At 39.0% G+C, this 115,343-nt stretch carries 102 protein-coding genes; 47 read left to right on the top strand and 55 right to left on the bottom strand.

Annotated features, from left to right (window positions below; translation table 11 throughout):
- The first annotated feature begins 129 nt into the window (after nucleotides 1–129).
- A complete protein-coding gene (locus ALFOR1_RS16885; protein ID WP_104643759.1) occupies nucleotides 130–492 on the top strand; it encodes a hypothetical protein in 363 nt (120 codons plus the stop codon).
- A 17-nt stretch (nucleotides 493–509) separates the two neighbouring features.
- A complete protein-coding gene (locus ALFOR1_RS16880) occupies nucleotides 510–2,582 on the top strand; it encodes a DNA phosphorothioation-associated putative methyltransferase (protein ID WP_104643758.1) in 2,073 nt (690 codons plus the stop codon).
- 1 nt (nucleotide 2,583) lies between these two features.
- Here the strand turns inward: ALFOR1_RS16880 and ALFOR1_RS16875 are convergent, their stop codons facing one another.
- The 5 genes from ALFOR1_RS16875 to ALFOR1_RS16855 are packed head-to-tail and all read right to left on the bottom strand — an operon-like array spanning nucleotide 2,584 to nucleotide 10,414.
- Nucleotides 2,584–2,901 (bottom strand): hypothetical protein, encoded by a 318-nt coding sequence (locus ALFOR1_RS16875; protein ID WP_104643757.1) that lies wholly within the window; start codon nucleotides 2,899–2,901, stop codon nucleotides 2,584–2,586.
- A 30-nt stretch (nucleotides 2,902–2,931) separates the two neighbouring features.
- Complete coding sequence (locus ALFOR1_RS16870; protein ID WP_227006966.1) at nucleotides 2,932–3,720, bottom strand: restriction endonuclease; 789 nt, start codon at nucleotides 3,718–3,720, stop codon at nucleotides 2,932–2,934.
- A 16-nt stretch (nucleotides 3,721–3,736) separates the two neighbouring features.
- The gene (locus ALFOR1_RS16865; protein WP_104643756.1) at nucleotides 3,737–4,426 is read right to left on the bottom strand and encodes a hypothetical protein; all 690 of its coding nucleotides are present in this window, start codon (nucleotides 4,424–4,426) and stop codon (nucleotides 3,737–3,739) included.
- Between the two features lies 1 nt (nucleotide 4,427).
- Complete coding sequence (locus tag ALFOR1_RS16860; protein WP_131692537.1) at nucleotides 4,428–7,007, bottom strand: amidohydrolase family protein; 2,580 nt, start codon at nucleotides 7,005–7,007, stop codon at nucleotides 4,428–4,430.
- A gap of 5 nt (nucleotides 7,008–7,012) precedes the next feature.
- Nucleotides 7,013–10,414 (bottom strand): hypothetical protein, encoded by a 3,402-nt coding sequence (locus tag ALFOR1_RS16855; RefSeq protein WP_158657447.1) that lies wholly within the window; start codon nucleotides 10,412–10,414, stop codon nucleotides 7,013–7,015.
- A gap of 198 nt (nucleotides 10,415–10,612) precedes the next feature.
- Here ALFOR1_RS16855 and dndB point away from each other — a divergent pair, with 198 nt between their 5' ends.
- From dndB to ALFOR1_RS16820, 7 genes are all read left to right on the top strand, one after another.
- Nucleotides 10,613–11,698 (top strand): DNA sulfur modification protein DndB, encoded by a 1,086-nt coding sequence (gene dndB / locus ALFOR1_RS16850; protein ID WP_104644165.1) that lies wholly within the window; start codon nucleotides 10,613–10,615, stop codon nucleotides 11,696–11,698.
- A complete protein-coding gene (gene dndC / locus ALFOR1_RS16845; RefSeq protein WP_104643753.1) occupies nucleotides 11,691–13,274 on the top strand; it encodes a DNA phosphorothioation system sulfurtransferase DndC in 1,584 nt (527 codons plus the stop codon). The genes dndB and dndC overlap by 8 nt, the downstream gene beginning before the upstream one ends.
- A gap of 2 nt (nucleotides 13,275–13,276) precedes the next feature.
- Nucleotides 13,277–15,232, top strand: coding sequence for a DNA sulfur modification protein DndD (gene dndD, locus ALFOR1_RS16840; RefSeq protein ID WP_104643752.1), 1,956 nt, complete (start codon nucleotides 13,277–13,279; stop codon nucleotides 15,230–15,232).
- Nucleotides 15,229–15,576 (top strand): DNA sulfur modification protein DndE, encoded by a 348-nt coding sequence (dndE, locus tag ALFOR1_RS16835; RefSeq protein WP_104643751.1) that lies wholly within the window; start codon nucleotides 15,229–15,231, stop codon nucleotides 15,574–15,576. The genes dndD and dndE overlap by 4 nt, the downstream gene beginning before the upstream one ends.
- A gap of 279 nt (nucleotides 15,577–15,855) precedes the next feature.
- Nucleotides 15,856–16,593 (top strand): substrate-binding periplasmic protein, encoded by a 738-nt coding sequence (locus ALFOR1_RS16830; RefSeq protein WP_104643750.1) that lies wholly within the window; start codon nucleotides 15,856–15,858, stop codon nucleotides 16,591–16,593.
- A 20-nt stretch (nucleotides 16,594–16,613) separates the two neighbouring features.
- Nucleotides 16,614–17,348 (top strand): substrate-binding periplasmic protein, encoded by a 735-nt coding sequence (locus ALFOR1_RS16825; RefSeq protein WP_104643749.1) that lies wholly within the window; start codon nucleotides 16,614–16,616, stop codon nucleotides 17,346–17,348.
- Nucleotides 17,349–17,596: 248 nt separating this feature from the next.
- On the top strand, nucleotides 17,597–19,195 hold the full coding sequence (locus ALFOR1_RS16820) for an ABC-F family ATPase (protein ID WP_104643748.1): 1,599 nt from the start codon (nucleotides 17,597–17,599) through the stop codon (nucleotides 19,193–19,195).
- Nucleotides 19,196–19,256: 61 nt separating this feature from the next.
- On the opposite strand, the gene arfB is transcribed toward ALFOR1_RS16820, so the two are convergent.
- Entirely contained in the window at nucleotides 19,257–19,670 is a 414-nt protein-coding gene (gene arfB, locus ALFOR1_RS16815; protein ID WP_104643747.1) for an alternative ribosome rescue aminoacyl-tRNA hydrolase ArfB, read from the bottom strand.
- A gap of 193 nt (nucleotides 19,671–19,863) precedes the next feature.
- Between arfB and ALFOR1_RS16810 the strand changes: the two genes are divergently transcribed.
- Nucleotides 19,864–20,436, top strand: coding sequence for a short-chain dehydrogenase (locus ALFOR1_RS16810; protein WP_104643746.1), 573 nt, complete (start codon nucleotides 19,864–19,866; stop codon nucleotides 20,434–20,436).
- A gap of 615 nt (nucleotides 20,437–21,051) precedes the next feature.
- Here ALFOR1_RS16810 and katG read toward each other — a convergent pair.
- Complete coding sequence (gene katG / locus ALFOR1_RS16805; RefSeq protein ID WP_104643745.1) at nucleotides 21,052–23,232, bottom strand: catalase/peroxidase HPI; 2,181 nt, start codon at nucleotides 23,230–23,232, stop codon at nucleotides 21,052–21,054.
- Nucleotides 23,233–23,933: 701 nt separating this feature from the next.
- On the opposite strand from katG, the gene ALFOR1_RS16800 reads away from it, so the two are divergent.
- Nucleotides 23,934–24,824: a tetratricopeptide repeat protein gene (locus ALFOR1_RS16800; protein WP_058550452.1), complete on the top strand. Its 891-nt coding sequence runs from the start codon at nucleotides 23,934–23,936 to the stop codon at nucleotides 24,822–24,824.
- Nucleotides 24,825–24,987: 163 nt separating this feature from the next.
- On the opposite strand, the gene ALFOR1_RS16795 is transcribed toward ALFOR1_RS16800, so the two are convergent.
- From ALFOR1_RS16795 to ALFOR1_RS16775, 5 genes are all read right to left on the bottom strand, one after another.
- Nucleotides 24,988–25,308, bottom strand: a complete 321-nt coding sequence (locus ALFOR1_RS16795) for a hypothetical protein (RefSeq protein WP_058550451.1) — start codon at nucleotides 25,306–25,308, stop codon at nucleotides 24,988–24,990.
- A gap of 9 nt (nucleotides 25,309–25,317) precedes the next feature.
- Nucleotides 25,318–26,067, bottom strand: a complete 750-nt coding sequence (locus ALFOR1_RS16790) for a nuclear transport factor 2 family protein (RefSeq protein WP_104643744.1) — start codon at nucleotides 26,065–26,067, stop codon at nucleotides 25,318–25,320.
- A gap of 251 nt (nucleotides 26,068–26,318) precedes the next feature.
- Nucleotides 26,319–27,062, bottom strand: a complete 744-nt coding sequence (locus tag ALFOR1_RS16785) for a ferredoxin--NADP reductase (RefSeq protein ID WP_104643743.1) — start codon at nucleotides 27,060–27,062, stop codon at nucleotides 26,319–26,321.
- A gap of 506 nt (nucleotides 27,063–27,568) precedes the next feature.
- A complete protein-coding gene (deoD, locus tag ALFOR1_RS16780; RefSeq protein WP_055018945.1) occupies nucleotides 27,569–28,270 on the bottom strand; it encodes a purine-nucleoside phosphorylase in 702 nt (233 codons plus the stop codon).
- Nucleotides 28,270–29,502, bottom strand: coding sequence for a phosphopentomutase (locus tag ALFOR1_RS16775; RefSeq protein ID WP_104643742.1), 1,233 nt, complete (start codon nucleotides 29,500–29,502; stop codon nucleotides 28,270–28,272). The genes deoD and ALFOR1_RS16775 overlap by 1 nt, the downstream gene beginning before the upstream one ends.
- A 192-nt stretch (nucleotides 29,503–29,694) precedes the next feature.
- Here ALFOR1_RS16775 and udk point away from each other — a divergent pair, with 192 nt between their 5' ends.
- The 3 genes from udk to ALFOR1_RS16760 all read left to right on the top strand — a co-directional run bounded on the left by udk (nucleotide 29,695) and on the right by ALFOR1_RS16760 (nucleotide 32,701).
- Nucleotides 29,695–30,327, top strand: coding sequence for a uridine kinase (gene udk, locus ALFOR1_RS16770; RefSeq protein WP_058550446.1), 633 nt, complete (start codon nucleotides 29,695–29,697; stop codon nucleotides 30,325–30,327).
- A gap of 17 nt (nucleotides 30,328–30,344) precedes the next feature.
- A complete protein-coding gene (locus ALFOR1_RS16765) occupies nucleotides 30,345–31,571 on the top strand; it encodes a NupC/NupG family nucleoside CNT transporter (protein WP_104644163.1) in 1,227 nt (408 codons plus the stop codon).
- A gap of 419 nt (nucleotides 31,572–31,990) precedes the next feature.
- Nucleotides 31,991–32,701 carry a substrate-binding periplasmic protein gene (locus ALFOR1_RS16760; RefSeq protein ID WP_058550445.1) on the top strand — a complete coding sequence of 237 codons (711 nt, stop codon included), beginning with the start codon at nucleotides 31,991–31,993 and terminating at the stop codon, nucleotides 32,699–32,701.
- A 2-nt stretch (nucleotides 32,702–32,703) separates the two neighbouring features.
- On the opposite strand, the gene ALFOR1_RS16755 is transcribed toward ALFOR1_RS16760, so the two are convergent.
- The 3 genes from ALFOR1_RS16755 to ALFOR1_RS16745 all read right to left on the bottom strand — a co-directional run bounded on the left by ALFOR1_RS16755 (nucleotide 32,704) and on the right by ALFOR1_RS16745 (nucleotide 35,560).
- Nucleotides 32,704–33,378, bottom strand: a complete 675-nt coding sequence (locus tag ALFOR1_RS16755; RefSeq protein WP_104643741.1) for a substrate-binding periplasmic protein — start codon at nucleotides 33,376–33,378, stop codon at nucleotides 32,704–32,706.
- A 191-nt stretch (nucleotides 33,379–33,569) separates the two neighbouring features.
- A complete protein-coding gene (locus ALFOR1_RS16750; protein WP_002959120.1) occupies nucleotides 33,570–33,779 on the bottom strand; it encodes a cold-shock protein in 210 nt (69 codons plus the stop codon).
- 293 nt (nucleotides 33,780–34,072) lie between these two features.
- Nucleotides 34,073–35,560 (bottom strand): sensor domain-containing diguanylate cyclase, encoded by a 1,488-nt coding sequence (locus ALFOR1_RS16745; RefSeq protein WP_425274160.1) that lies wholly within the window; start codon nucleotides 35,558–35,560, stop codon nucleotides 34,073–34,075.
- 331 nt (nucleotides 35,561–35,891) lie between these two features.
- On the opposite strand from ALFOR1_RS16745, the gene ALFOR1_RS16740 reads away from it, so the two are divergent.
- The 3 genes from ALFOR1_RS16740 (at nucleotide 35,892) to ALFOR1_RS16730 (ending at nucleotide 40,622) form a co-directional block, all read left to right on the top strand.
- Nucleotides 35,892–37,703, top strand: coding sequence for a glycoside hydrolase family 3 protein (locus ALFOR1_RS16740; RefSeq protein ID WP_104643740.1), 1,812 nt, complete (start codon nucleotides 35,892–35,894; stop codon nucleotides 37,701–37,703).
- Nucleotide 37,704: 1 nt separating this feature from the next.
- Nucleotides 37,705–38,439 carry a 5-oxoprolinase subunit PxpA gene (locus tag ALFOR1_RS16735; protein WP_104643739.1) on the top strand — a complete coding sequence of 245 codons (735 nt, stop codon included), beginning with the start codon at nucleotides 37,705–37,707 and terminating at the stop codon, nucleotides 38,437–38,439.
- A 152-nt stretch (nucleotides 38,440–38,591) separates the two neighbouring features.
- Entirely contained in the window at nucleotides 38,592–40,622 is a 2,031-nt protein-coding gene (locus ALFOR1_RS16730; protein ID WP_104643738.1) for a S9 family peptidase, read from the top strand.
- Between the two features lie 556 nt (nucleotides 40,623–41,178).
- On the opposite strand, the gene ALFOR1_RS16725 is transcribed toward ALFOR1_RS16730, so the two are convergent.
- Nucleotides 41,179–42,780, bottom strand: coding sequence for an isocitrate lyase (locus ALFOR1_RS16725; RefSeq protein ID WP_058550440.1), 1,602 nt, complete (start codon nucleotides 42,778–42,780; stop codon nucleotides 41,179–41,181).
- 243 nt (nucleotides 42,781–43,023) lie between these two features.
- Here ALFOR1_RS16725 and ALFOR1_RS16720 point away from each other — a divergent pair, with 243 nt between their 5' ends.
- Nucleotides 43,024–45,204 (top strand): malate synthase G, encoded by a 2,181-nt coding sequence (locus ALFOR1_RS16720; RefSeq protein WP_104643737.1) that lies wholly within the window; start codon nucleotides 43,024–43,026, stop codon nucleotides 45,202–45,204.
- A gap of 197 nt (nucleotides 45,205–45,401) precedes the next feature.
- Here the strand turns inward: ALFOR1_RS16720 and ALFOR1_RS16715 are convergent, their stop codons facing one another.
- The 4 genes from ALFOR1_RS16715 to ALFOR1_RS16700 all read right to left on the bottom strand — a co-directional run bounded on the left by ALFOR1_RS16715 (nucleotide 45,402) and on the right by ALFOR1_RS16700 (nucleotide 50,116).
- Complete coding sequence (locus ALFOR1_RS16715) at nucleotides 45,402–46,127, bottom strand: YebC/PmpR family DNA-binding transcriptional regulator (RefSeq protein ID WP_058550438.1); 726 nt, start codon at nucleotides 46,125–46,127, stop codon at nucleotides 45,402–45,404.
- Nucleotides 46,128–46,248: 121 nt separating this feature from the next.
- Nucleotides 46,249–46,866, bottom strand: coding sequence for an HAD family hydrolase (locus ALFOR1_RS16710; RefSeq protein ID WP_058550437.1), 618 nt, complete (start codon nucleotides 46,864–46,866; stop codon nucleotides 46,249–46,251).
- A gap of 308 nt (nucleotides 46,867–47,174) precedes the next feature.
- The gene (locus ALFOR1_RS16705) at nucleotides 47,175–47,669 is read right to left on the bottom strand and encodes a DUF6702 family protein (RefSeq protein WP_058550436.1); all 495 of its coding nucleotides are present in this window, start codon (nucleotides 47,667–47,669) and stop codon (nucleotides 47,175–47,177) included.
- Nucleotides 47,669–50,116: a M1 family metallopeptidase gene (locus tag ALFOR1_RS16700; RefSeq protein WP_104643736.1), complete on the bottom strand. Its 2,448-nt coding sequence runs from the start codon at nucleotides 50,114–50,116 to the stop codon at nucleotides 47,669–47,671. The genes ALFOR1_RS16705 and ALFOR1_RS16700 overlap by 1 nt, the downstream gene beginning before the upstream one ends.
- Nucleotides 50,117–50,409: 293 nt before the next feature.
- Here ALFOR1_RS16700 and ALFOR1_RS16695 point away from each other — a divergent pair, with 293 nt between their 5' ends.
- The 6 genes from ALFOR1_RS16695 (at nucleotide 50,410) to ALFOR1_RS16670 (ending at nucleotide 57,266) form a co-directional block, all read left to right on the top strand.
- Nucleotides 50,410–50,646, top strand: coding sequence for a hypothetical protein (locus ALFOR1_RS16695; protein WP_058550434.1), 237 nt, complete (start codon nucleotides 50,410–50,412; stop codon nucleotides 50,644–50,646).
- A gap of 134 nt (nucleotides 50,647–50,780) precedes the next feature.
- Nucleotides 50,781–51,017 carry a hypothetical protein gene (locus tag ALFOR1_RS16690; protein WP_058550433.1) on the top strand — a complete coding sequence of 79 codons (237 nt, stop codon included), beginning with the start codon at nucleotides 50,781–50,783 and terminating at the stop codon, nucleotides 51,015–51,017.
- A 79-nt stretch (nucleotides 51,018–51,096) separates the two neighbouring features.
- Nucleotides 51,097–52,344 carry an exonuclease SbcCD subunit D gene (locus tag ALFOR1_RS16685; protein ID WP_104643735.1) on the top strand — a complete coding sequence of 416 codons (1,248 nt, stop codon included), beginning with the start codon at nucleotides 51,097–51,099 and terminating at the stop codon, nucleotides 52,342–52,344.
- Nucleotides 52,341–55,991: an AAA family ATPase gene (locus ALFOR1_RS16680; protein ID WP_104643734.1), complete on the top strand. Its 3,651-nt coding sequence runs from the start codon at nucleotides 52,341–52,343 to the stop codon at nucleotides 55,989–55,991. The genes ALFOR1_RS16685 and ALFOR1_RS16680 overlap by 4 nt, the downstream gene beginning before the upstream one ends.
- Before the next feature lie 20 nt (nucleotides 55,992–56,011).
- Nucleotides 56,012–56,668 (top strand): class I SAM-dependent methyltransferase, encoded by a 657-nt coding sequence (locus tag ALFOR1_RS16675; protein ID WP_104643733.1) that lies wholly within the window; start codon nucleotides 56,012–56,014, stop codon nucleotides 56,666–56,668.
- 166 nt (nucleotides 56,669–56,834) lie between these two features.
- Nucleotides 56,835–57,266: a hypothetical protein gene (locus ALFOR1_RS16670; protein ID WP_058550429.1), complete on the top strand. Its 432-nt coding sequence runs from the start codon at nucleotides 56,835–56,837 to the stop codon at nucleotides 57,264–57,266.
- Between the two features lie 108 nt (nucleotides 57,267–57,374).
- Here ALFOR1_RS16670 and ALFOR1_RS16665 read toward each other — a convergent pair whose 3' ends face one another.
- Genes ALFOR1_RS16665 through ALFOR1_RS16655 form a run of 3 tightly spaced genes read right to left on the bottom strand, consistent with a single transcriptional unit; the run spans nucleotide 57,375 to nucleotide 58,783 of the window.
- A complete protein-coding gene (locus ALFOR1_RS16665; protein WP_104643732.1) occupies nucleotides 57,375–57,767 on the bottom strand; it encodes an ACT domain-containing protein in 393 nt (130 codons plus the stop codon).
- A gap of 17 nt (nucleotides 57,768–57,784) precedes the next feature.
- Complete coding sequence (locus tag ALFOR1_RS16660; protein WP_104643731.1) at nucleotides 57,785–58,327, bottom strand: DUF6942 family protein; 543 nt, start codon at nucleotides 58,325–58,327, stop codon at nucleotides 57,785–57,787.
- Complete coding sequence (locus tag ALFOR1_RS16655; RefSeq protein ID WP_058405404.1) at nucleotides 58,328–58,783, bottom strand: YaiI/YqxD family protein; 456 nt, start codon at nucleotides 58,781–58,783, stop codon at nucleotides 58,328–58,330.
- A gap of 120 nt (nucleotides 58,784–58,903) precedes the next feature.
- Between ALFOR1_RS16655 and ALFOR1_RS16650 the strand changes: the two genes are divergently transcribed.
- Nucleotides 58,904–59,425 (top strand): lipocalin family protein, encoded by a 522-nt coding sequence (locus tag ALFOR1_RS16650; RefSeq protein ID WP_104643730.1) that lies wholly within the window; start codon nucleotides 58,904–58,906, stop codon nucleotides 59,423–59,425.
- Nucleotides 59,426–59,627: 202 nt separating this feature from the next.
- On the opposite strand, the gene ALFOR1_RS16645 is transcribed toward ALFOR1_RS16650, so the two are convergent.
- From ALFOR1_RS16645 to ALFOR1_RS16635, 3 genes are read right to left on the bottom strand one after another with little or no spacing between them, the layout of a single operon-like run.
- Nucleotides 59,628–59,969, bottom strand: a complete 342-nt coding sequence (locus ALFOR1_RS16645) for a DUF3325 domain-containing protein (protein WP_058550425.1) — start codon at nucleotides 59,967–59,969, stop codon at nucleotides 59,628–59,630.
- Nucleotides 59,966–61,561 (bottom strand): PepSY-associated TM helix domain-containing protein, encoded by a 1,596-nt coding sequence (locus tag ALFOR1_RS16640; RefSeq protein ID WP_104643729.1) that lies wholly within the window; start codon nucleotides 61,559–61,561, stop codon nucleotides 59,966–59,968. The genes ALFOR1_RS16645 and ALFOR1_RS16640 overlap by 4 nt, the downstream gene beginning before the upstream one ends.
- Entirely contained in the window at nucleotides 61,558–61,896 is a 339-nt protein-coding gene (locus tag ALFOR1_RS16635; protein ID WP_058550423.1) for a hypothetical protein, read from the bottom strand. Before ALFOR1_RS16635 ends, ALFOR1_RS16640 begins: the two co-directional genes overlap by 4 nt.
- Nucleotides 61,897–62,119: 223 nt before the next feature.
- Here ALFOR1_RS16635 and ALFOR1_RS16630 point away from each other — a divergent pair, with 223 nt between their 5' ends.
- From ALFOR1_RS16630 to ALFOR1_RS16620, 3 genes are all read left to right on the top strand, one after another.
- Nucleotides 62,120–62,476, top strand: a complete 357-nt coding sequence (locus ALFOR1_RS16630; RefSeq protein ID WP_104643728.1) for a VOC family protein — start codon at nucleotides 62,120–62,122, stop codon at nucleotides 62,474–62,476.
- A gap of 150 nt (nucleotides 62,477–62,626) precedes the next feature.
- A complete protein-coding gene (locus ALFOR1_RS16625) occupies nucleotides 62,627–63,208 on the top strand; it encodes a uracil-DNA glycosylase family protein (RefSeq protein ID WP_058550421.1) in 582 nt (193 codons plus the stop codon).
- Between the two features lie 275 nt (nucleotides 63,209–63,483).
- Nucleotides 63,484–64,350, top strand: coding sequence for a bile acid:sodium symporter family protein (locus tag ALFOR1_RS16620; RefSeq protein WP_104643727.1), 867 nt, complete (start codon nucleotides 63,484–63,486; stop codon nucleotides 64,348–64,350).
- 49 nt (nucleotides 64,351–64,399) lie between these two features.
- Here ALFOR1_RS16620 and ALFOR1_RS16615 read toward each other — a convergent pair whose 3' ends face one another.
- The 6 genes from ALFOR1_RS16615 to ALFOR1_RS16590 form a co-directional block, all read right to left on the bottom strand.
- The gene (locus ALFOR1_RS16615) at nucleotides 64,400–65,449 is read right to left on the bottom strand and encodes a DUF2955 domain-containing protein (protein ID WP_104644161.1); all 1,050 of its coding nucleotides are present in this window, start codon (nucleotides 65,447–65,449) and stop codon (nucleotides 64,400–64,402) included.
- A gap of 10 nt (nucleotides 65,450–65,459) precedes the next feature.
- Complete coding sequence (locus ALFOR1_RS16610) at nucleotides 65,460–66,524, bottom strand: HlyD family secretion protein (RefSeq protein WP_104643726.1); 1,065 nt, start codon at nucleotides 66,522–66,524, stop codon at nucleotides 65,460–65,462.
- An 8-nt stretch (nucleotides 66,525–66,532) separates the two neighbouring features.
- Nucleotides 66,533–67,000 carry a MarR family transcriptional regulator gene (locus ALFOR1_RS16605; RefSeq protein ID WP_104643725.1) on the bottom strand — a complete coding sequence of 156 codons (468 nt, stop codon included), beginning with the start codon at nucleotides 66,998–67,000 and terminating at the stop codon, nucleotides 66,533–66,535.
- A gap of 189 nt (nucleotides 67,001–67,189) precedes the next feature.
- Complete coding sequence (locus tag ALFOR1_RS16600) at nucleotides 67,190–68,401, bottom strand: hypothetical protein (RefSeq protein ID WP_104643724.1); 1,212 nt, start codon at nucleotides 68,399–68,401, stop codon at nucleotides 67,190–67,192.
- Nucleotides 68,402–68,599: 198 nt separating this feature from the next.
- Nucleotides 68,600–69,484 (bottom strand): spermidine synthase, encoded by an 885-nt coding sequence (locus tag ALFOR1_RS16595; protein ID WP_104643723.1) that lies wholly within the window; start codon nucleotides 69,482–69,484, stop codon nucleotides 68,600–68,602.
- Entirely contained in the window at nucleotides 69,477–70,100 is a 624-nt protein-coding gene (locus ALFOR1_RS16590) for a fused MFS/spermidine synthase (RefSeq protein ID WP_104643722.1), read from the bottom strand. Before ALFOR1_RS16590 ends, ALFOR1_RS16595 begins: the two co-directional genes overlap by 8 nt.
- Before the next feature lie 157 nt (nucleotides 70,101–70,257).
- Between ALFOR1_RS16590 and ALFOR1_RS16585 the strand changes: the two genes are divergently transcribed.
- Nucleotides 70,258–72,339: a TonB-dependent siderophore receptor gene (locus ALFOR1_RS16585; protein ID WP_104643721.1), complete on the top strand. Its 2,082-nt coding sequence runs from the start codon at nucleotides 70,258–70,260 to the stop codon at nucleotides 72,337–72,339.
- A 77-nt stretch (nucleotides 72,340–72,416) separates the two neighbouring features.
- On the opposite strand, the gene ALFOR1_RS16580 is transcribed toward ALFOR1_RS16585, so the two are convergent.
- A complete protein-coding gene (locus ALFOR1_RS16580) occupies nucleotides 72,417–73,292 on the bottom strand; it encodes a LysR family transcriptional regulator (protein WP_104643720.1) in 876 nt (291 codons plus the stop codon).
- Nucleotides 73,293–73,399: 107 nt separating this feature from the next.
- Between ALFOR1_RS16580 and ALFOR1_RS16575 the strand changes: the two genes are divergently transcribed.
- A complete protein-coding gene (locus tag ALFOR1_RS16575; RefSeq protein ID WP_104643719.1) occupies nucleotides 73,400–74,080 on the top strand; it encodes a hypothetical protein in 681 nt (226 codons plus the stop codon).
- Nucleotides 74,081–74,262: 182 nt separating this feature from the next.
- On the opposite strand, the gene ALFOR1_RS16570 is transcribed toward ALFOR1_RS16575, so the two are convergent.
- Nucleotides 74,263–76,344 (bottom strand): TonB-dependent hemoglobin/transferrin/lactoferrin family receptor, encoded by a 2,082-nt coding sequence (locus tag ALFOR1_RS16570; protein ID WP_104643718.1) that lies wholly within the window; start codon nucleotides 76,342–76,344, stop codon nucleotides 74,263–74,265.
- 139 nt (nucleotides 76,345–76,483) lie between these two features.
- Here ALFOR1_RS16570 and ALFOR1_RS16565 point away from each other — a divergent pair, with 139 nt between their 5' ends.
- Genes ALFOR1_RS16565 through ALFOR1_RS16550 form a run of 4 tightly spaced genes read left to right on the top strand, consistent with a single transcriptional unit; the run spans nucleotide 76,484 to nucleotide 79,843 of the window.
- The gene (locus ALFOR1_RS16565) at nucleotides 76,484–77,293 is read left to right on the top strand and encodes a heme/hemin ABC transporter substrate-binding protein (RefSeq protein WP_104643717.1); all 810 of its coding nucleotides are present in this window, start codon (nucleotides 76,484–76,486) and stop codon (nucleotides 77,291–77,293) included.
- Nucleotides 77,290–78,342, top strand: coding sequence for a FecCD family ABC transporter permease (locus ALFOR1_RS16560; RefSeq protein WP_104643716.1), 1,053 nt, complete (start codon nucleotides 77,290–77,292; stop codon nucleotides 78,340–78,342). Before ALFOR1_RS16565 ends, ALFOR1_RS16560 begins: the two co-directional genes overlap by 4 nt.
- Nucleotides 78,339–79,127, top strand: a complete 789-nt coding sequence (locus ALFOR1_RS16555) for a heme ABC transporter ATP-binding protein (RefSeq protein ID WP_104643715.1) — start codon at nucleotides 78,339–78,341, stop codon at nucleotides 79,125–79,127. The genes ALFOR1_RS16560 and ALFOR1_RS16555 overlap by 4 nt, the downstream gene beginning before the upstream one ends.
- Nucleotides 79,124–79,843: a HugZ family pyridoxamine 5'-phosphate oxidase gene (locus ALFOR1_RS16550; protein ID WP_058550408.1), complete on the top strand. Its 720-nt coding sequence runs from the start codon at nucleotides 79,124–79,126 to the stop codon at nucleotides 79,841–79,843. The genes ALFOR1_RS16555 and ALFOR1_RS16550 overlap by 4 nt, the downstream gene beginning before the upstream one ends.
- A gap of 66 nt (nucleotides 79,844–79,909) precedes the next feature.
- Here the strand turns inward: ALFOR1_RS16550 and ALFOR1_RS16545 are convergent, their stop codons facing one another.
- The gene (locus ALFOR1_RS16545; RefSeq protein WP_104643714.1) at nucleotides 79,910–80,842 is read right to left on the bottom strand and encodes a ChaN family lipoprotein; all 933 of its coding nucleotides are present in this window, start codon (nucleotides 80,840–80,842) and stop codon (nucleotides 79,910–79,912) included.
- A gap of 176 nt (nucleotides 80,843–81,018) precedes the next feature.
- On the opposite strand from ALFOR1_RS16545, the gene ALFOR1_RS16540 reads away from it, so the two are divergent.
- The 5 genes from ALFOR1_RS16540 to ALFOR1_RS16520 are packed head-to-tail and all read left to right on the top strand — an operon-like array spanning nucleotide 81,019 to nucleotide 82,873.
- Entirely contained in the window at nucleotides 81,019–81,438 is a 420-nt protein-coding gene (locus tag ALFOR1_RS16540) for a hypothetical protein (protein WP_104643713.1), read from the top strand.
- 3 nt (nucleotides 81,439–81,441) lie between these two features.
- A complete protein-coding gene (locus ALFOR1_RS16535; RefSeq protein WP_104643712.1) occupies nucleotides 81,442–81,849 on the top strand; it encodes a hypothetical protein in 408 nt (135 codons plus the stop codon).
- Between the two features lie 13 nt (nucleotides 81,850–81,862).
- A complete protein-coding gene (locus ALFOR1_RS16530; protein WP_055013532.1) occupies nucleotides 81,863–82,045 on the top strand; it encodes a hypothetical protein in 183 nt (60 codons plus the stop codon).
- A gap of 11 nt (nucleotides 82,046–82,056) precedes the next feature.
- On the top strand, nucleotides 82,057–82,557 hold the full coding sequence (gene sodN, locus ALFOR1_RS16525) for a superoxide dismutase, Ni (RefSeq protein WP_104643711.1): 501 nt from the start codon (nucleotides 82,057–82,059) through the stop codon (nucleotides 82,555–82,557).
- Between the two features lie 10 nt (nucleotides 82,558–82,567).
- Nucleotides 82,568–82,873, top strand: a complete 306-nt coding sequence (locus ALFOR1_RS16520; RefSeq protein ID WP_227006965.1) for a S24/S26 family peptidase — start codon at nucleotides 82,568–82,570, stop codon at nucleotides 82,871–82,873.
- A gap of 136 nt (nucleotides 82,874–83,009) precedes the next feature.
- Here the strand turns inward: ALFOR1_RS16520 and ALFOR1_RS16515 are convergent, their stop codons facing one another.
- Both ALFOR1_RS16515 and ALFOR1_RS16510 read right to left on the bottom strand, forming a co-directional pair.
- Nucleotides 83,010–83,453, bottom strand: coding sequence for a GNAT family N-acetyltransferase (locus ALFOR1_RS16515; RefSeq protein WP_104643709.1), 444 nt, complete (start codon nucleotides 83,451–83,453; stop codon nucleotides 83,010–83,012).
- Nucleotides 83,454–83,650: 197 nt separating this feature from the next.
- Entirely contained in the window at nucleotides 83,651–84,151 is a 501-nt protein-coding gene (locus ALFOR1_RS16510; RefSeq protein ID WP_008130525.1) for a lactoylglutathione lyase family protein, read from the bottom strand.
- 108 nt (nucleotides 84,152–84,259) lie between these two features.
- Between ALFOR1_RS16510 and ALFOR1_RS16505 the strand changes: the two genes are divergently transcribed.
- A complete protein-coding gene (locus ALFOR1_RS16505; protein ID WP_104643708.1) occupies nucleotides 84,260–85,126 on the top strand; it encodes a LysR family transcriptional regulator in 867 nt (288 codons plus the stop codon).
- Nucleotides 85,127–85,163: 37 nt separating this feature from the next.
- Here ALFOR1_RS16505 and ALFOR1_RS16500 read toward each other — a convergent pair whose 3' ends face one another.
- From ALFOR1_RS16500 to ALFOR1_RS16470, 7 genes are all read right to left on the bottom strand, one after another.
- The gene (locus ALFOR1_RS16500; protein ID WP_104643707.1) at nucleotides 85,164–86,243 is read right to left on the bottom strand and encodes a heparan-alpha-glucosaminide N-acetyltransferase domain-containing protein; all 1,080 of its coding nucleotides are present in this window, start codon (nucleotides 86,241–86,243) and stop codon (nucleotides 85,164–85,166) included.
- Nucleotides 86,227–86,865 carry a hypothetical protein gene (locus tag ALFOR1_RS16495; protein WP_104643706.1) on the bottom strand — a complete coding sequence of 213 codons (639 nt, stop codon included), beginning with the start codon at nucleotides 86,863–86,865 and terminating at the stop codon, nucleotides 86,227–86,229. The genes ALFOR1_RS16500 and ALFOR1_RS16495 overlap by 17 nt, the downstream gene beginning before the upstream one ends.
- The gene (locus tag ALFOR1_RS16490) at nucleotides 86,858–89,206 is read right to left on the bottom strand and encodes a GNAT family N-acetyltransferase (protein ID WP_104643705.1); all 2,349 of its coding nucleotides are present in this window, start codon (nucleotides 89,204–89,206) and stop codon (nucleotides 86,858–86,860) included. Before ALFOR1_RS16490 ends, ALFOR1_RS16495 begins: the two co-directional genes overlap by 8 nt.
- A gap of 25 nt (nucleotides 89,207–89,231) precedes the next feature.
- Nucleotides 89,232–90,410 (bottom strand): MFS transporter, encoded by a 1,179-nt coding sequence (locus ALFOR1_RS16485; protein WP_104643704.1) that lies wholly within the window; start codon nucleotides 90,408–90,410, stop codon nucleotides 89,232–89,234.
- Nucleotides 90,407–91,726: a lysine N(6)-hydroxylase/L-ornithine N(5)-oxygenase family protein gene (locus ALFOR1_RS16480; protein ID WP_104643703.1), complete on the bottom strand. Its 1,320-nt coding sequence runs from the start codon at nucleotides 91,724–91,726 to the stop codon at nucleotides 90,407–90,409. Before ALFOR1_RS16480 ends, ALFOR1_RS16485 begins: the two co-directional genes overlap by 4 nt.
- Nucleotides 91,726–93,264, bottom strand: a complete 1,539-nt coding sequence (locus ALFOR1_RS16475; RefSeq protein ID WP_104643702.1) for a pyridoxal phosphate-dependent decarboxylase family protein — start codon at nucleotides 93,262–93,264, stop codon at nucleotides 91,726–91,728. Before ALFOR1_RS16475 ends, ALFOR1_RS16480 begins: the two co-directional genes overlap by 1 nt.
- A 327-nt stretch (nucleotides 93,265–93,591) precedes the next feature.
- Complete coding sequence (locus ALFOR1_RS16470; protein WP_058550388.1) at nucleotides 93,592–94,269, bottom strand: haloacid dehalogenase type II; 678 nt, start codon at nucleotides 94,267–94,269, stop codon at nucleotides 93,592–93,594.
- A gap of 479 nt (nucleotides 94,270–94,748) precedes the next feature.
- Here ALFOR1_RS16470 and ALFOR1_RS16465 point away from each other — a divergent pair, with 479 nt between their 5' ends.
- The 3 genes from ALFOR1_RS16465 to ALFOR1_RS16455 all read left to right on the top strand — a co-directional run bounded on the left by ALFOR1_RS16465 (nucleotide 94,749) and on the right by ALFOR1_RS16455 (nucleotide 96,612).
- On the top strand, nucleotides 94,749–95,174 hold the full coding sequence (locus ALFOR1_RS16465) for a hypothetical protein (RefSeq protein ID WP_058550387.1): 426 nt from the start codon (nucleotides 94,749–94,751) through the stop codon (nucleotides 95,172–95,174).
- A gap of 195 nt (nucleotides 95,175–95,369) precedes the next feature.
- Nucleotides 95,370–95,879 (top strand): hypothetical protein, encoded by a 510-nt coding sequence (locus ALFOR1_RS16460; RefSeq protein ID WP_058550386.1) that lies wholly within the window; start codon nucleotides 95,370–95,372, stop codon nucleotides 95,877–95,879.
- Nucleotides 95,880–95,985: 106 nt separating this feature from the next.
- Nucleotides 95,986–96,612, top strand: a complete 627-nt coding sequence (locus tag ALFOR1_RS16455) for a DJ-1/PfpI family protein (protein WP_104643701.1) — start codon at nucleotides 95,986–95,988, stop codon at nucleotides 96,610–96,612.
- Nucleotides 96,613–96,730: 118 nt separating this feature from the next.
- On the opposite strand, the gene ALFOR1_RS16450 is transcribed toward ALFOR1_RS16455, so the two are convergent.
- Complete coding sequence (locus ALFOR1_RS16450) at nucleotides 96,731–97,522, bottom strand: DODA-type extradiol aromatic ring-opening family dioxygenase (RefSeq protein WP_104643700.1); 792 nt, start codon at nucleotides 97,520–97,522, stop codon at nucleotides 96,731–96,733.
- A 104-nt stretch (nucleotides 97,523–97,626) separates the two neighbouring features.
- Between ALFOR1_RS16450 and ALFOR1_RS16445 the strand changes: the two genes are divergently transcribed.
- Both ALFOR1_RS16445 and ALFOR1_RS16440 read left to right on the top strand, forming a co-directional pair.
- Entirely contained in the window at nucleotides 97,627–98,532 is a 906-nt protein-coding gene (locus tag ALFOR1_RS16445; RefSeq protein WP_104643699.1) for a LysR family transcriptional regulator, read from the top strand.
- Between the two features lies 1 nt (nucleotide 98,533).
- Complete coding sequence (locus ALFOR1_RS16440; RefSeq protein WP_104643698.1) at nucleotides 98,534–99,481, top strand: LysR family transcriptional regulator; 948 nt, start codon at nucleotides 98,534–98,536, stop codon at nucleotides 99,479–99,481.
- 64 nt (nucleotides 99,482–99,545) lie between these two features.
- Here the strand turns inward: ALFOR1_RS16440 and ALFOR1_RS16435 are convergent, their stop codons facing one another.
- Nucleotides 99,546–100,553, bottom strand: a complete 1,008-nt coding sequence (locus ALFOR1_RS16435) for a zinc-binding alcohol dehydrogenase family protein (RefSeq protein ID WP_104643697.1) — start codon at nucleotides 100,551–100,553, stop codon at nucleotides 99,546–99,548.
- A gap of 205 nt (nucleotides 100,554–100,758) precedes the next feature.
- Nucleotides 100,759–101,643 (bottom strand): LysR family transcriptional regulator, encoded by an 885-nt coding sequence (locus ALFOR1_RS16430; protein ID WP_058550380.1) that lies wholly within the window; start codon nucleotides 101,641–101,643, stop codon nucleotides 100,759–100,761.
- 111 nt (nucleotides 101,644–101,754) lie between these two features.
- Between ALFOR1_RS16430 and cuyB the strand changes: the two genes are divergently transcribed.
- Nucleotides 101,755–102,480 carry a cysteate racemase gene (gene cuyB, locus ALFOR1_RS16425; protein WP_104643696.1) on the top strand — a complete coding sequence of 242 codons (726 nt, stop codon included), beginning with the start codon at nucleotides 101,755–101,757 and terminating at the stop codon, nucleotides 102,478–102,480.
- Nucleotides 102,481–102,547: 67 nt separating this feature from the next.
- Here the strand turns inward: cuyB and ALFOR1_RS16420 are convergent, their stop codons facing one another.
- Nucleotides 102,548–103,708 (bottom strand): aldo/keto reductase, encoded by a 1,161-nt coding sequence (locus tag ALFOR1_RS16420; RefSeq protein WP_104643695.1) that lies wholly within the window; start codon nucleotides 103,706–103,708, stop codon nucleotides 102,548–102,550.
- Between the two features lie 350 nt (nucleotides 103,709–104,058).
- Nucleotides 104,059–105,309 carry an NADH:flavin oxidoreductase/NADH oxidase family protein gene (locus ALFOR1_RS16415; RefSeq protein WP_104643694.1) on the bottom strand — a complete coding sequence of 417 codons (1,251 nt, stop codon included), beginning with the start codon at nucleotides 105,307–105,309 and terminating at the stop codon, nucleotides 104,059–104,061.
- A gap of 86 nt (nucleotides 105,310–105,395) precedes the next feature.
- On the opposite strand from ALFOR1_RS16415, the gene ALFOR1_RS16410 reads away from it, so the two are divergent.
- Entirely contained in the window at nucleotides 105,396–105,800 is a 405-nt protein-coding gene (locus ALFOR1_RS16410) for a MerR family transcriptional regulator (protein WP_104643693.1), read from the top strand.
- 34 nt (nucleotides 105,801–105,834) lie between these two features.
- On the opposite strand, the gene ALFOR1_RS16405 is transcribed toward ALFOR1_RS16410, so the two are convergent.
- The 6 genes from ALFOR1_RS16405 to ALFOR1_RS16380 all read right to left on the bottom strand — a co-directional run bounded on the left by ALFOR1_RS16405 (nucleotide 105,835) and on the right by ALFOR1_RS16380 (nucleotide 115,184).
- Nucleotides 105,835–106,197 carry a DUF7674 family protein gene (locus ALFOR1_RS16405; RefSeq protein ID WP_104643692.1) on the bottom strand — a complete coding sequence of 121 codons (363 nt, stop codon included), beginning with the start codon at nucleotides 106,195–106,197 and terminating at the stop codon, nucleotides 105,835–105,837.
- Nucleotides 106,194–106,748 carry a GNAT family N-acetyltransferase gene (locus ALFOR1_RS16400; RefSeq protein ID WP_104643691.1) on the bottom strand — a complete coding sequence of 185 codons (555 nt, stop codon included), beginning with the start codon at nucleotides 106,746–106,748 and terminating at the stop codon, nucleotides 106,194–106,196. Before ALFOR1_RS16400 ends, ALFOR1_RS16405 begins: the two co-directional genes overlap by 4 nt.
- A 43-nt stretch (nucleotides 106,749–106,791) precedes the next feature.
- Nucleotides 106,792–108,258 (bottom strand): DNA recombination protein RmuC, encoded by a 1,467-nt coding sequence (rmuC, locus tag ALFOR1_RS16395; RefSeq protein ID WP_104643690.1) that lies wholly within the window; start codon nucleotides 108,256–108,258, stop codon nucleotides 106,792–106,794.
- Between the two features lie 1,135 nt (nucleotides 108,259–109,393).
- Entirely contained in the window at nucleotides 109,394–112,540 is a 3,147-nt protein-coding gene (locus ALFOR1_RS16390; RefSeq protein ID WP_104643689.1) for a DEAD/DEAH box helicase, read from the bottom strand.
- 427 nt (nucleotides 112,541–112,967) lie between these two features.
- A complete protein-coding gene (locus ALFOR1_RS16385) occupies nucleotides 112,968–113,930 on the bottom strand; it encodes a hypothetical protein (RefSeq protein WP_058550361.1) in 963 nt (320 codons plus the stop codon).
- Between the two features lie 15 nt (nucleotides 113,931–113,945).
- Nucleotides 113,946–115,184 carry an AAA family ATPase gene (locus ALFOR1_RS16380; RefSeq protein ID WP_104643688.1) on the bottom strand — a complete coding sequence of 413 codons (1,239 nt, stop codon included), beginning with the start codon at nucleotides 115,182–115,184 and terminating at the stop codon, nucleotides 113,946–113,948.
- Between the last annotated feature and the right edge of the window lie 159 nt (nucleotides 115,185–115,343).

Here is a 115,343-nt window from a genome sequence, read left to right as displayed (position 1 = left end):
GGCAACCAGTCAGAAGCCCCTTAACAGCAGCCTTTAAATGTATCGTAGGCGCTGAGCTTGTTCGAGCGAAAAGCGAAGCTTTTAAATTGTGTTTACCTACATCGCATTGGCGATGGCAATCATTAGGAAGTGCCCTTAGCAGCAGCTTTAAAATGTATCGTAGGCGCGAAGCTTGCTCGCGCGAAAAGCGAAGCTTTTAAAATAATTTACAAATATCGCGTTGGCGATGGCAACCAAAGAGAAGTAACCGCCGACTTCTCTTTGGAATCTTTCGGCGCCCCGAGCATTTTGCAATTTCCTCAAAGCCTAAATCGATATGAACGTAACCGCCGTGTATTCACCGTCCATGGCGAAGTCACGGCTTCACTTGCTTCCATGCAATCAATTACTCATCAATTGAGTCCTTTCAGGCAAAATGACGGGGGGATTGCCTTAACAGCGGCCTTTAAATTTGTTGTTGATATTACCGTTATGTATATTGAACTATCTTAACTGCTTGAGTAATTTTAATGGCTGCTAACTTACCTTCAACGCTAAACTTCACTCAATACCGTGATCTAGTGAAAAAGCTCAAACATGGTAAATCACTACCAACAGCTATTTATTTACACAAAAGCTCATTAGAGGAAGCGTTACCGCTTGAGTTACTAAGTTTTATTCAAAGCACCGTAAGCAAACTAAACACAAATGAGCCTTGGAACCTAATTAAACTCTATAAACGCGATCTAAAATTTACGTTACTTAACTACCCTCACTTTGATGAATACGCATACCCCGAACTCCACACCAGCTATACAATTGATGGTGACGAACAAACAATAAAAACAACAAACTACAGTAACTCAAATAACCCGCCTATTTTGCACCGTAAAGAAACCTTTGTACTTCCAAGTTACCCGCTCTACCAAACATTTAAAGATATTACCGACGAAGGTGAACGAATAGGCCTGTACCAAAACACAAAGAGTATTGGCTTTAAACAGCAATGGGAAAACTTAATAAAGCGCAAAGCCTTTAAACTTGATGAACAAGGCAGATTACACAAAGTAGCCGAGTTACCAGAGCCTATAGTTGAAAATGAACCACAAACAATAAAGCGCCATTTAACAGCTATAAATCGTGATAGGCTCTCTGCGCCTTTTCAAAAACTAGCAAAGTATGGTTACTTAAATGGTGATCATTCAATACTCGATTACGGCTGCGGCCTAGCCGATGACGCAACAGAACTAGAAGCACACGGGTTAAATATAAACGCATGGGACCCAGTACACAGGCCAAACGGCAATAAACAAAAAAGTGATATTGTTAATTTGGGCTTTGTACTCAATGTCATTGAAGATCAACAAGAGCGAAAAGACACATTAAAAGCAGCCTATCAGTACACACAAAAACTCCTTTTAGTATCAGTAATGCTTGCTAACGAAACTAAGCAAGAACACTTCAAACAATATAAAGACGGCGTAATCACTAAATGGAACACCTTTCAAAAATACTATAGCCAAGCCCAAATAAGAGCTTACATAGAGCAAGCCCTAAACGTTAAAACAATGGCGTTTGGGCAAGGTATTATCGCTATTTTTAAATGCCCACAATTAGAAGAGGCACATCATTTAGAGCTACAATTTCAAAATTATAATTGGCAACATATAACCCAAAAGCCGCAGCCAAAAGCTTTACCCAAAGCCCAGCAAAAAACCTTGTTTGAAAAACACAAAACTCTGCTTGATGATTTTTGGCAACATTGCCTGCACTTAGGCCGTTTACCTGCAAACGATGAGTTTGAACAAAGCGCAACATTGCGTAAATACTTTGCCAGCCACAACAAAGCATTTAGCTTGCTGCAAAATTACTATGAGCAAAATGAGTTTGAGCAAGCGAAACAAAAACGAAAACATGATTTACTGGTTTATTTTGCACTTAGCCTATTTGGTAAACGTCAAGCTAAAAGCCATATGCCTGCAAGGCTGACGCGAGATTTAAAAGTACATTTTAGCGATTACAACCAAGCATTAGAGCAAGCAAAGCAACTACTGTTCTCGATTGCAGACCCCGCTAATATTGGCAATTCCTGTTACCAAGCCTTTGATCAAATTCAGCTCGGTGAGTTACACGACAACCACTCATATATTTTACCCACTCGTTACTTAAACCAGCTCCCCGCAATACTGCGTGTATACATAGGCTGTGCGGTGCAATTGTATGGCGATATTGACGACGTAGATTTAGTAAAAATACATATGCGATCGGGCAAAGTAACATTTTTAAAATACGATGACTTTAATAAAAAGCTGCCGCTACTCACTGAGCGAATAAAAGTAAAAATGCTAGAGCAAGATATCGACTATTTTTATTACGGCGATATTTACCCCTATCAGCCCTTATATAACAAAATAGATTATTTACAAAAAAGCAGTAGTGAATACAAAAGCCAACAACGCTTTGATAAAAAATTAGCCGATATGCTCAAAGGAGTAACCAAAGCAGAGTGGCCCAACTGGCCTATTTTACTTAAGGTGTTTGACTATTGGGGTGTGGAATTAAATGGGGATAGGTTTTTTGGTACTAAAAAACCTAATTCCTAGACTATATTGTAGTTAACTTAAAGTCTTGACTGCCAAGGTACTCTACCCCTACCTCAGAAGGAAAACCACTTTTCCAATGGTTTAATTTATTTTCAATTAACCATAGTCCTATTTGTGGATTTCGCAGCTCATTACATTTATTCCAAAAGCCTGGTGTAATATCAACTTTAAAGGAGTGATTATTAGTTTTGATTAATACGTGACCCCATTGCTCACTAAAAATATTTTCTTTAATTTCTTTTGGGATTCTTATGCCAAAACCAGCACCAGTAATGTTATTAGGCTTTCCCGAACTCCAAACCGTTGTCTTAAAAAACATATTTATTCCTTGAGTTTTCGTGTATCAAATTCAAACTAAATCAATCTCAAAATCATAAATTGGAATATTACTTCTTGTTACTCCAATTTCGCGGTCAATCATTATCTCAGCAAGTGTTTGTCCATCGATCAAAACAATTGGTACACAACCTCTTTTGAAGGCTATATCTTGAGCTTCTTTTGTAAATTCACTAGTGGTTATAAAAATACCTTGCTGGTACTCGCCCTGAATGTCCCCCCTAAACTGTGAAATATCAGGACGCGACACTTTATTAGTGCGCTTATAACGTTTACATTGCGCTGCAACATGCAATTGTGAAATTCCCACTTCTAAGTAACCGTGAACATCTATTCCGCCGTCACGGCCGCGTTGAGTAACTATCATATCCTCGAATCCATACCTATCTAAGAACCGCTGGCAAAATAGTTCAAATTCTTCAGGTTCTAAGCTATATAGATGATCAATAATATGGTTAATTGTTGTCTGTTTTAGTTTTTTGGCGAGCTCTTTAACTAAACTCAAATTATCTAAAGCACTTTCTGCTATTTGGTCGGGTACAGGCATTTTCTGTTTATAGCTAACTAACGAATACAAACCTTTTTCATCTTTTATAAAAAATTTATTTTTTGCTTCGCAAGACCACGATGTTTGCTCACAATGCCTTTCTATTTGAACTCGCAAAACAGCAAGTGGATCTTTTGCACCGAACTTATAAAATGAACGCTCCATAATCTTACTATAAATTTGTTTTAGGCTACTTGCTGCTCCTAATAAATAAAGAGCCTCCTTTGCCGCCTCAACAATCGTCATTTTTGACATATTCATCCTTAAATATCTACAAGCTTGCTTGTTTACCGATCAAGCCATTAACTTTATCACCAAAAAAATGTAAGTCGCTAATAATCTCTTTATGACGTGATTCAACTTCACTATTTATTACGTGGTGCAAACGATAAAGTGCTTGTTTTTCAGTGAGTAATCCTGTTTGTTTTTGGCAGCTAATTAAAGATACTTTATATTGTGCTGTCCTGTAACGCGACCACGCACGTGTGTAACCCTCTAATCTATTTATTAAGTAGAATATAAATGTCATCCCTAAGCCAATACCTAGTAAAGGAATAACACAGGCTTCCCAATTTAACTCCAGTTCTTTTAATAAAGCTGGCACAAAATAAATTGTGATAAAACACCAGTTAGATTTTGACTTGATAACGCCTCTATCTGTAACAAAGTCAGGGAGTAAACTAATAGTTAAAATTAAGCATGGTAACGATACTAAAAGCCATAATTCAATACCGTCATAACTGCCTTCAAATTTATTTATACAAAATAACGAGCCTGCGAACATGGCTAAAAATAACCCTTGTTTCATTGCAAAACGACAAACGTTACTTTTTTTAGCAAACCAGTTAACGTAACTATTTAAATAGTCAGAGTATTTGCTACATTGGCGTTCAAAGGTTTGGTATTTAGTAAAATCAGCCCATTGAGGTGAGCTTAGTTTTTTTGGTTTTTCTTTTTTCATTTTAATAACTTAACTTCTTAAAACGCCAAATTTTACCGTTACGAACTATTTGCTCTAGTTTTGCAATTGCATCCATAGATGAAAGACCAATATCATTTTCAAGAGTGAGTAAAATATGAGCATACTCGTTTCTTAAGTTTGTGGCGAAAATACCAGGATCATCAGAACCCAATACTACTGGTACTTCCATACCTTTTTCATCGGTTACTCCTAACCAATCAAAAATATGATGTTCTCGGTAATGTTCATAAAAGCTAATTCTCACATTACTCGTTGGTAAACTCTCAATAGCCATATGCCGACGATTAATTTTACCAATTACATATTTTTGCAATATGCGAAAAGTTTCATAATTAAAAGCACGCTCACACGGACATGTCATATCTACTTCTATAAGCTCTTGGTAGCGAATTGCGCAATCAGCGTTATTTACACCATGATATTTTTCAAATATTTCAAAAGCTTTTTTATTAGTTTTTTTAGTCTTTAAAATATCATCTATTTCTTTTTTTATTTCTGACCGTAAATAGCTTCCATGCTGCCGTTTTAATTCGAAGGCTAAGATTGGATCAATATATCTCAGCTCCCATGCATCATATAACTCAACTGGTGAGTATTGCTCTTCATAAATAAGTGCTGAAAGTGTTCTGATTTCGCGTTCAATTAAATGTAGAAGGGTACCATTGACCTCATGATCACAAAAATGTTTATAAGCAAAAACAAGGTCATCTAAGCGCTCACCTTGCTTCATTACTATGTTGTTACCAATACGTTCACGCCATAGCTCTGGATGTATACCAATAGCTGTGCCATGCCCAATTCTGTTACCTGTTTTTAAATCTAAAAAATCGATAGCTTCAGCTACAGTTCTAATTCCTGATAGCAAATGCACATAGTCTTCGCCTGCATGATAAGTAAAATTGTGATAACCAGCTTTTCTTAACCGCTTAAAAATAGGTGCAAATACTTCTGGTCCTGCATCTAATTCATTGGCAGCTGCATCAAATCCAAATAAATAATCACTTAAATCGATATACTGTTCTTGTAATGCAGCTAAGCTTCTTCGTGTTTTTTCTAATTGATTGCGCAATTCATAATGCCTGCACTGCCAAGAAAGCCTTATTTCACCATTAACTAATTTATTTATATGCTTGTCAGGGCGCTTAATAAAGTGTGCGATTAAACTCAGCTTCAAACTAGTAGCATTAGCTTTATGACACAGAAGATCTTTTAAACTGTATGGGTTTACTTTCTTATTTTTATCGATAATGGCATTGTTGGCTCGCTGCTCTGTGGTTTGATAGTGCTTGTAATCTGCTAATATAGTTCTTAAACGATCCACATTACTAGGCAAGTCTCTGCTAGGAGCAAAACGACCTTCTAAATAATCTAAGTCACCTAAATCAGAGTAATTTAATTGATGGTATCTGGTTTGATACTCTTTCTCCGTAGTACTGCGCATTTCATTAACAGTAAACTTTTGAAATTGATCAAAACCGAACTGATGAGTTTGTTGCACAACCAATCTATTAAATTGGCACTTTATAAGTAAATAATAATAAAGTGCATGTCCAAACGCTTCATTTTTGGTCTTTTTTAAATACCCAAACATGGCAATCAAATAGAAAGACTCTAAAGCAAGTGGGGTTTTTATATCATCTTCAATATGACTAAGTTGAGCTAAAAGAGAGCCCTCAATATCAAAGTCAAAATTATAAATCTCAGATACGTTGAATGAGTTACTTAATTCAGTTAGTTTATTAACCTGCTCTATATTGATTAATTGTATTTTAAAAGCTTGTTTTGTTTCGTCTTCATCTCTTTTAAAAAAGGTTTTTTGAACTATATTGGCATCTTGACCAAAAACTTCATTCAGTAATAAAACCCTCAATGCTTTTGCTACATTTAACTTACCCAGTTGTTTTTCTTGAGTTAAACCAACTTCTTCTGCTGAATACAATTCCTTAACTAATTTATTATTACTTGCACCTTTTAACTCTTTTGCGAATGCTCTGGGCTTTTGTAGAGCAGTACGCCAAATAATTTCGATTTCGCTTGAACCATTTAAGTGAATATGTAAATCATCAAGCTTTAACCGCTCCACAAGTTCATCTAACCTAGGATCTTTTATGCTTGGCAATGCACTGTACCTAATTTGAGGTCTTAGAAATCGCTCAAAATATAATTTTGTTTCTGCTCTATTGTTATGATTCGGGAAAGTATAAAAATCTCTTAAAGCACTACAAATACCAAATAATGGCGGAACCTCGGTTATTAACTCCTGCCATTCACCGAACAACTTAGAGTCTACTAAAAATTGACCATTAAATGTTGGCTCAATATATCGCTCGCCGAGCGTACTGAGAATTTTATTTAAAAAGCTTAATACGGAGCCTGTATCTGAATCTAAAAATTTACTTAATTTATTTTTAATTACATGATCAGGCAATTCAGCTTTACGCCTCCTTATCCCTTGAAACAAAAACTGTTTTAAACTGCGCTCATTCAAACGATGGCTAGATTGATAGCTGCCAAGAGCCTCCGTGTTTCTGAAGCTCTCTCTAATTAAGATTGAGGGCATGATCTCTAACTCATTTTACTTTTATCTAAAGTTTTATCTAAAGTTTTATCTTTAGATGCTATTTTTGAGAAATCTAGCTCATCTTGCTGCAAACTATCATCGGTAGTACTTTCACCCTCGGTAGTACTTTCAACATCGGTAGTACTTTCAACATCGGTAGTACTTTCAACATCGGTAGTACTTTCAACATCGGTAGTACTTCCAACATCGGTAGCACTTTCATCCTCGCCCATGACTTTCTCTTCAGCTGTAACTGAGTCAACTATCTCAATTTGCTCTGTAACATCATACAAATCTAGTTTTATATTAAGCTTCTGCCAATCTGTAGTAATTGGGATCGTATTTAAAATTGGCCATAAGTTATTAAATGATAAATTTTCTTCATCAATTGTGCCCGTTACTCTTAATGATTCAAGGTATTCATCTTTTGCCACAATAAATAAACGATAATTTACAGATATTGTCTCCTCATAGCTGGAAGGCTTCAAGCCATTAATATACTTATCATTTTTACAGTTTTCTTCTATATCACTAAGAATATCAAACTTACTATCAGTCAAAGATATAAAGCAACTAGCGTGAGCTTGGTGCCAATCCCACTTCCCTGATGAACTTCTTTCTATTGGTTCTTTTCTTAAAAACAAACCTATAATTGGACAAGCTAATAACAAACCAAAAATTGATTTCTTTGGATTTATCAGCATATTCTGGTGTGAATTATAAATTGATTTTTCCGTGCTATCTGATTCAATTTTTTTCAAAAAAGTACTTTCTTTTAAATACTTCTTAATATTTGAATGGAGTTCTTTTTCCGTCTTTTCTAAAGCTTTGCTGCTTAGCTTAGGGACGTTGTTTCGGTTTGCATCTTCAATTAAACAATAATGAAGAAATAAAACAATTTGAGAGTGAAGCTGGCAACCAATTGAAGGTTCATGTTTCTCATTGATATTCTCAATAAAATGATTAAAGAGGTTGTTAAGTGATGCACTTGATAAAAAATTATCTGGCCAATAATTTTTAACAGCTAAGAGCCATTTTAGTAAGTTATTATAAAATTCTCCTGAATATTCTTTAGCCACATCAGATAATTCACTAACTTCATCACTATCAACATCATCTTCTCTTCCTGGTGATGAACTTGCTGGATACCACTTAGGCATAAGGTGTACATTTTGAGGAATAACATTTACTAAATTTTTCTTAAGCTCAACTATATTAAGATTTCTTTTCTCATATAATTCAAAGATACAAGACAATACAGATACGCCAGAAAGAAAGTTTGTTTCCGAGCTTTTCTTATAATCTTTAACTGAAATTTTCGCGAAATTGATAAAGTAACCTAAATCATAAATTGTTTCTATTGACTGTAGCGTGTTATATATAAACCCAACCGTTCTGTCGTTCTTAAACTTATTTTTATTCTCCAGAGCAACATATAATCTACTTATTTCTTTTAACCACTCTGCAAGAATGCCAAAACTTTGAAAGTCTGTATCTGATCTACCCAATTGATATATAGTTTTGTGAAATGAAACTTTTAGCTCTTTACGTAATTGCCTTTTCTGCTCTGCACTCTTAGCCTTTTTTATTTTTTCTTTATAACTAAATGAACCTGACAATTCATAGAAGCGCTCTAAATTTACTTCAAAAAGCAAGCTTATTTCATTATTTTTTGGTACTGAAAATAACCCAACAGTCTCTGGCTCACTTTTTTCTGTCGCTAAAAGTGAAATTAATGCCTTTTGCGTACTATCAACAAGTCCATTATGTAAGTCATTAATACTCAAATAATTCAGTATATCCTTAACACTAATTTTATCTTCTTGTTTCTTATTAGTATTTATTTTTATAACTAGCGATTTTGGAAAGGCAGTAAATATCATCCATTTAAATGCTTGAGATAAATCAAACTTTGTATGTTTACTTATTAGAACCAAAAAAGTTAGCACTCTTGCATTGTAGGATTCATTATCTGACGATGTATTTAGCTTATCAAACTGATCCCAGCAACCTTCTTCTTCAGCCCAAAGCCAAAATAAACTAGCAAGAGTTACCATTGAGTATTCAGCAACGTTCAGATGAGATAACTGAATTTTAAAATTAGAAAATGATGAATTAAAAATCCCTACAACTCTATTAGCAAACTCATCTAGACCTGATTGAGATATTTTTAAGCCCCTTAGATCATTCTCCTCAATATAGTTTTTAACACCTAAATCAATCATAATAGCTTTCAAAAGCTGGAGAAATGTACGAGTTTGCATACTGAGTAAACCAGTGTAGGCATTTCTTTGTTCATGCTCTTGAGTTAGCCCTAAACAATATGAGAGAAATGTATCAAGAACTTCATCTAAAGCATCTTCATTATTATTTCCAGAAAAATCTCTAACTTTGATATTCGTAGAATAACTATCTAGCGAAGTTCTCATAGCTTTTTGATGTAAAGTGAGCATACTTACCCGATTTTCAGGCTTGAGTACTTTCATCATATATTGTTCTTGTAATTCTGTTACCGTGTCTAATAACGCATCTTGACTGAAATTTGTTAAGTTCGCTGAACCATGGAACTGGCTAGAAGGCCTCTCATAACTCATCACTTCTTTACCTAAAGACTTATATTGAGCTGACCTTATCAATCTAGAATATAATTCAATATCACCTGAAATTAATATGACCCATCTCGGACTAGTCAAATATTTACGTACTGTTTCAAGGACAGGCCAACCTTTTTCAAATTTTGTATCGATGTCATCAAATGTAACTACAAAAGCATCTTTTCCTAAGGCTTTTAAAGCTGCATCTAAAAACTTATTCAAGTTCCGCTCTAAGTTACGCCCCTCAGCTGCTTTTTGAAGCCCTTTTTCTAAAATATAAGTTTGATCTTCCCATTCATCACCATAATTTGAAGAACCTATTCCATCAATTTGACATAACCCACCAGCTAAGTCTTTCAATGCTTCTTCATAGATTTTATATTTATCATCATGAATAGAGGCTTTTGTTTTTGAAATAGCATCACGAATTTGTGAAATTAAAATAATTAATACATGCTCTTTAGAAGATATTAAAGTAGGATCTATTACTCTTAATACAGATAAACCCTCTGGTATTTCAGCCACTTGTGATTCATTTGCGACTTTTCCAGGTGAATGAAGACAAGTCAATACATGCCGTAAAAATGTTGATTTCCCGCTCCCACGAGGGCCGCTTACAGTAATCGCATTATGAAACCGCTCATAAAAGAGGTCATCATAATTAGGCTCTTTTTTATTAATGTTGCGAAGCTGAAGTTTTATTTTATCAAAAATAGTTTTCCGAGCTTCCACCTGAAATACTTCGTTATACTTCAAATTAACAACATCCGTTGCCATTTCTAAATTTAGAATAATATTTTTTTGAGAGCTCATATGAGAATCCATCTTCTATATTTTTCCTCATTAAATCATAACTATAAATAATTCAAAGCCGAAAAAGGAACAAAAACTAAAATAAAAAGTTAATGCAAACTGAATGGATAAAAAATTTGTTATTTTTAACAAATAAATGATTATAAATTACCATTTAAAATGTTAAGCTTTGCTAAAAATAACAAACTAAATTTAATTATGTTTGAAAACAAATATTGCTATTCATTTCCAGCAGTAAGAGGGCAGCAAGCAGGTCGCCCTTTTTACATTGCTACTTGCCCACTTAGAATTATTCCTAAAATATTTTTATTTGATGAAGAGGAAGTGCCTGCAGAATTGCGGGCACAACGTACCTTAAATCGGACACGCCTCCCTGAAATGGTTCGTTATTTAGTTGATAACCCAAAAGAATATGTGTTTTCATCGCTAACCGCATCTGTTGGTACTGAAGTGCGGTTTATACCTCATGAAGGAGCTCACGACTTAGGTGTATTACAAGTTCCTATGGACGCTGAAATACTGATTAATGATGGGCAACATCGCCGCGCTGCCATTGAAGAAGCATTAAAAGAAATGCCTGAGCTAGGTCAAGATAATATATCTGTGTTATTTTTTGTTGATGAAGGTCTAAAACGTAGCCAACAAATGTTTGCCGATTTAAATAAGTATGCTGTAAAGCCTAGCCCTTCAATTAGTGCGTTATATGATTTTAGGGATTCGTCTGCAGGTGTTGCACGTTACCTAGCAACAGAGATAAAGCCTTTTGTGGGTTTTACTGAAATGGAACAATCGACTGTTTCGCCCAAAAGTGCCAAGTTATTCACTTTAAGTAGTATTAAACAAGCAAGCCAAATACTCCTCAGTAAAAATGCAAAGTCACATTTTGAAGATGGTGATTTACAAATTGCCGTTAGTTTTTGGCAAGCGTGTTTTGGCGTTATAACTGAATGGCAACAAGTACATAATAAAGAGCTCTCTCCTGCTAATTTTAGGCAAGAGTATATTCATGCTCATGGCATTGGTTTGCATGCGTTAGGGCGTATGGGTAAGTCGTTAATTGCTCAGCATCCTAAAGATTGGCAGCACGTTCTGCAAAAGTTAAGCAAAATAGATTGGCGAAAGAGCAACCCTATATGGGACAATAGAGCATTGCACCACGGAAAATTGTCCAAAGCTTCTAGTAATATTAAACTCACTGCTAATATTTTAAGGCAGGCTCTTGATTTACAACTTGAAGGCGATGATAAAAAACTAGAAGAAGAGTTTAGTAGTAATCATGTTTGAATTTCAAAATTATGACGATATCCATGACTACATGGATTTTATCGAAGACCAAACCTTTGCCGATCGCCCTTTAAAGGAGCAACTTGCAGAGATTCAGTATTTATACATGCGTGAAAACCAACCTTGGGTTGTAGCTTTTAGTGGCGGTAAGGATTCAACCGCTATATTAACGCTTGTGTATTTAGCTCTACTTGGTTTAAGCCCTGAACAACGTACTAATAAAGTTTACGTTGTATTTTGCGATACCTTAGCTGAAGTGCCTATTTACTTACAAAAAGCACTGCATGCTTTAAATACATTGCAGCGGGCAGCTAGCATCACTGACTTGCCAATAGAAACTCGTATTATTACACCTAAAGCGAGTGATACATTTTGGTCTCGTTTACTTGGGCGTGGTTACCCTGCACCTAATTTAAAGCTAAACCGTTGGTGTACTGAAAAAATAAAACTAAACCCTTTTAAAGACTTTGCTAAAACTGAGTTTAGCGCTGAACAAGCCCCTATAGTCGTTATCGGTTCTCGCTCTCAAGAAAGTAAAAACCGTGAAGATATATTAGAAAAGTACCATTCAGGCAAAGAGTATTTTGATGAAACAGACCCTCACTATCGCCGATACGCGCCAATAAAAGATTGGCAAGTACAAGAGGTTTGGCATCTGTTAGGACAACAAATTGCGCCAGGGCAATATGAAGAACTAGGCCCTTGGGAAACACCTTGGGGTACTTCAAATATCGCTTTAGTGGAGCTTTATGATAGTACAAACTCAACTAGTGGTGAGTGCCCATTGGTTGAAACAGCCTCTTCACCTGGGTGTGGTAAATCTCGTTTTGGTTGCTGGAGCTGCACTGTTGTTACTAAGGATAAAGCAATTGATGGACTTATAGCGAACGGTGAAGCTTGGTTACAACCTTTAGCCTCTTTTAGAAACTTTTTGCACTCAACGACTGAGCCCAGTGTAAAAGGATTGTACCGCCAAAACAGAAGACGCGACGGTAAAGTGAGCGTTAAACACGGTATGCAAGAAGAAAAAGACATCGAGTTTATTCATGGGCCTTACTTTTTACACCTACGTAAAGAGTGGTTAGAGCACCTACTAACCATGGAAAAAGAAATTAATGAGCAAGGCCGTGAAGTTTCATTAATTACAGAAGCCGAACTCCATGAAATACGTCACCAATGGCGAAATGATCCGCTAACACCCGACTGGGCCGACGACTTACCTAAAATTTATAAACGTGTATATCCCAATGGGCCTGTTGAGTTTTTAGAAGATGATGGAAATACGTTTACTAATGTTGAATCTGAAATGATTGATCATATGGCTCACGTTCATCAGGTGGATGCCGAGCTAGTGAAAAAGCTAATTGATTTAGAGCTGAGTGTATCTGGTTTAGGCAAGCGCCAAGGTATTTTTAATCGTTTAGATAAAGTATTACGCCAAGACTGGGGCAATGTGGATGCTGCAAAGCAAAAGCGTGAATCAGAGAAAGTTTTACAGTATTCGTTACTACAAGATATAAATGAAATTCAAGCTGAGTTAGACGGAATTGACTCGCTAATAAACAGTGATTTATAAAAATGATTATTAATAAGCTACGTTTAAATAACTTTAGAGTGTTTGCGGGTAGACATGAAATTGATTTAAAACCTCAAAAACATAAACCCATTATTCTGTTCGGCGGCTTAAACGGCGCAGGTAAGACAAGTATTTTGACTGCAATAAGATTCGCCCTACTAGGGAGACAAGCTTTTTCAGGCAATCTTTCAAATCCTGCATTTATTGGAGAATTACAAAAACTTATTAATAACAGTGACGGTAAAACTGATAATAAAAGAGCATATTTAGAGCTTGAGTTTGATTATGTAAGGCAAGGTGTTTGCTATAGTTATTGCGTAAAACGTCAGTGGCAATACGGTAAAATTGACGAACTTGTTATTGTAGAAGATGGTGTAGAAAAGTTTGAGCTTAACTATGAGCAAGCTCAAGCATTCTTAATAGAGTTGATCCCTGCGGGAATAGCTGATTTAGTCTTTTTCGATGGTGAGAAAATAGCTGAGCTTGCTGAAGATAACTCAGGCATAATTTTACAGCATGCAGTAAAACGTTTACTTGGCTTAGATATAGTTACTCGTTTAAAAGAAGATTTAAGAATTTATCTGCGCAAAGCTGGTATAGCAGCAAGTGAAGAAAAATTAAAAGAGCAATATCATGAATTAGAAGCTGAGAAAGATGAATTACTATCACAAGCTCTTCTAAAGCGTAATGAAGCTGACTTAATATTTAACAGCATTACAGAGCTTAACAGTAAAATAACTTTAGCAGAGCAAGAGTTATTATCTGGAGGAGGAGCTTGGGCAGCAAGCCGTGAAGATACTCAGCAATCAATAGATCTTAATATTCAAAATAAAGCAGTACTTGAAAGTCGCTTACAGCATGAACTTGAAGGCGATTATGCTTTGAGCTTAGCACAAAAAACCCTAACTACTTTGCTTACCGAAATAACAAAGACACAAGACTCGGCCAAAAAAGTAGCTTTTAAAAATCAGCTTAATGGCTTTTTAGATCAATATAGCTCAAAAGATTTTTTTGCTTTAAGAGCTCAATTATTAGAGGCCGCCGATGACTACAGTCAACCTGGGGCTAACTTAATAAGTTTTGATTTAAGTGAACAACAAAGCGCATTACTCCATGCACAAGTAAATCAGCAAGCACTTATTTCTTCACAAAATGCTAAAGAGTTAAAACTAGAGTTAGTAAAGCTACAAAGCACAATTGAAAATGCTTCAATAAATGTATCAAGAGCTCCTGAGCAGGAACAATTGCAGGTTTCTTTTGACAAATTAAGGCTTTTAGAGAAAGAGAAAAGTACTTTTGTTAAAGAGTATAAGGCGATTTTATTTGACGCAAAAACTCTGTTTAAAAGTGCTCAAGATTTAACAAGCAAATTAGTTAAGCTTCAAAAAGAAATGAAAACAGCGTTTGGCGAAGAAGATTCTGCTATAAGAGCAAGTAGAACTATTACTTTACTTGATGAGTTTTCGAATGAACTGGTTAAATTAAAACTGACAGAGATTGAAACTAAGTTTATAGAATCTTATAAAAAACTTAATAGAAAAGAAGATGTTAAACTAAATATTAGTATTGACCCTCATAGCTATAATGTCGTTTTGGTAGATGACTTCGGCAATAACATCGATAAAAATGGACTTTCTGCAGGTGAAAAGCAAATTTTTGCTATTGCTATGTTGGATGCACTTGCTAGTGTTTCTGGTAAAAAATTACCTGTAGTTATAGATACACCTTTAGGCAGGCTCGATTCAAATCATAGAGATAAGCTTGTTCAACATTATTTTCCGAATGCTTCTGAACAGGTCATTATTTTATCCACTGATACTGAAGTAAATGAGCAATATATTGGGCAAATGAAAGATTCTATTTCTTGTAAATATGACATTAGTTTTGATCAAGTTACAAAAACATCTTCTGTTTCAGCGGGATATTTTTGGGAAAAAGAAGAGGTGAGCGCAATATGATTTTACCTAACAGAGGCATGAAGCTAACCAAAGAGACAGATGAATTTTTAAGGCGTATGAAGGGCAGAACAAAAGTAACACCTAATATACTAGCTAGAATGGCGTTTTTTATATCCGTTGAAAGTGGAAACCGCTATAACAATGAGCCAATAGATCTAGATGGTACTCTTTCTTTAGATAAAGTTACTTGGTTGGGCGACACTACATTAGCTACTGAAATGACTTTACAAATGCTATACCCAGAACACACTAGTCAAGAAAATACAAAAGCATGGGCATATCATGTCATGCAAGGCTCTAAAAGCTTTAGGAATGCTAAAAGTATTGAGGATTTAGTTTTTTAAACTAGATCCTCCTTCTGTCTTTATGATTGCGTAAAACCTGCACTGAATAACTACTTAGCATGCATATAAACTGCAAACTATATGCAAGGTGAAGTAGCCGCAACTGTGAAGTCAGCTTTTACTATATTGAATTTTGCACTAATCATTTCTCTCAATCGTAAAACCCCCTCCTTTTTAGATACATTTTTTTACAACTTTAATGACTCCTTCACCATTATATTATTTTGCTAGGTTATACTGTTTTAATAACGTACAAAAAAAGCTTACCTCAGAGACTTAATGAATAAATTAATAACCTTACTATTGTGTGTGTTGTTTAGTACCTCTTGGGGTGTGTTTGCCTGCGAAAGAACGCTTAGCGTTGGCGCACATGATGCTTTTTGGCCGCCGTATGTAATGGGCATTAGTGGCCAGTTGCAGGGTAAAGAGGTGGATGCGTTAACTATTATTTTTAAAGACTCGCCTTTTTGTTTTGAAATAAAAATGCTGCCTAATTCTAAACGGGCTTTTACTGAGCTGCGCCATGGCCGGATAGACATAGGCTGGGCGGCAAGTTACACCAGTGAGCGCGCTAAATATGCTTATTATACAAAAGCCTACCGCACCGAGGTAATGCGCTTATACGAAAACAAAAACAATACACATAAAGTTAAAAATTTGGCTGATATTTTTAACCAAGGTTTAACCATTGGCGCTAATTTTGGTAGTTACTATGGCACTGAGTTTGAGCAATATAAAACAACACACAAAAGCCAAATAGAGTACACCAGCGCAACTAGTAAACGTTTTGAAATGCTTAATAAGCAACGCATTGATTTTGCCATTGAAGACGAGCTAGTAGGCACTTATTTTAGTAAGCGCGCTAAAAACATTGTGGCTATGCCAAATTTTAAAGCAATAAACAAAGACGACATTCACTTAATGCTAAGCAAAAAAACGGTGTCGGTTGACGAGGTTAAAGTAATTAACCAGCTTATTTTACAAAATAAAGCCGCACTTAAAGCGCTATTTGAGTAACACGTTTGTAAGGACCTTATATGAAAACTTTACTAATGGCGTTTATTTTTTTATTTACTCAATGTAATGCACTCGCGTGTACTAAAACATTAATAATGGGCACCAACGAAACTAATTGGGCGCCTTATTTAATTAAGCAAGGTGATGAGTTTGTAGGCACAGAGGTTGATACAGTTAATGCTATTTTTAAGGATTCGCCTTTTTGTATTGAATGGGTTTATTTTCCGAGCTTTTCGCGGGTGCAGCAAGAGCTTAAAACTGGCCATATAGATATTACTTATGCAGCAAGCTTTACTAAAAAACGCGCTGAATATGCTCACTTTACTACTGCGTACCGCGAAGAAATTATGCTGCTTTATAAGCATGAAGGCGCAAAGGATGTAACCAGCTTAGAATCTCTTTTTGATAGTGATTATAGCCTTGCAGTAAATAGAGGAAGCTTTTTTGGCGCTGAATTTGAAAAAGTAAAAAAACAATACGCTAACCAAGTAGTGCTAACGGCTGATGCTAATAAACGCTTTGGTTTACTTAATAAAAAACGGGTTGATTATGTAATTGACGACTCTATTGTTGCGCAATATTTTGCTAAGCACTACAACACGGTTATGCCCGTAAAAAGTACGCCCCCTATTAATATAAATGGAGTACATTTTATGATGAGTAAACAATCGACCACACTTGCCGAGGTTGCTGTAATTAATTCGTTTATTAAAAAAAACAAAGCCGCTATTGAGCAAATTTATAGTATTTATTAATTTTATAAAACGCTGCACTAAATACCTACATTGAGTACATTTGTAATTATTAAACCGCTACTTACGTTAAGCTGCGTTTTATACCTTCCTCTTTTAAATTTAAGTTATAAAAATTAGCCGCCTTTTACCTTTCATTCGAGCGGGCTGATCTGTATAATTCGCCAGCTAATTTACCCTATTGCTTGGTCTTGTTTGTGGCGTTTTTGCTACAGTTGGCCCCTGTCAGTACTCATTCTAGGACTAACTTTTTGATCTCCACCGCAAATATTACGATGCAGTTTGGCGCAGAGCCGTTGTTTGAAAACATTTCAGCTAAATTTGGTAACGGTAACCGTTACGGTTTAATTGGCGCTAACGGCTGCGGCAAGTCGACCTTCATGAAAATTTTAAGCGGTGCGCTTGTTCCAAGTGCGGGTAATGTGTCGATTACTCCGGGGCTAAAAGTAGGTAACCTAAGCCAAGACCAGTTTGCGTTTGAACAATACAGCGTTGTAGACGCGGTAATTATGGGCGACGTTGAGCTTTGGAAAGTAAAACAAGAACGTGACCGTATTTACTCATTGCCAGAAATGAGCGAAGAAGACGGCATGAAAGTAGCCGACCTTGAAAGCGTATTTGCCGAAATGGACGGTTACACAGCCGAAAGCCGCGCAGAAGAAATTTTGCTCGAAGCCGGCATAGAAAAAGAATTTCATTACGGTTTAATGGCAAACGTGGCGCCAGGTTGGAAACTGCGTGTGCTTTTAGCACAGGCGCTGTTTGCAAACCCAGACATACTGCTACTCGATGAGCCTACCAATAACTTGGATATTCATACTATTACGTGGTTAGCTAATGAGCTAAACAAACGTAAATGTACCATGATTATTATTTCTCATGACCGTCACTTTTTAAACTCGGTATGTACACACATGGCCGACATTGATTACGGCGAGCTGCGTATTTACCCAGGTAACTACGAGAAGTTTTTAGAAGCGGCAGGCCTGCAACGTGAGCAGCTTTTAGCTGAAAACGCTAAGAAGAGCGCCGAAATTGACGAGCTTCAAGACTTTGTTAACCGTTTTGGTGCTAACGCGTCAAAAGCTAAACAAGCAAGTTCGCGCGCTAAAAAAATGGATAAAATTAAGCTTGATGAAGTTAAAGCATCGAGCCGTATGAGCCCATCGTTAAGTTTTGACGAAGGCAAAAAAATGTACCGTCAAGCGCTTGAAGTTAATAAGCTTGGCCACGGTTTTGATGGCGAAACATTATTTAGCGGCGGCGACTTTTTACTAGAAGCAGGCGCTAAGCTTGCGGTAATTGGCGAAAACGGTGTGGGTAAAACAACCTTTTTACGCTGTTTAGTAGACGAGCTTAAAAGTAATGAAGGCGAAATTAAATGGTCTGAAAATGCAACCTTTGGTTACTGCCCGCAAGACAGCACAAAAGATTTTGATAACGATTTAACGTTGTTTGATTGGATGTCGCAATGGCGTACAGCTAAGCATAACGATTTAATGGTTCGTGGCATGTTAGGGCGTTTGTTGTTTACTGCCGACGATTCAAACAAAAAAGCGCGTAACTGTTCAGGTGGTGAAAAAAACCGTTTGTTATTTGGTAAGTTAATGATGCAAGACGTAAACGTTCTTGTAATGGACGAGCCAACTAACCACATGGATATGGAAGCCATTGAAGCATTAAACAATGCCCTTAAAGACTTTGAAGGTACGCTTATTTTTGTAAGCCACGACCGTGAGTTTGTATCGTCACTTGCTACGCGTATTATTGATATTAAAGATAAGCAAGTAATTGACTTTCAAGGTACGTTTGACGAGTACCTATCAAGCATTGAAATGAAAAAAGCGTAAGCTTTTACCTTTAATAGCTTACAAAAAACGGCGCCAAATTTAGCGCCGTTTTTTTGTGCGGTTAAAACTTAATATTACCGCGCAGGGCTTTGGTTTGCCCGTGTTTGGTTTTTTTATCCATGCGTTTGCGCTGCGAGTTGCGGCTTGGCTTAGTTGCGCGGCGAGCTTTATTTACTTTTGTAGCACTAAGAATTAGATCTTTTAAGCGGCTTAGTGCGTCTTCGCGGTTTAGTTCTTGTGTGCGGTGGCTTTGCGCTTTAATTATTAAAACGCCTTCTTTAGTAATGCGCGAGTCGTTTAGCTTTAGTAATCGCTCTTTGTAAAAGTCAGGTAACTTTGAGCGATTTATATCAAAGCGTAAATGAATAGCACTGGCTACTTTGTTAACGTTTTGGCCACCGGCACCTTGCGAACGAATAGCGGTTAGCTCAAGTTCCCATTCATCTATAGTGACAGTATTTGAAATAGTTAACATTACGTTCAGCTCTTATCGACAAAAATGCATTATAACATTTGTAACTATATTTGTGCTGAATCAGCTTAATTTATAGGACTTTGAAGTATTTATACTACTTTATAGCCTAAATACACCTAATACTTTAGTTATGTATTGGCAAGCGCTTACATTTAGTTTTAAATAGCGTTAATTAAACAATAGGAAATGCCCAATGAAAAAAATACTTTTATCACTTAGCTTATTAGCAATGAGTTTTTCAAGCCTTGCAGAAGACATTAGCGAAGGCCAATTACAAAGCTATATGAAAGCACTGCCTGCAGTGTCTAACTGGGCAAGCAGCCAAGAGTCGTTAAAAAACCTAGATTTAGCAAGCATGCTTGGTGGCTCTGCCGATCAAAGTGTTGATGAGCAAAGCTCAATGGCTAACACTGCGCTTAACATGATCAAAGAACAAGACCTATACAAAAGCTTTGCAAGCGTGACAAATCGTTATGGTTTTTCTCCTGAAGAATTAGTATCTGTGGGTTCTGAAGTATCTATGGCTTACATCGAAAACTTAAAGTCAGGCCTTTCTGCTGAAAACCAAGAAACAGCAACTAAAGTAATGGGCGGCCTACAGAGCCTTAAAAGTGCAAAAAGTAGTGATGCTAGCTCGTTAATGGGCTCGTTTGGTAAAGCATCAAGCGCTGCTGAAGAGTCTACTGATTCGCTAGTTAGCGAAAGTAACTTAGAGCTTGTGAGCGAATACATGCCACAACTTCAAAAGCTTTTTGCACTACTATAATTAAGTAAATTTTTACTAAAAAGGTGGCATTTGCCACCTTTTTTAATGCCTGATTTTTGATAGTTTGAATAGACGTAGCTAAAAATTTAAGCGTAGGTTGGCTTTGTTAAGTGCAAGTAATTAGAAGCTTTGCTTCTCGCGTGAGCAAGCTCAACGCCTACGGTGGATAATTTAACGCTTTATGTAAAAAGGTAGCTTTGGTTACCCTTTTAATGTTTGGTTTTTGAATATTTGAATGAATGCAATTGGGGGTTGTTGAGCGTAAGCGATTAGAAGCTTTGCTTCTCGCGTGAGCAAGCTCAACGCCTACGGTGGATGATTTAACGCTTATATAAAGAAGTGGCTTTGGTTACCTTTTTTATAGCTGTTGAAAAAGTTTGAATGAATGCAGATAGGCTTTACTAAGTGCAAGTGATTAGAAGCTTTGCTTCTCACGTGAGCAAGCTGACTCCTACGGTGGATGATTTAACGTTTTATGTAAAAAGGTGGGTTTTGTTGAGCGTAAATGATAGAAACTTTGCCTCTCACGTGATCACGTTTAACGCCTGCGGTGGATGATTTAACGCTTATATAAAAAGGTGGCATTTGCCACCTTTTTTAGTTTTACCACGTAGATTATTTAAGATCGAATCTATCTGCGTTCATTACTTTTACCCAAGCATTTACAAAGTCATGTACAAAACGTTCTTTATTATCGTCTTGTGCATAAAACTCACTTAGGGCACGTAAAATAGAGTTTGAACCAAACACTAAATCTACGCGTGTGGCTGTCCATTTAATGGTGCCTGTTTTGCGTTCAACAATATTATAAATACCTGGCTCTAATGGCTTCCAGTTATTGGCCATGTCGGTTAGGTTTACAAAAAAGTCGGTAGATAGCGTGCCTACATTATCGGTAAATACACCATGTTTAGTGCCTGCGTAGTTTGTGCCTAGTACACGCATGCCGCCCATAAGTGCAGTCATCTCTGGTGCTGTTAAGCCCATTAATTGGCTGCGCTCTAACAATAGCTCTTCTGGGGATACGCTAAAGTCATTTTTAAGGTAGTTTCTAAATCCATCATGAACAGGCTCAAGCGGATCGAACGATTCTGCATCAGTCATTTCGTCTGTTGCGTCTCCTCGTCCTGGTGCAAATGGTACTATTACATTAACACCAGCTTGTTTTGCAGCTTGTTCTACAGCCGCTGTGCCGCCTAAAACGATTAAATCAGCCATGCTTACTGGCTTAGATAAACCTACTTGTACTTTTTCAAGGGCACTAAGTACACTTGCTAAACGCGCAGGTTCGTTACCTTGCCAATCTTTTTGTGGTGCTAAACGAATACGTGCGCCATTTGCGCCACCGCGACGATCAGAACCACGATACGTACGTGCACTATCCCACGCTGTATTTATTAAATCACTCGCGCTTACACCGCAATCAAGTAGCTGTGCTTTTAAGCTTGTGATTTCATCGTCTGATAATGTGTAATCAACTGCTGGAATAGGATCTTGCCAAATTAAGTCTTCGCTTGGTACGTCTTTACCTAAGTAACATGCTTTAGGTCCTAAATCACGGTGAGTAAGCTTAAACCATGCACGTGCAAACACATCAGAGAAGTATTCAAAGTCGTTGTTAAAACGCTCAATAATTTTACGGTACGCTGGGTCCACTTTCATAGCCATATCGGCATCGGTCATCATTGGGTTTAAACGAATTGATGGATCTTCTACGTCTACCGGTTTGTCTTCTTCTTTAATATTTACAGGCTCCCACTGATGAGCGCCCGCTGGGCTTTTTGTTAATTCCCATTCGTAATTTAATAGTAAGTAACAGTAACCGTTATCCCATGTTGTTGGGTGTGTGGTCCATGCACCTTCAAGGCCTGAAGTTACAGTATGACGACCAAAGCCGCCTTCTTTGGTGCTATTCCAACCTAAACCTTGCTCGTGTACGTCTGCTGCTTCTGGCTCTGGGCCTAAGTGCTCTGCTTTACCATTACCGTGAGTTTTACCTACTGTATGGCCGCCCACTGTTAGCGCTGCGGTTTCTTCGTCATCCATCGCCATTCGAGCAAATGTTTCACGTACGTGATCTGCCGTTTTTTGTGGATCGGGTATACCATTAACACCTTCAGGGTTAACGTAAATTAGGCCCATTTGTACTGCGGCTAATGGGTTTTCCATGGTGTCTGGTTTTTCTACATTGTCGTAGCGTTCATCACTTGGTGCTAACCATTCTTTTTCTGCACCCCAGTAAATATCTTTTTCTGGGTGCCAAATGTCTTCACGGCCGCCTGCAAAACCATAAATTTTAAGACCCATTGATTCGTATGCCATATTACCAGCAAGAATAAATAAATCGGCCCATGAAAGTTTGTTACCGTATTTTTTCTTAAGTGGCCATAAAAGTCTGCGTGCTTTATCTAAGCTTGCGTTATCTGGCCATGAATTTAAAGGCGAGAAACGTTGGTTACCGGTACTTGCGCCACCACGACCATCAGATAAACGGTACGTACCCGCTGAGTGCCATGCCATACGAATCATTAAACCACCGTAATGGCCCCAATCGGCAGGCCACCAATCTTGGCTGTCGGTCATAAAGGTTTTTAAGTCGGCTTTTACTTCGTCTAAATCTAGAGATTTAAATTCTTCTGCGTAGTTAAAATTAGTGCCGTATGGATTTGATTTAGTATCGTGTTGATGAAGAATGTCTAAGTTGAGTGTGTTTGGCCACCAATCGGTGTTTACTTTTGAAACAACTGAATTACTACCGTGCATAACAGGGCATTTACCCGCTGTTGGCTTGCTCATTGTGGATCCTTATTTATTTAAATTATTTATTTAAAATCGATATTTAACGGTTATTGCACTTCTTATAATCTGTATTAGTAATATAGGCATCCCCCCCGTTATTAGCTACCTATAAACATTTAATTAAATCGATTGATACTATTGATAATTCAGATGTTCGTACGAATTTATCTCGGTTTGCGTAAAACCATTTAGGAATAAACTTAAAATAGTGCACTATTTTACAAAGTGCTAAATTTTCTAAAGGCAGTTTATTTGTGAATAGAGTAACAATCAGCGATTAAAACGTAGTTTGCGGCGCATGTAAAACTTGTAAATTAATTTTAAACACTCACTGATCTAATTTACAAAAGCAGGCGTAATGGTAATTGAAGGGTTTGAAAGTGGCCTTGGTTTATCAAAGCGCACATTGGAATACCCCCCTTCACCATGAAATTGTAGTTATAACGACAAAGGTGTATTACTAAGCCCAATGCACCTTTCTTTATTTTTAACTAATTGAATTAAGTTAAGTAATTGTTCAGATAAATTCAGTTAGTATGAAGTTGTTCTCCTGTGAACCCTTACGACATATTGTTGTTTTAAGCAGTTTTTGCCAGCTCTCCTTGAGCTGGCTTTTTTTTTGCCCGTTTTAATTGGGTAACATTGTGCGCGCGTGTTAAAGTATTTGTAAGATTTAATTAATTTAACTAGGCGTACCAATGCGTTATTACCTCTATTTTGTTTGTGTGTGTTTTACACTCTTTACTTCCTCGGCTTATACTGCAGAGCAAAGGCCTCAGGCACCTACAGCACAAGAAGAACAACAAGCCCTTGATCAACTTAAAGAGTCTATGTACAAACCACTAATGGAGCGTTACATTCTTGACGAATTAAAAGCTGTCCGACAAGATCAGCAAAAGCTTCGAGAAGATGTAACTAAACAAGTAACGCATGCCCAATTAGATACCGCCGACCGCGCTTTAACGTACACCACCGACACCATTAATAATGTATTTTTTATAATTACTGCTACCGCTTCTATTTTAGTATTAGTAGGCTGGAACTCTTTGCGCGATGTTAAAAATAAAGTAGAAGATATAGTAAATACGCGTGTAAGTGTTATTACAGACGAGTACGAAGATCGCTTAAAAATTCTTGAAGAAAAACTACGCGTTCGCTCAGAAGAAATACTCAGTAACCAAGAGCGTATATCGGTAACTAACGAAGTTCATTCATTATGGATGCGTGCCAATTTAGAAAGCGACTTTGCGAACAAAATTGAAATTTTTGACGAAATACTTAATCGCAAACCTGAAGATGTTGAAGCCATTGCTTATAAAGCCGATGCCCTGCTTGAAATAAACGAAACAGCGCAGGCTATTGAGCTTTGTAACCAAGCCATTGATATTGATAGTGACTATGGTTATGCATATTGGCAACGAGCCTGTGCTTATGCACTTACGCACAAACATGCCGATGCGTTAGCCGATATTAAAATGGCTTTAGAGTATTCACCTAATTTACGTAACGAGTTATTGCATGAGAGTGCATTTGCAAGTTTGCACGATAACGATAGCTTTAATACTATTGTAGCGGGTGAGCAAGTGTAATTGTTATTAGCTAGGACGTGCTGATATTTAAAAAGGGCTTAGGCCCTTTTTTTGTTTTTAAAGCTTTAAATAGAATGGTATTTCTGGGTAAGGGTTTTACGAGATTATAGCTGCAAGTTAAAGCTCAATAAAACAAACTGTAATAGCTTTAAGCGATTTAAGATTATCGCTTAAAGTATAAATCGATGGCTTTAGTAAGAAGTTCGTCGAGCTGCTCTTCAAATTCTTCTATATCTATATCAAAGTGCTTTAAATAGGCACGTGCCTGCACAAGTGATAAATTGCGGCTATTTACGCTGTATTGACGCTCATCAATTTTTTTATCGTAGCGTGGTAAAAATACAAACTGAGCATAAAATGGCGACTTAATATGTTTGTTGGCATAACGACAAAAATCTTCAATATGCTCAGCACCCTGAGGCCCTAAACAACCCGGCTCAATGCGATACATTAAGCGAATTTTTTTGTCGTCATTTATTTGCATACTTACCCTTTATCTAAAAAACAGTACACGTACTATTTTTCCATCTTTTATTTGGTAGCTCGAAATAAGCTCTGAGCGTTTATCAATCACGTTTTCGTCGGTTGAGCAGGTTTCTGATAGCTCGTGATCTATTACAATATCGCCATGCACAATGCGTTTAATTGGCGATGAATGAATACACTTTAACTTTTTAAACATTAGCCCGTAGCGTGCTATTAGTTTTTCTTTTCCTTTAAATAGTAGCTCATTTGGGAAAATATAAAACTCTACATCTTCGTCATATACACGCAAAAATTCTTCAATATTTCGTGCGTTATACGCTTTTACTAATTGTTCAACTACGGCTAAAGATTCGCGAGACTGCTTAGCTTTAGTTTGCTGTTTAACAGTAAGCGCTTCTTTCGCTTGAGTTACTGCTTTTTCAGCTTCTGCTACGGCTACTGCTTTTTCTACTTTGTTTTTAGGTTGTTCAGCTGGTTTACTTTGCTCGTTGCCTAATACTTTTGAATCATCTGGTTTGGTGTTATCAATAACTGGCTTTTTGATCTCAGGTGCTTTGTACTCAAGTGTATTTACTTTATCGTCAGTTGTTGCTTGTGTAGTGGCTTTTTCCTCTTCGGTGCTTTGCTTTTGTGCACTCACCGGTACTTGCTCGCTCGACTGTGCTTCTTTTTGCTCAGGCTCGGTTTGATCTGCTGCATAAGTAATAAGCGCAACGGTAGTAATTAAAGAGGCCAAAATAATAGATAACGGTTTCATAACTTTCCTAAAATGAACACTAAACACGTGTAATACCAATTGCATTAAATAAGTGATCTATTATAGCGTCAAGAAAATAGCACAATAACAAGGCGAAAATTGTGACATATAGCTGTTCTATATGAATAATTTTTAACGCAGTTAGTGAGTTATTTAATGCGATAGAATGCTCATATTTTTGATAAAATTGGTATAAGGTTGCAACATAGCAAATTTTAACGTTATCGGGTAGTTAATACCACTAATGTAGCTTACCAATACTGCTCTACGGTGATGTTGCCGGGTTTTTTGCGGCGGTTACGGGTAAACTTTTTATCAAGTAGTAAATTTGTTGTATCTTTTACCATTTGCGGATTTCCACAAATCATAAACTGTGCGTTATTTGGAGTAGGCTCTAAGTTAGCGTGCTCAAACAAACTGTTGTTTTCAATTGCACTAGTAATACGGCCACTCAAGCCTTGTAAAGGCTCTTCTCGGCTTACTACCGGAATATAATTAAGCTGCTCAGGGTGCACTCTTAAAAGTTCGTTAATAAGAGCCTGATAGCTTAAATCGTTATTAAACCTTACGCCATGGACTATATTAATGCTTTTGTATTTTTGCCATACATCGGGTTGCTGCAATATTGATAAAAATGGCCCTATTGCAGTGCCCGTACCAAGCATCCAAAGCTGATCGCTTTGCGGGATTTCGTCAAGTGTAAAAAAGCCTGTAGCACGCTGCTCTATAAGTACAGTTTCGCCGGGTTGTAATTTAGCTAAGTAAGGTGAAAGTAATCCATCTATAACGTTAATTAAATAAAATTCTAAATCAGGGTTTTCGGGAGCATTTACATATGAGTAAGCACGAGCAATTCGCTTATCGCCATCCATTATTGAAAGCTTAGTAAACTGCCCTGCCTTAAATGGCTCTACGTCTGCATTAAGCGTTAAGCTAAAAAGTGTTTCACTCCACCATGTAACGTTTTTTACTGTTGCTTCTACCCAATTAGACATACGTCCCCCGCAGAATATTTAAATAACCGACTTCAATATAAACATTAGCATTAAGTCACAAAGACTTACAGCACAATATAGAACGATGATGAGGCATTATTTGATAGCGAGTAAATTAAAATAGTGCTTACAAGTTGTGCACATAAAAAGCTTTATTGTAATACCAATCAGCATAATTAAGTGATCTATTTTGAGGATAGATAAACGTGTTGATAGCAAGGCAAAAAAATCGCTATTTAGTTGTTCTAAATGAGAATTTTTTAACGCAGATAGCGACACATTTAGCCCCTGAAAATAATTAAGTATTATTGCGGATTGGTATAAGTCACTTATATAATTTTTTAAGGCATAAAAAAAGCCGCATAAAATGCGGCTTTGGAGGTTTAGTCTCACTTCACTTTGGGCGTGTCTCCAAAACTTAGTGAATACGTTACCAAGGAACTGTTATATTTAACCTAAACTCTGGATAATAAATCTCTTAACCAAAGTTCAGGTTATTTGGTTAATTAGATAGACTCTAATGCAATTTTAACCATTTCGTTAAACGTGCTTTGACGTTCATCGGCTGGTGTTGCTTCGCCAGTGATTACGTGGTCACTTACGGTAAATAGCGCCATTGCGTTTGCGCCGTATTCAGCTGCAACGCCGTATAAACCCGCTGTTTCCATATCTACTGCAAGTACACCTAACTTATCTAAATCTTTATAAAAGGTGTCGTCTGCTTGATAGAAAGTGTCGGTAGTAAATACGTTACCTACTTTTGCTTTAATACCTAACTCTTTCGCAGCGTTTACGCCGTTTAAAAGTAGATCAAAGTTTGCAATAGCAGAAAAATCGTAACCACGTACACGTGCACGGTTTACGTTTGAATCTGTACTTGCACCTTGTGCAAAGATTACGTCGCGGATTTTAATGTCGGTACCAATACCGCCACATGTACCAATACGTATAATGTTTTTAACGCCAAAGCTTACAATTAGTTCGCGTGCATAAATAGACATTGATGGAATGCCCATGCCAGAACCCATAATGCTTACTGGTTTACCTTTATAAGTGCCAGTAAAACCGTACATGTTACGAACACCTGTAACTTGTACTGCATCATCTAAAAAGTTTTCAGCAATATATTGCGCACGTAGCGGATCGCCAGGCATTAATACTGTTTCGGCGAAGTCACCAACGTTTGCACTGATATGCGGAGTACTCATTAATTGTTTTCCTTTTTATTTGGTGTAGTTAGCTTATCTAAAAAGCTGTCACCGTATTCAAGCTCAGAAAGGTTAAACCACTGTGCTAGGGTTTGGCCTATATCTGCAAAGCTGTTGCGTTCACCTAATGGTGTGTTATTCATACCTGGCTTGTAAGCTATTACAGGTACGTATTCACGAGTGTGCTCTGAACCTGGAAAGGTTGGGTCACATCCGTGATCGGCAGTGATCATTAATACATCATCTGCATTTAACTGTTTAAGTATAGTTGGTAAATAGTCATCAAATTCTTTTAATGCTTTTGCGTAACCTACTGGATTACGGCGATGACCAAATTTTTCGTCAAAATCTACAAGGTTAGTAAATATTAGGCTGCGATCTGGCGCGCTTGAAATAACTTCACTGGTTTTTTCAAGTAAGTTCATAAGCCCTGGAGCTTTATGCTTTTGGGTTATGCCCTGATGCGCGTAAATATCTGAAATTTTACCAATACTAATTACTTCGCCACCGTCTTTTGCTAATACATCTAACAAGGTAGGTGCTGGCGGAAGTACTGAATAGTCACGACGATTACCTGTACGGGCAAAGTCTTGACTATTTGAACCCAAAAATGGCCGCGCAATCACTCGTCCTATATTCATTTCATCAAGTAGCGCCCGTGCGATTTCGCAAACTTGATAAAGCTTCTCTAGGCCGAATGACTCTTCATGCGCGGCTATTTGAAACACGCTATCAGCTGAGGTGTAACAGATTGGTTTACCTGTTTTTACGTGCTCTTCACCTAGCTGCTCTAATATGGTGGTTCCTGATGCATGGCAATTGCCTAAAATGCCAGGAATACCTGTACGAGCAATAAACTCGTCTATAAATTCTTGTGGGAAGCTCGGCTGTGTTTTAGGAAAGTAACCCCAATCAAATAACACAGGTACACCCGCCATTTCCCAATGACCCGATGGTGTATCTTTACCGCTCGAAAGTTCTTTAGCATAACCCCAAGCACCTTGTGGTGTTTGACGGTCTGACACTAAACACGTTTCCCCACCGGCAGCTTCACATGCATCTACTAAACCTAATTTAGATAAATTAGGTAGCGATAGTGCACTGCCCGTTTCGTCATAATATGCTTTAAGTAAGTGAGCGAATGTATTGGCGCCAAGATCACCAAATTTGTCTGCATCTGGTGCTGCACCGATTCCTAGGCTATCCGCCATTAAGATAATTGCTCTTGCCATTTTGACCTCACTTTGCTTCTAGGTGGTTACTTTATCTGCTGATCGAATTTTTCGTACAGGACAAAAGTCCTGTTTCATAAAACCTAAACATTATAAATTTGCGTTCTTAAGCGAAGCAAAAGAGATTAATCGTGTCTTTTTTGCTATTGTGATCTACCAACAATATATCCTTCTGTGTGGGTGAGAACTTTAGTGACACGAACTACTATTATAGCCATTGCTGGCGCATCAGCGTCGGGCAAATCTCTATTTAGCCAAACTATATACAACGAACTGGTTAACGAGCTTGAACCTGGTGCTATCGCCATTATCGAAGAAGATGCTTATTACAAGGATCAGTCGCATTTGCCTATGGCTCATCGTACTCAAACCAACTACGATCATCCTGATGCATTTGAACATGAACTAATGCTTGAGCATTTAACACAACTTCGTAGTGGAAACTCTGTAGAAGTACCAACTTATGATTATGCACAACATACCCGTAGCGATAAAACGCGACGTGTACCTGCTGCAAAAATCTTAATAGTAGAAGGTATTTTATTACTGAGCGATAAAGCGCTTAATAAAGAATTTGATATTAAGGTGTTTATAGATACACCTTTAGATATTTGCTTAATGCGCCGTATGCAACGAGATATGGAGCAAAGAGGCAGAACATTACAATCTGTTGTTGAGCAATATCAAGCAACTGTTAGACCGATGTTTTATCAATTTATTGAGCCTTCTAAGCATAATGCTGATTTAGTTGTGACTCGAGGCGGTATGAACCGTGTTGCGATTGATATTATTAAAAGTAAAATCAAATATTTACTACAAGAATAATAACGGGAAACATGGGTATGACAACATTTATGAGCTTAGTTGGCATGGTTGTGCTGCTAAGTATTGCTTTTGCGGCTTCAACAAACCGTAAAGCAATTAGTTTAAGAACCGTTGGTATAGCGTTTGCCATGCAAGTTGTTATCGGCGGTTTTGTTCTGTTTTTTGAAGCAGGAAAAAATGTATTAACTAGCATGTCGGCAGCCGTTTCATCGGTAATTGGCTATGCAAACGACGGTATTGGGTTTTTATTTGGCCCGCTAGCGTCACAAGATACACTGGGTTTTATATTCGCAATTCAAGTATTGCCGGTTATTGTGTTTTTCTCAGCGCTTGTTGCTGTTTTATATCACCTTGGCATTATGGATTGGATAATTAGAATTTTAGGCGGTGGTTTACAAAAATTATTGAAAACCTCGCGGACAGAATCGCTTTCAGCAACGGCCAATATTTTTGTAGGCCAAACTGAAGCACCGCTAATAGTTAAGCCATTTATAGCAACAATGACTAAGTCTGAATTGTTTGCAGTAATGGTGGGTGGCTTAGCCACTGTAGCAGGCTCAGTAATGGCCGGTTATGTAATTATTGGTGTAGACCTTAAGTATCTTATTGCGGCAAGCTTTATGGCCGCACCAGGTGGTTTTTTAATGGCAAAAATGATTGTGCCAGAAACAGAAACTCCTAAAGATAACTTAGCAGATTTAGATTTAAATGATGACGATAAACCCGTTAATGTAATTGATGCAGCTGCATCAGGCGCCGCTAACGGCATGCATTTAGCACTTAACGTTGGTGCAATGCTACTTGCCTTCGTAGCGTTAATTGCTCTATTAAACGGTTTATTAGGTGGTGTTGGCGGGTGGTTTGATTACCCAACATTGACGCTACAAGAAATATTAGGTTATTTATTTGCTCCTGTTGCATGGCTACTCGGTGTACCGTGGGATGAAGCAATTATAGCCGGCAGCTTTATTGGTCAAAAGATAGTAGTAAACGAGTTTGTTGCTTACTTAGACTTTATAAATTATCGCGATACGTTAAGCGCGCACACACAGGCAATTGTTACTTTTGCATTGTGTGGATTTGCTAACTTATCATCGATAGCCATTTTACTAGGTGGGTTAGGCGGTATGGCGCCTAGCAGGCGGAAGGATATCGCACGCTTAGGGCTCAGAGCAGTGTTAGCAGGATCTATGGCTAACCTTATGAGCGCAGCAATTGCTGGGTTTTTCCTCTCGCTAGCTTAGAAACTTATTGAGATGAACTCAGGTGTTGCAAAACAAGAAGATAGTCCTTTAAGGGGTTAAAGCACTATCTGACTTGAACGATACTTCACCAAGGGCCGCAAGGCCCTTTTATCGTTTTAGGACTTTAAAAAATTGATCTGATCGTTGATAAAGCTAAATCTCGCCTTCTATGCTTAACAGCCCCCCTTTACAAACAACCCTTTCTCTTATCAGATTTACTCTTTAGTACTTATTTAGTGACCCTTCATTAAATGAGACACCAATATCAATACCATATTATTTGACTAGGGCACTTTAAATTACTATTTAATCTCATTTATTTTTTATTTAAGCCAGCTAATGGTTATTTAATTTTGGTGTTTTTAACATTTTAAGCCACACTTATTATTCGATTAATAAACGACTAATGACTCGCAACTGTGAAATATACTCTTTATTTTTTATGTTTAGCATCCTCTTTTTTTGCTAATGCTAAAGACACTTACTTAGTAGTAACAGAGCTTGCTCCACCAAACCAAGTATTAATGGATGGAGAGGTGATGGGCCACTCTACAGACCTGATTAGGGATATATTTAAAAATGCTCAACTAACCCCTGATATTCATATGTATCCTTGGGCAAGGGCTTACAAAGTGGCTCGGGAGTTAAAGAATACTTTTATTTACAGCCTTGCCCGAACACCTGAACGAGAGGATAAATTTTATTGGATTGCCCCTATTGGGCACTTTAAGCTTGGTTTTATAGCCCTTTCAGAGCGAGATGACATTCATATTAAAAATACACAGCAAGCTAAAAGTTATAAAATTGCTATGCAAAGGAACGACTTTTCTACACAAACGCTTATGGAGCTAGGTTTTAATGTTGTACTTACAAGTGACATTCAAAAATCATACAACCTATTGCTGGCAAAAAAAGTAGATTTAATTGTCGATGATCCTTTATTTATGAGGCAAATGAGTGATTACTTAAAGCTTGATCCGGAGTATTTAAAATTTGTATACAAAGTTGATGAACTCACTGTGGATGCGTATTTAGCCGCTAATAAAAAGACAGATATAAACTTAGTTAACGCCCTTCAAAAGTCTTTTTTACAAATAAAACAGCGTAAAGGATTAGCTGAAAATCACTAAATTTAGAGCTTATAGCGGCTTTTATAGGCCGCAAAATTATCTTTTATTTTAAGCTTTACATATTCTTTGTTAAATCGTTCTACAATGTATTTGGGTACAGATTTATTAAAAGCAATGTAGTTACCTGCTATTTCAGGTATTGGTAGTTCCTGCAATTTAACTATATCGTCTTCACTATACCCAAATGGAGATAGCTGGTAGCCAATGGTGTACTCAGATCCTAAAATCAAATCTATCTTACTATTTAAAAATAAGTGCATGTACTGCATTTCATCGCCTATAGCTAAAAGGTTTTTACCTGATTCAAACCCTACTTTTTTTACTATAGATTCGTAAATATCCCCTCTTACAATAGCAAGTGAAAACTGCTTTGCATCATTTAGGTTATTCATTTTAAGATTGGTATTCTTTTTAAGCTTATAAAAAAATGTTTGACTAGATGCCAAAGGCCCAACCCAGTTAAATATAGGAGCTCTCTCAGCCGTTTTAGCAATAGAGATAATGCCAGAATGCTCTTTTTTTTGAACTAAGCTATAGGCTCTTTTCCACGGCAGCATTTGAAAATCACACTTTATGTCTGAAGCAATACATACATCTTTTACAATATCGAGATTTATGCCAACAAGCTGACCCGCTTTATTTTCAAAGTTGTATGGCGAAAAATGCTCAGTGTAAATTGTGAGCTCAAAAGCTTCAGCTTGTGCATAATAGCTGAAAAAAATAAAAAAGAGTGAAAGGAAGGACTTAATAATAACAATACCTACTTGATAAACTTACATTAATAATAGGTGCAGGTTGGGTTGAGTCAAATTTCAGACACAAAAAAAGCGCCTTAAGCGCTTTTTTTCATTTTACTTAAAAAGTAAAATTATACAGCTGTGATGTTATCAGCTTGAGGACCTTTTTGACCTTGTGAAAGAGTGAACTCTACACGTTGGCCTTCAGCTAAAGTTTTGAAACCTTCGCTTTTGATTGCTGAGAAATGTGCGAAAACGTCTGGGCCATTTTCTTGCTCGATGAAACCAAAACCTTTAGACTCGTTGAACCACTTAACTGTACCTGATACGATGTTAGACATTGTAATATCCTGATATAAAATAAAAAATATGCTCATGTGAGCGGGTGTAGCAAAAAATGAGATGGTACTTAAAAACTTCAGGACGGTACTACAAGTATTACTTATACAACAACGAAATGGAGATTTATAAATTACATGCTTTCTTTCTAGCTGCGGCCCACTATATAGAGTTCGAATATTTTGTCAAGCATTTAAAGCTAATTAAATAACTACGAGTAGCTAATAATATTAATCTCAATTACTAATATATAAAAACAAGTAAGTATCTGTAATTACATTAAAAGTGGTAACAGCTACAGTAAATCAGCCACCACACTTTGATTACGACCGTGTTCTTTTGCATGATAAAGGGCTTTATCGGCACACTTATATACTTGGTCAATATCGTTACTATGATCTGGCCAAGTTGCTATACCTATCGAAATAGTAATGTAGCCAATAGTATCTATTTTTGATGATTCAACAGTGGTACGTAAGCGCTCTGCAATTTTAAAAGCACTTTGGCTGTCTTCGTTAGGCAGTACAAGCACAAATTCTTCGCCGCCAATACGTGCGACAATATCGTCTTTCCTTGATAATTTTTTAATGATGTTTGTTAAATAAACAAGTGCTTCATCACCTTTATCATGGCCAAAGGTATCGTTAACTCGTTTAAAAAAATCGATATCAATTTCTAAAATAGCAAAGGTTGTTTGTTTAAATATAAGCTGATTTAGCAAGCCATTTAGGCTTCTTCGATTATGTGTTTCTGTAAGAGGATCTGTTTGCGCATCGTGGCGAAGCTGTCCTATTTGCATTTGCAGTATATTAACCCCTTTTAACATTGCTAGTTTCAATCTATGGCTTTCAAAATACCAAGATTTAACTGCTTTTAATTTTTCTAAACTTTGCGGATCGTCAAGGGTATCTGCATTGTCGGCTAAACGTTTTAGTGGCCTTGCAATGAAATGCGCAAATAAACCGATAAATATAAACGTAATCAATGCCATAGGAATTGTTCGTTTAACCACTTCAATCGTTAATATATCCAGTGAAGAAAGTGTTGTTTTTAAAGGTCTCTGCGCTACGATTCCCCAGCCAGACAACGCAACAGGTGCATAGCCTGCTATCATTGGCTTGCCAACACTATTAACAACCAGTGATTTACCTTGCCCACCGCTAACCACGTCATCAATTACGCTATTACTATTTACTACGTTACCAATTCTTGTAGGCTCTGGATGATAAAGTATTCGCTTACTTGAACTTACAACATATAGGTATGAGCCACCTTTATAGTAGTGTTGCTCTAAAAGCTCATTTAAAATATTCTTTTCTTTTAAATATAAAGAGCCACCAACGTAACCTATGTAATTAGCTTCTTTATCAAATAATGGGTGCGATATAAATACAATTAAATTGCCCGCAGCCGACATATAGGGCTCACTAATTAGAGGCCGCTTTTCTTTTAAAGCCTCTATAGCTCCTGGGGAGTTAATTGCTTTTCCTATAATTTTTTCAAGTAACGGTGAAGTTGCAGCAATAACACCATGTACATTAATAACAACAGAATTAAAGCTGTCTGTTTGGTGATTTAATCTAATTACTTCTTTGCTTAATAGCTTTGAATCACTCGCTGACTGCTCAATAACTTTTGCCGAGTAAGCAAGTTGCTGTAGAGCTGCTTTTAAAAAGTTATCTGTTGCAGATGCCAATTTTTGAGCATAGGCTAAATTACTATTTAATGTATATGTAGTTAACTGCTCTTTTTGAACCTGATAAGTAGAGTAAAAACTTCCCACTAGTGTGCTCATTGCAGCAGAAAATGCGAGCAATAATATAAGAAACCTTAAATTTAAAGCAGGTAATAATTTTTTAATCAAAACGCTTCCACAACTCGTTATTAATAATACATTAAAGTGTAAAAAAGCCGTCAATTATAACTCTTAGCTGAATATTTAGCCATTAATTATACTATCTATACTTTACTAAAAATCGTTAACAATACGCGCTTTGCAGTTGCGCGTAAAAATAGATAAGCTGCGTGTACTTATCTAATTTTATTTAGCTTTGGAGAATATTTTGCTAAATAAGTATGTTGTATCGTCTCTTGTTTTTTTATCTGGGTGCTTAATGCCATTACAATCTTCTTTTGCTAAATCAGCACTTTCTCTTGAACAGCAACTTGGCCAAAAGTTAATACTCGACTTTCGCTACTACTGTGAGCAAGGATCAAGCAAGCAATGCCGTACCCCAATGACCAGTTTGCCAAGCGAGCTTGCTAACGTAATAACAAAACACAATATTGGTGGTGTTATTTTATTTTCTGAAAATACACAATCAATTGAGCAAACAATTACGCTTAATACACAGCTACAAACTGCTGCAAGCAAATCAAGCAGTAAGTTGCCGCTATTTATATCAATAGATCAAGAAGGCGGACGTGTAGCGCGTTTACCCCGTGATGTAGCCACCTCCTTTACAGGTAATATGTCGATTGGCGCAACCTATAAAAAGCACGGTATTGAATACGCAACAAAAACGGCAACAGTGATAGCAAAAGAGCTTTTATCATTAGGGGTTAATGTTAACTACGCGCCTACTGTTGATGTAAATATGAATCCAGACAACCCTGTGATAAATGTTCGCTCCTTTGGTGAAAATCCTACACTGGTTGGCAAACTAGGTGCAGCTCAAGTTGCTGGTTTTGAAAGTAATGGTGTTATTACCTCTTTAAAGCACTTTCCTGGGCATGGTGATACAAGTGTCGATAGCCATACAGGGCTACCTCAAGTAAACCATTCAAAAGAGGTTATTAACGAGCAAGATCTAGCGCCGTTTAAACATATTATTGCTAAGCAAAATCCTGGCATGATAATGACAGCACATATTCAATACCCGCAACTCGATAGCAGCACCTTTGTAAGCGTTGATGGTAAAACCATGATTAAACCCGCCACTATGTCACGAACTATCATTACAGATATTTTGCGAGACGAGCTTAACTATCAAGGAGTCGTAGTTACAGATGCGCTTGACATGGCGGGTATTAGCCACTTTTTTACGCCAACTCAAGCGGTTATAAATACCTTTGCGGCAGGTGTTGATATAGCACTTATGCCTATAGAAATAAGAACACCCGATGATCTAAACAAATTAGATGAGCTAATTAAAGAGCTTGTCGCGGCTGTAAAGTCAAAACAGCTCGATGAACACGAAATAGCACAATCTGCGAAGCGTATTACCTCTCTTAAAAATAAATTTAGATTAAGCACTAATTTTGATCCTATTCCCGCGCTTATTAATGCAAAGCAGATTATTGGCAGCACAGCTCACCGCGCAATAGAAGCAGATCTTGCCGTAGAGGCAATTACGCAAGTAAAAAATACTGATAACACCTTGCCACTAAAACTAAAAAACGCACAGCGTTTGCATATTATTATGCCCGACACGCGCAAATGTATGGCAATGCAGCAAGCAATTGAAACTATCAGCGAGCAAGTATTTACCTATACTTGTTCTAGCTTACAAGGATTTGATCCCGAACAAGCTGGCAGGCAAATAAAATCTGCTGATGTAGTTATTGCCGCAAATGCTACACCTAATCAAAGTGCAGTAGAAATTGGCGGAATGGACGATTTAAAAGATGACCCTAATTTTGCTCTTAGTACTGCACAGCAACCTCAAGCGCTTGAATCATTATTAAAAATGGCTAAGCAAAGTAATAAAAGCACCGTGTTTATCAGTTTAAGAGCGCCTTACGATATTGCTACGTATGGTGAATATGCTCAGGCAGTACTTGCATCATACGCGTACAATATTGATATAGATGAGGACGAGAGGGTTTCTGGCCCCGCTTTTACAGCGTTAGCAAAAGTATTGCTTGGTAAAGAGCAAGCAAATGGCGTTTTACCTGTCACAATTAAACCGCAAAAGGCGCACTAACATGAAACTAAATTGCGATTTAGGCGAAAGTTTTGGCTCATGGAACATGGGCTTAGATGACGATGTAATGCCGCATATTAATATGGCTAACATTGCCTGCGGTTTTCATGCAGGTGACGCTGATGTAATAGCTAAAACTCTTAAACTTGCTAAGCAGCATAAGGTACAAATTGGTGCTCACCCTAGCTACCCTGATTTACAGGGTTTTGGGAGGCGCTCAATGAACCTTAGTGAAGTAGAACTTACTAATTGCCTGCATTATCAAATAGCGGCTCTTGAAGGGATGGCAAAAGTGCAAGGTTTAACGCTTAGCTACGTTAAACCACATGGCGCACTTTATAACGACATGATGGCTGATGAGCAAATGTTACAAACGGTTATAAATGCTATTGCCAACTACCCTAGCAAATTAAAATTAATGATTTTAGCTACTAAAAATGCCGATAAGCACACTAAAATAGCTAAAAGTTTAGGCGTTGAGTTAATACTAGAGGCCTTTGCAGATAGGCAATACACCGATGACGGACATTTAGTATCACGAACGCTTGAAGGCAGCGTTCACAATAAAACAGCATTACTAGAGCAAGTAACTCAGCTTTTATCTGATGGTAGCGTAACAACTCGCTCGGATAAAAAACTAACGCTCAACGCACATAGCTTATGTGTACATGGCGACAATGCAGACGGTATAGCGCTTATTAAAGATATTAAAGCACTGTGCGAATCAGCTGACTAAGTCTTTACATTACCTTTAATTGAAGCTGTAAACCCCCTTTACAGCTTAACTCATAGAGTTTTATAAGAGCTTCACCGCATCTCCCTTTTAATCCCTGAAAAGCTATCATATAAATACATTTAGAATGATAAAAATCACAACAGGGATCACAAATGAAAAAGTTTTTAGCGCTTAGTTTTGGCAGTAGCCTCGTTTTAGGATGCAGTAATTTAGCCTACGCTGAAACAAATACACTGCAATTACAAGACGTATTCAATTTAGAATACGCCAATCAAATAGATATGACCGAAGACGGTAAAACGGTTTATTTTGTTCGTAACCGTATGGATATAAAAACCGACCGTAAAATAGGTAATATTTGGTCTGTTGATTATAAAACTAAGCAATTGCAGCCATTAACTTCTGGCGTGCATATGGATTACTCGCCAGTGCTTTCTCCAGATGGTCAGCGCCTTGCTTTTATATCTACCCGCGATGGCAGTAGCCAAATTTATATGAAGTGGCTAAAAACCGGTGCAATAGCAAAAATTAGTAACTTAACAAGCTCCCCTCGTGCTATTTCGTGGAGCCCAGATTCAAGCCAGCTTGTTTTTAGCATGTTTGTTCCAAGCAACTCTTCGGCGCCAGTAAGCTTACCGGGAAAGCCAAAAGGTGCAACGTGGGCAGAGCCAGCAAAATTTATTGACGATGTTTACTACCGAGCAGATGGTGGCGGTTATACGCAAAAAGGATTTAGCCAGCTTTTTGCCATAGATGCCAACGGTGGGAATGCACAGCAACTCACAAATGATGAATTTGATAACGCTGGCGATGTTAGTTTTAGTAAAGATGGGAAATCACTTTATTTTTCAGCAAACAGACACGAGCAAAACTTACTTAAACCAACCAATAGCGAAGTGTATAAACTTAATTTAAATACCTTAGCTATTGAGCCAATAACTGATAGAAATGGCCCTGATCAGCAACCTAAAATCTCTCCCGACGGTCGTTATTTAGCGTACACAGGTTACGATGACAAACGCACTAATTACGAAAATACCCAGCTTTATATTCGTGATTTAAAAACGGGTGATACAAAAAGTTTAACCCCTAATTTTGATAGAAGCGTTGGGAAAATTAAATGGAGTGCTAACTCAAAAGGTGTGTACTTTAGCTATGCCGATAAAGGCCAAACCGCCCTTGCCTATCAACCTCGAAGCGGTAAACGTAAAGTAATCACTGAGCAAATTGGCAGCGTTGCTTTTGGTCGCCCTTATTCGGGTGGCGACTTTGATGTGAGTGAAGATGGTGATGTCGCTTTTACGTTGGGAGATACTCAACGCCCAGCAGATATAGCTAGCGTTAAACGAGGTAAAGCTGAGCGTTTAACAAACCTAAATGCCGATGCACTCGATACCAAGCAATTAGCTAAAGTTGAAGAAATATGGGTTAAATCAAGCTACGATGAGCTGCCTATTCAGGGCTGGATTGCGTACCCGCCTGAGTTTGATAGCAGTAAAAAATACCCACTAATACTAGAAATACACGGCGGGCCGGTTGCTAATTATGGTCCTCATTTTAGTGCTGAAGTACAGTTATTCGCCGCCAAAGGTAATGTAGTTTTATATATGAACCCTCGTGGGAGTGATTCATACGGTAAAGAATTTGCTCAAACCATACACCATAATTACCCAAGCAACGACTTTGATGATTTAATGACCGGCGTTGATGCAGTAATAGAAAAAGGCTTTATAGATGAGTCTAAGTTATTTGTAACAGGTGGCTCCGGCGGTGGTGTACTAACAGCATGGATTGTAGGCCACACTGACCGCTTTGCAGCAGCGGTGGTTGCTAAACCCGTTATTAATTGGATCAGCTTTGTACTAACTGCTGACTTTTATCCATTTTTTGCCGATTACTGGTTTCCGGGTAAACCGTGGGATCACATTGAGCACTACATGAAGCGCTCACCAATAAGCTATGTAGGTAATGTAACTACACCAACCATGCTGCTTACTGGAGAATCTGACTACCGTACACCAATATCAGAAACTGAGCAGTTTTATCAAGCGTTAAAACTACAGGGTGTTGATACAGCCATGGTGCGTATTCCTAATGCGTCTCACGGTATTACTACCCGCCCATCTAACTTAATGACCAAAGTAGCTTACATTCAATGGTGGTTTGATAAGCATACTAAATAACCTAATTTCAAAATAATAAATCTATAGTTCAAATAAAAGCCACTTTAAATAAGTGGCTTTTAAATTTACTGCTGTAGCATTCAAACTGTAAACCCCCTTTACAGTTTTATGGCAGACAAATATCGGACTTAGCTAAAACTTCAGTTAGTAAAATTTCGGTTTATACTATTTTAACTAGTTTGAGTTAGTAAAAAAGCGGTTTGAGCCACTGTTTATAACCTCTCAGTTAGTAAAATTTTGTTTTATAGCAACGAGAAGTTAGTAAAAAATCGGTTTATAAAACACATTTAGTCTTTCCATAAATCTAAAATTAGTAACTTATCGGCTTTTTAATGCCCAACAAAGGTCCTTTACGGTAAAAATTAGCGTTAAAAATGTGTTTTACACCGTGTTAGTTAAACTCTGATCTGTAAATTTACTCAGATAGTTAAATCGTGATCCAAAATAATTTGGTTAGTTAAAGTATGATCTGTAGCTGTACGTCAGTGACGTAACTTTATTTAAAATAATAAAAAAGGGCCTACCGGCCCTTGAGTAACACTATCTAGTTAGGAATTTAAAATTGGTTCATGGTGTTATCTTCACCACCTGCTTTAAGTGCATTATCACCCGAAAAGTACTCTTTGTGAGTATCGCCAATGTTAGAACCAGCAAGATCCTGATGCTTAACTGACGCCTGCTCACGGCGAATTTCTTGGCGCTGTACATCACGTACATAAGCCAGCATACCCATGTCACCAAAGTAACCTTCAGATAAAATATCAGTGCTTAGTGCAGCAGTATGATACGTAGGTAATGTGATTAAGTGATGGAAAATACCGGCTTCACGTGCGCCATCGCGCTGGAAGTTTTGTACTAGCAAGTCAGCTGCTTGAGCAAGCTCAGTGTCATCCATTTCTGGTGCCATTAAACCTTTGTTGTCACCTAAGCTTGGGTAAGCACTTAAGTCACGACCAGCTTCTTGCCATTCTTGGTACACTTGCTCGCGGAACTTAAGCGTCCAGTTAAATGAAGGAGAGTTATTGTATACAAGCTTAGCATCAGGTACTTGCTCTTTAACGCGATTTACCAGTTCTGCAATTTGTTTAACATGTGGTTTTTCTGTTTCAATCCACAGTAAATCAGCGCCCGACTGTAAGCTAGTAATACAATCAAGTACTACGCGGTCTTTTTCAGTGCCTTCGCGGAACTGGTATAAACCATTTTCAAGACGAGTTGGTTTACAAAGCTCACCGTTAATTTTCATTGCGGTATCACCTTCATTTAAGTCATCTACCCCATTAATAGGTGTAGTTTCTAAAAAGGCGTTGTATTGGCTAGCTAAATCACCAGGCGTTTGAGATACCGGCACTTTTTGTGTAAGGCTTGCACCTAACGAGTCGGTACGTGCCACAATAATACCGTTATCAATCCCTAGCTCTAAAAATGCGTAACGAACAGCATTAATTTTTGCTAAAAAGTCTTCATGCGGTACGGTCACTTTACCCGCTTGGTGGCCACATTGTTTAGCGTCAGACACTTGGTTTTCAATCTGAATGGCACACGCGCCGGCTTCAATCATTTTTTTAGCAAGTAAGTAGGTTGCTTCTTCGTTACCAAAGCCAGCGTCAATATCGGCAATAATTGGCACTACATGGGTTTCAAAGTTATCGATTTTATCAAGCACAGCTTGTACATCACCACCATTTGCTTTTGCTTCATCTAAATCGTTAAACAAATGGTCTAGTTCACGTGCATCAGCTTGTTTTAAAAACGTATAAATCTCTTCAATTAATGCAGGTACCGATGTTTTCTCGTGCATGCTTTGATCGGGTAATGGGCCAAATGCAGAGCGAAGCGCTGCAACCATCCAACCACTTAAGTAAACGTAACTGCGTTTAGTTGTTTTTTGATGACGCTTAATAGCCATCATCATCTGCTGCGCAGTAAAACCATGCCAGCACCCTAAAGACTGTGTGTATTGGCTTGTGTCTTTATCGTATGCAGCCATATCTTCACGCATTACGTCGGCTGTGTATTGTGCAATTTCAATCCCAGTACGAAAGCGGTTTTGTAAACGCATGCGGCTTGCATACTCTGGGTTAATTGCTTTCCACGCATTACCTTGTGATTGGCAAAGGGTCGCTAGAGTGTCTGTTTCGTGTGTGTACGTTGTCATAATAAAAATCCTTCGAACGGGTCTATAAATTATTTTAATGTTGTGAGAGTGGCTAGGAGTGTGTGCTCCGTTTGCTTAATTCAACATTAGGCTCATTTTTTAGATTTAGTAAATTTATAGTTGTTATTACGGCTATATATTTTATGAATGAGCAAAAAGCACTCAACACTGTATTTATGCGGTATTGTTTGTTTAACACACACTTATAAAAACAACACACGGCACCGTTTAAGGAAGGTAATTATGACTCACACTCTCACACACTCAGGGCTAAGCGTAGATACACAGCTAGCTGACTTTGTTAAAACAAAGCTACTTCCAGGTACTCATTTATCAGAGCAGCAATTTTGGAAAAGCTTTGCAAATATAGTGCAAACACTGACGCCAACAAACCGTGCACTACTTGAAAAAAGAGAGCAATTGCAGCAGCAAATAGACGACTACCACTTAAAAAATAAATCGTGGGACAGCGCTGCATATCACTCTTTTTTACAAGAAATAGGTTACTTGGTAAAAGAGCCTGAAAATTTTAGTATTGAGACTCAAAATGTTGAGCCTGAAGTCGCACTTACAGCTGGCCCACAATTAGTTGTGCCTGTTAGTAATGCACGCTTTGCGCTTAACGCAGCAAATGCTCGTTGGGGTTCATTATACGACGCTCTATACGGCACAGACGTGCTAAGTGAAGAAGACGGCGCCGAAAAAGGCAGCACATATAACCCAGTGCGCGGCTTTAAAGTAATGGCTTATGCACGCCAGTTTTTAGATAAAGCATTACCGCTAAGTAATGGTTCGCACATTGAAAGCACTAATTACTCAGTAGTTAATGGCAGCCTAGTTATAACGCTTCGCGACAGCTCGCAAACAACGCTTGCTAACCCTTCACAACTTGTTGGCTTTAAGGGTGAAGCACAAAACCCAAGCGTTATTTTATTAAAAAATAATGGCCTACATTTAGAACTACAAATAGACCATCACCACCCTATTGGCCAAGCCGATAAAGCTGGCTTAAAAGATGTCGTACTCGAGGCCGCTCTCACTACCATAATGGATTGCGAAGACTCTGTAGCCGCAGTTGATGCCGAGGATAAAGTACAAGTTTATAAAAATTGGTTAGGCCTTATGCAAGGTAATTTAACTGAGTCATTTAAAAAAGGAAATAAAACGGTAGAGCGCACCTTACAAAGCGATAAAACATACACAGCTCTTGATGGTGGCACAGTGACCTTAAAAGGCCGTAGTATGATGTTTGTACGTAATGTAGGCCATTTAATGACTAATCCGGCTATTTCTGATATTTACGGTCAGCCTGTATTTGAAGGCATTATGGATGCAATGTTTACAGCCACAGCAGCCCTGCACGACTTAAACAAAAAAACAGGCATTAAAAACTCAAGCGCGCAAAGTATAAATATTGTAAAGCCAAAAATGCATGGCCCCGACGAAGTCGCCTTTACCAACACATTGTTTAGCCACGTAGAAGAGGCACTCGGTTTACCTAAAAATACACTTAAAATGGGCATTATGGATGAAGAGCGCCGCACCTCTGCAAATTTAAAAGCCTGTATACATAGAGCTAAAGAGCGTGTTGTATTTATTAACACCGGCTTTTTAGATAGAACCGGAGACGAAATTCATACCTCAATGCATGCAGGAGTTGTATTACCAAAAGCTGAGATTAAAAAGCAGCCATGGATCCAAGCATACGAAGACCGTAACGTAGATATTGGCCTTGCTTGTGGCTTAAGTCACAAAGCACAAATAGGTAAAGGCATGTGGCCAATGCCAGATAAAATGGCACTAATGATGGAGCAAAAACTTGCGCACCCGCAATCTGGTGCCAATACCGCATGGGTACCCTCCCCTACGGCGGCGACCTTACATGCAATGCATTATCATGATGTAAATGTATTTAACAAGCAACAAAACATAGCGACACGTGCACAAGCAAGCCTTAGCGACTTACTTACGCCACCATTAATGGACAATGTTACAACGCTCTCAAAAGAAGATATTCAAAGTGAGCTTGAAAACAATGCACAAGGCATTTTAGGTTATGTTGTACGTTGGATAGACCAAGGGATTGGCTGCTCAAAAGTGCCCGATATAAACCATGTAGGTTTAATGGAAGACAGAGCTACACTGCGTATTTCAAGCCAACATATGGCTAATTGGCTTCACCATGGGGTATGTACGCAGGCTCAAATAGAGTCAACAATGGCTAAAATGGCTAAAGTAGTTGATGGCCAAAACGAGCACGACAGCGCTTATAAACCGATGGCAAGTAACGAGCTATCACTTAAAAATAGCATTGCTTATCAAGCAGCTCTCGCTTTAGTTTTAGAAGGTGCAAAACAACCAAGTGGTTACACCGAGCCATTACTGCATAGCTACCGTATCAAATATAAATCACAGCAAAGCTAATACACTTTAACGTTACTAAACCGGCCTTGGAGCTGGTTTTTATAACCTGAAATTAAAATATTTGTACTTTTATGACATTTGTAAAAGATATATCCAAATAAGCATAATATGCATGAATATCTAACATTTATTCAAACGTAAAAAAGCGCGTTTTGCTTACACAAAACGCGCTTTTTTAATATTTTTAGGAGTTTACTCTAATTTTTTACAATAGCATTGTGATAAATATTTTGTACATCGTCACAATCTTCAAGCATATTTATAAACTTATCAAAGTTAGCAATCACTTCTTCGTCTTCAATTTCAATATTAACTTGAGGAATAAACGTTATTTCGTCTACTTCAAAGTTAATGCCTTCAAATGCGTCTTCAAGGGCAGTTTTAGCTTTAAAGTATTCTGTTGGCGGAGCAAAAACCGATACTTTACCATTCTCGCACTCAACATCGCTCACATCTACATCGGCCATCATTAGTGCTTCTAGTACAACTTCATCGTCATCACCAGCAAAACCAAGTACTGCATAATGATCAAACATATGTGCAACACACCCAGGAGTACCAATTTTTGAGTCTGTTTTAGTAAACGGTAAGCGCACATCTTTTATTGTACGGTTTGGGTTATCTGTTAAGCAATCAACAATAACCATGCAATTTCCAGGGCCATACCCTTCGTAGCGAGCAACAGAGTAATCTTCCCCTGCCCCACCGGCTGCTTTTTCAATTGCTTTTTCAATAACGTGTGCTGGAACTTGGTCTTTTTTAGCTTTTTCGATTAAGCGACGTAGTGTTTGATTAACTTCAGGATCGGGTTCGCCATTTTTTGCTGCAACGTAAATCTCTTTACCGTACTTTGAGTTTATTTTTGTTTTTGCGTTGGCTGTTTTGATCATAGAACTTTGACGAACTACAAATGCTCTGCCCATTTTGTGCCTCTAATGAATACGTTACCTTTTGCCATATTTTATCAATTTCAGTCGTATTGGGCTAGTTATCAAATTTAAATAATGCAGCTCTATTTGTTGAATAAATAAAACTGCACACTATTTAACATAATTCTATTTTTTTAGAGTAGCTGTCTACCAAAGTCACTAATTCTATAAAATCATGTAAAACATAATCTGCTTGGTCGGCGTATGCTGGAGTGGTATCAGGAGCGTATAAACAAGCGCGCATATTCGCATTATGTGCAGCTTGTATATCGTATAGAAAATCCCCTACGTACAATAAATTGCTAGGGCTTATATTCCATAGTGTAGAAATTGCATTTAACGCACTCGGATCGGGCTTTGCTGGCGCATCACTTCGGGTTAATACTGTTTCAATAGGGAGTGGGTTATTTTGTAGCTTAATCGCAGCTGCTTTATCAAAATTGCGAGTAACAATAGCCATAGGAATTTTTTTTGCTTTTAAAGCATTAACGGCATCAGCCACGCCCGGTAAAATACTGGCATGTTGAGCATCTATTAACTCGTGTTGATGAACAATATTCATTGCCTCCTCACGCATATAAGGGGATGGCAACTGAGCAATGTAATCAAGTAAATCTTGTTCACAAGGGCAACCAATCTGAGCTTTTATTAACGAAAAATCTAATTCTGACGAAACTAGGGTTCCATCTAAATCAAAAATAACACCATAAATAGCCTCTACCTGAGTAGTCATATCATTCCCTGAATTTAGTTAGTACTAAATGAAATTTAAACATAAAAATCTCTACTGCTTATGCCTTTATATAAAAGGATAAATGAAACCATATTTAAATTATTTATTTTCACCGCTATCAATCTATTGATAACACAGTAAATATAATTGGTAATTGTAGCATGTGCAAGAAAAGGTAAATATACAAACTGAACTACCAATCTTTACGCAAATTTACACATAGCAGATCAAAAATGAACACAGTTTAAACGTATAAAGAAAACGCGCACATTAACTGCAGTGCGCGTCGGTTGGGAAAGTATTAAATATTAGTTTTGCTCAAAGCGGGCTTCAAGCCAAGTATCGTCTTGGCTAAAGTTAAGGGTTTTAATTTTTCCTTTACCTTCAACGTTTACCATATTTACCTGAGATGGCCATAAATCACGCAGTGCGCCATTACTCATTTTTATACCCTTAATCCCTTTAGGAATGGCTGCCTCTTGGTATACCCAAAAAAACTTACCATCTACTTGTGCTCCAACAGAGTTAAGCTTCAAAGTTTCACCGCTGAGCGTTTTTAAAGCCACGTGCGATTCAACATATTTAGCAAAACGCTGCTGATCAACTTTATTGCTAATAATATCAACCTTGCCTTCAAATAATTTACCTACAGCATGCTCGGTGTCATGTAAGTAAAAGCGATGCATAAGCTCAATATTACTCGTACGTTTATTAAAAAGCACAGTAGTAACTGATGACTTTAATTGATGCGCCATACTTGGCGCAGCAACTAAAAGGCAAACAATAACAAGCAAAAAGCGCATTACTGTTGCTCCTCACCGTCATCCTTTTCGTCTTTTTTCTCGTCCGTTTTAAGCTCAGTTTTAATATCTTGCATGATATCGCGGCTAACCTTAGCTTTACTCTTTTCCTTTTTGAATACTTCTATACGCGAAGGAATAATACGACGAGGGTAGTTATTGTTCTCAACATCCACATCTGCAGTTTCCCAGCGTGGATCAACAGTTACCGAAACAAGTGGTTTGTTCTTATCAGTAACAATTAGCTTTTGAACGTTTTTGTAATTACGACGCCAAATTTCAGCAGGAATATAACGCTCTTCAGTAGTGCCATCTTCATAAGTTAGCTCTAACAAAATAGGCATTACCAAACCACCTAGGTTTGAAAATTCCATAACATAATAGTTTTTATCTTCTTCAAGCGCGCGGTCTAGCGTTTTACGCTCCCAAGGCTCTAAACCTTTTAAGAACTTGTTATACGAGTTACGCTCTTTATTGGTAACAGTAAAGCGGTCGTTTTCGTCGTAAAAATCTGTGACGTCAGTATTTTTCTCAACCCACGTTTTTTTACCTTCAGCGCGATTGCGCTCAACAAATAAAGACGTTGGCTTATCGGCTTCAATATCGCGTAGGCGGCTGTAGTCAATATCTGGGTTTTTAGTGTCTAAACGCAGTTGATAAACTTTATCCAGCGAAATATCTACATGGTCTGTGGTGTAAAACCAACCACGCCAAAACCAATCTAAATCAACACCAGAGGCTTCTTCCATGGTACGGAAAAAATCTGCTGGAGTAGGACGCTTGTATTTCCAGCGCTGAGCGTACTCTTTAAATGCAAAATCAAATAAATCGCGACCTAAAATAACTTCACGTAAAATATTAAGTGCAGCAGCAGGTTTAGTATAAGCATTTGGACCTAAACGTAATACGCTGTCAGACTGAGTCATTACAGGTACTTGGTTTTCAGACTTCATGTAGCTCACTATATCGCGTGGCTCAACGCCCCAAGGAATCGTAGGATCCCATTCACGACCAGCAACGCCATCTAAAAAGCTATTTAAACCTTCATCCATCCACGTCCATTGGCGTTCATCTGAGTTAACAATCATAGGGAAGTAAATATGGCCAACTTCATGAATAACTACGCCAAGTAAAAAACGCTTTTCAGCTTGCGAATAAGTACGCGTACCATCGTCCTGTAGCTTCGTACGCGGACCGTTAAAGGTAATCATTGGGTATTCCATACCACCCACTGGTCCATTTACCGATTGAGCCACTGGGTATGGGTAATCAAACGAGTACTTAGAGTACACTTCCATCGTATGCACTACAGCTTCGGTTGAGTATTTTTTCCATAAATCGCCACCTTCTTTAGGGAAGAACGACATAGCCATTACGAGCGGTTGAACGTCGCCGCCTTGCTGATACCCTTTTGCATCCCACATAAACTTACGAGAAGACGCCCAAGCAAAGTCACGTACATTTTCTGCTTTAAAGTGCCAGGTTTTAGTTTTGTCGGTGCCTTCTTTTTCGTTTTCTAACGCTTCTTCTTCAGTAACGATAAACACAGGGCGTTTTGACGTTTCTGCTTTTTCTAAGCGATTACGTTGAGTGCGTGTAAGTACTTTACTTGCGTTATCAAGCTTACCTGTTGCCGATACAATGTGATCTGCAGGAACCGTAATTTCTACGTCGTAGTCACCAAATTCAAGCGTAAACTCACCAGAACCTAAAAACGGTTTGTTAGTCCATGCTTCGTAATCTGTGTAAGCAGCTAAACGTGGAAACCACTGAGCAAGTAAAAATATATCGTTGCCATCTTCTTCAAAGTGCTCGTAACCAGAGCGTGCGCCAACGGCATCTTCTTCTACAATGTTAAAAGCAAAGTTCATACTAAACTCAGCTTCTTTGCCTGGCTTTAATGGCTCGTTTAAATCAATGCGCATTAATGTATCAACAACCGTTACACGTAACTCTTTGCCATTGTCATCTTTAACGCCACTAATTGTATAACCCAGTTCGTTATCGCTCATAAACTGCTGACGGCGAAGCTCACCTAAACTTAACTTAGCTGGCTTTTGCGCAGGTAAGCTATTAAGTGTGCTTTTAAAAGTTTTAGTTGTTTCAGCAATAGAGTCGCTTTTAAATATATTTTGATCTAGCTGTAACCACAAATATTTTAATGTATGTGGCGAGTTATTTTTATATTCAATACTTTGGCTACCAGTAATACGGCGTTTTTTTTCGTCTAGCTTTACATCAATGTCGTAATTAACACGTTGCTGCCAATAATTTTCACCCGGCTCACCGGCTGCACTGCGGTAAACATTAGGTGTTGGAAGAGCTTCGTCTAATTGACGAAACTTATCAACGTAAGAGCCTTTTGTTTGCTCAACTGAAGACGCCATAGCTGCACTAGATATTGCCAACGGCAATACAAAAGCACTTAGCGTAAGACTTATTTTTTTCATTGTTAGTCCTAAAATAATTTTGTGAGCGTACTTTGACAAATATACCTTCAAGCTTCAATAAATTAGCGACCAAGTACCGTATTTTTAGGGTGATATACGCCTATTTTTAAGTATAAAAAAATACAGTTATTTTGTAACAAAATGCAACAAGCTAAAAAGTGTAAAGGGGGTTTACAAAACTCAGAAGAGTCCACGTATCAAAACAGGTACACACCTTTGAATTTACTTGCTTCAGGCCTAATTCATAGTAATAGCTTAAAGTTAAATTAAGTAACGTGTTAAAGGGGCAACGTATGAAATTTTACATCGTAAAAAAAGATCATCAGCTCGAAGCAATCCCTGCTGAAAAATCATTACTTGAACGCTACGAAGCTAACCAATATTCGTATGTTAATGTGGTGTCGGCATGCGACAAGCAAGATGCGCTCAAACGCTTACCTACTGAACAAAAACACAGTAAAATGTGGCTAATAATTGGCGCAAATATTGCGGTGTTTTCATTAATTTTAACTATTTATACGATAAATTAAAAATAGTGTAATTTTAGGTTGATCTTTGTTGCTGTTTGTATTTAAAATCGCCCACCTTTTTATTTGAGGCAAATAAATTCGTCACATTTATCCTCAAATTTGTATCGATTACTAGTAAGAAATGCGGTGGGCTTATGGATTTTTACATCCTAAAAAAACAACAAGAACTAATTGCAATCCCAGCAAGTGAGAACAACTGCAAGCAGTATCTCGATTCAGGTTATTTTTATATTGATAAAGTAGCGGCCTGTAACGAAACAAACGCACTTAAAGCATTACAAGCAAAGCAAACTAAAACGTTAAAATTACCATTATTAATGGCACTTTTAGCTTTACCGGTTATTTTTGCAGCGTGGTATAACTTAACCTAGCGCTAAAGCACGCCCAAGGCTTGCATCTTTAACTGCCTTGGGTATATTGGCGCTCTTACGGTTTTATTAAGAGCGCGACATGAAAGTCCTCCACACCTCAGATTGGCACCTTGGCCAACAATTTTACGAACACGACCGCCGTGTAGAGCATCAAGCATTTTTTACCTGGTTACTTGCCACACTTGTTGAGCAGCAAATAGATTTATTATTAGTTGCAGGCGACATTTATCATACGGCAACACCAAGCGCTAGCGCCGAAAACCAACTTTATCAGTTTATAAAAGACGTAAAAAAGCAGTGCCCACAATTACATGTGGTTCTTATCGCGGGCAACCATGACTCTGCAAATCGTATTTTGGCGGCTCAGCCTTTGCTTGCTCAATTTGATACACACGTAGTAGGGCGTTTTGATGTATCAGCGCCTAGCGATATTATTATAGAAATAAACACTAATAATAAACGCGCTGTAATCGCCGCTATGCCTTTTTTACGCTCAAGCGATATAAGTTCACTAAGCCAAACAAAAAACGGCCCTAGCTACGCACAAGGCGTTGCAAAAGCTTATGAGCTTGCCCTTGAGCATGCTTATAAAATTAATGAGCAAAATTCACCGTTAATAGTTATGGGCCATTTACATGCTAAAGGCGGCGACATATCAAGCGATTCAGAGCGTAACTTAGTGATAGGCGGGGAAGAATCAATTTCAGCCAATGTATTTGGCAGTAAAGCCAACTATGTCGCTCTAGGCCATTTACACAAAGCGCAACAAGTTGCTAAAAATGACGCTATTCGCTACAGCGGCACGCCTATTCCTATGTCGTTTTCAGAGCGTAATTACACTCACCAAGTTAATATTATCGAATTTAAAAGCGATGAAAAACAGAGTATTAGCACAACTGTAAACCCCCTTTACATTCCGCGCTCAGCCGATGTTATTATTTTACCAAAAGGGGAGTCTGTGCCATTAGATGAACTGTGCGAACAAATTAAAACCCTCGATACAGCGCAAAGTACATTAGCGCCATATTTACGCGTAAAGCTTAAATCAAGTGATACCGACACCACTTTCAGAGAACAAATAGAACAAGCACTTGAGGGCAAAAATGTAAGATTTTGCGGTATCGAACGAGTACGTGAAAAATCAGCAACAGACGACAACGAGTCTGTGTTTGAAGATTTAAGTGAAGTTGAAATGCTAAATCCACAAAATTTATTAGAGCAAGCATTCGCAAATGATAAAGATATGGCCGGGCAAAGTGTACCCGATGAACTAAAAGCACTTTTAAGCGATGTTATAAATGAGCTGACGGAGCAAGAGCAACTATGAAAATAACCGCAGTACGCATACATAACTTAGCATCTATTGTTGACGCCGAAATCGACTTTACTCAAGCTCCACTAAAAGATGCGGGCTTATTTGCTATAACCGGTGACACAGGCGCGGGTAAAAGTACCTTTTTAGATGCCATTTGTTTAGCACTTTACACAAAAACAGCACGGCTAAAAGGCGATAAAGGTAACCTGATTGATTTTAATGGCGACAGCATAAAATTAAACGATGCACGTAACTTATTGCGCCGAGGAAAGTGGGAAGGCTTCGCAGAAGTTGACTTTGTTGGGCAAGACAAACAACTTTACCGCGCGCGATATTCAATCCAGCGCACCCATAAAAAAGTAACGGGTAAATTAAAAGTAGCTGAGCACACGTTAGTTACCTTGCCAGATGAAACCCTCATAGCCGACAAAAGCCAAACCATAAAAGAAATAGAAACCAAAATAGGTTTAAGCTTTGAGCAATTCTCCCGCGCGGTATTATTAGCGCAGCACGAATTTGCTGCCTTTTTAAAAGCCACCGGCGATGAGCGCGCGCAATTATTAGAATGCTTAACGGGCACCGACAAATTTAGTCTTATTGGTAAACGTATATTTGAGCGCAACAAAGAATTAAAAGATAAATTTGATTTACTTCAAGCAAGCCTCGCAAGCTATACCTTATTAAGTGAAGACGAATTAGCAGTAAAACACACCACGCTTAATGAGCTAAAACAGCAAATAGAAGATACTAAAAAAGCGCTAATAAGCACAGAGCAAAGTCTAAACTGGTATAAGCAAGCCAGTGCACTTGAGCAAGCACTTGAAGAAGCCACAAAAAATCAGCAGCATGCTAATAGCGAGCTTGAAGCAATTGCACAGCAAAGCGAGCAAGCAAAACAAGCACAAAGTGCGCTAGAAATAAAAGATAACCGTAAGCGACATGAGTATTTAACGGCGCAAAATAACGCCCTTAATACACAAATAACTGACTTAAAAAATATTGACCATGCCGCGCTTATAGAAGAGCAGGCCGCAACACTTAAAACAAAGCAAAGCGAGTTAAAAACAGCGCAAGAGCAAAAGCAATCTGCTGAGCCAATTATTGCAAAAGCCCGCGAGCTAGACAGCCAGCTTGCTATACACGCACAAAGCATTACTAGCCTTACTCAGCAACACGACAAAGAGCAACAGCAATTAAGTGATTTACACGCGCAACATAAGCAAAGCCAAACCGCGCTTGACGAAGCAACTAAGCTAAACACGCAGCATCAGCAATGGCTTGCTGATCACACGCAGCTTAAGCCATTAGCAAATGATTGGAATTACTACCTACATAGCTTTAATCAGTATCTAAGCGCTAATGAGCAGCTTAAAGCAACAGCTGCTCAAAACCAGGCGTTACTTACTGAGCAAAGCAAACAGGCAGAGCTTTTAACAACGCAAAATAAAAAAGTAGAGCAGCAAGAGCAGCAACTAAGCCATGATCAAAAAAACCTAAACGAGCTGAACGAGCAACAGCGCCAATTTAATATTGAGCAATGCGACAGCGAACTTAAAAATATTGATTATTTAAAAGAGCAGCGAATACGCTACGCACAATTTACCCAAGAGCTTAAGCAAAGCACACAAGCGCAAAATAACATTGCAGCTAAACTTAGCCAAAGTGAACAACAGCAGCACTCGCTTTTACAAAACCTAGCAACGTGCGAGCAAGCACTAAAACATAACGAATACGCGCTAAACCAAGCTCGCCTGCGTGCCAGCGAAAACGTAGAGCATTTGCGCACACAGCTTAACCCTAACGAGCCCTGCATAGTGTGCGGTGCAACTGAGCACCCCTATGCTACTAACCAAAACTCGCAATTAAACAACTTAATAGCCGATTTTGAAGCCAGCTATACTAATGTAAAAAAGCAGCACGATAGTGCCCAAACGCAGTTACACACGCATCAAACACAGCATGCCGTACTCGTTAACGAACACGCTCAGCACGGACAAACCATTCAAACGCTCAATGCTAAACGAAGCGAAATGAAAACCACCATGGAGGCTGCGCGTACTCATCTAAATGCACTTACAGCAGAGCAGCTAGATGAAACCTATAAACAGCTTAATGAGCAAAAAGCGCAGTATTTTGAATCGCAAAAACAACAAAATTCCCTGCAAGAAAAAGTAAACCAACAACAAAACTCACTAAAAGCAAAGCAACAAACACAGCAACAATTGCATAATTTAAATAGTGATTTAACCAATAAACTAAGCCAAATAAATACAAAACACGCTGAGCTAACGTCGCAAATTAGTGAGCTCACTACAACGCTTAATGCACAATTTGAACACAGCAACTTTTGGCAGCAACTACAAACAGGCTCACTTAACTTAAGCGATTTAAGCCAGCAGGTTGAGCAGTATCAGCAAACACATGCGCAACTTGAGCAAAGCCAAAAACAAATAGACACTGCTAATCAGCAATTGCAGCAACTTACGCCGCTAATTACTAAAAGCGAGAGTGCACTTAAAACACTAAAAGATGATTTAGTCAGCGCTCAGCAGCTACAAAATACAATACAAAGTGAGCGCCTTGCGTTATTTAATAACGAACAAATAAGCGCAAACGACTATCAAGCAAAAATTAATGCACAGCTTGAGCTGTGCCAAACACAGTTAAACACGAGCCAGCAAGCTTATGATAGTGCTGTAAAAAAACGAGACGAGCATGCAATTGAGCTTAAAAACGCAGAGCTTCGATTAGCCGAGCAAAGCACAGAGCTTACAACCCTTGATGCGCGTTATAAGCAGTGGTTTAGTGACTTTAAAGCCCAGTATAATGAGGCAACGCATGAGCAGATCACAATTTTACTAACGTTAAGCAGCGAGCAAATTAAAGCCCATTTAACCCAGTTTGAGCAGCTTTCAGCTGCACTTTTAGATGCAAATGCTGCGCTTAAACAGCAACAAAGTGCGCATACAGATCATCAAAATACTAACAAGCCATCACAAAGCCACACAGAACTTAGCGAACAATTAGCGGCATTAAATACAAAGCAAACTGAGCAGCAAAATAGTTTACTTGCCACTAATACCGCCATAGAGCAGCACAATCAAAATGCTAAAGCACTTGAAGGTAAACAAACTGAGCTCGCTACCCTTAAAAAGCAAGTAGAGCAGTGGCACCTACTTAATAAGGTATTGGGCGATGCAACAGGTAAAACCATGCGTAACTTAGCGCAAACACAAACGTTAAAAATATTACTGCATTATGCTAACAGCCATTTAAAAACCCTTAACAAACGCTACGAGCTCACAGCCATTGCGCAATCGCTCGATATTGCCATTATTGACCGCGACATGGCCGACGAACAACGCTCGGTTAATACGCTCTCTGGTGGTGAGTCATTTTTAGTATCACTGGCGCTGGCATTAGGGCTTGCATCGCTTTCGTCAAATAAAGTTCAAATCAACTCTTTGTTTATTGACGAAGGGTTTGGTACGTTAGATAGCGAAACACTCAGCGTTGCTATGGACGCGCTCGATTCATTACAAGCACAAGGCCGCAAAGTAGGGGTTATATCGCACGTGAGTGAAATGAGCGAACGTGTAGCCACGCAAGTACATGTAAGTAAACAAAGTGGTGGATACTCCACTGTTGAAGTTTTATAAGCTGATTAAAGGAGTTAAAAATGCCAACATTTAAAGACGAGCAAGCAACTCAATACAATAGCCGTATAACACGCTTAGTGCCTGGTTATGAGCTATTACACCAAGTTACCAATGCACAACTTAAAGCAACTCTTAAGGATAATGCGCATATTTTAGTCGTAGGCGCTGGTACAGGAAAAGAAGTACTCGCCCTAGCAGCATTAAATCCTACCTGGCAATTTACTGCGCAAGATATCTCTAGTGATATGCTCGCCATTGCTAAACAAGAGTTTGAAGAGCAAGGCATATCAGAGCGCGTTAACGTTATTGAAGGCGAGCTTGATAAACTTTCAACAAAGGCCGATGCCGCACTATGCCTACTCGTAATGCACTTTTTAGAAGACGACGGCAGTAAAAAGCAGCTACTTAAAAACATTAAAGCTAATTTAAATAAAGGCGCAAACTTATTTATCAGCGATTTAATGAAACCCGAAACCGACTTTGAGCGCGAAGCACAAATTACAGTGTGTGCCGATTTAGGCTTAAGTGATGCAGGGCAAGCCTACACAGCTCAAAACTTAGAAAGTGAATTTTACCCACTTGATAGAATGCGCTTTAGCGAGTTACTTAACGAGTGTAAATACGGCATTCCTAAGCTTTATTTTAAAGTGCTTGGTTTTAGCGGGTACGTTGTTTAAAAACATAAAGTTTACGTAATGTAACCCCATAACACCGAGTATGCATACTCGGTGTTTTATTTTATACACATCCTTACATTTCCTGACAGCTACAAACAAACTCCTCACATATTTTTTATGCTTTCATACTTACAATCTCCCTATTAAATATTTTAAGGGATTCAACATGGAAAAGTATCTTATCGCGGTATTACTACTCTCAGGCTGTGCATCACAAGGGGTAGATCGAAACAATCAAAACCAAATAGTTAAGCGTTACTACGCATCAGTAGAATCAATGCAACCCGTAACACTTTCATCTGAAGTAGGCACAGGAATAGCAGCTGGCGCCGGATTCGGCTTTGTCGATAACTTAGATGGCAACAGCGAAGAAATGCTCGGCGGAGCAATAATTGGTGGGTTAGTGGGAGGGTTATTTACCGCATTATTTGAAGGCGGTAATGATGCCTATCAATATAATTTATACGCTGCCAACGAGGGTGAATTTACTGTAATTCAAAAGCAAAAACTTGATAAAAATACGCAATGTGTAGCCGTAACTGCAGGCGATAAAGTAAAACTAGAGTCTGTAGCGCGTCACTTTTGCAGCGATAAATAAAACAACAACCAAAGCCGATACTGCAATATCGGCTTTGTGTTTTACATAAAAAAGATCGCAAACCACTGATTACATGTTACTCAGATCAGATTTATATCAACTAAGTCTCTAACCAATCTCTCCAAGTGCTTTCATCGCGGCCTGCGCTTTATCGGTTTGTATAAAAATATGGTCGTGATAGAACGCAGCTACTACGTTAGCGCTAATATTATGCTCGGTTAATTTAGCCGATACCGCAGCGGTTAACCCTACAGCCTCAAGGCTTGAATGCACATTAAGGGTAATTAAATTATATTTACTCTCGCAAGTAATACCGGCTTTCTCGGCTGTGTCTGCGTTTAAAATAAGGGTTAGGCCTTCATCTTCAACATAACTGGCAAGTGGGTTTAAATGAACATAGTCGGCAAGGCTGCCTGCTAAACAACAAAATATGTATTCATCTTGCTTAAGCTCGGGGTTCATTGTTTTAAGCAAGGTGTTTAATTCTAAAATTCCTGCCATGTTGACTCCTTACATTTTCAATTAGATGTTTTAAGCTTGGCAACTAGCTCGCTTAATCTCGCAATTTTTATATTACTTAGCTGCCTGTAATCGAAATACGGGCACACAATAATGTTATTCGTTGTATCAATTGCAAACTCATCGTCTAGCCAATTAAATTGCGCATTTAGCTTACCTTGTTGAAGTAAGTTTTTTGCATGTGTACGCCCAGCAATTATATGTAACTGGTTTTTATTAGTGCCGTTAATAATTGGCGCACTAAATAAAAGGGCTGTTTTACTGTTATTTTGCAGTAAAAATTTATCGCGATACGCTTGCCAACTATCGGCTTGTTTAGCAAAGCTGTAATGCTCGCTGGGTAGTGCAAATAACACTTTAGCGTATACGTTAAACACCTTGCGCCAACCATTTCCACAATGCTGATTTATGGTATTTATTTGCTCGTTTATTACAGGCTCAACACTTTCTAGGGTTTCAAAGTAGGGCATCGACGGCGCTTTTGCGACATACACGGCTACATTAAAATTTTGTACACCTAGGCCAATAGCTTGCTCTGTCACTTACTTGGCCTTGTTTTGCGCTAAAATTCGGTCAAGGTTATTAGCAAAGTTTTGGCGGTCGGTTTGGCTAAGTGGTGGAGGCCCGCCACTCATTTCAACGCCGCTTGAGCGCATAGTATCCATAAAGTCGCGCACGTTTAATAACGAGCGAATGTTTTCTGGCGTGTAAAGCTCTCCACGCGGGTTAAGTGCTTGGCCGCCGTTGTCTATAACTTCGCTGGCAAGGGGTATATCGCCCGTGATAACTAAATCACCTTTTTCTACGCGCTTTACTATTTCGTCATCGGCCACATCAAACCCGCTCGAAACCTGTACGCGGCTAATAAACTTTGAAGGCGGAATGCGCATTGCATGATTAGCCACTAAAATGGTTGGTGTTTGCGTGCGCTCTGCTGCTCTAAAAAGAATTTCTTTTATTACCACGGGGCACGCGTCGGCATCTACCCATATTTTCATGCTTTAATCTTTTAATTGCTCTAGTATTTAACTGATCCTATAGCAATTTATTTTAATCGGCTAGCAAACTTTATTTGCTTAGAGCCGTACAAACAGCATCACATTTAAAAAGGAGCTTTCATGAAGGCCATTACGACTATTTTACTTATTACAGGGTTATTTTTACTCACTGCTTGCACAAGTGCACCTGAAGGTATTACCCCCGTTAAAAACTTTGACCTTGAGCAATACAAAGGTAAGTGGTACGAAATTGCCCGCCTAAATCACTCATTTGAAGAAGGCATGGAGCAAGTAACAGCTACTTACACAGTAAACGACGACGGCACAGTAAAGGTGCTTAACAAAGGGTATATCACTAAAGAGCAAAAATGGGATGAAGCAGAAGGCTTAGCAAAGTTTGTAGAAGGCAGTGACATAGGCCATTTTAAAGTGTCGTTTTTTGGCCCATTTTATGGTGCTTACGTAATTTTTGAGCTTGACCAGCCTGACTACCAGTATGCATTTATAACTAGCTACAACCGAGACTTTTTATGGTTTTTATCGCGCACGCCAACAGTGAGCGATGAACTTAAACAACATTTTACAACTAAAGCTAAAAAACTTGGTTTTGCTACAGATCAAATAATTTGGGTTGAGCAGTAAGCAATGTAAAGCCCCTTTACAGCTGTAATAAAACGATCATCTCATTGTAAGGTAAGTTAAATATGTTCGGGCTATATTAGCTGCACTTGCAACGAGACATGCAAGTGTTGGACATACTGAATATCCCCTTATTGTTGGCAAGCTTTATAGCTTGCCATTTTTTTCGCCTAAAATTTGTATCTTCAGATCACGATTTTACTAACTAGTGATAATTTAACGCTAAAAATAGCCCGCTCACTGCAATTAATACCACATTTAAAACACTAAACACTTTTACGAATCCGGTGAGTAAATTATAAAAAATCGTTATAATTAAAACACTTAAACTCATAAATCCGCAAAACAGCAGTGCACCATAGCCACTTTGTGTTTCTACACAAAGCACTAAACTTAGTAAAATACTGATCCAAGCAATAGCTAAAAACTGTTTGCGTTGTAATTCGGTTGGGCGTTTTTTAAAAACATCTTTAAAATGGTTAAATTTAGCCAGCGCAAAACCATTAAACGCAAACAAACACAGGCTAAAACTAAGTAAATCAATCATGCTTTTTGCCCTTTACTAGTGTTTGAACGGCTACTTGAGGGTGAGCATTTAGCTTTTGTAGCAGTACGTAATTTTTCGGTTTGTACTAAAAACAATATACTAAAGAGCAAAAATAGCGCATCAAATATAAATAATGCCCACTGTTTATGCATTAAATAACTAACAATATTACCATTAGTTGTGAGCGCATTAACTACAGGTACGCTTAAACATGCAAGCGCATTAATAGCGGCCATTACCCGCCATTGCAGCTTATCGCGTTTAATTAGAGCAATAACACCCGCCACTAACCAAGCTAAAAAGAACGCTGTTACTTCTTTATCGTCGCGCCCTGAAAGGGTAGGGCTAAGTAACCTATTAGCAATAAAAAACGCGCAGGTTGCAAGCGGTAAGCCCATAATAGTGGCAAGGTTTAAACCTTCTACTAACTGTAAGCCAAGCGATGCCTTACCTTTACTGCGCTCGCGTATGCGTTTAGCCCACATTATGCAGCCAGTAGCTATCATCACACAGCCTGCAATACCGCCTAATACATACAACCAGCGTAATAGTGGTGTGGCAAAGCGCCCTGTATGCATAGAGTTAAGTGACTCGTAAAGCGCCTTGCTGTTAGTGAGTTCATCTGCCGATTGGTCAACAAGCTCGCCTGTGGCACCACTAAATAAAAGCCTTGGTGTTTGATCGCGCAGCGCCTTACCAGGGTCTACCAAAACAGTAACCGTTGAGGCCGCCATATTAGGCTCGCTTACTCTAACACTGCGAATATCTGCATCTGGCCACTTAGTATAAACCTGATCCAAAATGGTATTAATAGGCAACATTGCCGCGCTGCCTTGCGCTTTATTAGTCACGTTATTGCTAGGTGTTACATCGTTAAAAAAGCCACGCATGCCATTGTCGTAGGTAGTTAGCGCAGGGTAGGGGAACAACATAAATATAAGCGTAATAATACCTGTGTAGGTAATCATTAAATGAAATGGCAAAGCAAGCACCGAGCTTAAGTTGTGCGCATCTAACCAGCTACGCCCCCCTTTATTACGCCTAAAACTAAACATATCTTTAAAAATACGTTTATGAATTACCACGCCCGATATAATCGCAAGCAACATAAAAAAGCTGGCAAAACACACCACCCAACGCCCAGTTATGGCATCTAAATAATAAAGCTGGTAATGCAGCCGATAAAAAAAGTTACCGCCTTTGGTATCTACGAAAGGTGGTAGTTCTTGCATTGTGATAGGATTTAGTTGGGTATTTACAAATTGACTGCGACGCTGCCCTGGCTCTTTTGGTTTCGCATAGCCATACACCAAATAGGGAATGCGCTGCTCTGGTAGCGTTACTCGCCAACTATTAGAGCCAGCGCCATGATGGCTTAAATAATCAAAGCCTTTAACAATTTGCATACGCTGCGCGGCCACTCTGTCGGTTTGAGCTTGCACATTATGAATTGCGGGCTGGTTCCACAGGTTTATTTCGTCTCTAAAAAAGCTAACCGTGCCTGCAAAAAAAATGACGTAAATAATCCAGCAAGTAAGTAAACCTACCCAGGTGTGTAGCCAGGTCATCGACCTAAAAAAACTGTCTTTCATAGCCAATCCTTTAATACTGCTAGTATTCCAACAAACAGTCCTGTACTTAGTAAAATACTGATCCAAACAGTTTTGAGCGACTTAATCGCAAATGCATAAATAAACACAATCGCATAAATTAAAATACTAATAGACACGCAAAACAAAACCGCATCTTGTTTAGCAATTGGCAACACAGCACTTAATAATGCAATACTCGCTGAGGTAAAAGCGTAACCGCCCACAATGGCAATAAAAAAACGTAAAAATACTAATAGCCTGTAACTACTGGCAATTTTTAATAATGCAGCAAGGTTAAACTTAGTAAAAGATGCACGATGCAACGGTGCCTGCATAGTTAACAAATCCTATATTTAAACATGGAGGATAAAATGAAGGCGCTATTATATAGGGTTCAAATACAAAAGATAGCTATTCTCATTTGTACAATTAAGTTAATCTAAATTAAATTTTTAAAGCTTAGTAAAATACTGATCTGGGCAGTTTTAACATTGTTGATAAGCCAATAGCTTAGGTTTAAAGTGGTAATTACAGGCCAACATAAAGAGCAAAATTATAATGAGCAACCACGAAAAGCTAAATTATGTCGAGTTTCCAGCGTGCGATTTAACAGCCACAAAAAGCTTTTTTACTAACGTGTTTAATTGGCAATTTACCGACTACGGCCCAGAGTACACGGCGTTTAGCGGCCAAGGGATTGATGGCGGTTTTTTTAATGCGCCGCTTAAATCACTTACTCAAAATGGGGCTGCTCTACTGATTTTTTACAGTAACGATATTCATGCAACTTATAAAAAAGTAACGCAGTTTGGCGGTGAAATAGTAAAACCTATTTTTGAATTTCCGGGTGGTTGCCGCTTTCATTTTACAGAGCCCAGTGGTAACGAATTTGCAGTTTGGTCTGAAAAACACTAAGTATTACAAGGGCTACAGCGCTTTTTTAAACAGAGATCACGATTTTACCAACTAAAGGCCGTTTTAATTAAAATAAACCGATTTTTTACCAACTCACTGGGTAGAAATGGCCATTTAGGATAAATATTAAGCATTTAAGGCCAAATAAACATGAATACCAGCCAATTAATAGAGCAAGTTAGTAAATGCGTGATCTGCGAACCACATTTACCTTTGGGCGCTCGCCCAGTAATACAATTTAACCCTAACGCCCGTATTTTAATTGCAGGCCAAGCGCCCGGTATTAAAGTGCACCAAAGCGGTAAACCCTTTAACGATGCCAGCGGAAACCGCCTACGCGAATGGCTTGGGCTAAGTGTTAATGAGTTTTATGATCCGCAAAAAATAGCTATTTTACCTATGGGCTTTTGCTACCCTGGTAAAGGTAAGTCGGGCGATTTACCACCTCGAAAAGAATGCGCGCCCGCATGGAGAGAGCAATTACTGGGTGCTCTGCCAAATTTAGAACTAACAATAGTGCTTGGTAAATACGCACAGGCGTATCATTTACCTCACACAAAAAATAGGCCTTTAACCGAGTTAGTAAAATCGTGGCGTGAGTATTGGCCACAATATTTAGTATTACCGCACCCAAGCCCACGCAATAATATTTGGCTTAAAAAGAACCCATGGTTTGAGCAAACAGTATTACCAGAATTAAGTGAGCGTGTGGCTAACATCTTAAATAAATAGCAACGTTGTTAAAACGTAAAGGGGCTTTACAGCCATTGCCAATTACATAAATCTTACCACTGTTATGTGGTGCACAACTTTTAACAAAACTAATAACGTAAGCTAAAACAACAAAGCCGTGCAAACATATGTGTTTACTGATAAAAGTTAAGCATAAAAGCCATAATTTAGTAAATGAAGATAAGTTAAACGCGTAGCAACAACTACGCAGCTAATCCTATACTCATTTAACGACTAAGTATTATTGGCATCAAAAACAACAAAGGCCGGCTAATTTGAACGCATCATTTTTAACAGAAATCATACTCCCACTTGCCCTTGCACTTATAATGTTTGGAATGGGGCTTGGGCTTACACTTGGCGACTTTTCGCGACTTTTTAAAAAGCCCGTAGCAATTGCTTTGGGTTTGGTAGGGCAAATTATTGCTATGCCGCTACTGGCTTTAGGTTTATGCTATTTACTTAACTTACCTACACCAATTGCAATAGGGTTAATGATTTTAGCCGCGTGCCCAGGCGGTACTATGTCAAACGTAGTGAGCCAGCTCGCAAAGGCTAATTTAGCGCTTTCGGTAAGCTTAACCGCCGCCTCAACTGCTATTAGCATTATTACCACCCCCTTTATTATTGGCTTTGCCATGCACCAATTTGCACCACAGGACGATGCCAGCTTTTCTATATTAACTACATCACTTGGGCTATTTGTAATCACCTTAGTACCGGTAGCAATAGGTATAAGCCTGCGTCATTTTAAAAGCGAATTTGCGATTAAAAGCGAGCCGTTTTTTAGGCGTTTTTCGTTATTTTTTATGCTCGCCATGATAGCCGCGCTAGTAATAAAAGAACGCGCCTTACTCATAAGCTCGTTTAACGATGTATTTTGGGCGTGTATAGCGCTTAATATTGGTTCAATGATCATTGGGTTGCTCATAGCAAAGCTTTCAAAACTATCTTTAACTGATTCGTTAACACTTGGGATTGAGGTAGGCATTCAAAACGCATCGCTGGCTATTTTAATTGCTATAAGCTTTTTAAATAAGCCCGAATATGCAGTAACAGGCGGCGTATATGGCCTTGCCATGTTTATAGGCCCACTGTTATTAATTGTAGGGTTAAAGTTTAAAAGTAAGCCCACATCTTAAATTAAAAGGCTGCAACTGCAGCCTTTTTTAATGTTTATAAATTAATGTGCTAATCAAAAGTATGATGACGAGTAACACTAAAGCGATTAAGTATATGGTGCATTACATACACCGCACACAAACTTAAAATAATAGCCACAGATACCGAGCTAAATCTATATAGCGCGCTGTAAACTAGGTCTTGCCCAGGGCCTAAATAGTTACCAAACAAAATACCAAAGGTTGTTAGTACGCCAAAGCCAATGCCCGGTATACCGCCACCTAAAATATGAAAACGCGCAAATATAAACGACAGTATCCATAAAGTAATAATTGGGAAAAGTAAAAAGTCTGAGTGGCTATATAAAAGCAATTGCGATAAAAGTGCAGCATTACAGCCAATAAGTGTGCCTATAGCACGTTGCCATGCAGCCATTCCTGCGGCTTTCCAGCATAATGAAAATAAAATAAGTACCGATGCTGCTTGCGCCGAAATAGAGTCGTTTAAATCAAATACCTGAAAAACCACAAAAGAAAGTGTAGCCACACTTGCACAAAGCAGTACTTCATGACGAATACTTTCTTTTGCTTTAGTAGGCATTGCTCGCCCTGGCCGGGCAGTTACATCAGGGAATATGCCATGCATTATTGCAGCAATAATCGCGGTTAAAAAAATAGCTAAACCATTACTTAAAATAAGCGGATAAATACTACTTCCTTGATCTACATAACTTGAAAAGTGCAACTGAATAGATAAACTCACCACACCTAAAGCACCAAATAAAAAGGCGGCGCCTGAGCTTATTTGATAAAACAAAATGCAAAAAACAGCAAAAACTAACAAGGTCATTACTACAGGCAAATGAGAAAATAGCCCTTGCATAATCAGCACTACAAAGGCGCTAAACGCAGCCGAGGCAATAAATTGCGTTATAACAGCGCGACTAAATGTAGGCACCATACCTAATAACAACATAGGGTAAACGGTAAAAAATATACCGTTTGGCCAGTTCATTAATTTACTAATTGTAAAACCAATTGTGCACCCGCCTGCAATACGCAGTGCTTGGCGCAGGCCATTGGAATCTAATTGTGGGCCTTGGCTAACAACTTTGCTCATAAGGCCTCCTTTAATAAATGTAATGTAACCAGCTAATAAATCTAATTTGTATTGAGCCAAACCATTGTCCAATACTCGACTGCGGCAATAATTGCACCGTTGCACGAGAACCACTTGGCATATTGGCTATTAAATCTTGATGGTTTGTAAGCTTTAAATGAATACGTTGACGCTGTGCATCGCGAACCCAGCGGTTACTGGTTTCGGTGGTACTTAATAAACCATTAGCACTTAGCTGTCCGCTACTTACACCCGCTTCAAAAGTATCAAGTACGGCCTCGTAAACTTCACCAGGGCGGCTATCAAACACAACTCGAGCTTGAGAGCCCGGTTTCATATTAGAAAGTGACTTTTCTCTAAAGTCGGCAACCAGATCAGCTTTTTTAGTCACAATAGCCAATAAAGGTTGCCCAGCAACAGCGTAAGCACCATCGAGCAGCTGCAAATTAGCAACGATGCCATCGCTTAAAGCGCGCACCTGTGTGTACGATAAATTAAGTTCAGCCTGCGCTAATTGGTTAGCGCCATGGCGCATTGCTAAATTTTGCGAGCCACTTTCACCACGCGCCAAAATAGCCTCGGCTAATTGCGCTTCAAGGGCTGCAACGCTTGACTTGCTAGCTTGAAAATTGGCACGAATGCTTTCAAGCGCTTGTTCCGATATAGACTTTTGCTTATAGAGCTTTTCGCCTCGGTTTTTAAGTAACTTTTGTTCGTGTTGCTTTGCCTTGGCTGCGCTTATTTGTGCTTCAAGCGCTTTTACATTTGTATCTAAACGCTTGTTTTGCAGCTTTGCGTCGTCCAGTGCTAATTGCGCTTGCTCTTTGGCTAAAATATATGGGTCTTGGTCGATACTAAATAAAACATCGCCAGCTTTAACAGCTTGGTTATTACTTACTTTTACATTAGTAACTCGACCACTAATTTGTGGAGATATTTGCACAACAGGATGATAAACACGCGCTTGCGGCGTAACAGGTAAAACCATATCTGCCACTAAATAATAAACAAATACTAAAATAAACCCTATGAGAGAAAACCTTACATAGCGTGCAAATTTTTGATCGGGTGTCATTTTTAACCTTACTTATTAACTTCAATACATTTAAGTGCGTTTTGTTCCATTTTGAGTAAACACAATGCCATGGCATCTAGCTCCTCAGTAGATAAATCGCTGTATAACTGATTTTTTATGTCGCTGACTGTCTCCAATAAAGAATGCAAAATAGTGCCGCCTTGCTCAGTAAAATAAATCTTTTTACTGCGCTTATCGTACTCATCTATTTTGCGGGTGATTAAAAGCTGATCCTCTAATTGTTTTAAAGTGCGAGTGAGTGAAGGCATTTCTATACCTAAGCTGTTAGCAAGCTCAAGTTGAGTTAACCCTTCGCCGCGCATATCTATGTGCATTAGGGCTGTCCAACGTGATTGCGTAAGCCCTAAAGGCTCAACAGCTATCGTAACGGCTTCGCGGCATAACCTATGGACGCGGCCCATATTACCGATAATGGTTAAATCGAGCGTTTCGTGAAAAGGTTTTTGAGTAGTCATAACCACCCCAAATTAGTTAGCATGCTAAGTATTTTAACATTCGTTCGCGTGCTAAGTAAATGTATGGTGATGTATCAAAATGTAGATATTTTAAAATTTAAAATCGGGAATGAAATAGTGGTTTTTAAATAGTATTAATCTTTAAGGTTATTTAAAAGCCACTGTATTTTTTTAGAGAAGTAATAAATGTTAAATCATGTTTTGAGTGATGGGTCCAAGATCTTTGAAGGCATAAGAAGCAAAACCTGCTTTTGCATGGTTTGAAGCAATTCTCACTTTTGTACCACTGTTAGTTGTAAAAAAATCAGTGTATATCGCAGGATATTTAGTATCTAGCTCGCTAAAAGATACACCCGAGAATAACTTATTTAGATTTTTGAAATTTTTTGGTAAAGCAAAAATAGCTTCGTTTTCATGTATATCAGCGCTTGTATTAGAATAAATAGAGAAAAACTCATCAATTGTTAGATTAAGCTGTAAGTAAAACAGAAAAAATGGCTGCGCTCTGTTTAAGTCGGTAAAATATCCTATACAACTTATATTTTTAGTGTCGAAGTGTTCATCAGATAAATTAAGTTCGTCTTTAAGCGAACGTGCGCTCGTAGCAAAAGGTGAAGGTTTATTTTGGTCGTCAATATCGCTACATAGCGGATTGTTTACGGAACGGTACATACCTTCAGCAGCAGACAAATGCACTGATATTTCATCATTACTTTGCTTACCTGCAATAAACTGGTTCATGGATCTAACAGAGCAAATCACATAACCATCTTTAGTGACGACTAACGTACCAGTACCAACTTTAAACTGTACCTGCGGAAAGTTCCTCATTGTTGATATAGACAATACTTTTTTATCTAACGAAAGCATATCTCTTAAAGTGTGGTTTTCTTGAGTCGCATCGCTGTAATAGGGTTTTTCTAGGCATAAATTTGGAAACACAAAACTAAAGTAATCTGTTGGTTCTAGTATAAGTTTGTAAATATTATTACGTTTACCATTTGTACCCTCAGGTCTACTTACATCAATACGCCTAAGACCAAAAGATCCATTATTATCCAACGTTAGGCCGTTTAATTCTGAATGTGCTTTTTTATCGGCTATTTCTTTTTGTTTTAGTATTTCTAATTCATCAGGAAGCTTTGTATTGTAATCAAGTAACTCCGAATCAAAGCTACTACTTTTTAAGGGCGTTTTAACGAAAAGGTTTTCAGGACGTATATCTTCTACGTTAAGTAAATCAAATAATTCTTTTATATCTAATTTATGTTTGTGCTTACTAATAGAGCTAACAGGTTCTACAAACCAGCTTTTAAAGTTAGTGAGTAAATCTTTTGGTGCAACAGCAAAAAAAGCGAGTATTCCTAATACAGAGGCAATGATGCCTATAACTTCCAACATGTTAATACCCATAATTTATAAACAGCATTTTGCTGTAAGTCACTTATAAAGTTCATTACGAACAACTAAGTTTAATTTTTACAATAATATTATAAAGTTACCAATGATTGTACTAATAACCGAAAGTAAATTTAAGCAAGTAATAAGTTATATTTAAAACGCGGTAAAGCGCGTTTTAAATAGTTCACACTACTAGTTTTAAAAGTTAAGAAGGTTAGCGGGGGAGTATTGGTCGGTAAGTACTTTTGTATCTGCAGGCCAGTCTCGGTTGTTTTTGGTGCTTTGCATGTAGGTACTAATTGCTTTTATATCTACATCGTATTTTTTTAAACGTGGTGCAAGGGCGTTAATACGCTCGTTAAGTTGCGCCTGCGTTGGTATAGTTTTAATGCCCGCTAAAATAATACGATTACTTCGATTAGCACGGCTTACGTTAATAAAATCGCCAAACACGGCGTGGTACGTTGCCGACTCATGCTCGTATAATTTACTGCTCGAAAACGTATTAGCAGCAATAACACCGCCATCAGCCAATACGCTTTGTACTTCTTCAAAAAACTCTTTAGTAAGTAAATGCTCAGGAATGTAATCGCCATTAAATGCATCAAGAATAATCCAGTCGTACTTTTGCTTTTTAATAGCGGCGCGTTTTATAAATATACGCCCATCTTGCACGCTTGATGTAACGTTATCGGTTTCTATAAAGTTAAAGTAATCGCGGGCTACTTTTAACACTGCTGGGTCTATTTCAACATTATGAATTTTAGCAGCAGGGTAAAGCTCATGAATTACATTAGAAAGCGTTCCGCCACCCAAGCCTATAACCAGCACATTTTTTGGGTCATCGGTCACTAAAAGGCTGGCAAACGTAAGCTTGGTATAATTAAAAACGAGTTTGTCGGGGTCGTTTTTATACATACAACTTTGGCTTGTTTGACTACTTTTAGTATTAAATTTTAGGCAACGTAGGTCACGAGTTTCATCAACAATAATATTGCGATATAAAGAACGCTCCTCGTGCACTACATTACTGTGCGCCGCAACCGAAAACAGTACCGCTAAAAATAATAAACAGTTACGCATGGGCAAGCTCCTTATTACCAGCAAGGCTATTAACAGTAATTGCCAGCACACCTAACAGGCCCAAGGTTAACGCAAAGGCACTTATAATGGTGTTTACATCAAACGCCAATACAAAGTAAAACGAGGTAATAATAGTCCCTAAGGCGCTGCCCAACGTGCTTACAAAATATAAAATACCCGCAACTTGGCCACTTTTATGGCTGTCGGTGACTAATAAACGCACCGAGTAAGGCGAGATCATGCCTAAAATAACGGTAGGAATAAAAAACAAAGCCGTAGAGGCAAGCAAAGAGCCATAACGGCTATCTTCAATGTGGGTAAAAATAAATTCCATTATTGGCTGAGAAAACAGCGCAATAGGCACCACCATAATACTCGCAACTAAAAATATTAGTCCATATTTAGTAAGCGATGCATTTTTAGTACTGAGCTTGCCACCGAGTAAATAACCAAAAGAAAGGCTAAGCATAAATACAGTAATTATACTGCCCCAAATATGTACGCTACTACCAAAAAAAGGTGCTAAAATTCGCCCTCCTAAAAGCTCAATTCCCATAATGCAAAAGCCACTGCAAAAGGCTAAAAAGTAAATTAACGCGTTTGTTTTTATACTCATGTAATTATCGTTATGTAACCTAAAGAGATCACCATACTAACGTGATGTATACAAAGCTGCTAGCCTGAGTTTAATTTTTAAAAAGTAGTTTTGTTACAAAGTAACACATGGTAGACTTTCCGTTATAATATAACATTTGTTTATTTCCCTAATCATCATGAAGTACTCTTTAATTTATTTAGCCTGTTTAGGCATTAGTGCGCAAACATTTGCGCAAGAGCAAACCGACGAAATTGAAAAAATATCGGTTACTTATAAACAAGCTTACCGTGGCGACATTCCTCAAAAGCAAATGCCGCAGTCTATTGTAAGTGTTAGCAGCGCTACACTTGATCAAAAAGGCATTACCGAATTACAAGACGCGCTTGATTTTTCGGCGAGTATTTCGCGCAAAAATAACAGTGGCGCATTATGGGATAGCTTTTCTATTCGTGGCCTTTCGGGTAACGAAAACATGCCATCGGGCTATTTAATTAACGGCTTTAGCGGTGGGCGTGGTTTTAGCGGCCCGCGCGATGTTTCAAACATTGAATACATCGAAGTATTAAAAGGCCCAGGTTCAGCACTTTATGGGCGCTCGGAGCCCGGCGGTACAGTAAATATTGTGACTAAAAAGCCACAGTTTGAGCCGCAAGGTGAGTTAAAACTAAGCTTAGGCAGCGACAGCTTTAACCGTGTTGAAGGCGATTACACTAGCGGCATTAACGACACCACCGCGTTTAGAATAAATGGCGCGTGGCAAGATAGCGACAGCTATCGCGATGAGGTATACACCAATAAAAAGGTAATTACGCCGTCTATTTATCATCAATTAAACGCATCAACCAGTGTAACGTATGAGTTTGAATACGTAGATTTAGCCCAGTTATTTGACCGCGGAGTTGTCGTACTCGATAACGATTTTGACACAGTACCAAGCTCACGTTATTTAGGTAACCCAAACGATGGCGACACGCAGGTTTACTCTCGTGGTCATCAAATTACGTTAAATCATGATATTAACGATGAATGGTCACTTGTTGTAGGTGCAAACTACCGCAGCTCTACATTAACAGGGTTTTCGTCGGATGCTGAGCTTTCGCCATCGCGCCAATCGTTATTTGACGATGGCCGCACACTTACCCGCCAGCAGCGCTATCGCGACTACGAAGTAGAAGATTTAAGTGTAAAGTTTGAAGTTAGCGGAAGTTTAGATACAGCAGGCATTACGCATCATTTATTAATAGGTGCCGATGCATACAAGTACGATTTACGCACTGCGCTTTCTCGCTATCGAGGCGGTAACGGCACTTATACCGTTGATATTTTTGAGCCAAATTACGATGTTGAACGCCCAGCAGTAAGCCTGCTTTACGAAAACGACGAAGAGCAAAACGCTTACGGTATTTATGTTCAAGATCAAATGGATATTACCGACAAATTTAAGCTATTAGTGGGCCTAAGGTTTGACAGCGTTGACCAAGATATTTTAGAAACCAACAGCGGCGTGTTTTCGACCAGCTCTGAAAGCCAAGTAAGCCCTCGTGTTGGCGTAGTGTACGAGCTAAATGACGCACTCACCTTTTACAGCAGTTACTCAGAAGGCTTTTTACCACTGAGCGGCACTGATGCAAGCGGCGACCCGTTTGGCTTTGAATACAGTGACTCGTTTGAAGTTGGCGCTAAGTTTGAATACTTCGGCATAAACGGTACTGTGGCATTTTTTGATGCGTCTAAAAGTAATATGTTAGTGGCAGACCCTGTAAACGTTGGTTTTTCAGCGCCTATTGGTAAAGCCGATAGTAAAGGGGTTGAGCTTGATTTAAATACCTATATTACTGATGCAACGGCGTTTAACTTATCGTACGCCTATATAGATGCCACCACAGCAAACGACATTATAAATGCAGATTGGGGCGTGCCAATTGAAAAAGGCAGCCCGCTGGTTAATGTACCAAAAAATAACTTAAACCTTACGCTTAGCCAACAAACAGCGTTAATGGGTAAAGAGCTTGAGTTTGGTGCAAGCTACCAATACACCAGCAGCCGTTTAGGTGATGCCGCCGATTTAAGTTTTAGGCTACCAAGCTACCAATTAGTAGGCGTGTTTGGCAACGTAAACTTAACCGAGCAAACCGAGCTTAATATAAGTGTTAATAACATTTTTGATGAAGATTACGCCGAAAGCAGCTACAACGCTTTATGGGTTTACCCAGGTGCGCCAACTCAATTTAAAATGTCGTTAGCGTATAATTTTTAATAGCTAGCAAATTAAAGTTTTCATCCTAAAGCGTCTTAATGTAGTGGTTAAGGCGCTTTATATTTTTAAGCGCTTTTTTATAAAGAATGCATAAGTTTATTAAGCCAACCATCGGCCTTTGAAGGTTTGTATATCATTACAATGCTTTCACTGTAGTGACTGTTAACCCCCTTTACAGTTAATTTTGTAAGCCCTAAATCATCAATCACAAAGTTAGGTAAATACGCCAACGCCAAGCCACTTTGAACTACCTCTATTAATGCACTGTAATCGCTACATCTAAATACAATATTGCGCGGTGCAATATTATCTTGCCAGCCGTCGGAGCCTATACCTTGCTCAAGGCCGCACAGGGGTGAAAACAAAGGGCATGCAAAAGCAAGCTCTAGTAATTGATTTTTATTAAGCGTTAAAGAGCCAGTTTGTACTAGCTGATGCGCAGCGGCCGCAGCCACACTAAACCCAGTATTAAATACATCAACCGCCACTAAATTAGCGTGTGAGCTATTATTTAGTGCCTCGCGAGTTACTAGCGCAATATGCGCCGCGCCTGATGCAACTTGGCTTATGGCTTCACCTTCAAACACATTATTAATACGTACCGAACAGGGCAGGTTGCTAAGAGGGGTAAGTAACTTTTTTAAGCCACTTTTAAGTAAAATTGCAGGGCCTGCAATAACTGCATTAAATTTATGCTTATCGCTTTTAAAGCGGCTAGTAAGCTGCTGGTAATTATGAACTAAATCACTACTGTGCTTAACAAACTCTTTGCCTTTATCATTAAGTACTAAGGTTTTGCCCACACGATTAAACAGCTCCGTGGCTAAGTTTGCCTCAACTTTTTTTAGCGTTTTAGACAGCGCCCCTGGGGTAATATTAAAATGCTTAGCGGTTGTGTGCAGGTTTTGCGAACCCGCCATATGAATTACTTTTTCAATGTCATCTAAATGCATAGCGCCAAACCGTATTGATTAAAAGGAAACAACTAACAACTTATTATCTATTATTTATACATATAAATCAGCTTATAGTGACGCTATATTTATTTTTGAGCATTAACATGAAACACATACTGCTAATTTTTATTTTATTTTCAAGCGCAGCACTAGCAAGCGACCCTCAGCACAAGGCACACAACACACATAAAGCCCACAGCTATGTGGGGTTTCATGGCATGGCACTTATATTAGCTGGCGATAAAGTACTAGCCAGCCACATGCCTTTATATGCCCCCCCACACAACTACCAAATAGTGTATGAAGTAACTACCAATGACATCCATCTTAAAATAATCAAAAATGCACTAAACGAGTCACTAAAAAAACAAACTCGGATCACCATTTTACCAACCAAATTTGATTTAAATTTATTAATAAATAAGCTGACACCCACATTAAATACCACTGTGTTTAATGGCCATTTTGAGCGCGGAGGTACGGCTTTGTTTTCGACAAAGCTGACCTTTAAAAGTCCGTTATATGTAAAAAAGCTCGCTATAACACAACCTCAAAAAGAAGAGTTTGATTTAATAAAGCTATCTGCAGGGCAAGGGTTGGTGATTCATAAAATACAAAGTAAACCAAGTTATGACTCACTCAGTTTAGTAGCACTAACTAACGGAAAATATAATGGCAAATTAAAATGTGATGCACCAGCAACCACAGCGCTTGCAAGTAAGCTAAAGGCCTGTTTTAAAAGCGCCCCAAGCTATTTAGAAACTCGCGATTTTGCAGCAAATTAAAAAATTCTAGCAGCGCTTTAGCTTAAAAAGCACTGGTTTTATAAAGTGTTACTTCGCATTAAGTGTGTACAAATTTGCTTAAACATACTTGCCATTAAGTAATTTAAATTTAACTTGAGTAAATATGTGACAAGTAAACGCTGCATTCCCATGCAGCGTTTGCTGTATTTATTAAGCGTTAATTAAAACTGGTAGCTAACTCTTACTGAAAAGTTACGCCCTGGTTGACTGTATTGGCTAACATCAGCACTTGCAGATTGCCCTGCAATTAGCTCAAAGGGTACATATTCTTTATCAAGCAAGTTAAGTACTCCTACATTTAATTGCCACGCTTGCCATTCGTAGTTTGCGTATAAATCAACAACGCCGTAGCCATGCCCTTGAGTGGTTTTATCACCATTTGTATCAAGCACTACGTCCGATTGCGATTTAGCTAAACGCCATGCAGCAGTCCAGTTAATGTCACCAAGCTCTGTGGTCAACAATACTGAGCCGTTTAACGGGCTAATACTGGTAAGTGGCTGTTCGGTTTCTTTATTTTCACCATCAACGTAGGCCACGTTTGCCTCTAGTAGTATATTTTCAGCGACATACATGGCAATTCCTGCTTCAACACCGCTTATTTGTGTTTCGCTAATATTTTGATACTGATACAGCGTTTTGTTTACGCCAGGAATATATGTTGGCTCAACACCCACAACGGCCGTTTCAATAAAGTCATCGTATGCTGCATAAAACGCGCTTAAGTTCACGCTAAAATCACTGCTTGCGTATCTAAGCCCAAGCTCAAATGAATCGCTGCTCTCTGGGTCTAAATCAGCGTTTGGTAATATTTGATAAAACGGCTCAACGCCGTGGCTTTGATAGGCTTGGTCGTGTGGTGGTATTTTAAAGCCTCGCACGTATTGCCCATACCACGATAGGTTATCATCTACTTGGTATATAACACCTAGCTTAGGCGAAAAAGCTGATTCGGTAATATCATCAAGCTGCGAGTCGGCGTATAGCTCATCATTTTTAGCCTCTAAGGTGTAGTAATCATATCTCACACCTGCAATAACCGACCACGCGCTGTTTTTAAACGACATACTGTCTTGCACATAAGCGCCAATTAAAGATGTATCAGCCCCCGGAAACGCTTTTTGTTTTTGGTCTGTAAAATCAACGGTGCCATCGGCTAAAACACGTGTTTTAAAACGAGGGCGGGTGATGTCGTATAAGTCTACATCTACCCCATATACCACTTCGTGATCGGTGGTTTCTCCTTTAAGCCCTTTATTAAATACTGCTTTTAAACCTAAAATATTTTGCTCAAAGCGATAGTCGTTATAATCGGTGTAGGTGCTTGCGCCACTAATTTGATCGCTTTGTTGCTCGTAACTGCTGTAAGACACTTGCCCGTGCCATTTATCAAACGCCGCTGTTGCTACCTCTGAATGGTAATCTAGCGCTAGCGACCAATTAGTGTCGTCTTCTTCGGTTTCTTGAACGGCAGAAGTAATAACTTGCTCAGTTGTTTGGTTAAAGTAATCGAGGGTGTATTTAAGTGTGCGCTTTTCATCAAGCTGCTGCTCAAATTTAACTAATAAAGCATCCGACTTAGCATCATAACCGGGTAATTTTTCGTCATAGTTTTGTACTTCTTCGCTGTCGCGGTGGCTATACACGGCGCTTACTGCAAAGTCGCCTAAGTCTTTTGCAGCGGTAATATCAGCGGCAATTTGGTTGCTTTGACCTTGGTACCCAAGCGCCATTTTTACAAAGCTGTCGTTATTTTTTAAATAATCACTAGGGTCTTTAGTGGTTATAACCACAATGCCACCGAGTGCATCAGAGCCATATAAAGATGATGCAGCACCTTTGGCTACTTCTACCTGTTTTACACTTGCTACATCAAAATAATTACGTCCAACTAAATAACCCCCTCCGCCTGCGTAGCCATCGTTAGTGCGTCGGCCATCTTTTATAAATACAACACGGTTACCACCAACACCACGTACGGTGAGTGTTTGCGCGCCTGCACCACTGCCAGTGGTTGCAATGCTTGAATCGTATTTAAACATAGTTTGTAAATCTACAGCTAGCTGGCGTTCTATATCTTGCTCGGTAATAACATTAACTGAGCCTGTTACATCTTTAAGCTTTTGTTCAAAGCGCGAGCCACTCACAACAATATGATCGTCAATTATGTTTTCGGCAAATGCAGTGCCCGATCCGAGTAATAAGGTTGCTATAGCAGTAAATTTAAATGCAGAGGGATTCATTTTAACTCCAAATGATAATAGTTATTATTTATTGCCGAGATGTTACAACTAAGCCAAAATAAGATCAATTAATTATGATAATCATTTTCATTTAGATTTAACTAGTTATAATAGCCAAAAAATAAAACCGGAGTATGGAATGAAATACCTATTTATATTGTTTGCTTTAGTCGCTCAACCTGCACTTGCACAGGAGCGCGTTATTAGTGCTGGCGGCACCCTTACAGAAATAATTTATGCGCTGGGCAAACAAAGTACGCTTGTAGCTGTTGATCAATCTAGTATGTACCCGCAGCAAGCTACGCAATTACCACAAGTGGGTTATTACCGTGATTTAGCGGCAGAAGGCGTACTTTCTATGCGCCCAACCATCTTATTAGCGCTTGAAGGCGCAGGGCGAAGCCAAGCACTTAAACAAATTGAGGCAACAGGGGTTAAACTAATTCATTATAAAAAGCCCACCTCAGTTAATGAGCTACTTGAGCTAATTAAACGCCTTGGTACCGACTTAAACGCCAAACAAAAAGCGCAATCACTTATTAAGCACATTACAGACTCATTACCTGAAAAAGCCAAAGCGCAAACACACAGCGCACTATTTTTACTCTCAGCTAATGAGCGCGGGCTTGTTGCCGCAGGGCAAGAAACCGTGCCTAATTTATTATTTAGCTATGCGGGCATTACTAATATAGCCGCTACACATTCAGGCTTTAAAGCAATTAATACCGAAGTACTTGCTGTAAATCAGCCTGACTTTTTAGTTGCGCCAAAGCATGTTGTACAAAGCATTGGCGGCAAGCAGGCTTTTTGTAAGCAACCGAACCTACGCTTATTAAAAGCTGCGCAAAGCTGTAACTTACTTGTTATGGATAGCCTGCTTTCGCTTGGTATGTCGCCACGTATTGCCACAGCAATTAATGAGCTTAACGAGTATAAAACCCGCTTATGAACACCCTAACATTGAGCCGCTTTGTGCCCATAACACTTAGCCAAACTCATAAATGGATGCTATTAGCCTCTGTTTGTATTTTTGCTTTGGCACTACTAAGCATAGGGTACGGTCCAGCCGGGTGGGATTGGCGTTTAGCCATTGCTTGGCTTGCACCCGAGCGCTTTAATCAGTTTGATGCACTGCAAATTAATGTGGTGATGCAAATACGTTTGCCACGCTTTGTGCTTGCAGTGCTTGTAGGGTTGGTGCTTGCCCAAACAGGGGCGGCAACCCAAGCGCTGTGCCGTAACCCGCTGGCCGACCCATCTATTATTGGCATTAGTGCGGGTGCGGCTATGGTTGCTGTGGCGTTTATAGCACTTAGCGCGCAGTTTAATTTTAACGCGCAGTTGTATTTACCTTATGCGTCGTTTTTAGGGGCGCTTGGTGTTACCTCGCTGGTATATTTAATTGCCAAGCAGCAAGGGCAAATTAATATCACCACACTTATATTAGTCGGGGTTGCTATTAACGCGTTAGCATTTGCGGTTATTGGGCTACTGAGCTTTTTTGCTGACGACAGTGCATTGCGATTAATAAATTACTGGACCATGGGCTCATTAGGCGGGGCAAGCTGGAGTACGATAATTCAAGCAGCACCTTTACTTTTTATTAGCCTTGTTGGCCTGTGGCGGTTAAAAGAGCCCATGAACTTACTCCTTATTGGCGAATCCCAAGCTCAGTACCTAGGAGTAGACACTAATAAGCTTAAATTATATGTAATTATACTTGTTGCATTAGGGGTAGGTGCGGTTGTAGCGCTTACTGGTTTGATAGGGTTTGTTGGCTTGGTAGTCCCGCATATTGCCCGCTTAATGGTGGGGCCGCATTTACGTAATATGCTGCCGCTTTGTATGCTAATTGGCGTAGTGGTATTGCTACTTTCTGACTGGTTAGCACGCATTATAATAATGCCCGCCGAGCTACCCATTGGCATTATTACCGCGCTATTGGGTGCACCATTGTTTATTTATTTAATCGTTAAAAATAAGCGAGGTTGGTCATGATCACGTTTGATGATTTAAGCGTTGGCTTTGGCAACCATACCGTTTTAAACGCTATTAATGGCAGCGCTAAACAAGGGCAGCTTGTTGCACTACTTGGTGAAAATGGCGCAGGTAAGTCTACTTTGCTGCATACCTTAGCGGGTATGCACCCCTTTACCGGTAGTGTACTTTTTAATAACAAGCCGCTGGCCGCTCACGCTAAAGAAAACCTAGCCACACAGCGCGCAGTTATGATGCAAGCAAACCACGTAGGGTTTGATTTTACAGTATTTGAGCTTATTGCAATGGGCCGCTACCCGTATGTAGAGTCATTAAAAATGCAAAGCGAAAAAGTACATAAATACGCCGCAATTATGGATTTAAGTAATTATTTAAATCGTCGCGTAAGTGCGCTTTCGGGCGGGGAGCAACAACGCGTGCATATGGCTCGAACTTTAGCGCAGCTAAATGCCTTTACACAATCGGCCGAGCCAAAACTAATGCTGCTCGACGAGCCTACATCAGCACTTGATATGCGCCATCAACATGCTTTGCTCAGCTGCGTTAAAGCGTTTGTAGGACAGGGTAACAGCGCCATTATTGCAATACACGATCTAAATTTGGCCAGCCTTTATGCAACCGACGCTATTTTGCTGCACAACAAAAAAGTGTTGCAAAGTGGGCCTATAAACACCGTATTAACTGAGCAAAACTTACAACAAATGTACGCCATGAAACTGCACGTAAATCCTCACCCTTATCACGATGCACCCATGGTTTTTTCTCAACGTCAGGAGTTTTTATGAGAGAGCAAGCATTAAACGATGCACGCACCTTGGTTTACAAAACCAATGCCGGTGTTATGTCGACTATTTCTAATAATTTACGCGGCTACCCGTTTGGCTCAGTAACCCCTTATATGTGCGACGAACAAGGCCGTGTTTACTTTTTTATTAGCGATATAGCCCAGCACACTAAAAACCTAAAGCACGACTCTCGTATGAGCCTTACCGTATTTGACGCCGCCGACTACGGCGATCAGAACGAGCACGGGCGAGTAACGCTTGTAGGCGACGGCTCTGTTGTGCCAAGCGAGCAAGCACACACCTTACTTAATAACTATATTGCCCTATATCCCGAAGCTGCTAGCTATCGCAACGCGCACGACTTTCAATTATGGCAATTAGACGTAATTCGTGTGCGTTACATTGGTGGCTTTGGCAAAATATTTTGGCTTGAGCAAAACGAATGGCAAAACGAGGCAAAAAACTGGGACGAAGGCCAACAGCAAAGCATGATAAGTCATATGAATGAAGATCATCAAGATGCTATGTCGCTCATATTAATGCAGCACTATAACGTTGCTGATAAAACACCAATAATGAGCGGCTTATTACCCACAGGCTTTTATATACAAAGTAAAAAGCGTAATTACTTTATCAATTTTAAAACCCAGTGCAACAGCCCGCTAGAGGTTCGTAAAGCGCTGGTTGAGCTAACCAATCAAGCTCGAAGTAACTAAACTAAATAAATGACGACATAGTTAACCTGAGCTCTGGTTAAGAGATTTACTAACTATGTCGCTATTTTATAAGCAAGATGTTTGCTCGCCTCGTTTAGCTAAAGCTTTAAAAGCGGCTTGCTGATGTTCTTTTTGTACATAACGGGGTGGCAAAGGGTTAACCTGCAACTGATATCCACTTTGATTAGCTTGCACACTTGTTACCGGCGATATCCAGACAACATTTAACTCTGGCGCTAAACGCTTGATAACACGCGCTATACCTTCGCCATTTTTCACATGAAAATCGCCCGCTATATGCACTACCTGCGCATATTTATGATTATTTAAATAGTTAACAATAGACTCAGCCATAGTTTCATCCCAGGTAACTTGCGCAGCATAATAGTTTTCGTTTTGACTGGGCGAACCATGGTGCATTGATGCCATAAAACGTTGTTTATAATCACTGGGGGATGTATCAATAGCGGCTGCAATATAGCTCTGCCGTGTTTCATCAAGTTTATTTAAATAACTTACCCCTTGCCTGCCAATACAGGTGACTATATTTTTAGGCGCATTTGCAGCTATTACATCGCTATTGTTCGCTTTTGCCAGCTCTATAAGCGCACGATAATCGCTTTTGTAATTAGGCCACGCTTGGGTGTTATCAATTAAGTATTGCTCACCAATTTCACCCTTAACGTACTGGTTTAAAATAGGCTGGTCGGCACGGCTAAATTGCTCTAGCGAAAGGGCAGTGCGTTTATTACTTTTACTTAATTGCTCAAATAACTCAGCCTGAAATAAATGCACGCCCGGGTGTGTATGCCATTCACCCACTAAAACCACATCGGCATTTAATAGCATAGGCTCTAATAATACAGAGCTAACAGGCTTTGCTTGGGCATTATAAAGTGCTGAGTAATATAATGATGAGCTTTTATCGGGCAGCACAGTTGTTGTGCTACAACCACTTAAACCAGTTACTAACGCCAGAGCGAACATAGACTTTTTCATACACCCCCTTCAAAACCCGTTAATACAAATGATTATTAATATCATATATTTATAATGCACTTTAAGCCACCCCAATAAAACACAAAACACACCAATGCAAATAAAAACAATTATCATTTGATCTATTTGTGTTTCTGCTTTACAGTTTTAGCAAGTAAATAAATGAGGAACATATTATGGCTTTGCCATTTCTGTGCGCTAGGCATAAACAACATATTTTGTGCCAACCTAAACAAGCACTTATAGATATTGAAACCGCACAATTAAGTGGCGAGGCTTTATTTAAACGGTATCAGTTTGCACAGGCGTTACCGCATTTAGGTAGTGCGCTAGAAAGCGTTACGCTGCTAACGCAAATGCATATTTACGCCGATAAAACGCAGCTTGTACAAATAACTTCACTTACAGAGCGCCTGTATGCCACGCTGTATTTTTTAGGCGAAAAACACGCAGCCCATAACGCCTTAGCACAATCAATTAGCCTGCTATACGATCTGTTTTATTGTGACGACAAACTCAGTGAGCTTGTTTTTACATGTATCGCTCAGCTAAAACAGCTGGCGCTGCAACATCCTCAGCACCTCACCGAGCACTAGCGCATGAGCAGTTCAAGCGAATATCTACAATGGCAAGGCTATACAAAAGCAGGTAACGAATGCTTTAACAACGGCAATATTAAAAGTGCTAAAAGCCACTACCATGTTGCTTTGTCGTTATCTAACAACTTGCTAAGCGCTCACCCTACAGATAAAGCCGTTGTATGTGCCATGTTGGTCGCCCATCATAATTTAGCGACGTTACTAGCGCAGCAAACGCAATGCGGCTCAGCCTACAGTTTATTAAAACAAGCTCAACAGCGTTTAGAGCAACAACTTAATAATGCCAATGATTACAGCGATCAGAGCGCTTTATTATGGGGGTTAAGCAAAAACCACCGTGAGATCATGATTTTTATTAAAACCTATTCATTTTCACCCGTAGCGCTTGCAACACAAAGCCTAAATTAAAGGAGATAAACAATTGAAAAACTTACTCGTTATTTTTATAGCCATGGTGAGCTTACCGCTTTTTGCCCACGAAGGTCATGACCACGCGCATTGGTCTGCTGCGTACTTACACCTACTGTTTTATGGGGCCATTATAGCCGTAGTAGCCGCTTTTTCGTTTTCATTTTACAAACGCGCCAAGCGCAATAAATCATAAGGAAATGCAGCATGCTTTACTCATTTATTAACAGCCTAGATAAACTATTAAAATTTAAAAGTGCAGCAGCACATTGCGATATTCCTTGCAAAATATACGACCCAAGCACGGCACAAATAGCAGCATTAAGCGTAATAAGATTTATAGATATTATTAACGAATTAGAACAACCGCTATCAGTGGCAAATACTGCACAACTTGCGCGGTTAGTGCGCGAAAAAGAAATTCATGCAGCTAAAGTAAAAGAAGAAGTACGCGTAATTTGGGGCGACTACTTTAAACAGCCTCAGTTTGATCAGTTTCCAGATACGCATGCATTAGTGCATTCAATTATGCTCACTGCATCAAAGTGTAAACAACATATAGAGCGCGAACACGCTGAACAATTACTCGCGCTAGTAAATCAATTTGCAGACTCGTTTTGGCAAACCAAAGGCATTGCAACCTATCAAGCAAAAAGCCCTTACCCGCCAAGCGAGCACGTGGTCTACCCAGACCTAAAAAGCGCCTAGCTCTCACGCTGTGTTAAAGTGCAACATAAGCAAAGTAAGGGGGCAGAGTATGACTCCTACTTTTTTTGATTTAGATTATGTACTGAGCATGTGCTGGCCAAATATAAACTACAAACTAGGTGATGTAGTACTGGTAGAGCATCCAAGGTATGGGCGCATAATCAAACGTATTTGCCATATAGGGCTGCATAATACCTACCTATTAAGCGGTGACCATGCCAGTAGCACAAGTACAAAACAGCTTGGTTTAATCAAGCAAGGAAATATTTTAGGCCGCGTAGTATTTCATGTAAAACAGCCTCGCTACATAAAATAAAAGTAAGACTATTTTGCAACAACATAATAAGCTTTAGCTTGATAATATAAGCGGCTTGCAAGGCGGTTTAAAGCATGTGTTTCGGTTAGTGTATTGAGGTTTGCTCACTAAAATTAGCGACCTACTTATGAATGAGTTAGCTGCTAATTTTAATAATCGCTAACATATCATCGTCATCTTCATCGAGGCCCACTTCCTTGAACCCAAAGCTTGTATAAAAATCTTTGGCTATTGAGTTACTCGGGTTATAGCATATTTCAATTTCGCAAAGGCCTGGAGTGGTTTTTATTTGCTCAATTGCCATGCCTAGTGCTTTGCGCCCAATGCCTTTATTTTGATAAGTTTGATCAACCATAAAGCGCCAAATAGAAACCTTTGTAGGGGTTTCTTGTACCCACATAAAAAAGTCTACAGGAGTACTGTTTAGGTTAATAACTTTACAGGTATACCCGCTATTGTAGTGCGCCTCAACTAACGAGGACATATTACACGCTAGGTATTCTTCTTGTGTTTTAGCAAGGCCTAAATCGCATACGGCTTCGTAGTTATCGGCGGTGATGTCTTCCAATGAGAGTTTAATATTTTTCTTTTGTACAACTTTGTGGAATGGGTAAGCTATCAGTGTATGTACCTATAATCAATCAAATGAAGATATTGATTTTTATACACCCTAAATTAGCCAAATTAATAATCTACAAATCTATTTAACACAAAAAGGCCGCAGTAATAAATACTGCGGCCTTTGTTTTAAACTATGTACTTTAAGCTAAGTGCGACTTAGTAAGCGCCTGCGCTGTAAATAAGCTCGTAGCTGTGACTGTAAATCTCAAGGATGTTACCAAACGGGTCTTCCATGTAGATCATGCGGTATGGCTTTTCGCCAGGGTAGTAGTAACGTGGCTCTGGCATACGTTTTTTACCACCTGCAGCAACAATACGATCCGCTAAGCCTTCTACATCTGGGTCTTGTACACAGAAATGAAAGATACCGGTTTTCCAGTATTCAAAGTTGTCTTTAGGGTTTTCTTGGTCTTTAAATTCAAAAATTTCTACACCAATACGGTCGCCTGTTGAAAGGTGCGCTATTTTAAATTTTTCCCAATTTGGACCAAATACATCGGTACACATTTCGCCAATGGGGCTGTTATCTTCAGTGATCACGGTAGGCTCCATTATGGTGTACCAACCCATCACCTTAGTGTAAAACTCTACGGCTTTTTCAACATCTGGTACTGAAATACCAATGTGCGAAAAACTACGTGGATATGTATGACTCATAATGCTTCCTCTTTAACGTGTGACTTATCTAAGTTGATGGAGTTAGTTTACGAACCTGTACTTATTAAGTAAAATTATCATTAATCATCATTTTGAGTACGTTTTGTAATGATAAACCCTACATGGTTAAACACGCTTTGTACGTTGGTTGAGGTAAATCATTTTACCCAAACCGCCGAGCGCTTATTTATGACCCAATCAGGGGTAAGTCAGCATATTAAAAAGCTAGAGCAGCAAGTAAAATGTGCGCTATTAGAGCGCCACGGCAAACAATTTACCCTTACCGTCCATGGGCAAAACTTGTATCAGCAAGGCAGCTTGTTATTAAAAGAATGGCAATTTTTAGAACAACAATTAAAAGATGACTCGCCTTACAGCGGCCTAGTAAAAATACAATCGCCTGGTAGTTGTGGGCTACAATTTTATAGCCAATTATTAGCATTACAGGCTGAGCATACCGAGCTTAATATTGATTATCGCTTTGCACCTAATACCAGTGTAGAGCAAGCGGTGGCAAACCACAGCGCCGACATAGGCTTTTTAACCCAAGCCCCCACGCTTAGCGAAGTTACCAGCCATAAAATTGGCCAAGAAGCTTTATTATTAGTAACCCCCGCACATATTAAAAACCCAACATGGGAGGTTTTATGTGAACTTGGCTTTATTGGTCATCCCGATGCAAAACACCACGCGCAGCTATTATTTAGCGAAAACTACAGCGAGTTTGAACATGTTGATCAAATTAAGCGTACGGGATTTTCTAACCAAATAAGTTTAATACTCGAACCAGTATGTTTAGGGCTAGGTTTTACTGTTTTACCTGCCTATGCGGTGGGCGCATTTAATAAACCAGCGCTTATAAAAACGCACCATTTAGCTAATCCAATCAGCGAAAATATTTATGTGTGTCATCATCGTAACAGGCCAATGGCAAAGCGCATGAATACAGTAATTGAAGCAATAAAAGCAGGTTAGGGCGCGTGTAACTGCGCCCGTAAAGCCCCTTTACAATTTATGCTATGCGCTTAGGCTTTTGCTTAATAGCGAGTATGGTTTGCTTAGCTTGCAAATACACTTTGTGCACTGCAAAAGTTAATAAACTCATAAGTACCATTAAGCACAACGTTGGCCAAAGCGACTGAGTATGATAACCAAATACGCCCATAAACCAGCAAATTAGCACCCATTGAATAATGTAAAGGGCCGTTACATGTTTGCTCGCATATAAAAGAGCGCGGGTAATAGGGCCATTAAATTTATTTGCAATGGCATATTCTATTAAGGCTAATGCACATAAATTTAAGCCAATTAAATAAATAATACCGCCGCCATTTAAGTGAAAAAAGTTACCAAACTGGCCGTTAAAATCAATAAATAACCATGCTGAACCAATCACTAATAATGCAGCCCCTAACTTTGCGCACACGCTAAATAAGTACGCAGCATTATGCTGACTATTTATGTATAAACGCCCAAGCACGTAGCCGGTTAATATAGCGCTTATCCACGGAAATACCGGAAAATAAACTTGGTAGTTATTAGCAAAAAACAAATCGCTAATATAAGGCGAAAGCGCAAACTGCTGCCCCCTAACAAACTGGCTTACAAGTGCAATAGCCACAGCTAAACATGCAATCCATGTGGTTTTCCAGCGGGCAATATTAAGCGCACCAAACAGCACTAAACTCACCCCTGCAAGTTGTAAAATATCACCAGTTAACACCATAAATTGTAACTGCCCAGCACTCAATGGGCTTTGCCAGCCATAGGCATTTATAAACGCCTCGGGCATGGTATTAAACACCTCAATGGGTAGCCAAAATTTTGCCGCATTCATTAAATACGCAAGGAGTAAAAGCTGTATACCACGCTTAATTAATAACATTGGGGTTTGCCTGCGCGAAAGCGCCAAAGACAGCCCCATTGCCACTAAAAACGAGGCGGTGCCTTTGCCAAGTATATGAATAACAGCACCAAATAGGCTTTCACTTTGAAGTGTTGTGCTCGAGTACATCCATAAAGTGTGTACCAAAATCATAATAAAAACGCTCGCACCTCGGGCAAGGTCTATCGTTTTAAGTCGTGTGTTCATTGGTTTTAATATCCTTTTTAGGGCAGGTTTGGCATTTGTTATAACCTGCTAAATAATAACGACAGCACGTTAAGCGCTCGGCCGTTAATTTAAATGGAGTGTTTAAATTAAAGTGGTTGCTGATTAAATTGTGTAGCTGTTGATGGCAATGTGTAATGTGCTCAGCACTTGCTAAATTTAAGCTATGGGCGCGCTCAAATGCGCTATTTAGGGTGTCGAGTAATAAGCGCCCTTGCTCTTTTTTACTAAGTGCATAATCGCTATTTATCCACTTACCTACACAGTTAATAAACTCAATAAGTACATTATTTTGCTCAGTTTTGCTTAATATAGGCGCGCCTGTGAGGTTAAACCCTCGGCTATAAGCGCCATTAATTTTGAGCTGTAACTGCATGGGGCTATGCGCGTTGTGTTTACACGTATACCAATAACAATAGGCATACATAGTTTGCCAACAAAGCTGCAAATATAAATGTCGGCTAATAAATTGCGTAGGCGCATGTGGGTAATGCGCCTTGCAATGAATCGCTAATTTGCGCACTAAATCTAAGCTTGGATGAGCCGCAGCAGCCGGCTCATTTGGGCAAAATAAAAAGTGCGCAAGGGTTATGGGCTTAGCCATACAGCTTTGCCGATACCGGGTTATCTAAACTTCCGGCAAACTGTAAGCTGCCTGCGGGGTCGGTTAAATCAACCATTTGCTTATTATTGCCAAGCTGTAAACGGTTTAAGCAAGAGTGTGCAAATTCATCACTAAAAAAGTCATACTCTTTAAAACGCTCGTTTAAGGCAGGGTTGGCTTGTTGATACGCTTTTACACTTTGCGCAACGCCGTTCCAAAAATCCAACTCGGTAATGCGCGTTTCTCTTACTAAAATAGCTACAAGGTATCTGAAAAAGCAGTCAAATACATCGGTAAATATACTTAGTAATTCAAGCTCTTTAGGCATAGTAATGTGAATACGCGATACTTTCTCTGGTAGGGACTCGGTGCTGTTAAGCAGCGCTACTTCTTCGCCAATGTCTTTCATGTAAGCGCCCACAGGGACTGAATTTTTAAGCTTTAAAATGAGGTTTTCGCCGTGCGGCATAAACACTAATTTATGGGCATAAAAACAATGCACTAACGGGATAAGATAGGCGTTAAAATAGTGTTGCAGCCAAGCATGTGTACTTAAACCACTTTGATCTATTAATGCACCTGCCATACTTTTACCGTTGTTATCTAGGTGCAGTAGTGCGGCCATGGTGGTGAGCTGCTCATTATTTTGTAAGTTATGGTTTGGGTTTTCGCGCCATAAACAGGCAAACATTTTACGATACGGTGTATCGCCCAATGCGCTTTGCTCAAAGGTATGATGCGCATACCCTAAGGTGGCGTACTCTCTTAGTGCAGTAAAGTTACACGCGCTAAGTGTTGGGTCGTGGTTTACTTTATTAAACACCCAATCATTTATAGCCGGGGTTACCGCCATATAAGCACGCGAAAGCCCGCGCATAAAACCCATATTTAAAATTGACAGCGCCACTTTTAAATACGGCTTATGCGGGTGTGAGCAGTTATATAACGTACGAATAGATTGCTGCGCTTGATATAAATCGTCGCCTTCACCTAAATACACTAAACGGTTATTGGCAAACTCGTTGGCAAACACCACACTTAATTTATGTTGGTATTGCCACGGGTGCGCTGGTATTAAAAGGTAATCATCAGGGTTTAGGTTTTGTGCTTTTAGCGCTTTGGTAAACGCATCACGGGTAGTTAAATCAAGCTCACCACTAATATGGCTTGGGTAATCACTAAAGTATTCACTATAAGCAAAATCACATACTGATTTGTGCGCCGCTAACCACAGCACTTTAAACGGTTTTCCTACTTCTGGCGCATAGCGTAAAAAGTCGGTTTTGCTAAAACCAATACGGCCATTATTAGCCACAAACGCAGGGTGGCCTTCGCTCATTGCCGCTTCTATTTGTTGTAGCCCTAATTTCGCAAGTTCGGCTGCGCTAAGCGTGTTGTTTTCGCGTTTATAACAGGCACTCGCTAGTGTGGCATTAAGCTCTTCAAGGTAGGTGGCTAAACGCTCGCCAGTTAAACCAAGCGCAGGGCCTTGCACACTAAAAAAGTGCAGTACATCAAGCTCTACTTGCTCATTATTAAGGTTAAAAAAGCATAAACTTGGCTCGTCTATATCTATATGATTAAGCGCCATAGCGCGGCCATTAAATATAAAGTAACCCCCTTCAATATTAACTTTAAAACCTTGTGGGGTATGCTCTGCAACTAATAAGCGCTCGTGTACCAGCTCGCTAATGGCTTTACTTTGTAAGTGCCTGTTTGCCCATTGCCAGTGGTCAAACTTTATATAGTCGGTGTTTATTGGCGTTTGCGATTTGTGATGTAAATCTATATGCGTTTCAAATGCGGCTTTATTACAAAACCCAAGGTATGCGTTTTTATCACCAAGGATAATTTGCTGGGGATGCACAAAGCCTAAACGCTTATTTAAGGTATGAATTTTACTATTGGCAATATCGGGCTCTACTACTACGCGTGCGTCGGCATTATGAGTAAAAATACTGTGCAATACGCACTGCATTATTTCAAAACTAAAATGGCGTTTAGGCTGTGTATTTGGGGCAAGTAAAATATGCATGCCGGTATCGTTTGGCATTACCTCATAGGCGGCTGCGAGTAGTTTGTCGTGCTCAGGGTTGTAAAGCTCAACTAAGGCAAGTAGCTCATTATTTTGCTCAATAACATAGGCATGATGGTGCGGATTGTTAATTATATCTTGGTAGGCGCTGCACATTTGCTCGGGGGTGTGTTTACTCATCCCCCAAAAATGGGCGTAAGGTAGTGTAAGCCACTGGCAAATTATGGGCATATCGCTTTGTTGTAGTAACCGCATAGTCACATTACCGGTGTTCTGTAACGTGGTTACAAAAGATGAAAAATACATAAAAACTCCTAAATCTTTTTAATTATTAAGTGGCTGTGTGTGCAGCTTGGCCAACAAATTTAACGCGCCATAGCAAAATAGCGCCAAGGCTTGCAAAGCCAATGGCAGCAAAGTAAAAAGGCACGGTGGTATTAAAATATTCCACGCTCATACCCACTAATAACGACGCTAAAATAACGCCAATATTTTGCGCAACATGCACTTTGGCAAAATCACTGCCGTAGTGAGCAGGCTCGCTTTTAGCAAATAACATCACTTCTAATAAAACCATGACTTGAAACAGCGCTATACCGTATAAAACGCGAGAGCTGACAACTAACCACACCGACTCTTGCGCCTGTAAATAAAGCCCAATAGCGCCAAAAATAAGTGCACACGAAAATGTACTGGTGCGACTAAGCGTAGGGAGAGGTAAGTGCTGCCTAAAGTGGTTAAACAGCAGCATAAGTAGCGCTGAAAAAGCAGGAATGGCGTACACAAGCGCACTTTGGAATGCACTACTTTGCGCGCTCATTCCTTGCCAATGGGTAGTAAAAAACGGCCTAATTAAAAACGCACTAAAGTAAACAACCACGCTTATAAAACAAAATTGCCAAATAAAATACGGTGTACGAGTACGTGGTTTTTCGCTTTCAATCGCGTGCTGATAAATACCTAACTTTAAGCTCACCATTAAATAGGCACACAGCAGCACTTGTATTACATCGCCCGCAGCACTTAATAACAATGCATAACGTGGTGCATTTATACTAAAAAAGTACCCGCCCACTAACGCGCCGCCAATAGCACCAAAGTGCATAAGTACCGAAAACAAGCCAATAATAGAAAGGTGCTTACTTTGCTGCTCTAAACGCAGTGCAAACGGGTAAATAAGCAGGTAACTGGCTTTAAGCACCAACATAAGCTGATAATAAAACCAGAACTCCCACACGTTAGTTGCAAAATAACAAAGCAAACCAAAGCAGGCGGCAATCACTTGCGTTACAAGCCAAAGAGCCAACTCGTGGTATTTTTTGGCAACCTTTGCCCACAGGGGCAATGCGAGCATAACGGTAATACAACAGTTAGCTACAAACACCCCTATAAGTGTGGGATTACTTACAGAAAATTCGCTGGCAAAAAATTGCGGATAAAACGGCAGTAATAAGGTGTCGCACACTACCGAAATAACCGTAAGCAAAATAAGCGCTAAACGTAAACTCATGCGGCGTTACTCTTTTGCTGTGAATGGGTTTCTACATCGCTTAAATCAAAACACTGAAAAGCAATTTTTTGCTCAACCTGATACGGCGCATAACCGAGTATTTCGCGCAAAATTATACTGTTGCGATAACACGCCATGCCTAAGTCGGGGGTTACAAAGCCATGGGTGTGCTGCTCTGCATTTTGTACAAATATACGTTTTTGGTCGGTGTCTACCGCATACTCGCGGCTAACTAAATAGCGGCCTTGTTCATCTTCTGGTAGTTGCTGTGCAATGGGGTTTAAAAAAGCAGGGCGCTTGTATTTAAAGCCTGTGGCACAAATTAAGTAATCGGTTTTTATTTCAAAGGCTTCATTTAGCTCTTGATGGTAAAACTCAGTGACTAAGCGACCAGCACTTTTACGTGTATTAGTAAGCTTGCTGTTAGTTTTAAATGTGGTAGAAATGGGCCCATCTAGGCTTTGCGCGTAAAGAGTGTCAAAAATGTCATTAATTAAATCGCCATTAATGCCTTTAAATAAGTTTTTTTGATTTTGATTAAGCCAATCGCGTTGCTCAGTTTTTAAATTATAAAAGTAATCAACATACTCAGGTGAAGTCATCTCAAGGGTGAGCTTAGTATATTCCAGCGGAAAATAACGCGGCGATCGCGCAATCCAATCTAGTTGTAAACCTTGTGGCACGGCTTGTTGTAATAAGGTGTGATAAATTTCAGCCGCACTTTGCCCAGCTCCTACAACCGTAACGCGTTTAGCTGCTTTTAGCTCATCAAGGCGATGGCAAAAATCGCTACTGTGCATTACGTTATTAGAATTACTTTGCACTGCGCAATCAGGAATGTATGGGGCAGGGCCAGTGCCAAGCACTAAGTGGCGCGTAACATAGTGCTGCTCCCCATTTGGGGTTTTACAGGTAACGGTATAGCACTGAGTTTGCGGGCAAAACTCAACCTTAGTTACACTTTGCTCAAAACTTACGTTGCTAAGCTGCGAGCACACCCACTGGCAATAGAGGTTGTATTCTTTACGCAGTAAAAAAAAGCTCTCGCGAATATAAAATGGGTATAAGCGGTTATTAAGCTTGGCATAATTTAAAAAGCTGTACTTGCTGGTAGGGTCTGCAAGGGTCACTAAGTCAGACATAAACGGCGTTTGCAAAGTAACACCTTCTAGCATCATTCCGGGGTGCCAATCAAATTGGCTACGCTGCTCTAAAAATAAGCTTTTCACGCCCTCCAGTGGCTCACTTAAACACGCTAACGATAAATTAAACGGGCCAAGGCCAATGGCTATAAAGTCATAAGGTTGGTTACTCATTATTTTTGCTCCTTATACGTTTGCCACGCAATAGTGCTAATTTGTTCAAGCACGGCGCGCACATCGCTCAATTGGCACTGGGCATTAAGTAACGTAAATTTAAGGTAATGACGGCCGTTAATTTTGGTGCGCGCAATCATGGCTTCACCAGTATTTAAGAATGTTTGGCGAACATGTAGGTTTAGAGTGTCGAGTAAATCGGGGTTATGTCTTAGCTCCTCTGGCGCAAAGCGAAATACCAGTGCGCTAAGCTCTGGGTAATTTATAACGTCAAAATCAGGGTGGTCGTTAAGCACAATGTGGGTTTGACGAGCAAGGCCAATTACTTTATCAAACGCTCGCCCAAGTGGTGCTTCGCCCATGGTGCGCAGTGTTAACCAAAGCTTTAGGGCATCAAAACGGCGTGTGGTTTGTAAGCTTTTATCAACTAAATTTGGCGTGCCATTGCCGGCCTCAGCTAATGGGTTAAGGTAGTCGGCGTAAAGGGTAATATGGCTAAAGTGGCGTTTGTCACTTAATAAAAACGCACTGCAGCTAACCGGTTGCATAAACGATTTATGGTAATCTATGGTAATTGAATCTACTTGTTCTATACCGTTTAGGGCACTACGGTGATGCTCGCTTACCAGTAATCCGCCGCCGTATGCGCCATCAACATGGCACCAAAGCTGCTCTTTTTTAGCAAGTTTTGCTATGTCTTCAATTGGGTCAATTGAGCCAAAATCGGTTGTACCGGCGGTAACAACCACGGCGATAGGTAAATCGCCCTTGACTTTAGAATCCGCAATTGCGTGGTTAAGCGCATCCATATCCATTTGCATTTTATTGTTTGTAGCCACAGGTACTACCGCGTTATAACCTAAGCCCAATAATGCTGCTGCCTTTTGAATACTAAAATGCGCCACCTCAGAGCAATAAATACGAAAACGCGAGGCTACATCAGGCAAGCCTTGCAGCTTTACTTCATGATTTGCTGCATAACGGCTTACAGCTACTTCGCGTGCAACAAGCATCGCCATTAAGTTCGATTGCGTACCACCACTTGTAAAAACGCCATCGGCAGTGCTTGGCAGCTTTGCTTTTTCACAGCTCCAATCTATTAATTTTTGTTCAATAAGGGTCGCGCCAGCGCTTTGATCCCAAGTATCTACCGAGGTATTGATTGCGCCAATGATGTGCTCTGCTACAACTGCAGGGTACGTGACGGGGCAATTTAAATGCGCCATATAACGCGGGTGATGAAAATACACAGCGTGATCTAAATACACGCTTTTAAGCTCGTTTAATACCGCCGGGAAATCAGCGAGAGGTTTAGCTAAATCTACATCATTTACAGTGGCGGCAAGCGTATTAACCGCCACGCCAGAAAACGGCTTTTGCGCTTTAGCCATAGCTTGTTGTACAGCCGAAAGCCCCTGCAGCGACGCTATTTGATAGTTAATAAACTGGTCGAGATTAAATTGCGGCGGTAGGCCATTTTGCTCAAATAAAGTTTGGTTTTGAACAGAGCTGAGCTGTGCGGTTTGTAATTGTGACATATTTCGGTCCTTGGTACTTATTTGGGTTCAAGGATCTTAATGGTAACAATTTGCATTATCAATAATGATTAAGGACTAAATATAAGGTTATTATCGTACTCAAGGGAAAGTAATTAGTTATAAGGAATTACATTTAAAACTAACAGAGTATATAAAATGAGCTATGCAAATATTTAAAGTGCACTCTAATTAGTAAAGATTTGTTAGTTTGAAAATTGGGGAAAGGTTAATTTAAAGCTTGGGTATTTTAGGCGGACTAACAAAATAAGGGCTAAACCCTCTTTACAACTTAAGCGGTAAAGAGGGGTATAACAGTAAAAATGCAGCTTAATTGATCTCTTCGAGCTTATTTTTCAAATCTACTAAATCAGTGGCAACCGTATTAGGCTGAATTTCCCACGGATCAAAAATAGAATCTTCTGAGCGTTTTATCCACGCACCGCGCATACCATGCGAAATAGCGCCGGTTATATCAAACGGGTTACTCGAAATAAGCCACGTGTTTGCGCCCGTTGAATTGGTCTCGCGTAAGAAATGGCTGTAAACACCTGGATTTGGCTTAAATGTTTTCATATCGTCGGCGCTTACAACACCTTCAAAAAGCTCACTAATGCCAGCGGTTTCGAGCAATTTATTAACCGCATCAGCAGCGCCATTAGAAAACGCAAACAATCGGTAGTTTTGTGCTTTAAGTTGCTCAAGTCCTTTTTTAACATCATCAAAGGCCGGTAAAATTTTATATTGCTCAAGCAATTGCTGTTTTTGGTCATCACTAAGCTGCGTTTTATGCGATAAACACGCGTAATCGAGAGCATGTTTAGTACATAACGAAAACGGAATATAGTTTTGCATTAATCCGCGCCTAAACGAATATTCCAATTGTTTTTCGCGCCATGTATTTGAAAAGTTTTGCGCGTTATCGCCAATCATATCTTCAAGTAAGGACAGTACGCCGTGAGTGTTTATAAGCGTGCCGTATACGTCAAATGCAAGTGTGGTTGCCATGTTTACTCCCAATAAATTTAAATTACTTGTAGATTAGTCGCTTTGAGCTTAACTTACTTTGAACACTTGCTCAAATTAACAAAGCTTGTCTGTTTTAAAAGTTAGAGCATTAAAATAATAATAATTGAAAGGATTTTATCTATATGGATGATTATTTTAGTAGCCACCCATAATTAATTTTGGGTAAGAGGACACAAATTAAGGCAGGTCTAACTCAATCTAAGAGCTAAAAACTAATACCTTTTAAATTAAAGTTCGCAATTGTTGTAAATTTAGCGGTGGAATAAAGTCATAATAAAACTATTAGAGTTATTGTAAAAATCAACAAGCATTAATTAGGGATTTAAAGTTTAACAAACGCTTGGTACTCCAAAATTATGACTATAAGATAGTTACGAAAATGCTGACCTTCAATAAGTTCGAGCAACTAGCTTTTGTATAAATACAAATGCCAATATTTAAAACACATGGAGTCTCAAATGGATGCTGTTGAGTATGGTTTAATATGCGACCGTAGTGATGAAAAAGATATAGTTAAAAACGTTAATGCGTATTTAGCTGAAAAGGGCTACAGAAAATTATACAAATGGAAGGATAAAGGTGGGATCAAAAATATTGATGATCCATCGAGCGATCCGAAACTCGAGTACACGTATGGGCAATTTATAAAAGAGTCTCCCAAGTGGTATTTTGATATATTGCCTAATAAAGATCTCAGAAGTATTTATAGGTTTGCTGAGCAAAAAGATTGCGCGTGGACTCTATTTTTTTCAAAGACAAACCCAGAATCATGTACAGAATCTGACAATATATATTTGGATAACTTTCTAAAAGACCTTCTCACAGGAACTGGTTATAAAAGTAAATTACTCTACAAATACTCAGGTGACGACTATCGAAGGTAATTACGACTCATCTAGCTCCCCTATTTTATAGCCAAATAAACCAGAGGCTAGATACAAAGTTCCTAAAACAGTGGTAAAAATTAATTGATCACTTGTACCTACAACGACATGACTTTTTAAAGCTATGTGGAATCACAAATTAAGTGAAAGTAGATTGTTTAAAGCCACATCTAACAACTAATTAGAGTACCCGTAATGAACAAACAAGAGTTAACCGAAATCTTTCGAAAGTTTAAAGCTTCTAACCCTGAACAGTGGGCAGAGAGCGAAATAGAAGAGGGTATCCCTCAGCTGGCTAGGTTTTTATTTTTAAAGGGTGCGTGGAGTAATGTCGTTCCAGACAACGATGAATGGATTCAGCACATCTTAAAAAATTATGATCCAACTGATAATGGCCCATACAGCGGAATGATGCACTCCATCAAAGAAATGATAGATGCAGGCGTCAGCAAAAATGCGATTACAGAGTTCGCCCGATGTATTGGTGCAGAAATGATATTTAGTATGACTTACCTAATGGATGACCCCGAAGTTGTTGAAGATAACGAATATGTAAATTGGGGGTTATTTATAACCGATGATGAAGGCCGGCCGATTAAAGAATTAAGTGGCCTTTATGAGAGTGTTTTAGGCACAGACCCAACAGGAAGAGAAATGTGCCCAAAAAATAAAATTGACCCAAGTAATGATTTAATAAACGCATAAAATTCTGGCTCTATAGCTTAAATAAAAAGGCTTTCTCAGTTATGTGAAAGCCCTGTTAGGCAAATTATTTAAAAGCTAAAAAAATTAAAGGACTAAGGAACATAGTATGAAAATATATTTTTTAATTTATGACAAAGTTGAAGAGCTTGATTTAGTTGGTTCTTGGGAACTAATAGGCCTGCTGGCAGAAAAGGGGTTATGTGAAAAACCCAAATTAATATCGCTAAATTCTATGACTCCCTCAGGTGAGCACGGCATGCGTTTTAGTGCCGATTATCACTTTACTGACCCAGTGCAGCCCGATGTATTATTTATACCTGGCGGCAGTGGTGCGCGTATAGCAATGGACGACCCTGACGTTGTTAATTATCTTAAAAAAACTGCTGAAAACTGCCACAGTATTTTATCTGTATGTACTGGTATGTATTTAATGCAAAAAGCAGGGCTATTTAAGCATAAAAAGGCAACCACCCACTGGGCTTTTTTAGATCATCTTAAAAAAGATAACACTGTAACTGTTATTGAAGAGCGCTTTGTTAAAGATGGTAATATTTGGTCTTGTGCTGGTGTTTCCGCAGGTATGGATATGTGTCTTGCTTTTATTGCTGATTATTATGGTGATGATGTAGCCTCAAACATACAGTTAGACGCAGAATACTATCCGTCACCAATTATTTATGGTGACGCACATAAAAATAACGCCACATCTAATTACATTAAAAAACTGCGTTAAAGCCTATTTTATAAATTTATGTTGGGCTTTGCAGCTCTTAACCCAACATACGCTTTGTAAACCCCCATTACACTTTAATTAAATATACGACTAGGTGCTTGCACTGTACTAATTAAAATTAATAAAACTTATACGCATCGAGCGCTAAAATATTCATTTCGGTATCACTAAAGAGCTTTTTAACCTGCGTGCCGCCTGCACCCATTGCGGCAAATAATGGTAAAAAGTGCTCTTGGGTAGGGTGGTTAAATAACACATGGGGTGCTTGGTTTAAATAATCTAACAGTGCTGCTGTGTCTTGCGCTAAAAGCGTTTGTTCAACCCATTGAGTAAACTCATTAACCATTTGAACGCGATTAGGTGTAGATGGCTTTTTAAATATTTCGGGTAGGTTGTGGCTAATTCCGCCGGAGCCAATAATTAATATATTTTGCTCACGAAGTGGGGCGAGTAACTGCCCGAATTCGTACATAGCTTTTGCGCCTAAGCGAGTATTTATAGACACCTGCACTATAGGAATATTAGCCTGTGGGTACATTAAGCTCAGAGGTATCCATACGCCATGATCCCAACCTTGGCTTGCATTAAGCTCGGCCTCAATACCTTTGTCGTTAAAGCGCGCTGCAATATCGTTAGCAAGTGAAGGCTCGCCCGGTGCGGGATATTTAATGTTATACATATGGGCAGGGAAATTATAAAAATCGTGGATGGTTTTGGGCGCTTTGCCTGCAGTAATTACTATGTTGTGGCTTGAGTTGTCGTTAGCAACATCAAAATGAGCCGAAAAAATAACAATAGCGCTCGGTGTTTTAAGCGTTTTACCAAGCGATGTTAAAAAATCAGAGGTAGCCGACTGCTTAATTGCCATTATTGGCGAGCCATGTGAAATAAATAAAGCGGGCTGAGCCATGCTATTTCCTAATTAGTCTATTTTGATATAGCCATTTTATTGCTTTTTAATTTGATGATAAGTGTGCTATTTATTTATAAATTACAAACAACGTATTGTTAATTATGGACAAGCTAACCACCATGAAAACTTTTGTGAGCGTAGTGCAAGAGGGTTCATTCTCTAAAGCCGCCGATAAACTCGATATATCGCCGCAATTGGTGAGTAAATACGTATCAGCACTTGAAGAGGGGTTGTCTACCCGTTTATTGCACCGCACCACACGAAAAGTAAGCACCACCGAGGCGGGGGATCACTATTTTACTCGCTGCCTACAAGTACTTGGCGATATAGACGATATAGAAAACTCGCTTAATAACTTAAGCGAAAACGTATCGGGTGTGCTGAGTATTAGTGCGCCTATGTCGTTTGGGGTTAAGCATTTAGCACCACTGCTGGTTGAGTTTCAAAAGCAGTATCCAAATTTAAAGTTAGATTTAAAACTCACTGACCAATTTGTAGATATTGTAGAACAAGGCATTGATATAGCGTTGCGTATTGGGGTGTTAAAAAACTCATCCCTTATTGCTAAAAAAATAGCGCCTATACACTTAGCTGTATTTGCATCGCCTGCGTATTTAAAGCAGCACGGTACACCCACAACACTGCAAGAACTTCAGCAGCATAACTATTTACGCTACGCCAACGCTGAGCCAACTAAAAGGCTTACAGGGGTTAATGAGCTTAAAAGCGAGTTTAAACTTGAAAGTAATTTAGTAGCTAACAACGGCGATTTATTGCTAAATACAGCCATTGCAGGCGGCGGCATTGCTATGCAACCTACCTTTATAGCTGGTGAGGCACTAGCACAGGGTAAAATTGTGCGTATTTTACAAAACCATGAGCCAGAACCTATGGGACTTTACATGGTGTACGCAAACAGGCAGTTTTTACCTAGTAAAGTGCGTGCATTTGTTGATTTTACGAGTGGCTATTATGGCGATGTGCCATATTGGGATTTAGGAGAATGACATGTCGATAACCAATCAATTAGCGTTATTTGTAGATGTAGTGCAACAAGGCTCATTTGCTAAAGCCGCCGCATTAAACGATATGGATAACTCATCACTTTCTAAGCAAATTAAAAAGCTTGAAAGCAGCTTAGGTGTGCAATTACTTAACCGGTCTACGCGCTCGTTTTCGCTTACCTCAGCAGGAGATGAAATACTCCAACAAGCGCATATTCTTATAGATACCCTTAGCGATATTCATAGTATTGCCGACTCGTACCAAGCCAAACCTAAAGGCATTTTACGCATTACCTCGGGCATGTTTTTTGGGCAACAGTATATTCAGCCTGTTATTAATATATTTATGCAAAAGTACCCAGAGGTAAAAATTACTCTAATGCTTGATGATAAGCGCAACGATATTATTAGCGACCATTACGATTTAGCGTTTAGAATTGGCAAACTTGACGACTCAAACTTAATGGCTAAAAAAATATCTGATATGCACTTTGCACTGGTTACCTCTAATGACTTTATTGCACGCCATGGTATGCCAAACACACCTGAGGAACTTTTAGCTTTACCTGCAATAGTTTATGGCAATGGCGATGTAAGCCTAGATCAAATTAAATTAAGCACTCAGCCTCATGGTGATGAATACAAAACCCACAAAATGAAGGGCAATTATAAAGTAAGCGACGTACGCGCCATGCTTGATGCCACAAATGCGGGTTTAGGGTATGTGATGCTTGATTTATTTAACCTAGAAAAACCCATAGACGAAATGGGGCTAGTGCCGCTATTAACTAATTATAAGCTCAGCGCATCGGGCACCGGTATTTATGCGCTGTATCCTCACCGTAAACAAACGCCACTGGTGAGCGAATTTATAAAAACTGTACAAGAGTATATTGGCAGCCCTGCATTTTGGGTAAAACATATTCCTAATTACAAACAGCTTTATAAATAACAGGTACAAAAAAGCCCCGTAAGGGGCTTGGGTATACTCAAAAAAACGTTATACACGAGATAGCTTAAAAACCTTCTAAAACCACTTTGCCTTTAGCTGTTTGGGTTTCAAGGTGCTGATGCGCTTTGCGTAAATTGGCAGCGTTAATTTTACCTAAGTGCTCACCTACCGTGGTTTTAATCTGCCCTTGGTCAATCATAGTGGCTACGTTGTTTAAAATAACGTGTTGCTCTTGCATGTCGTCGGTTTTAAATAACGAGCGAGTAAACATAAGCTCCCAATGTACCGACACGCTTTTATTTTTAAATGGCACAATGTTAAGCGTTTCAGGGTCATCAATTAGTGCAAATTGACCTTGTGGCTTCACTACTTTTTCAATTTCAGCTAAGTGCTGCTCTGTATTGTTTAAGCTTACTACGTAATCTACTTCGCTTAAGTTTTTAGCTGCAAACTCTTCACTTAACGGGTTACGGTGATTAACAATAGTATCGGCACCTAAATCTTCTAACCACGATATAGTTTCGGGGCGAGAGGCGCTTGCAATAATATTTAATTTAGTACGCTGCTTTAACAGCTGCACCATAATTGAACCCACACCACCGGCGGCTCCAATAACTAAAATGCTTTTAGAACCATCATTTTTAGCTACGTTTAAACGGTCAAACAATAATTCCCACGCAGTAATGCTGGTAAGCGGCAATGCTGCGGCTTCGCCATACGAAAGCGAACTTGGCATATGGCCAACAATACGCTCGTCAACTAATTGAAATTGCGCGTTACTGCCTGAGCGCGTAATGTCGCCCGCGTACCATACTTTGTCGCCTGGCTTAAATAACGAAACGTTTTCGCCAACTGATTTAACTACCCCAGTTGCATCCCAACCAATTACTTTATATTCGCCATCTGCTGCTGGCATTGCTTGGCGAATTTTAAAATCAACCGGATTAACCGATACCGCTTTAACCTCTACTAAAATATCGTGGCCGTGTGCTGCTGGCGTTTCAAGTTCAATGTCTTGTAATGATAATTCGTTTTCGATAGGTAAACTTTTTTGATATCCGATTGCTTTCATGGGAGTTGCCTCGTTAGCTAGTTAATACTCTGTGTTGATGACGCTATTTTGGCTTTATCAAGACTATTAAAAAAGAGACAAAACACCCAATTATTATGGGAATAAAATTCCATAATAATATAGGAAAATACTTAAAATCCCATTGCACATAGCTGTTATCGCTTTAAATTAGTAACACCTATTTAACTGTAACGGGGGTTTACAGTTAGCTTATATTGAGCTCAGTTAATTTATTCCACACACTTTCGCCACCGGGGTGCAAAGCCGCATGATATCTATACGCATAGTAAGTTATTGGCACGCAGTGGTGCTCACTCCCTACAACTACTAGGGTATTATTTTTAAGCTCGTTTGATATAACGTAGTCGGGCAGCCAGGCAATACCATTCCCTGCAACAGCGTGCACTTTTAAAAGCTCAGTCATGGATGAAACAAACACCTTTTTAAGCTTAGCGCCCGATATGATAGGCTCTAACTGCCGACCCATGTAGGAGTCGAGGCTGTAGGCTAAATGCGGTATAGGCGCTGCGCTTTCTAGGTTATATAAGGCTTTGCCTTGCTCGTCACAGGCGCTAACAGGTAATAACTTAGCATTACCTATTTTTTGATGACTAAACGGCGGCAGTTTAAGGCGTTCGTTATCAAAGGCAATAAGTAAGTCGCATTCACCTTGCTCTAGCGCTTCGGTGGCTTTGTCTACGTCTATAGCCTCTAAATTAAGTACAATGTCGCGCTCATCTTGTGTTTGAAAGTTAGCGAGTTGTAAGGTTAAAAAACTCGCTAAAGAATGTGCGGCCGCAACCTTTACAGAATAATTTTGCTGCACCGACAACTCCTCAAGCATGCTAACCGAGGTATTCATTTGGTTAACTAAATTACGCGCCGTTATATGAAATATTTTACCGCTTGGGGTAAGAGTAATAGGCAAGTTTTCTCGGTCGATTAGGGCTGCGCCCAGGGCGTCTTCAAGGGCTTTTATACGCCGACTAAATGCAGGTTGCGTAATATGCCTAAGCTTTGCCGCTTGCGAAAAGCTTTTTGTGTGCGAGAGCGTTAAAAAATCTTCTAACCATTTACTTTCAATATTCATAGCGACCACTTAGTTATGCAATTTATGCATGGGTGGTAAAATAATAGCATTATTCAAACTAAATAAAACACTATAAATTAAGCCTATAAACTCAATAACCGGAATGCAATCATGCTCAGAACTCTTGGCGTATTAGGTGGAATGGGGCCTTTGGCTACCGCCTCATTTATGAATCAGGTAATTGCGCTATCGCCCGCTAAAAATGATCAAGAGCATATACCTATGTTTATAAGGAATATCCCACAAATTCCTGACCGAACAAAATTTTTAATGGGTCTTGAAGATGAAAACCCATTTTTTGAGCTTAAAAAAGGCTTTAAAGAACTAACAAGCTTAGGTGTAAGCTGTATTGTTATTCCGTGTAATACCGCGCATTACTGGTACGACGCATTAACTCAAAATGCCGATGTACACACCATTAGCATTGTGAAAAGCGTTATTAAACAAGTTAAAGCAACCAATAAGCAGAGAGTGGGTATTTTAGCCACTACAGCCACACTAAATATGGGTATTTATCAAAACGCATTTGAGCAGCACAATATTGATTTTATTGAGCCAGGCACACAACAGCAAATGGCTATTATGGATGGTATAACCGCTGTAAAAGCAGGGGATTTAAATAAAGGGCGCAATTTATTAAGCAAGGCTTACGAGTCAATGCTTGCCCAAGGTGCAGATTGCGTGCTGCTTGGCTGCACCGAAATACCACTTGTGTTAAATGAACAAGCCAAACACTCGCCAGACACCTGCCTAGATACCATCGCTATTTTAGCGCAAGAGTGCGTTAACTGGGCATATGCAAACGCCCATCAATCAACGCTTTCAAGTGTGGCTTAATTAAATATTAGTTATAAATAGGTGTGCTTACACTGGCGCATTTAAGTAGCACACCTAAATAGCTAACTTACACTGGCGCGTTTTGTTCAATCAAGTTTTTAGCTTTTAACTCACTCCAAAACGCATCCGGTATAGTTACCTTCATTGATGCTACATTTGCGTTAATTTGCTCAGCCGTTCGTGCCCCAGGAACAATTGAGGCCACTGTAGACGGTGCTTCTGCAAATTGTAGTGCAGCTGTTTTAATGTCGATGCCATGCTTAGTAGCAACTTCACTAATTGCATTATACTTTTGCTGCATAGGCGCTGGTATTTTTGGTGAGTAATTAAAGCGATTACGCCCCGTTAAAAAACCGCCATTAAGCGGCGCACCAATAACCGCAGAGATCCCGCGTTTATCAAGCATTGGGAATGTTTTATTAAGTGCTTCTTTGTGATCTAAAATAGAATATTGCAGCGCTAATAAACAAATATCGGGATCTGACATATCAAGCGCTTTATAAACAGCGTGGGGCGTATTAACCCCAAAACCCCAACCTTTAATTATACCCTCGTCGCGCATTTTTGTAAGCTCAGGAATTGCGCCTTTTGCTGCTTGATCAAAGTATTTAAGCCAATCTTCGCCCATATCACTATTTTGAGGCGATAAATCGTGAATATAAACAATATCAAGCGACGCCACGCCAATTCTTTGTAGCGTATCTTCTATTGAACGGCGCGTACCCGAGGCTGAATAATCATACTTATAATGAAACGGTGAATGGTCGGCCCAGTGCCAGCTATTTTCTAAAGGCTCAGCAGAGGGAGTAAGCAAGCGCCCCACCTTGGAGGATAAAACAAAGTCTTCGCGTTTTTTATTACGTAATAAGTCCCCAAAGCGCCTTTCACTTAGGCTTAAACCATAAAACGGAGAAGTATCGTAATGCCGTATGCCTGCATCCCACGCAGCATTTAGCATTGTTAAGATTTCTGTATCGCTAGATATAGTATTAAAGCCGTTACCAGCCGCTAAACCACCTAGCCCCATTCGTGCTTCAGGGCGATAATGTTTAGCGTTCGTAACATCGTTAGTTGGAAGGGCTGCGCTTTTATCAATTGGGCCCTTAGTTGGCATAAGCTGCCCTTGAGACATTTTTACTTTTAGCTGCTCAGCCAATGCTGATGCACTAAAAATAGAACCCAAACTTAAAGCGGCTCCTGCTTTTATAAAGCTTCTGCGAGATACCATGTAACCTTTCTCCTTGAGTAACGTTAAATATCTACTCTATACGCTAGTATAAAACTCAAGCAAAAACAACATAAGCAGTTACAATAAAGCTCAACATTATCAACAGGATGGGTTAAATTAACAGGCACTGAACAAGCATTTTATTTAACATTACTGAATGATTGTTTCGCTTGTTAGTACAGTAATTAAACATGTACAAAATGGTGCACTTTAATGGCTTGATAAAAAAGTATACTTCCACCTTGGTGCACCTTTTAATTCCAACAAACACAATATGTAAGTGGTTACATTTATTACAATGTATACATAGCTAAACAAACGGTAAAAAATAAACAAGCAAAACTAAAAGCTTAATTTAGCTCTTTAGTAAAGCGCTTACGGTAGCGCTTTGTAAGCTTAGCTGTGCGTATTTGATCGCTTATCAAAGTAAAAATAGCGGAGGCATTTGCTTTAACATGTTTGCCTTGGCCAACTCGGCGAATTTGCCTTTTTACCAGCGCCATAGTGGCAAGCCCAGCAATAGTTTTGTCTGTAAAGATAACACGCGGCATAAGCAGGTTTTGCGTTGGCTCTGTTTGCCAGCAATTAACTAAATTAGGCTGATAAGCCAGTGCCGTGGCCATACCAACGAGCGCTACGCCTGAGCTAATTACTTTATTCGCTACATCTAATAGGCTAATGCCACCGGTGGTCATAATGGGTATGGTTGATTGCTCGCTAATTGCTTTGGCAAACTCTAAAAAGTAAGCCTCACGAGCAAGTGTACGCTCATCGCCTGTTTGTCCTTGCATAGCCGGTGCTTCGTAACTTCCGCCCGAAAGCTCTACAAAATCAACCTTTAATGCGCTTAGCATATTAACAACCGCTTGCGCGTCACTTGGTTCAAAGCCACCGCGCTGAAAATCAGCTGAGTTAAGTTTTATGGATACCGAAAAACTCTCGCTACAATGTGCTTTAACGCTTTTGGTAATTTCAAGTAATAAGCGGGCGCGGTTTTCAAGGCTACCACCCCATTTATCATCTCGTTTATTAGTAAGAGGAGATAAAAACTGTGCTAATAAATAGCCATGTGCAGCATGTATTTGTACGCCATTAAAGCCTGCTTTTTCAGCCTGTAAGGCTGTTTGTGTAAAACGCGTAACTACATCGTTAATATCACTTTGTGTCATTGCCTTTGGCTGAGCAAATAAATGTGAATGTTTACCCACATCAAGCGCAATGTCTGAGGCACTAAAGGCTTTTCCGCCCATATTTTTAAACACTTGGCGACCAGGGTGATTAATTTGCATAACAATTTTACAATCGTTCTGCTGCGCCAAGCGTGCAAGTTCTGCAAATGCTGTTATATCTGTTTGTTGCTCAAGTGCTAAGCCGCCTGGGCCTGTCATAGCAAGGTGATCGACCATAACATTACCGGTAATAATTAACCCGCAGCCGCCTTTTGCCCATTCACTGTATACATTTTTAAGCACTTGCGATGGCGTTTGGTTAGCCTCTGCGAGGTTCTCTTCCATAGCTGCTTTTACTACTCGGTTTTTAAGCGTTAAACCGCTTGGTAGGGTAAAGGGCGTAAATACAGCAGATTGTTCAAACTCAAACATACATATAAACCATAAATTGACATTACAGGCACTATAACCTTAAAGTCAGCTTTAAGGTCAACCCGCTTTTTATAGTAGAGGTAACAATGAAAATAGGTGAACTAGCTAAGCACTCGGGTATTGCAGCAAGCACCATACGGTATTACGAAAGTATAGGGCTGCTGCCACACGGTACGCGAAATAATAACGGGTATAGGCAATACGATAAGGCTAGTGTAGAGCAGCTTAAAATGATTAAGTTTGCACAAAGTTTAGGGTTTTCGCTTGAAGAAATCCCCTCCCTGCGTAAGCCTAATGAGGAGCTAGATCACAACGCCATTATTGTGCGCCTTGGTGAAAAACAACATGAAGCTAATGCACTAATAAAGCAGCTACAGCGTAAATCAGAGCGTATTGGTAATTTAATTACACTGCTTAATGCAAGCTGGTCTAATGGAGAGTGTATTGGCGATGAAAAAATAAATGAGTTATTGAATGAGGTGGAGTATTAAAGGCGTAAGCTAGTACATGTGAGCTTTAGTTGTATTAGTTTTGCGGCGCTTTACCATGAAAATTGATATAAAGCTTTTGTAAGTTGCCAGGCACTAGAGGCCAACCAACCGCAATAGTATGAGAACTTGCGCACCAAAATAGTGTCTCTACGTAATATACGTCTATGTATTCAATTACTTTTGCCTCAGCGTTTATTAGCTTTTCAGCCATAAAACTTAAATAACGCTGGGCTTGCTCCATATAGCCAAGAGCAAAAGCGTGTGTTGTGGCTTTAGCAAATGCCTCCATTTTAAACGTGGTTTCATCTTCATCATAGATGCTCATTAACGCTTTAACGTCAGGAAATTGAACGCTGATTTCGTTCAATAAGTTATAAACTACGTCATCAGTTTTCATAAATTGTGCTCTGCGCTTAATAGTCCAAAGCATTTTAGGTCGTGAAATTGCCCTTTCCAAAAACCACTTTGTCGCCTTGTGCCTTCCTCACAAAAGCCAAGCTTTAGTAAAAGTGCTTCTGATGCGTTGTTTCTTGGTACAGTGTCGGCTTGAATTCGATTTAAAGCCCCGCAACTTAGCAATCCATCAAAGGCAGCTTTTATAATTATACTAATGGCCTCAAAAGCATAGCCTTTACCCCAATACTGGTTACTAAGGTCGTAACCAATAAATGCGTGCTTCATTGGTATTGACCAACTATTAAAACCACAAGTACCTATTAACTCATCAGTATTTTTTAAACGGATAGCCCAGCGGATCCCTTCACCATTTTTATATCTATAATTGAATAAATCAATTAACTTATCAGCTTGGGAGATTTGGGTTAAGGGCGCCAGATCATAGTATTTAGTAACTTGTTGGTCTGAAAAAAGAGCAAAAATAGCGTCTCTATCCTCATAATTTATAGGGGTTAACGCTAACCTTTGTGAACTGAGTAAGGGAAAAACCATTAACCTTCCTTTTAATGTATAAAACAGTAGAGATAAATCGAACTTAATCCAGCTCTAATTGGGCTTTTTCTACGCTTTCGTTTGGTAGCTCTTTTTGAACCGATACACCTAGCTCTTTAAATTCTGAAGCTTGTTTAATTAAGTTACCTTTACCACGGTAAAGCTGTGAAAAGGCTTTATCGTAACTTTCTTTTGCGCGGTCTAGTTGTTTGCCAACACCTTCCATACTCGTTAAAAAGCCATTGAGCTTGTTGTAAAAGCGCTCTGCACGATTCGCCAGCTCTTTAGAGTATTTGGTTTGCTCTTCAAAGCGCCACAGCTGTTTAACAATATTAAGGCTTGTAAGCAGAGTAGTTGGCGTAGCAACTAAAATATTTTTTTCGATGGCTTGTTGGTAAATATCGCTTTGGTATTTAAGCGCCTCTACAAAGGCAGACTCAATAGGGACAAACATAATAACCACTTCAGGCGAGTTTATACCAGGGAGTCGATCGTACGATTTACTGGCAAGCTCGTTAATACGCGATGTAACGGCATTTACATGCTCTTTAATTGCTTGGCTAGCCACTAATTCGTTTTCGGCGTTAACGTAACGGGTATAAGCATTTAGCGATGTTTTAGCATCAATCACTAAGTGGCGGCCCTGTGGTAAATACACCACTACGTCGGGGCGCAGTCGACCGTCTTCAGTGTTAAACGATACTTCGCGTTTGTAGTCAGTACCTGCACGCAGGCCTGCGCTGTCGAGTACGTTTTCGAGCATTAGTTCGCCCCAATTACCTTGCGTCTTTTTTTGCCCTTGCAGTGCATTACTGAGCTTATCGGCTTGCTCGGTAATAGCTTGGCTTTTCGCTTGTAAATGCAGTAGCTCAGTTTTAAGGGCAGCACGTTGCTTTAAATCTTCAACGTGAATAGATTCCATTTTATCTCTAAAGCCTTTTAGCTCCCCTTGTACTGGTTTTAATAGTTGCTCAATGCTTTCTTGATTTAGAGTTTTAAAGCTTTGCGATTTTTCTTCTAAGATTTTATTAGCGAGATTTTCAAACTCTTTTTTAAGCACATTTTTACTTTGCTCTATTTGCGCGAGCTGCTCGGTAAAGTTTTGCTGTTTTTGTTCAAGCGTAGTGCGCATATTATTATATTCAACATCGCGCTGATTAAATTGCTCACGCAGAGCAGTTAATTCGCCTTCGGCTTTACGCCAAAAATGGTTGTATTGAACGCTTTGTTTTTCTTGCTCGCTAAAGCGGGTTTTAAAGTGCTGTGCTTCGTCGCGTTGCTCCTGATGAGTATGCTCTAGCAGTTCGTGATCTTCTAGTAAGGTATTGTATTGCTGCTGTTTATTATCAAACTGATTTTGTAGTAATGAAAGTTGCTGTTGCTGCTCGCTAATCTGTTGATTTAATTTTTTACGAAGCTGCGCAGCTACAAGACTATAAAGCAATGCGCCTGCGGTAACGCCAGCGCCCAGACTTAACCAGTCAATATGAGTGAGTAATTGGGTAAACATAAAATAAACTTATAAAATTTAGAGACATGCCATCATAACCAATAACATTGATGCGGGGTAGGGGAAGTAACTAAAGCTTTAACTTAGATAAAAAAAGCCAGCTAGAGGTAAGCTGGCTCAACATTACATAATTAAGTAATCAAAGGGAAAAATAATCTACTGCTGTTTATCAGCAGGTATAACAGTAGACCGTGTAAACAAAAAAACTATTCAAAACATTTACTTTAGACATAAAAAAAGCCAGCTCAAAATGGGCTGGCTCAATCATTACTAAATTTAGTAACCAATCAGGGTAATCAACATGATGCTTGAGTTAACTGCAATTAACCAACAAGCATAATAGTAGACGCCCAACTTTAAATTAAGTTCAAAATAGCAGATAAAAAATTTAAATATAAAAATTAAGGAAAATTTTAGACATAAAAAAAGCCAGCTAAACTAGGCTGGCTCAATCATTACTAAACTTAGTAACTAAACGGGGAAATCAACATGAAGCTTGTGTTAACTGCAATTAATCAACAAGCATAATAGTAGACGCCCGACTTTAAATTAAGTTCAAAATAGCAGGTAAAAAATTTAAATATAAAAATTAAGGCAAATTTTAGGTATAAAAAAAGCCAGCTAAACTAGGCTGGCTCAATCATTTCTAAACTTAGTAACTAAACGGGGGAAATCAACATGAAGCTTGTGTTAACTGCAATTAATCAACAAGCGTAATAGTAGACGCCCAACTTTAAATTAAGTTCAAAACTATAAATAAATATTTTTAAATATAATAATTAAGAAAAATTACAGGCATAAAAAAGCCAGCTAAAAGGCGCTGGCTCAGTGGTTACTAAAATTAGTAACTAAATAGGGGGAATCAACATGAAAACTTGTATTAACTGCAATTAATCAACAAGCATAATAGTAGACGCCCAACTTTAAATTAAGTTCAAAAATACTGATAAATATTTTAAATATAATAATTAAGGAAAATTACAGGCATAAAAAAGCCAGCTAAAAAGTGCTGGCTCAGTGGCTACTAAAATTAGTAACTAAATAGGGGGGGAATCAACATGAAAACTTGTATTAACTGCAATTAATCAACAAGCATATTAATAGACGCTTATTTTTAAATTTAGTTCATTAAAATTTAATTTTTAATGAGTGATAACATTTGTTGCTCATCAAACTGTGTAAAACTCATAGATTTTTCGGTAAATAAAGCATCTACAAGCGCTTGCTTATCTTGCTGCATTTTAAATACTTTTTGCTCGATTGAATTGCTCATTATTAGTTTATATACAAATACGGGATTAGTTTGGCCTATACGATATGCCCTGTCGGTGGCTTGCTTTTCTACAGCTGGGTTCCACCACGGATCAAAATGAATAACAGTATCGGCTTGCGTTAAATTTAAGCCAGTGCCACCGGCTTTTAAACTAATTAAAAACACCGATGTTTTACCACTTGTAAACTCATCTATTACTTTATCGCGATGACGAGTTTGCCCTGTTAGCATACTAAAATTAATGTGTATTTCTTCAAGGCGTTTAGCTATTAAATCAAGTGCCGATGTAAACTGGCTAAAAATAATTATTTTACGACCAAGGCTTAATATAAGCGGTAAATGTGTTGCGAGCCACTCAAGCTTTGCTGATCCTGCTTGGGTTTCTGGGTCTATTAATTTTGGGTGGCAACAAATTTGTCTTAACTTTAATAGCGCTTCTAAAAAAGCCAACTTACTTTTTTGCACGCCTTGCTCTGCAAATAAGTCTATAAGCTTTTCTTCCAATGAGCGTGTAATGCCTTGATACATTTCTTTTTGCTTAGGCTCAAACTCAAACTCTTTTGTTAACTCTGTTTTTTCTGGTAGCTCTTGAGCAACTTGCGCTTTAGTACGGCGCATTATAAAAGGCATAATTAAGGCTTTTAGCTGCTCTGCACGATCCATATCAGCTTCGCGCTCGATAGGCGTTTGAAAATGTTGTTTAAAATGAGCCTGCGAGCCAAGTAGTGACGGCATAGCAAAGTCGAGTAATGACTTAAGTTCAAGTAAGTTATTTTCAATAGGGGTACCGCTTAAACATAATTTAAACTCGGCATTTAAGCGTTTGACTAAACGCGAAACCTGCGCTGTATCATTTTTAATATATTGAGCTTCATCGAGTATAATATTTTCAAAATAAAGCGGTGAATAGTACGCTATGTCGCGCTTTAAAAGCGGATAGGTTGTAAGTATACACTGCGCCTGAGCTAGGTGCTGTAATGGCTCATTTCGCTGAGCACCAAAAATAGTCGTTACTTTTAAACTTTTAGCAAATTTAGTGATCTCGTTTTGCCAATTACTAACTAAGCTCGTAGGGCATACTATAAGTGTAGGCCCAGCTTGAGGGCGGTTAAAAGTGCTCGCTAAAAAAGCGATTACCTGAAGTGTTTTTCCAAGCCCCATATCGTCGGCTAAAATCCCACCTAACTGATGGCGCTTTAAAAAGCTAAGCCAATCAACGCCTTGTTGTTGATACTCCCTAAGAGTAACGGAGTCGTTTAACCCATGTAAAGCAACAACAGGCATAGCGTAGTCTGTGCTATTTAGCTCTAATAAATATCGCTCTAAAGAATCGTCGTGTAGCTCTACATTTATAGCTGTTTGCTTTACCAGTTCAGGTAAGTACGATAGCGGTATATTAAATTCATCTCGCGTTTTTACAAATTCAAAACGTTCTTTAAATTCGTTAATTAAGTTAATTGCTGATTTATTAATAACCCCAAATTGTCGGCCTACTGGGTAGTAATAAAATAATTCACTTTGTCGATTTAATGACTGATATAGCGGATCAGTATTAGTAAAAAGAGGGGTCGCTTTTGCTTCACCAAGCAAAACTTTACAGTGCATTTGATGCCCTGCAGCGCGATGAACATGCAAGCTAACTTCCGATTGAGGATTAGGACTACTAACTTTGCTTACACTTACTTGCCAGCCTCGCTCTTTAAAACTAGGAAACACTTCAAATATAAGCCAGTGCAAATGAATAGGAGATTGTTTTATAAATACAAATTCACTTTGTAAACCCCCTTTACAAAATTCGAAACCGAGATTAGTAAGCTCATTGGTTACTGTATTTTCAAAAGCACTATTTATTGTATTAGCAGGGGCAGAGCCTGCTAAATAGTTTTTATTTTTATACTTAAATAATAATGAAAGCGATAAACCGCGCTCACCCATTGTTATTTTTAATACCGCATTACTAGAAGGCTTAGGCAAACTAGGCTGTAAATTAGTTGGATGCGGAATAACACCCACACCAAAATTATCCGCTAGTTGTTTATAAATACGATCAAAATTAGCATCGTGCAGGGCAGGCATGGTTTGTAGATGAGCAATTTCGTCACCACTTAATGGAGTACGAATGCGCCCAGCTTTTAAATGGTCTAAGTCTATATATGTAGGAGGCGTAGTTTTTAACAATGCCCAATTTTGGCTTTGCTCAAGCTTGATAACTAATTGCGAAAGGTCTTTATTTTGTTCCCAATTAAAACTCAATGCTTGACCAGTTTGAGCCTTTATAGGCACACGAGAACGTTGAAAAAACAAACGTTCTGTTGCGATTAACTGCTGCAAAGCACTAAAGCCCCATTGGCCTTTAAGCTCAATGTTTACGACTGCATTTTGCGAGCGGATCCAACTAAATAATCTAAAATCGCTTTCGAGTAAATCGTTTGGAGTAACAAAGCTATTGAGCTGTTGCTCGGTAAGGTTTCTTCCTAGGGTGTAATTTTTTTTGTTTTCAACGTTAGCTATTTTTGGTGTTAAAAATACTTTGTTATTTTCAATATCTAAAACAAATAAAAGTACTTGCGATGGCGTTTTTTTATCGTTGCTTTTAAGTGCACTTAACTCGCTAAACCAATCATTTATAAAGTAGTCTTCTCCGTATTCACCAGAGTGTTCTATTTTAAGTTTAAATAAAATGGCAGCCAAATGGCGACATTTGGTTTTTGCGTTACATGTACAATGAGTGTCAACAGAATAACCAGTTGGTACTTTACTGATCTCAATACGTTGATTAAACGATGAACCGTTATCGCCTTGAACCGTAGAGTCCACAACAGAAAAGTTTGGTGTGTGCTCAAGCCAGCTAATTTGACCATTTTTATAATACTCTTTGCCTTTATCAAGAACACTTTCGCGAAAAAGCTTTTTTATAAAGCGTTCAGACAGGGGAAACTGAGTTGCCTGCTCATTTTTTATTTCTTCAAAAATAGCCATTAAATCATTTTTTGATAAGTTAGCAGACATGTCACTCTAAGCATTAAATTTTAAAAATAATTCTGCCAGTATATGCCTTATGTGCGTTGAGCTAAAGCAATATTAACGCAATACAAACTGGTTGGAGCTGATAGGTTAGTAAAAAATCGGTTTATAGCTAAATATGAGCAAAAATTTTTACTAACTGAAATTTAAAACACAGCAAGCTCACAACTTGTATACAAGTTAACAACAAAACAAGGGGCATTACAGATCATAATTTTACTAACGCAGTGGGTTAAACGTGTTTGAAGCAATAAAAGTAACAATTAAGTTAGTAAAAAATTGATCTTCGGTGGGTACGTAAGGATTTTTGAGGCTGTTGGTTGGCAACAAGATCAGATTTTTACCAACTTAAGTATCTGCCAGATCACTATTTAACTAACTAAACAGCACCGGCAGATCATTATTATACTAGCTAATTAAAAGCACCTAAAAGCTTTGTAAGCTGTTCTAAACGCTTATCAGTCATAACTTTATTATCTATTTTAATAGAAACATCACCGCTTTTAATATTACGCTGTACTGATATAAATTTGTTTTCAAGGACTGCTTCACGTTTTGCAGCAACTTCAGGCTCTGCAGTTAGGCGCTTAGTTATAGCCATAGCACGCTTGTCGTCGCTTGTAATAGCATTAAGCTCTTCATCGTTAGCAAGTGCATTAACAAGCTGGTTAAACGCAGCTTCGTCTCGCTCCTTTGCAATTACCAGCTTTTTAGCTACTTCACGACCAACATGATTAGCTGTAGGATAAAGTGAAATAACATCAGCAGGAATTTGCTCATATGCTTTTACCGCATCAGCAATCGCAGTATGTGAAACACCTTCAATGGTCGCTATTTCACGGTACGAGCCTTTTTTACCTTGCTCAATTAATTCATTTTTAGTTTGCTGATAAGCTTGGCCGAGTTCCCATAAGCTAGGCGCGATGTATTGATCAGACGATACAGCTAAAATTTTAGCATCTTGATCTGTAAAATCAGTAGAGCTAAGCACTAAGTAATCGGCGTTACCTAAAATACAAGCTTTTCGTCTACGTGAGCCTGCTAGTACTAAGCTAGTATCATTTTGCTCCCATAAAAGTGCTGGGTGTTGGTTACGACCATCTTCGCTAATAGCAGGTAATATATCCGATACCGACTTTTCGTTAAGCAGCGCTTGAACACGGCGGTTTTTACCATAAACCTGGGTACTTGCTTCAATATCGCTGTGTGGGATCACTTTACAAACTAGGGTAATTTCGCGCGTAGGATCACTTGGAGCAGGCATTCTAATTACATCGCCAGCGCTGGCTTGCTCTAAAAGTGCATCAAGACTGCTGTTACCTACAGCTGTTGCAAATGGATCTAAGCGGGTGTCGTTTTTACGTTTTCTAGCCATTTTTATTTAACATCCTTACTTAGGGGTATTGAGTGATGATTGAGTAGACTGCCAATTTGATCGAATTAACATTTCAAGTTCATCTACTACGTCTTTGATATTTTCTTGAGCACGCATTAGTGACTCTCGGCTTGCTAAACTATCAGACGCTTTTTGATCAAAAATAGTATTAAAAGACGATGAACTAGCAGTAATTGCAGAGCTATGGTTAATTGGATAACTCATTACTTGGCGACCAAAAGCACTGCGAACATCTTTTACTATATCTCGTTGAGAGTGATTACCTTTTACATAGTTGGTCACCAAAAATTGCATAAAGTCCCAACCATTATGGCCTAGGGCTGCAACAGTATGATAAATCTCACCTAATCGTTTTAAGTATTTATTGTTAGCATCAAAATCAACAGCTTCTGGATGAACAGGAATAAGCATAGCAGTAGATGCCATTAAGGCGTTATAAAACATAAAGTTAAGGGTAGGGGCTGTATCAATTAATATAATGTCAAACTCATCTTTAACGGGGTCTATTACTTTTTCAAGTAACTTATGATAATGGCGAGTTTGCTCATAATTAGAGGTGTCTTTGAGTAAAGTAGCAGTTTCGTGCTCAAAATAAAAATCGTCCATACCTGATGGTAAAACACGAATATTAGGAATATGGGTTGGTAAAAATGAATTAGAAACAAACTCTGGCCAAGTTTCACCTTCGTCTAAATCAATACAGTCACGCATTAAATCGCCAACAGTAATTGGATCGTGCTCACTTGAAGGAAAGAAGCTTGATGATGAACCTTGCGGATCTAAATCAATTATACCAATACGATAACGTTTGATATTTGTAGTTGCTAAAGCAGCTGCAATATTAACCATGCTCGTTGTTTTACCACAGCCACCTTTAAGCGAATTAATTACTATAACTTGTAATTTGTCGTCCTCAGCACGGTGATCTGGCTTAATATCCATAATATCAGCCATAGCAAAAATGTTTACTAAAGTGTAAGCATAGTGGCCATTAGCACCGCGTTTTATATTAAGATCGTCAAAATCACCGTTATCATGTCGTCTTTTTAGGGTACGATTATTACAACCTAGTAAATCAGCTGCTGCTTTTTGAGTGTAGGTTCTTAATTCTTTTTCTTCTGATTTAAGATGAGCGCGGTAATGTTGAATACGTCCTTCTAGTGATTTTTCAGCAACTTCGGCAGTTGCTTTTAAAAGCCGGTAGGTACTTAGCGCGTTATTATTGATAGACATACTTTCTTCCTCAAAGTTAGGCTGCAAGTATAATGTCCATTCAATTAGCTGTAAACAACTATTTAAGACGACATGCATTTTAATAACAAGACATTCAAAAATATTTTTACACCATTAATATTGCTTAGTATAAATAAAGAAGTTTAAAGGTGGTTAAAT

The organism is Pseudoalteromonas carrageenovora IAM 12662, from assembly GCF_900239935.1.
GTDB lineage: Bacteria > Pseudomonadota > Gammaproteobacteria > Enterobacterales > Alteromonadaceae > Pseudoalteromonas > Pseudoalteromonas carrageenovora.
The sequence above is the reverse complement of the archived record's forward strand: the minus strand, read 5'-3'. Positions and strand labels throughout refer to the sequence as shown.

Coding starts and splice junctions, on each gene's coding strand:
- ALFOR1_RS16880 (WP_104643758.1), top strand. CDS start 510: ATGGCTGCTAACTTACCTTCAACGCTAAACTTCACTCAATACCGTGAT.
- ALFOR1_RS16875 (WP_104643757.1), bottom strand. CDS start 2,901: ATGTTTTTTAAGACAACGGTTTGGAGTTCGGGAAAGCCTAATAACATT.
- ALFOR1_RS16870 (WP_227006966.1), bottom strand. CDS start 3,720: ATGTCAAAAATGACGATTGTTGAGGCGGCAAAGGAGGCTCTTTATTTA.
- ALFOR1_RS16865 (WP_104643756.1), bottom strand. CDS start 4,426: ATGAAAAAAGAAAAACCAAAAAAACTAAGCTCACCTCAATGGGCTGAT.
- ALFOR1_RS16860 (WP_131692537.1), bottom strand. CDS start 7,007: ATGCCCTCAATCTTAATTAGAGAGAGCTTCAGAAACACGGAGGCTCTT.
- ALFOR1_RS16855 (WP_158657447.1), bottom strand. CDS start 10,414: ATGAGCTCTCAAAAAAATATTATTCTAAATTTAGAAATGGCAACGGAT.
- dndB (WP_104644165.1), top strand. CDS start 10,613: ATGTTTGAAAACAAATATTGCTATTCATTTCCAGCAGTAAGAGGGCAG.
- dndC (WP_104643753.1), top strand. CDS start 11,691: ATGTTTGAATTTCAAAATTATGACGATATCCATGACTACATGGATTTT.
- dndD (WP_104643752.1), top strand. CDS start 13,277: ATGATTATTAATAAGCTACGTTTAAATAACTTTAGAGTGTTTGCGGGT.
- dndE (WP_104643751.1), top strand. CDS start 15,229: ATGATTTTACCTAACAGAGGCATGAAGCTAACCAAAGAGACAGATGAA.
- ALFOR1_RS16830 (WP_104643750.1), top strand. CDS start 15,856: ATGAATAAATTAATAACCTTACTATTGTGTGTGTTGTTTAGTACCTCT.
- ALFOR1_RS16825 (WP_104643749.1), top strand. CDS start 16,614: ATGAAAACTTTACTAATGGCGTTTATTTTTTTATTTACTCAATGTAAT.
- arfB (WP_104643747.1), bottom strand. CDS start 19,670: ATGTTAACTATTTCAAATACTGTCACTATAGATGAATGGGAACTTGAG.
- ALFOR1_RS16810 (WP_104643746.1), top strand. CDS start 19,864: ATGAAAAAAATACTTTTATCACTTAGCTTATTAGCAATGAGTTTTTCA.
- katG (WP_104643745.1), bottom strand. CDS start 23,232: ATGAGCAAGCCAACAGCGGGTAAATGCCCTGTTATGCACGGTAGTAAT.
- ALFOR1_RS16800 (WP_058550452.1), top strand. CDS start 23,934: ATGCGTTATTACCTCTATTTTGTTTGTGTGTGTTTTACACTCTTTACT.
- ALFOR1_RS16795 (WP_058550451.1), bottom strand. CDS start 25,308: ATGCAAATAAATGACGACAAAAAAATTCGCTTAATGTATCGCATTGAG.
- ALFOR1_RS16790 (WP_104643744.1), bottom strand. CDS start 26,067: ATGAAACCGTTATCTATTATTTTGGCCTCTTTAATTACTACCGTTGCG.
- ALFOR1_RS16785 (WP_104643743.1), bottom strand. CDS start 27,062: ATGTCTAATTGGGTAGAAGCAACAGTAAAAAACGTTACATGGTGGAGT.
- deoD (WP_055018945.1), bottom strand. CDS start 28,270: ATGAGTACTCCGCATATCAGTGCAAACGTTGGTGACTTCGCCGAAACA.
- ALFOR1_RS16775 (WP_104643742.1), bottom strand. CDS start 29,502: ATGGCAAGAGCAATTATCTTAATGGCGGATAGCCTAGGAATCGGTGCA.
- ALFOR1_RS16765 (WP_104644163.1), top strand. CDS start 30,345: ATGACAACATTTATGAGCTTAGTTGGCATGGTTGTGCTGCTAAGTATT.
- ALFOR1_RS16750 (WP_002959120.1), bottom strand. CDS start 33,779: ATGTCTAACATCGTATCAGGTACAGTTAAGTGGTTCAACGAGTCTAAA.
- ALFOR1_RS16740 (WP_104643740.1), top strand. CDS start 35,892: ATGCCATTACAATCTTCTTTTGCTAAATCAGCACTTTCTCTTGAACAG.
- ALFOR1_RS16735 (WP_104643739.1), top strand. CDS start 37,705: ATGAAACTAAATTGCGATTTAGGCGAAAGTTTTGGCTCATGGAACATG.
- ALFOR1_RS16730 (WP_104643738.1), top strand. CDS start 38,592: ATGAAAAAGTTTTTAGCGCTTAGTTTTGGCAGTAGCCTCGTTTTAGGA.
- ALFOR1_RS16725 (WP_058550440.1), bottom strand. CDS start 42,780: ATGACAACGTACACACACGAAACAGACACTCTAGCGACCCTTTGCCAA.
- ALFOR1_RS16720 (WP_104643737.1), top strand. CDS start 43,024: ATGACTCACACTCTCACACACTCAGGGCTAAGCGTAGATACACAGCTA.
- ALFOR1_RS16715 (WP_058550438.1), bottom strand. CDS start 46,127: ATGGGCAGAGCATTTGTAGTTCGTCAAAGTTCTATGATCAAAACAGCC.
- ALFOR1_RS16710 (WP_058550437.1), bottom strand. CDS start 46,866: ATGACTACTCAGGTAGAGGCTATTTATGGTGTTATTTTTGATTTAGAT.
- ALFOR1_RS16705 (WP_058550436.1), bottom strand. CDS start 47,669: ATGCGCTTTTTGCTTGTTATTGTTTGCCTTTTAGTTGCTGCGCCAAGT.
- ALFOR1_RS16700 (WP_104643736.1), bottom strand. CDS start 50,116: ATGAAAAAAATAAGTCTTACGCTAAGTGCTTTTGTATTGCCGTTGGCA.
- ALFOR1_RS16695 (WP_058550434.1), top strand. CDS start 50,410: ATGAAATTTTACATCGTAAAAAAAGATCATCAGCTCGAAGCAATCCCT.
- ALFOR1_RS16690 (WP_058550433.1), top strand. CDS start 50,781: ATGGATTTTTACATCCTAAAAAAACAACAAGAACTAATTGCAATCCCA.
- ALFOR1_RS16685 (WP_104643735.1), top strand. CDS start 51,097: ATGAAAGTCCTCCACACCTCAGATTGGCACCTTGGCCAACAATTTTAC.
- ALFOR1_RS16680 (WP_104643734.1), top strand. CDS start 52,341: ATGAAAATAACCGCAGTACGCATACATAACTTAGCATCTATTGTTGAC.
- ALFOR1_RS16675 (WP_104643733.1), top strand. CDS start 56,012: ATGCCAACATTTAAAGACGAGCAAGCAACTCAATACAATAGCCGTATA.
- ALFOR1_RS16670 (WP_058550429.1), top strand. CDS start 56,835: ATGGAAAAGTATCTTATCGCGGTATTACTACTCTCAGGCTGTGCATCA.
- ALFOR1_RS16665 (WP_104643732.1), bottom strand. CDS start 57,767: ATGGCAGGAATTTTAGAATTAAACACCTTGCTTAAAACAATGAACCCC.
- ALFOR1_RS16655 (WP_058405404.1), bottom strand. CDS start 58,783: ATGAAAATATGGGTAGATGCCGACGCGTGCCCCGTGGTAATAAAAGAA.
- ALFOR1_RS16650 (WP_104643730.1), top strand. CDS start 58,904: ATGAAGGCCATTACGACTATTTTACTTATTACAGGGTTATTTTTACTC.
- ALFOR1_RS16645 (WP_058550425.1), bottom strand. CDS start 59,969: ATGATTGATTTACTTAGTTTTAGCCTGTGTTTGTTTGCGTTTAATGGT.
- ALFOR1_RS16640 (WP_104643729.1), bottom strand. CDS start 61,561: ATGAAAGACAGTTTTTTTAGGTCGATGACCTGGCTACACACCTGGGTA.
- ALFOR1_RS16635 (WP_058550423.1), bottom strand. CDS start 61,896: ATGCAGGCACCGTTGCATCGTGCATCTTTTACTAAGTTTAACCTTGCT.
- ALFOR1_RS16630 (WP_104643728.1), top strand. CDS start 62,120: ATGAGCAACCACGAAAAGCTAAATTATGTCGAGTTTCCAGCGTGCGAT.
- ALFOR1_RS16625 (WP_058550421.1), top strand. CDS start 62,627: ATGAATACCAGCCAATTAATAGAGCAAGTTAGTAAATGCGTGATCTGC.
- ALFOR1_RS16615 (WP_104644161.1), bottom strand. CDS start 65,449: ATGAGCAAAGTTGTTAGCCAAGGCCCACAATTAGATTCCAATGGCCTG.
- ALFOR1_RS16610 (WP_104643726.1), bottom strand. CDS start 66,524: ATGACACCCGATCAAAAATTTGCACGCTATGTAAGGTTTTCTCTCATA.
- ALFOR1_RS16605 (WP_104643725.1), bottom strand. CDS start 67,000: ATGACTACTCAAAAACCTTTTCACGAAACGCTCGATTTAACCATTATC.
- ALFOR1_RS16600 (WP_104643724.1), bottom strand. CDS start 68,401: ATGTTGGAAGTTATAGGCATCATTGCCTCTGTATTAGGAATACTCGCT.
- ALFOR1_RS16595 (WP_104643723.1), bottom strand. CDS start 69,484: ATGCGTAACTGTTTATTATTTTTAGCGGTACTGTTTTCGGTTGCGGCG.
- ALFOR1_RS16590 (WP_104643722.1), bottom strand. CDS start 70,100: ATGAGTATAAAAACAAACGCGTTAATTTACTTTTTAGCCTTTTGCAGT.
- ALFOR1_RS16585 (WP_104643721.1), top strand. CDS start 70,258: ATGAAGTACTCTTTAATTTATTTAGCCTGTTTAGGCATTAGTGCGCAA.
- ALFOR1_RS16580 (WP_104643720.1), bottom strand. CDS start 73,292: ATGCATTTAGATGACATTGAAAAAGTAATTCATATGGCGGGTTCGCAA.
- ALFOR1_RS16575 (WP_104643719.1), top strand. CDS start 73,400: ATGAAACACATACTGCTAATTTTTATTTTATTTTCAAGCGCAGCACTA.
- ALFOR1_RS16570 (WP_104643718.1), bottom strand. CDS start 76,344: ATGAATCCCTCTGCATTTAAATTTACTGCTATAGCAACCTTATTACTC.
- ALFOR1_RS16565 (WP_104643717.1), top strand. CDS start 76,484: ATGAAATACCTATTTATATTGTTTGCTTTAGTCGCTCAACCTGCACTT.
- ALFOR1_RS16560 (WP_104643716.1), top strand. CDS start 77,290: ATGAACACCCTAACATTGAGCCGCTTTGTGCCCATAACACTTAGCCAA.
- ALFOR1_RS16555 (WP_104643715.1), top strand. CDS start 78,339: ATGATCACGTTTGATGATTTAAGCGTTGGCTTTGGCAACCATACCGTT.
- ALFOR1_RS16550 (WP_058550408.1), top strand. CDS start 79,124: ATGAGAGAGCAAGCATTAAACGATGCACGCACCTTGGTTTACAAAACC.
- ALFOR1_RS16545 (WP_104643714.1), bottom strand. CDS start 80,842: ATGAAAAAGTCTATGTTCGCTCTGGCGTTAGTAACTGGTTTAAGTGGT.
- ALFOR1_RS16540 (WP_104643713.1), top strand. CDS start 81,019: ATGGCTTTGCCATTTCTGTGCGCTAGGCATAAACAACATATTTTGTGC.
- ALFOR1_RS16535 (WP_104643712.1), top strand. CDS start 81,442: ATGAGCAGTTCAAGCGAATATCTACAATGGCAAGGCTATACAAAAGCA.
- sodN (WP_104643711.1), top strand. CDS start 82,057: ATGCTTTACTCATTTATTAACAGCCTAGATAAACTATTAAAATTTAAA.
- ALFOR1_RS16510 (WP_008130525.1), bottom strand. CDS start 84,151: ATGAGTCATACATATCCACGTAGTTTTTCGCACATTGGTATTTCAGTA.
- ALFOR1_RS16505 (WP_104643708.1), top strand. CDS start 84,260: ATGATAAACCCTACATGGTTAAACACGCTTTGTACGTTGGTTGAGGTA.
- ALFOR1_RS16500 (WP_104643707.1), bottom strand. CDS start 86,243: ATGAACACACGACTTAAAACGATAGACCTTGCCCGAGGTGCGAGCGTT.
- ALFOR1_RS16495 (WP_104643706.1), bottom strand. CDS start 86,865: ATGGCTAAGCCCATAACCCTTGCGCACTTTTTATTTTGCCCAAATGAG.
- ALFOR1_RS16490 (WP_104643705.1), bottom strand. CDS start 89,206: ATGTATTTTTCATCTTTTGTAACCACGTTACAGAACACCGGTAATGTG.
- ALFOR1_RS16485 (WP_104643704.1), bottom strand. CDS start 90,410: ATGAGTTTACGTTTAGCGCTTATTTTGCTTACGGTTATTTCGGTAGTG.
- ALFOR1_RS16480 (WP_104643703.1), bottom strand. CDS start 91,726: ATGAGTAACCAACCTTATGACTTTATAGCCATTGGCCTTGGCCCGTTT.
- ALFOR1_RS16475 (WP_104643702.1), bottom strand. CDS start 93,264: ATGTCACAATTACAAACCGCACAGCTCAGCTCTGTTCAAAACCAAACT.
- ALFOR1_RS16470 (WP_058550388.1), bottom strand. CDS start 94,269: ATGGCAACCACACTTGCATTTGACGTATACGGCACGCTTATAAACACT.
- ALFOR1_RS16465 (WP_058550387.1), top strand. CDS start 94,749: ATGGATGCTGTTGAGTATGGTTTAATATGCGACCGTAGTGATGAAAAA.
- ALFOR1_RS16460 (WP_058550386.1), top strand. CDS start 95,370: ATGAACAAACAAGAGTTAACCGAAATCTTTCGAAAGTTTAAAGCTTCT.
- ALFOR1_RS16455 (WP_104643701.1), top strand. CDS start 95,986: ATGAAAATATATTTTTTAATTTATGACAAAGTTGAAGAGCTTGATTTA.
- ALFOR1_RS16450 (WP_104643700.1), bottom strand. CDS start 97,522: ATGGCTCAGCCCGCTTTATTTATTTCACATGGCTCGCCAATAATGGCA.
- ALFOR1_RS16445 (WP_104643699.1), top strand. CDS start 97,627: ATGGACAAGCTAACCACCATGAAAACTTTTGTGAGCGTAGTGCAAGAG.
- ALFOR1_RS16440 (WP_104643698.1), top strand. CDS start 98,534: ATGTCGATAACCAATCAATTAGCGTTATTTGTAGATGTAGTGCAACAA.
- ALFOR1_RS16435 (WP_104643697.1), bottom strand. CDS start 100,553: ATGAAAGCAATCGGATATCAAAAAAGTTTACCTATCGAAAACGAATTA.
- ALFOR1_RS16430 (WP_058550380.1), bottom strand. CDS start 101,643: ATGAATATTGAAAGTAAATGGTTAGAAGATTTTTTAACGCTCTCGCAC.
- cuyB (WP_104643696.1), top strand. CDS start 101,755: ATGCTCAGAACTCTTGGCGTATTAGGTGGAATGGGGCCTTTGGCTACC.
- ALFOR1_RS16420 (WP_104643695.1), bottom strand. CDS start 103,708: ATGGTATCTCGCAGAAGCTTTATAAAAGCAGGAGCCGCTTTAAGTTTG.
- ALFOR1_RS16415 (WP_104643694.1), bottom strand. CDS start 105,309: ATGTTTGAGTTTGAACAATCTGCTGTATTTACGCCCTTTACCCTACCA.
- ALFOR1_RS16410 (WP_104643693.1), top strand. CDS start 105,396: ATGAAAATAGGTGAACTAGCTAAGCACTCGGGTATTGCAGCAAGCACC.
- ALFOR1_RS16405 (WP_104643692.1), bottom strand. CDS start 106,197: ATGAAAACTGATGACGTAGTTTATAACTTATTGAACGAAATCAGCGTT.
- ALFOR1_RS16400 (WP_104643691.1), bottom strand. CDS start 106,748: ATGGTTTTTCCCTTACTCAGTTCACAAAGGTTAGCGTTAACCCCTATA.
- rmuC (WP_104643690.1), bottom strand. CDS start 108,258: ATGTTTACCCAATTACTCACTCATATTGACTGGTTAAGTCTGGGCGCT.
- ALFOR1_RS16390 (WP_104643689.1), bottom strand. CDS start 112,540: ATGTCTGCTAACTTATCAAAAAATGATTTAATGGCTATTTTTGAAGAA.
- ALFOR1_RS16385 (WP_058550361.1), bottom strand. CDS start 113,930: ATGGCTAGAAAACGTAAAAACGACACCCGCTTAGATCCATTTGCAACA.
- ALFOR1_RS16380 (WP_104643688.1), bottom strand. CDS start 115,184: ATGTCTATCAATAATAACGCGCTAAGTACCTACCGGCTTTTAAAAGCA.